Below are 114,285 nucleotides of genomic sequence, written 5' to 3' on the forward strand. Positions count from 1 at the left end.
AATTGATTCTGGTGGGTTTGCAGCACGTGTTGCTCATGTACGGGGGCGCCGTGGCCGTGCCGCTGATCATCGGACAAGCCGCTGGCCTGAGTCGTGAGGAAATTGCTTTTCTGATCAACGCCGACTTGTTGGTGGCGGGGATCGCAACCATCGTGCAGTCACTGGGCATTGGCCCTATGGGCATCCGCATGCCGGTGATGATGGGCGCCAGTTTTGCGGCGGTGGGCAGTATGGTGGCGATGGCCGGTATGCCGGGTATCGGTATGACCGGCATTTTCGGTGCCACCATTGCAGCTGGCTTCTTCGGGATGGTCATTGCGCCCTTCATGTCCAAAGTGGTGCGCTTCTTCCCGCCACTGGTGACCGGCACGGTCATCACCTCAATTGGTTTGTCGCTGTTTCCGGTCGCCGTCAACTGGGCGGGCGGCGGCAGCAGTGCTGCACAATTCGGCTCTCCGGTGTTTCTGTGCATTGCGGCATTGGTGCTGGGCACCATCTTGCTGATCAACCGTTTCATGCGCGGCTTCTGGGTCAATATTTCAGTGTTGATCGGTATGGCGCTGGGCTATGTGCTGTCGGGTGCAATGGGCATGGTTGACCTAAACGGCATAGGTAACGCGCCGTGGTTCCAGGTGGTCACACCCTTGCATTTCGGCATGCCTGAGTTCCATCTGGCGCCGATCTTGTCGATGTGCCTGGTGGTGGTGATCATTTTTGTCGAGTCCACCGGGATGTTTCTGGCGCTGGGCAAGATCACCGGTCAGGAAGTCACCCCGCGCATGCTGCGCCGCGGCTTGCTGTGTGACGCAGGCGCCTCCTTTCTGGCCGGGTTCTTCAACACCTTCACCCATTCCTCCTTCGCCCAAAACATCGGCCTGGTGCAGATGACCGGCGTGCGCTGCCGTTCGGTGACGATCATGGCGGGGGTGTTTTTGATCACCCTGAGCTTGCTGCCTAAAGCCGCCTTTTTGGTGGCTTCGATTCCGCCAGCGGTATTGGGCGGCGCAGCCATTGCCATGTTCGGCATGGTGGCGGCGACCGGCATCAAAATCCTGCAAGAAGCCGATATCGCCGACCGCCGCAATCAGTTACTGGTCGCGGTCAGTATCGGCATGGGTCTGATTCCTGTGGTGCGTCCCGAGTTCTTCGCCCACTTGCCGATGTGGATGGGCCCCATCACCCACAGCGGTATCGCGATGGCTGCCGTCAGTGCGGTGTGCCTCAATCTGCTGTTCAACGTATTGGGCGGCGCCGAGCGTGCAGCCTTGAGTGGCCACGTGCATCAGCACTGATCACATGCCTTCACCCACTGGGGGCTGATTAAAGCGCTCACCTCACCCCTCTCCCTGTGCAGAGGGTTGGGGTGAGGGCTTTTGCTTTAAAACAATAATAAAAAGGAGTTACCCATGAAGTGCACACACTGGGGCGCTACGCTCGCGGGTGGGTTTTTGGCTGCCGGTCAGGTCATGGCCGGGGATCTGTTTTTATGGCAAACCAACAGCCTGACCTACCTCTACGGCAAGAACTTTGCGATCAACCCCTCGATCCAGCAAACCGTGACCTTTGAGCACGCCGACAAATGGAAGTACGGCGATAACTTCCTGTTCGTCGACCGGATCTTCTACAACGGCAAACCCGATCGCAACAAAGGCCCGCACACCTATTACGGCGAGTTCAGCCCGCGCTTGTCGTTCGGCAAAATCCTGGACCGCAAACTGGAGTTCGGCCCGATCAAAGACGTGCTGCTGGCCATGACCTACGAGTACGGCGAAGGTGACAGCGAGGCGTATCTGATCGGTCCCGGCTTTGATCTGGCCGTGCCCGGGTTCAATTACTTCACCCTCAACTTCTACCGCCGTCACACCGAAGGCCCACGCCCCGGCACAGGTGCCTGGCAGATCACTCCGTCGTTTTCCTACACCATCCCCATGGGGCGCTCCAATGTGCTGATCGACGGCTACATGGACTGGGTGGTCGACAACGATCAAAACTCACGCGGCACCTATCACGCCAACCTGCACCTCAACCCCCAGGTTAAATATGACTTGGGCAAAGCGTTGAATGTGGGTGAAAAACAACTGTATGTCGGCTTCGAATACAGCTATTGGAAAAACAAATACGGCATCGAAAACAGCAGCCGCCTGGACACCAACCAGAACACGGCCAGCGCCTTGGTTAAATTCCACTTCTAGCACCCTTTGCGTGCACGCTCCGTCATGGCCTGCCCGGTGGCGATGACGGAGCACTTGAGCCGAACAGTCAGAGACAGTATTCTGCGCGGCCGCTCACACTTGAGCGGTGTTTCAAAGCTGACTTACAAGCCAACTTAATCCATTCAGATCAAGTAGTTACACGCCTAATGACTCAACTGTCCGATACAGCTGAGCGCATTCCCTTGGCCAATCGCCACGTGTGGCCCAACACTTGCTCAGGGTATTAAAGTTGACCGAAGAGCCAACTTTTAAACACGGAACCAAAGTGCCAATACAGAGCACTACGTTCCATTCACCGCGTCACACTTTACTTTTTGGAGCAACCGAATGAAGCGCACACTGACCAGCCTGATGCTCGCGGGGAGCTTGCTGGGCGGGGCACCGGCCGTCGCCGGCGACCTGCTGCAATGGCAAACCAACAGCCTGACTTACTTGTGGGGCAAGAACTTCCAGGTGAATCCATCGATTCAACAAACCCTGACCTTCGAACACGCAGACAGCTGGAAGTACGGCGATAACTTCTTCTTCCTCGACCGTATTTTTTACAACGGTAAAGAAGACGGTAACGTCGGCCCGAACACCTATTACGGTGAGTTCACACCGCGCTTGTCACTGGGCAAAATCTTCGATCAGAAGTTTGAATTCGGCCCGATCAAAGACGTGCTGTTGGCCATGACCTACGAGTTTGGTGAAGGCGATACCGAGGCTTACCTGATTGGCCCAGGTTTTGACCTTGACGTGCCGGGCTTCGACTTCGTGCAGCTGAACTTCTACCAGCGCTTCCCGGAAGGCAACCGCGCCGGCAAAGGCGTGTGGCAGATCACCCCGGTATGGTCTTACACCCTGCCCGTGGGCAACTCTGACGTGCTGATCGACGGCTACATGGACTGGGTGGTCGACAACGACCAAAACGCCCGTGGCACCTACCACGCCAACCTGCACTTCAACCCGCAGGTCAAATATGACTTGGGCAAAGCGTTGAACTGGGGCGCCAAACAGCTGTACGTCGGTCTCGAATACGACTACTGGAAAAACAAATACGGCATCGAAGACAGCGGTTCCTTCAAAACCAATCAGGACACCGCGAGCCTGCTGGTCAAATACCACTTCTGATGCACCGGCCTCAGCCTGCTTGCCCCGGCTGAGGCACTCGCAGCACCCCGCGCAGCATCAAGTCCAGACTGTCCAGCGCCGCCGTCAGGCGCTGCGGCGGTTGTTGATCGGCGGCGATCCAGAACGAGGCATCCATCAAGCCGCCTTGAATCAAACGCGCCAACGCCTCGGGATCGGTGCGCTGGATCACCTGGGCCTCGATCAAGTCGCGCAACATCGCGGCCAGCGACGCACTGCAATCAGACTGGCTGCTTTGCAGGTACTCCGAACCCAATACAGAGGGAGCATCGCGCAACATAATGCGCTGCACTTCAACCTCCAGGGCCATCTGCAAAAATACCCGGCAACGTCCTCTGAACCCTTCCCACGGGCTGCTCGCCTGCTCGAATTCCTGCGCCAGCTGGGCGTCCAGCTCAGCGTCAATCTGTTGCACCACGGCCTGCAATAAGCCCTTCTTGTCGCCAAAGTGGTGATACAGCGCGCCACGGGTCAAACCCACCGAGGCGGTCAGCTCATCCATCGAGGTCTGCGCATAGCCCACCGATCCAAACGCCTGACGCGCCGCCTCGAGCAGCTTGGCACGGGTTTCTTCTATCATTTGTGAACGCGCTTTGGGCGCCATGTCCGCCTCCTTTATTTTTGGATACGCGGCGTATGTTAATTGACATACGTCGCGTATGCGTATATTTCTGCATACGCCGCGTATGTCAGGTTTCAAAAAAGCCCCATCGCGGCCCACTTATCGTTGCGGAGCTTGTATGGCAAACCCTTATCGCGAGATTTTCAGCGCCCCCGGCAGCATGGCTTTTTGCGCCGCGGGCCTGATCGCACGCATGCCGATTTCCATGACCGGGATCGGCATCATCACCCTGCTGGCACAGTTACGCGGATCGTATTGGCTGGCGGGCGCCGTCGCCGCGACCTTCGCGCTGGCGATGGCGCTCATCGCACCCCAAATTTCACGCTGGGTGGACCGCTACGGGCAAGGCCGCGTATTGCCTGGCGTCACCGCCATCGGGGTCAGCGCGCTGCTGGCCTTGTTGCTGTGCAGTTATCTGGGCACACCCGACTGGACACTCTTCGTATTTGCCGCATTGGCCGGGTTCATACCCAGCATGCCCGCCATGGTGCGCGCACGCTGGAGCGAGCTGTACCGCGGCTCGCCCAAGTTGCACACCGCGTTTTCGCTCGAATCGGTGCTCGATGAAGTGAGCTTCATTATCGGCCCGCCCATTTCCGTGGGCCTGAGCGTGGCCGTGTTCCCACAGGCTGGCCCACTGGTTGCCGCCGGGCTGCTGGCCATTGGCGTGACCGCGTTTGTGCTGCAACGCCAGACCGAGCCACCGGTTCACCCGCGCAGCACCGAACACGGCGGGACCGTGTTACGCCAAGGTGCGGTGGTTATTTTGCTGCTGGTATTGCTGGGTATGGGCACCATCGTCGGCACCGTGGACGTAGTCAGCGTCGCCTTCGCCCAACAACAGGGTCAACCCGCGGCCGCCAGCATTGTGCTGTCGGTGTACGCCTTGGGTTCCTGCGTGGTGGGGCTGATTTTCGGCACGCTAAAACTGAACATGCCCTTGCCCAAGCAGTTTTTGATCGGCGCACTGGCCACCGCCATCACCGTGGTGCCGCTGATGTGGGTCAACAGCATCGCAACCCTGGCGGGCGCCATGTTTGTCGCCGGGCTGTTTTTCGCGCCGACGTTGATCACTGCGATGGGCCTGGTAGAAAACATCGTCCCGGCGGCCAAGCTGACCGAAGGACTGACGTGGATGATTACCGGCCTGGGCATGGGCGTGGCACTGGGTGCTGTGCTCGGTGGCTGGGTGATTGACGCTTACGGCGCGCAGGCAGGTTTTGCCGTGTCGTTGGGCGCAGGCACAGGCGTGCTGTTATTCGCCGTGCTCGGCTATCGCCTGCTGCACAACAGCACCCTGCCCCGCACCGCCAGCTTGGCCGGTTAGATCCTGCCTGCCCGCGCCCGCGCGGGTAGTGGCCATATAATGGCAATGCGCTTTCTATGGCTATTATGTTTCGCGCCCGGCGGCCGATACAGACAGTGCAATATTTTTTCAGAAGACGCTCTGTCTCAAGCCTCGGGAGTACAAACGGATGTTCAACCGCCGATGGCGCCAACGCTGCGCCAACCTTGAAACGCAATTAAATGCGTTAGAGCAGGACAAACAGGCCCTTGAACAGGAGGTTCAAGCCCTGCGTGCACAGGTCATTCAAGACCGCGACCAGCAGCAAGTGCTGGAACACTACGAACGCTACCAACAAGACTTGCACAGCAAGCTGGAGCGTTTTGACGAATCGTTGCAAAAAACCCGCGATGGCGTAGTCGCACAGGCCGAAAGCCTGCAAGGTGAAGTGGTTCACTTGCGCGACAACAGCAATGTATTTGCGCAAACGTCAGCCCTGCTGGCCGGCTTCTCCAGTTCGCTGGGGCATATGGCCGGTCAAGGCGTCAGCAGTGTCGAAAGCGTCGGCGTGCTGCGCCAGCGCGTCGGCGAGATCAGTCGCATCGTCGAGCTGATCAAAGCCGTGTCCGACCAAACCAACCTGCTGGCCCTCAACGCCGCCATTGAAGCGGCCCGCGCGGGTGAACAGGGCCGCGGCTTTGCCGTGGTGGCCGATGAAGTGCGCGCGCTGGCACAACGTACCAATGGCGCAACCCAGGAAATCAGCCAGCTGGTGTCGAGTATCAACCAGGAAACCGAAGCCGCCAGCACCGCCATTGGTGTGTTGTCGGATGAAGCCTCACGGCTGTCTGGCGATGTCTCGCGCTCGGCTGAAACCCTCGACGAGATGATGACCCTGGGCGAGCACATGAGTCAGTTGATCGAAGGCATTGCCCTGCGCTCGTTCTGCGAGTCAGTGAAGCTCGATCACTTGCTGTTCAAGTTGATGGTCTATCAACGCTTGTTTAAACAGGACGAGAACCTGCAACTGTCGACCCACACCACCTGCCGCCTCGGCAAATGGTATTTGGCGCCAGAAACCCAGGCGCGCTATGCCGACAACCGCGACTTCCAGCAACTCAACGAGCCGCACCGCGTTGTTCACCAAACCGCGCACAACGCCCTGCATGCAGCCCAGGAGAAAAACTGGAGCCAGGTGCTACTGCAAATCAACGACATGGAAAGCGCCAGCCTCACGGTCAGCGCCATGCTCGACAACCTGAGTCACTGACCGCTCAACCCTTGATGGCGCGCCACACTTTGCTGACCGCCATCACCCCCGCCAACACCACAGCGCCGGCAATGATGCCGGCCACGGCGTTGAGCAACGTCGGCACAATCACCGACAGCGGTCCCACAAAAGGCGCGCTGCTCTGAGCCAACGCCTCAACCCAGTGATGCAGCACCGGCACGCCGTGGACCAGAATCCCGCCACCGACCATAAACATCGCCGCCGTACCAATGACCGTCAGCGCCTTCATCATGTACGGCGCAGCATTCAACACGCCTTGGCCGAAACTGCGCTGAACGCGCGGCCAGGTGCCATCGCCGGTCTTTTGGGTCAGGTACAAACCGCCATCATCCATCTTCACGATGCCCGCCACCACGCCATAAACCCCGACGGTCATGACGATGGCGATGCCGGACAGCACCACCACTTGCTGCATCAGCGGCGCATCCGCCACAGTGCCCAGGGTGATCGCAATGATCTCGGCCGACAGAATAAAGTCTGTGCGCACGGCGCCCTTGATTTTGTCTTTCTCAAAAGCCACCAGGTCGACTTCAGCATCCGCTGCGGCCGCCGACAGCGCGGCCCGATCGTGTTGATCGGCGTGCTTGCTGTGAAAAAACTTGTGCGCCAGCTTTTCAAAGCCTTCAAAACACAGATACGCGCCGCCCACCATCAACAGCGGCGTCACCGCCCAGGGTGCAAACGCGCTGATGGCCAACGCCGCGGGCACCAGGATCAGCTTGTTGCGAAACGAGCCCTTGGCCACCGCCCACACCACCGGCAGTTCGCGCTCGGCGCGTACCCCGCTGACTTGTTGCGCATTCAGCGCCAAGTCATCACCCAGCACTCCGGCAGTCTTTTTGGCGGCCATTTTTGTCATCAGCGCGACGTCGTCAAGTACCGCGGCGATGTCGTCGAGCAACATCAGCAAACTGCTGCCTGCCATGGGGGGTTGTCCCTTCCAGATTGAATGACGCTAAGCATAGCGTGTGCCAGCCCTCAAGCGGCAATCTTGAGCCGCCCGCAAGCCCGGTGCTACCATGCCCGACCGCCCAAGCAGGCAAGGAAATACGGGTTTATGAGCAGCATCCGCGAACGTAATAAAGAGCTGATTTTGCGCGCCGCCAGCGAAGAATTCGCTGACAAGGGTTTCGCCGCCAGCAAAACCAGCGACATCGCGGCCAAGGCAGGCGTGCCCAAGCCCAATGTGTATTACTACTTCAAGTCCAAGGAGAACCTCTACCGCGAGGTGCTCGAAAGCATCATCGACCCGATTCTACGGGCCTCGACCCCGTTCAATGCCGACGGCGAACCGAACGAAGTACTGAGCAACTACATCCGCTCAAAAATCCTGATTTCCCGCGACCTGCCGTTTGCATCCAAGGTCTTTGCCAGCGAAATCATGCACGGCGCGCCGCACTTGAGTGAAAAACAGGTCGAGTTGCTCAACGCTCAGGCCAAGCACAACATTGAGTGCATTCAAATCTGGATCGACCGCGGGCAAATTGCCCCCATCGACCCGCACCACCTGATGTTCAGCATTTGGGCCGCAACCCAGACCTACGCAGACTTCGACTGGCAAATCTCGGCCATCACCGGCAAAGCCAAACTCGACGACCACGACTACGAAGCGGCGACCCAGACCATCATTCGGCTGGTACTCAAAGGCTGCACACCGGACTGAAGCTGAACACTGTTGGTAGTCGCCGGCGCAGGCGGCGAGTCTTTAAAAACATCAAAGGCTCGCCGCCTGCGCCAGCGACTACAGCACAAGACTCAGACCACCACGCCTGCATCCGCCCGCAAACCTTGCGCTTCTATGGCGCTGATCGCGCACTGTTCATCGATGTCAGATGTATCGCCGCTGATGCCCATCGCGCCAATCACCTGCCCATGCTCATCGCGTATCAACACCCCACCCGGCGCCGGCACCACCTCACTTTTGCCCATGCCATTGAGCGCTGCAAAAAACGCGGGGCGCTGCTGCGCGTCCAGCGCCAGCAAGCGCGAACCCTTGCCCAGCGCAATCGCGCCCCATGCCTTGCCAATTGCTATGTGGGGCCGCAACAGACTGGCGCCATCTTCACGCTGTAACGCCACCAGATGCCCTCCGCCATCCAGCACCGCCACCGCCAACGGTGCGGCTGAGATCTGACGCCCGGCTGCCAGGGCGTGAGTGGCCAGGTTTAACGCGAGTTTCAAGGTTAAAGCACTCATGGTTGCCGTCCTTATCTTGTTATTGGAAACCCTTTTGGTCGTCTTGATAGACGACCTGATACAACCAATAGAACACAATAAATATTAACTTTGTATACAATTTTACGCATGCGAATCGCCTGATAAAGTTGCAATCCCTCTATTTCACGCCTTCAAAGCCAAGCTCCACAGATTAACTAAAACCCATTGACCTGCACCACGGAGGATGAATACACTCGCCACACAGCCACTTGTATACAATTACAAAACGTAAGAGGCACAAAGCAATGAGCAAAATGAGAGCAATCGAAGCTGCCGTTCTGGTGATGCGTCGCGAAGGTGTCGATACCGCATTCGGTATCCCGGGCGCCGCCATCAACCCGCTGTACTCGGCCTTGCAAAAGGTCGGCGGCATCGATCATGTACTTGCTCGCCACGTGGAAGGCGCCTCGCACATGGCCGAGGGCTACACCCGGACCAAGGCCGGCAATATTGGCGTGTGCATCGGCACCTCCGGCCCCGCAGGCACCGACATGGTGACCGGCCTCTATAGCGCGTCCGCCGACTCCATCCCGATTCTGTGCATCACCGGCCAGGCGCCACGAGCGCGCATGCACAAGGAAGACTTCCAGGCCGTCGACATCACCAGCATCGTCAAACCCGTGACCAAATGGGCGACCACCGTGCTGGAGCCGGGCCAAGTGCCTTACGCCTTCCAGAAAGCCTTTTACGAAATGCGCTCCGGACGCCCTGGCCCGGTACTGATCGACCTGCCGTTTGATGTGCAAATGGCTGAAATCGAATTTGACATCGACGCTTACGAGCCGCTGCCATTGGCTAAGCCGTCGGCCACCCGCGTGCAAGTCGAAAAAGCCCTGGCCATGCTCGACAAGGCCGAGCGCCCGTTGCTGGTCAGCGGCGGTGGCGTGATCAATGCCGACGCCAGCGACCTGTTGGTGGAATTTGCCGAACTGACCGGCATCCCGGTCATCCCGACCCTGATGGGCTGGGGCACGATTGCCGACGATCACCCCCTGATGGTGGGCATGGTCGGCCTGCAAACCTCGCACCGCTACGGCAACGCCACCCTGCTCAAATCGGACGTGGTGCTGGGCATCGGCAACCGCTGGGCCAACCGTCACACCGGCTCGGTCGAGGTGTACACCGAAGGTCGTCAATTCATTCACGTCGACATTGAGCCGACACAAATCGGCCGTGTGTTCACCCCTGATCTGGGCATCGTTTCGGATGCAGGTTCAGCGCTCAAGGTCTTCCTTGAAGTGGCGCGCGAATGGAAAGCCGCGGGCAAGCTGAAAAACCGCAGCGCCTGGCTGCAAGACTGCCAGCAGCGCAAAGCCACCCTGCACCGCAAAACCCACTTCGATAACGTGCCGGTCAAGCCGCAACGCGTGTACGAAGAGATGAACCAGGTGTTCGGCAAAGACACCTGCTACGTCAGCACCATTGGTTTGTCGCAAATTGCCGGTGCGCAATTCCTGCACGTCTATAAACCACGCCACTGGATCAACTGCGGTCAGGCAGGCCCGTTGGGCTGGACCATTCCTGCTGCGCTGGGCGTGGTCAAAGCTGACCCAAATCGCAACGTGGTTGCCTTGTCCGGCGACTATGACTTCCAGTTCATGATCGAAGAGCTGGCCGTTGGCGCACAGTTCAACCTGCCCTACATCCATGTGGTGGTGAACAACTCCTACCTGGGCCTGATCCGTCAGGCGCAGCGCGGTTTTGAAATGGACTACTGCGTACAACTGTCTTTCGACAACCTCAACGCACCGGAACTCAATGGTTATGGCGTTGACCACGTCGCCGTGGCACAAGGTTTGGGCTGTAAAGCGCTGCGCGTCTTCGAGCCGAGCCAGATCCAGCCCGCACTGCGCCAGGCGCAAGAGCTGATCAAAGAGTTCCGCGTACCGGTGGTGGTGGAGATTATTCTCGAACGCGTGACCAATATCTCGATGGGCACCGAAATCAACGCCGTGAATGAGTTTGAAGACCTGGCGCTGGTGGGCAACGATGCACCGACTGCCATTTCGATGCTCGACTAACTAATCGTCCTGCCCCTCTCCCACAGGGAGAGGGCTCAAAAGCTGGAGTTCGCCATGCCGCGTTTTGCCGCCAACCTGTCCATGCTGTTCACCGAACAGGATTTTCTTGTCCGTTTTCAAGCGGCTGCCAACGCTGGTTTCCACGGCGTTGAATACCTGTTTCCGTACGACTACAGCTCTGCCGATATCAAGGCGCAGCTCGATGCCAACAAACTGACCCAAGTGCTGTTCAATTTGCCAGCCGGTGATTGGGCCAAAGGGGAGCGCGGGATCGCCTGCCTGCCGGACCGTGTTGAAGAGTTCCGTGCCGGTGTCGACCTGGCCATCGCTTACGCGCAAGTGTTGGGCAACGACCAGATCAACTGCCTGGCGGGTATTCGCCCACAAGGCGTTGACGAGGCCGTGATCGAAAAAACCTTCGTCACCAACCTCAAATACGCCGCTGACAAACTGCAAGCGGTGGGCATCAAGCTGGTGATGGAAGCTATCAACACCCGCGACATTCCGGGCTTCTACCTGAACAACACGTCTCAGGCGCTGGCGATTCAGGACAAAGTGGGCAGCGCCAACCTGTTCCTGCAATACGACATCTACCACATGCAAGTCATGGAAGGTGATCTGGCGCGCACGATGCAAACGCACCTGCCACACATCAACCATATCCAGTTGGCCGACAACCCAGGGCGCCACGAACCGGGCACCGGCGAGATCAACTACCGCTTCTTGTTCGAACACCTGGACCGCATTGGCTATCAGGGCTGGGTCGGCTGCGAGTACAAACCGTTGACCAGCACGGAAGCCGGGCTGGGTTGGCTCAAGACGCACAACGCGGTGTAAAAGCGTCACGCGCACACGCTGTAGCAGCTGCCGCAGGCGGCGTCCGGCGGCAAAGCCGGCGCAACGGTGTAACCGGCGCGCGCTGCAATGACGATTGCTTGGCAATCGGACGCAGCCTTCGCCAGCGAATACGGGCAGTGCAGCACCCCCTTAATAAAAACAAGAGGATTTGTCATGGCTAAAATCGGATTTATCGGCACCGGGATCATGGGCTCACCCATGGCCAGCAACCTGCAAAAGGCCGGGCACAGCCTGTTCCTGTCCACTCACCACGGTGCCGCCCCTGCCGAACTGGTTGCCGCGGGCGCCGTCGCACTGGCCAACCCGAAAGAAGTCGCCCAGGAAGCCGAATTCATCATCGTGATGGTGCCCGACACCCCGCAGGTCGATGACGTGCTGTTCCGTGAAGACGGGATTGCGGCGGGCCTTAGCCCCAACAAAGTGGTGATCGACATGAGCTCGATCTCGCCAACCGCCACCAAAGCCTTCGCCGAAAAAATCAACGCCAAAGGCGCGCAGTACCTCGATGCACCCGTCTCTGGCGGCGAAGTCGGTGCCAAGGCGGGCACCCTGAGCATCATGGTCGGCGGTGACGAAAAAACCTTCCAGCGTGCCCTGCCCCTGCTGCAAAGCATGGGCAAGAACATCACGCTGGTCGGCGGTAATGGCGACGGTCAAACCGCCAAAGTCGCGAACCAGATCATCGTCGCCCTGAACATTCAGGCGGTGGCTGAAGCCTTGGTGTTTGCTGCCAAGAACGGCGCCGATCCCGCCAAAGTGCGCGAGGCATTAATGGGCGGCTTTGCGTCATCCAAGATCCTTGAAGTGCATGGCGAGCGCATGATCAAAGGCACTTTCGATCCGGGCTTTCGCATCAGCCTGCATCAGAAGGACCTCAACCTGGCACTGGCCGGTGCGCGCGAGCTGGGCATCAATCTGCCCAACACCGCCAACGCCCAGCAAGTGTTCAGCACCTGCGCCGCCATCGGTGGCAGCAACTGGGATCACTCGGCGCTGATCAAGGGCCTGGAGCACATGGCCAACTTCTCGATCCGCGACAAATAATCGCGCTGTGCTTATAGCCGCTGCCCCATCTCGGGCGGCGGCTACACCTCTCACCCGCCTCTGAAGTGTGTCGCCACCATGCACGCCTCCCCCCTCAGCCAGCATTGCCCGGATTGGGCGACTGCTCTGTGCAACGGTTTCAGTCAGATTTTTTTGCAACGTCACCCCTTGTGTGGCGTGTTTTGCTTACTCGCGATTGTGGTCAGCGCACCCGCCCTGGTGGGCGGCGCCCTGCTCGGCGGTCTGAGCGGCCTGTTAACCGCCCAGCGACGCGGCTACCCGAAAGCGCAGCGTCAGGCCGGGCTTTACAGCTACAACGGCGTATTACTGGGCTTGTTGCTGAGCCATCAACTGCCGTGGTCGCCCATGCTGCCGCTGCTGATCATCGCCAGTGCTGGCCTGAGCACCATGCTGATTCATCAGTGGCTCAAACGTGCCCACCGCGATCAAAGCCTGATGGCCTACACCGCGCCCTTTGTCGCGCTCGGCTGGCTCTTGCTCAGTCTCAATGCCGCACCCGCTGCCAGCCTGAGCGCCACGCCGCCGGTCAATGCACACACGCTGCTGCAAGGGCTGTTCAGCGGCCTGGGCCAAGTCATGTTGTTGCCGTCGCCGATCGCCGGGCTGCTGATCGTGCTGGGGCTGTGGCTCAGTCATTGGCGGGCCGCGCTGTGGGCGCTGGCTGGTTCACTGGCCGGCCTGGGTTTTAGTCTGCTTGAGCACGAACCGCTGGCCGCGCTGAGTGGGTTGGGCGGTTACAACGCCGCACTCGCCGCACTGGCCCTGAGCCAGGGCACACGCCAACCCTGGCGGCCACTGGCGGGCATTGCACTGGCCCTGCTGCTGACACCCGGCTTCGCCGCCCTCGGCCTGCCTGCGCTGACGGCGCCCTTTATTCTCAGTTGTTGGCTGGTGCATGCCAGCATCCGCATCATTAAACCTGCGGGGGCGCGATCCGGGTTGCGCATTGAACGCTAATCCACGAATCTTCTTACCTTTGAGATTCGAGCTACCCACATGGATAACAACGATTGGCGTCAGCGTTTGTACGTCATGGTCTTTCAGGCCGACACACCCGCCGGACGCCGTTTCGATACCACGCTGCTGCTGATCATTCTGTGCAGTCTGGTGGTGGTGATACTCGACAGCATCGACAGCATTCATCGCGACTACGCCAGCGTGCTGGCCTATATCGAATGGGGCTTCACCTTCGTGTTTGCGATTGAATACGGCTTGCGCCTGTATTGCTCGCCCAAGCCCCTGCGCTACGCCTTCAGCTTTTACGGGCTGGTGGATTTGCTGGCCATTGTGCCCGGCATCCTGGCGATCTATTACAGCGACGCTCAGTACCTGCTGATTATTCGTATCATCCGCATGCTACGAATCTTTCGCGTGCTCAAGCTTGCCCCTTACTTGAGTCAGGCCAATTACCTGCTCTCGGCGTTACGAGGCAGCAAGCAAAAAATCATCGTCTTTCTGGTCAGTGTTTCCACGCTCGTCACCGTGTTTGGCACCCTGATGTACGTGGTCGAAGGACCCGAAAACGGCTTCACCAGCATTCCAATCAGTATCTATTGGGCTATCGTCACCCTCACCACCGTGGGCTTCGGTGACATCGTGCCCAAAACCCCGGTCGGGCAAATCATCTCGGCCCTGGTGATGATCACCGGTTACTCGATCATTGCCGTGCCCACCGGTATTTTCACCGCCGAACTGGCCAATGCCATGCGCGGTGAGCAACTCAAGCACAACTGCCCCACCTGCAAGAAAGAACGCCACGAACCCACGGCCTCGTTTTGCTCGCGATGCGGTAACGCGTTATTCACCAAAAATGCATAAGCAAAGCTTTTTTTAATCTTTTAAGCACTAAGCGCCAGCAGCTATAGTTGCTGGCAAATTGCCCTATTTGCCCCCTATAACAAGGAATGAGCCGTGAAAAAACTTTTTAGCGCTTCTGTCCTGGCCGCAAGCCTGGCCTTTATCGGTGTTGCCCATGCCGCGCCCCAGCCGCTGCTGAACGTTTCGTACGACGTCATGCGCGATTTCTACAAGGAATACAACCCGGCTTTCCAGAAACACTGGGAAGCCGGGCACAAAGAAAAACAGAACATTCAAATGTCGTTCGGTGGCTCCAGCAAGCAAGCGCGTTCGGTCATCGACGGTCTGCCCGCTGACGTCATCACCATGAACATGGCCACCGACATCAACGCCTTGGCAGACAACGGCAAGCTGGTGCCTGAAAACTGGGTCACGCTGCTGCCCGACAACAGCGCGCCGTTCACCTCCGCCACGGTTTTCATCGTGCGCAAAGGCAATCCAAAAGCGCTGAAAGACTGGTCAGACCTGGTCAAGGATGGCGTTGAAGTCATCGTGCCCAACCCGAAAACTTCCGGCAATGGTCGTTACACCTTCCTCTCGGCATGGGGCTACGTGCTGAAAAACGGCGGGGACGAAACCAAGGCCCGCGACTTCGTTGGCAAGCTGTTCGCCCACGTACCGGTTCTGGACACCGGCGGCCGTGCGGCCACCACCACGTTCATGACCAACCAGATTGGCGACGTATTGGTGACCTTCGAAAACGAAGCCGAAATGATTGCCCGCGAATTTGGTCGTGACCAGTTCGAAGTGATCTACCCAAGCGTGTCGGCCGAAGCTGAGCCGCCTGTGGCCGTGGTCGATAAAGTGGTCGACAAAAAAGGCACGCGTGCAGTGGCCCAGGCTTATCTCGAATACCTGTGGTCGTCTGAAGGTCAGGAAATCGCCGCCAACAACTACCTGCGCCCACGTGACCCGGCCGTACTGGCTAAATACCAGGACCGCTTCCCGAAAGTTGACTTCCTGTCGGTGGAAAAAACCTTCGGTAACTGGCGTGACGTGCAAAAAACCTACTTCAACGACGGCGGGGTCTTTGATCAGGTCTACCCGGCCAAGTAACCCGACACAGCCCGGATCGCAAATCTGCACCCGCGTAGCCGCTGCCGAAGGCTGCGTACGGCGGCGAAGCCGTCGTAAACGCCCTCGGCCGCGGCGACGTGACTTAACGCACACCGCAACAAGCTGTACATAAACACAGTAAAAACAGTTGCTCTCGTTTAAATCTCTGCCATGCTGTGCACCTTCTGCGCAGCATGAACGAGTGAAGCGATGCGGCTGTTTTTGTGTGAAAAACCTTCCCAGGCCAAGGATATTGCGGCCGTGCTCGGCGCCAGCCGACGCGGCGATGGCTGCTGGACGGGGCCCAACGCCACCGTTACCTGGTGCATTGGCCACTTGCTCGAAACCGCCCCGCCAGACGCCTACGACGAGCGCTACAAGCGCTGGGTGCTGGCCGATCTGCCGATCATTCCGGATAAATGGAAGATGCGGGTCAAACCCAAAACCGCCAGCCAGTTCAAAGCCGTCAAGCGTCTGCTGGGTGAAGCCAGCGAACTGGTGATTGCGACCGACGCCGACCGCGAAGGCGAAATGATCGCCCGCGAACTGGTCGATCACTGCCGGTATCGCGGCCCGATTCAACGCTTGTGGCTGTCCGCGCTGGACGACGCGTCCATTCGTAAAGCGCTGGCTGCACTCAAACCCGGTGCAGAGACCTTCAACCTGTACCACAGCGCACTGGGACGCTCGCGCGCCGACTGGCTGATCGGCATGAACATGAGCCGTCTGTTTACCCTGCTGGGGCGTCAATCCGGTTATCAGGGCGTGCTGCCGGTAGGTCGCGTACAAACCCCGACCTTGCGCCTGGTGGTCGACCGCGACCGCAGCATCAGCGACTTCGTGCCCGTGGCGTACTGGGCCATTGAGGTACACCTCAAGCACGACAGCCAAGTGTTCACCGCGCAATGGCGCGCCGACCCGCACACCTGTGACGAACAAGACCGCTGCCTGAATCAGGCTCACGCCCGGCAGGCGGCCACGGCGATGCAAAACGCCAGCCAGGCGCGCGTGGTCAAACTGCGTACAGAGCGCATGCGCGAAGTCGCGCCGCTGCCCTTCGACCTCGGCACGCTGCAAGAAGTGTGTTCAAAAAAGCTGGGGCTGGGCGCCCAAGAAACCCTCGACATCGCCCAGTCGCTGTACGAAACCTACAAAGTCATCACCTACCCGCGCAGCGATTGTGGCTACTTGCCACAAAGCCAGCACGCTGAGGCCGCGTCCATCCTCCACGCGTTGCAGCAGGCGGACCCCAACCTTGGCGCATTAGCCGCTCATCTGGACCCTCAACGCCGCTCACGGGCCTGGAACGACGCCAAAGTCAGCGCTCACCACGGCATCATCCCCACGGCGGCAGCCAAAAACCTTGAACGCCTGGCGGGCAAACCGCGGGCTGTCTATACGTTGATACGCGCACGTTATCTGGCGCAATTCCTGCCCAATCATGAGTACGACCGCACCCAGGCCGACTTCGATTGCGCGGGCCAGGCCTTGCGCGCAGTGGGCAAACAAATCGTCGAACCCGGCTGGAAACGCGCACTGCCCCAAGCCCTGGCCCCCGCCAAAAGCGACGCCCCGGCGCCGCAGCCGCTGCCCCTGCTGCGCGAAGGTCTGGATTGTGCGATTACCGACGTGCGGCTCAAAGACCTGTGGACCCAACCGCCCAAACCCTTCACCGAGGGCGATTTGATCAAGGCCATGAAAAACGTCGCCAAGCTGGTGCAAGACCCGCTGCTCAAGCAAAAGCTCAAGGACACCACCGGGATCGGCACCGAAGCCACCCGCGCCGGCATCATTCAAGGCTTGCTGGACCGCGGCTACCTGAGCAAAAACGGCAAAGCGCTGGCCGCCACCCCGCCCGCCTTCAGCCTGATCGACGCGGTGCCGCGCGCCATCGCCGATCCGGGCACCACCGCGATCTGGGAGCAAGCACTGGACATGGTGCAAAGCGGTGAAATGAGCCTTGAGACCTTTGTCTCCAAACAGGCGGCGTGGATGAGCAAGCACATCGAGCGGTGCAGCGGCCTGCAAATGACCATCAGCGGCCCCGCCAGCCCGGCAGGCAGCGCACCGGCCTGGAAGAAAAAACGCAAAAGCTCCACGGCCAAAGCCAAGCCTAAACGCACAGTGCGAAGTTAGAATAAAGAGGCGTGATTGCCTAAAGCACAGTGCGGGCGCACTGCGTCAACGTGTAGCAATCACGCGCTCATGGCGTGGCTCACCCCACCTCTACCCTTTAACCCGACAAGGCACTTAATTACCGACTTTAAGTTCACCCTCGATATTTTCAAGTTTTGGCACATTGGAAGGTTCATAGTAGCCAGAAGTGGGGTAAGAGTTTTCGCCGATATGACGCGAACATCTAGCGTTGACATAGCACTGTTCTTTTCCTGTTTTTTCGTTTTTCCTAATCTCCGAACTCACGACCCTACAACTTTTCGAAGCGCTGCTTTTAGACCAAGCACCCATGCACTTATCAGCAGCGGCGATCTGCTGTCCGCCCAGCATTAATAACAGGAACATCATTACGCACATTAAACGACTCATATAACTCACCGCCATGAGAAGGGAAGTCATTTAAATGTAGAGGGCAAGTTTGCGGGGGTAAACTGTCAGAATTGACAGTTTTTAATACGTCTTTACTCTGACAACACTCGCGATTAATCCAAAACACTACATCATTCAAGCCCCATCAGATGACGGTATTGAATGATCAATCCAAGTATTCCCGACACGCCCTCAATAAAGAACTTGTTTGATAGTGGGAGACAACGGGGGAATGGACAAAACGCGCCAAGCGCTGGCACTGAAGGCATTTGCCTTCAGTGCCAGTGACCGGTTTTTACTTGAACTGCCGGCTCAAGCCCGGCGGCACACCACTGATGTCAGTTTCTTCCCACGGCCCGTTCGGGCTGACGGAGCGGCTCCAGCCGTTGCTCCAGCGGTAATAGGTGCGCTGGCGGTAGAACGTGTCGGGTTGCTCTTCAAGCACATAAACGCCCAAGCGGGCATCCCAATGACTCGGCCCGCCGGGTGGCGGGGCAAAGGTCGCCGAGGTGCGTGGCAATGGCTTTGGCGGTTTGGGAATCGGCATGTCCGGCAACGGCTTGCCAGCTGGCTGCGACGACGGTTGCGGCACCGGGGCTGGCGTGGTCGGGGCGGTTTGATCCGAAGGCTGATGAATCGCACAGGCGCTCAGGCCTAAGGCGAAACTGAGCAGGGTGATGCGAGCAAGCGGATGCATGAGGGTTCTCTTGTCGTTAATCGCGTGCAGGCGCGCGTTTGCTCGCGCCTGTACGGGACAGTATTGACCGGTTATTTATCCGGGCTGTCGATGGTCAGCTGTTGCAGCGCTGTGGTGCTGCTGGACAGCGGTTTGCTGCGCCCTGCCCATTCGCCAGCAGTCGGCTGGCCAGCACGGGAGATGCGTGCAACCAGTTGGACTTCAGGAAAGTTCGACAGTTTCAATTGCGGCATCATCGCATCGCTGTCCGCCAGCTCAACCGTGATCGGCAAGTCGGCCACGGTTACACGCTTGACCGCCAACGGCGCCGGCGGCCCGGTCACGGCACGGGCGAAAATGAACACGCTGTCGGTCGGCAATACACTGGCTTTCACCGCGTCTGCCAAGTCAACACTGACCTTGATCGATGCCTGAGCCTTGGCCACAGGCGCAGCCTCAACCTGAACCCCATTGGCCTGCAATTGCTCACGGGCTTTTTCGATACCGCCTTCGAGCGCTGCGCGGGACGCGTCGCCTTCAGGCAGTTCGTTCATCAGCCGCTGCCAGTAGCCGATAGCTTGCTGATAACGCTTGGCCTCGAACGCTGCGATGCCCAGCAACCCCAGGCTGGTGACTTCTTTAGGGTCAGCCTTGAGTGCTTCATCGGTCAGCGCTTGCGTGGTGGCGCTCCACTGTTTGTTGTCCGCAAAATACTGCGCCTGCGCCCATTGGCCCAGCAGCTCGGGTTGACGACCAGCCAGCGCAACGGTTTTTTCGAACACCTTGGCCGCGTCTGCCGGACGGTTTTGCGCCATGTAAGCACGCCCCAGGAAGTACAAACCTTCAGCCGACTCAGGCTGTGCGGCAGCCGCACGCTCCAGCCGCGCGACCATTTCTTCAAGCGATTGCGGCGGCTGAGAAAATTCGCGGGTCAGCTCAACTTTGTCGCTCGCGCCGTAGTGCAAATAAAGCCCCAGGCCCAGCACCGGCACCATGACGGCAGCCAGCAACGGCACGGCTTTACCGAGGCTGGACACCCGCGCCGGGGCGGCGCCTTCGGTGTCGGCCAACAGTTCGCGCGCCGCTTCCGCACGCCCGGTTTCAAGTTGGGCGTCGGTCAATACACCGTCTTCACGCTGAGCCAACAGCTCAGCCACGCGTTCCTGATACAGGGCCACGTTCAGTGCGGTGCGGTCTTCCTCACGCTGGGCGCGACGGGCGCGCAACACCGGGATCAAGATAAAGCTGAGGGCGATCAGTAGCAGCAAACCGGCTGCAAGCCAGAAATCAATCATCTTTGGTTTTATCCAGCAAAGTGTCGAGGCGCTGACGCTCCTCGGCAGAAAGGGTGTCTACCTGTGTGGCGCGTTGGCTGCGACGGCGGCCCACGATCACGCCAATCACTACCAGACCACCGACCAGCAAGCCCAGCGGGCCGAACCACAGAATGGCGGTTTTGCCGGTCAGCGCCGGTTTGTAACGCACGAAATCACCGTAACGGTCGACCATAAAGTCGATGATCTGCTGGTTATCCTTGCCTTCACCCAGCATGCGGAAAATCTCGCGGCGCAGGTCAGTGGCAATCGGCGCGTTGGAGTCGGCAATGTCCTGGTTCTGACATTTTGGGCAGCGCAGCTCTTTGGTCAGATCACGAAAACGGTCACGCTCGGCGTCATTTTTAAACTCGTACGTGTCGATGGCAGCATGGGCCACGCCCGTGAGGGTCAGGCCAAAGGCGATCGCGGTTAACCAGCGCTTCATGGTTGGGCCTCGTCAACCAGCGCCTGGTACTTGCCCGCCAGTTGTTCACGCCACACGGTTTCATCGATCACGCCCACGAACTTGTGACGAATCACGCCCTGGCTGTCGATGATGAACGTTTCAGGGGCACCGTATACGCCCAGGTTCAAGCCCAGCGAGCCGTCAGCATCGTCGATGTCCAACTGATACGGGTTGTGAAAATCCTTGAGCCATTTTTTCGCGTCGCCGTTGTCGTCTTTGTAATTGACGCCGTAGATCACCACGCCCTGCTCGGCCAGTTTGGTCAGCACCGGGTGCTCGACCCGGCACGAAATGCACCAGGTCGCCCACACGTTGACCAAAGCTGGCTTGCCCTTGAGGTCGGCCTCGGTCAGGGTCTTGTCACCCTCCACCGACGGCAGGCTAAAGGCCGGGAATGGTTTGTCGATCATGGCCGACGGCAATTCGGTCGGGTCCAGGTACAAGCCCTTGTAAAGAAACCACGCCATGCCCAAAAACACCGCCAGTGGAATCAGCATCAACCAACGTCTCATGCCGCAGCTCCTGTCATGCCCAGCGCGTCACGCACACGGGTTTTTACTTTGACCCGGTAACGACGGTCCATCGCGGCCAGTAACCCGCCAAAGCCCGTCAGCAACCCACCAAACCAGATCCAGCGCACAAACGGCTTAACATGCACACGAACGGCCCAGGCACCGTCGCCCAACGGTTCGCCGAGCGCCACATACAAGTCGCGGGTGAAACCGGCATCGATGCCCGCTTCCGTCATCATCGAACTTTGCACCGTGTACAGACGTTTTTCAGGGTGCAGCACGCTGACTTCCTTGCCATTGCGCACCACGCGCACGGTGCCTTTGTCTGACGTAAAGTTCGGCCCCTGGTAGTGCTTGGCCCCCTCAAAGATGAAGTGATAACCGCCCAGCTCCATCGACTCGCCGGGCGCCAGGCGCAGGTCGCGCTCGGCACTGTTCTGACTCGACAACACCACGCCTACCGCGCACACCGCTATGCCCAGGTGGGCAATCTGCATGCCCCAGTAGCTGCGGGTCAGGCTGCGCAGGCCTTTGACCAGACCTTTGTGACGGGTTTTGTCGCCGATATCGCGCACCCCGGCCAGCAGCACCCAGGCGGCCAGCATAAAGGTGGTCAAGACCGCCCAGTTAAAGTCGCCGTAAGCCACGCCAGCAATCGCCGACAATGCGGCACTGCCCAGCAGCACCGGGGTCAGCATGCCCAACAGCCATTTAACCGGGGTGTCTTTCCAGCGCACCAGCACACCCACCGCCATCACCACCATCAGCAACGCCATCAGCGGGATAAACAGCGCGTTGAAGTACGGCGGCCCCACCGACATTTTGGCGCCACTGATGGCGTCCAGAATCAGCGGGTACAACGTGCCCAGCAAAATCATCGAAGCGGCGACCACCAGAATCAGGTTGTTGCCCAGCAGCAAGGTTTCACGCGACCACAGGTTGAATCCGACGTGGCTTTTCACCACCGGGGCGCGTAATGCAAACAGCGTCAGCGAACCGCCCACCACAAACAGCAGGAAAATCAGGATGAACACGCCGCGCTCAGGGTCAGAGGCAAACGCGTGCACTGAGGTCAATACGCCCGAACGCACCAGGAAGGTGCCCAGCAGGCTCAACGAAAACGCTGCAATGGCCAGCAATACGGTCCAGCTTTTGAACACACCGCGTTTTTCTGTCACCGCCAACGAGTGAATCAGCGCTGTGCCCACCAGCCAAGGCATGAAGGACGCGTTTTCAACCGGGTCCCAGAACCACCAGCCGCCCCAGCCAAGCTCGTAATAGGCCCACCACGAGCCCAGCGTGATGCCGATACCGAGGAAGGCCCAGGCCACGATGGTCCACGGACGCGACCAGCGCGCCCACGCGGCATCAAGACGCCCGCCGAGCAAGGCGGCAATGGCAAACGCAAATGCCACCGAGAAACCCACATAACCCATGTACAGCATCGGCGGGTGAACGATCAGGCCGATGTCTTGCAACAGCGGATTAAGGTCGTTGCCATTGGCCGGAATCTGCGGCAATAGCCGCGCAAACGGGTTGGACGTCAAGATCAGGAACAGCAGGAAGCCGACGCTGATCATGCCCATGATCGACAACACCCGCGCCAGCATCACCTGCGGCAATTGGCGCGAGAAGATCGACACGGCGAAGGTCCAGCCGCCCAGAATCATGGCCCACAACAGCAGCGAGCCTTCGTGGGCACCCCACACCGCGCTGAATTTGTAGTACCACGGCAGCGCACTGTTGGAGTTACTGGCCACATAGGCCACCGAGAAGTCATCGGCCATGAACGACCAGGTCAGGCAACCGAACGCAAACAGCAGAAAGGCGAACTGGCCCCAGGCGGCCGGTTGCGCCAGGCTCATCCATAATTTGTCGCCACGCCAGGCCCCGAGCAACGGCACGATGGCCTGCACAATGGCAATGCACAGCGCCAGAATCATGGCCAACTGGCCCAATTCCGGGATAAACAATCCAAACGTCATCACTTAACCTCTTTGGCCGGTGCAGGATTACCCGGTGCAGGCGCGGATTGGCCGCTCTCTTTCAACGCCTTGGTGACTTCAGGCGGCATGTATTTTTCGTCGTGCTTGGCCAGCACTTCGTCCGCCACTACCACGCCCTGGGCGTTGAGCTTGCCCAGCGCAACGATCCCCTGCCCTTCGCGGAACAGGTCCGGCAGAATGCCGCGGTATTGAATGGTCACCGCTTTATTGAAGTCGGTGACCACAAACTCGACGTCCAGCGAGTCGCCGCTGCGCTTGAGCGAGCCGTCTTGCACCATGCCACCGGCACGAATGCGCGTGTCGACCGGCGCTTCGCCGTTGGCGATCTGGGTCGGGGTGTAAAACAGGTTGATGTTCTGCTGCAAGGCGCTCAAGGCCAATGCCACGGCAGCCCCGGCACCGACCAGAATCGCCAGGATGATGATCAAACGTTTTTTACGCAGCGGATTCACTTCGTGTTCTCCCGGCGCAAACGACGCGCCTCTTGTTGCAGATAACGCCGACGCGCCAGGACCGGCAGCGCCACGTTCAACGCCAGGACCGCCAGGCAAATGCCATAAGAGGTCCAGACATACACCGCGTGATGGCCCATGGCGATAAAGTCGCCAAAAGAAGCAAAACTCATCGCGCACCCTCCAGTGCTTTGAGCACTTCAGCTTTGACCCAACTGCTGCGGGCCTCGCGTTTTAGCACCTCAAGCCGCATGCGCAGCAGCAGCACGGCGCCAAAAAAGCAATAAAACCCCGCCACCGTGAGCAGCAGCGGCAGCCACATTTCCATTGGCATGGCCGGTTTTTCAGTCAGGGTGAACGTTGCCCCCTGGTGCAGGGTGTTCCACCACTCCACCGAGTATTTGATGATCGGGATATTGATCACGCCGACAATCGCCAGCACGGCGCAAGCCTTGGCCGCGCTGTCACGGTTGGTAATGGCATTGCCCAACGCGATCAGGCCGAAATACAGAAACAGCAGAATCAGCATCGAGGTCAGGCGCGCATCCCACACCCACCACGACCCCCAGGTCGGTTTGCCCCAGACGGCGCCAGTGACCAGCGCCACGGCGGTCATCCACGCGCCAATCGGTGCGGCGGCTTGCAGTGCCACGTCGGCGATTTTCATCTTCCACACCAGCCCTACGACGCCGCAGACCGCCAGCATCACGTAGCAGCACTGCGCCAGCATCGCGGCAGGCACATGGATATAAATGATCCGAAAACTGTTGCCCTGCTGGTAGTCCGGTGGCGCAAACGCCAGGCCCCAGACCACCCCGCTGACAATCAGCAATACGGCGGCAATGCTCAACCACGGCAGCAGGCGGCCACTGATGGCATAGAACCATTTGGGCGAGCCGAGTTTGTGAAACCAAGTCCAGTTCATCACGCTGTTTCCATCACGGTGCCGGTCACGACAGGGTGAGTGTCATGCCAGCCAGGGTCTTTACTGGCCAATGAATGGCCAGACCTCATTATTCGCCGACGCTGATTTTCAGGCCGGCGGCTATAGCAAACGGTGTAAGGGTTACTGCCAGGGCGGTCAGGCTACCCAGCCAGAGCAAATAACCGGTCGCGGGCATCCCCATAAGCGCCGCCTGCAAGGCACCACTGCCCAGGATCAGCACCGGGATGTAGAGGGGCAGAATCAACAAGGCGAGCAACAGGCCGCCGCGCTTGAGACCCACCGTCAATGCAGCACCCACGGCACCGAGCAAGCTCAGTACCGGCGTGCCAAGCAGCAACGACATCAGCAACACCGGCAGACACGCCACCGGTAGCCCCAGCATTAATGCCAGCAACGGTGACAGAATCACCAGCGCCAGCCCGGAAAACGCCCAGTGTGCCAGCACTTTGGCCAACACCAGTAGAGCAAGGGGGTGCGACGAAAGGACCCACTGCTCCAGCGATCCGTCCTCGAAATCACTGCGGAAAAGCCCGTCCAGCGAGAGCAAAACCGATAAAAGGGCGGCCACCCACAGCAGCCCCGGAGACAAGGTTTGCAACAATTGAGTTTCAGGACCGACTGCCAGCGGGAACATTGCAATCACGATCGCGAAGAACACCAGCGGGTTGGCCAACTCGGCCGGACGACGAAACAATAAACGCGCCTCACGCGCCAGCAACACGGCAAACACACTCATACAGCCCAACGCCCCAAATCAATATCGCGATAACCGCCAGGCACGCGGGTCAAGGTGTGATGCGTGGTGAGCACCACCATGCCGCCCTGTTCGCAATGACGGGCCAGGTGCTCTTCCAGCTGCGCTACGCCTTGTTTATCGAGCGCGGTAAAGGGCTCGTCAAGAATCCACAGCGCCGGGCTGTCCAGATACAGGCGAGCCAGGGCCACACGTCGCTGCTGCCCCGCCGACAAGGTGTGACACGGCACGTCTTCAAAACCTTTGAGGCCCACGGCTGCCAGCGCGGCCCAAATGGCCTCGCGCGACGCCGGACGATGCAGCGCACACAACCAACTGAGGTTTTCTTCGGCGCTGAGCAGGTCTTTGATGCCCGCCGCATGCCCAATCCACAGCAGCGTGTTGGCCAACTCAGTGCGCTGTTGGCTTAAAGGCTCGCCGTTTAGGCGTATTTCACCCGCCGTCGGCTGCATCAGGCCCGCCAACAAACGCAGCAGGCTGGTTTTGCCGCTGCCGTTGGGGCCGCTGATTTGCAGCATGTCACCGCTGGCCAGACGCAATTCGAGGTTTTCGAACAACATCCGCCAGTCACGCTCACAGGCGAGCGCTACGGCTTCTAGAAGAGGGCTGGTCACGTAATTGAGGCCTTCACGGTTCAAGTCGGCGCGGGCGTGGCCGTTAAAGTGATGCAGGATAAATGCATTTGCGGCCTGATTCAGCGAGCTGGATCAAACATTCGTAATGTTTTGCTGCCCTCTGAACGACGGGGCGGCATTATACATGCCATGTCCTACTCTAAAGAGGGCAATTTCGACAGGTTGTAACGATGAAAGGCGACATGAATATTCCCCCGCTCCTGCCAACGGCACCAAACGGTGCACGCTCCGGCGTGGTCGGGGGTGAGCTGCTCAAGTTATTACAACCCCTCGACGGCTTGATCAGCCCCGGCCAAAGTGCCAAGGCTGAAGTGTTATCGCTCAAGCAAGACGACCAGGCGTTTCAATTGCTGCTCAAGCTGACCCTGGCCGGCGGGCGCCAAACCAACGTGCAAGCCAACAGCAATTTCCCGCTGCCACTGGGTACGCAACTGGCCGTGACCCAGCCCAGCGCTGGCAACCTGGCCATCAGCGTGCAGCAGGCGTTGAGCAGCAGTGTCGCCACCCTCACCCGCCTCGACACTCAGCAGTTGCCCTTGGGCACGTTGTTGCAAGGCAAGGTGCTAACGACCCAGGTGTTGCCACAACCTGCGGGGCAACCGGCGGTGTATCGCTCGCTGGTCACCCTGCTCAATACCGCTCTGAGTGGCAGCACCCTGGCGCTCGACAGCCCACAACCCTTGCGCCTGGGCAGCCTGCTGACGGCACAAGTGCAAGGTGCGCAAAGCCTCAACTTCGTGCCCCTGAGCGGGCGCCAGGATCAACTGGCTATCACGCAACAATTGGTCACACAACAAAGCCGCCAAGGCTCGCTGGAAGGGCTGTTGAACGCCCTGCAAAACCTGCCGTCTAGCACCCGCATGCCTGCCGAGTTGCGCGCATCAATCGATTCGCTATTGGCCGGTTTGCCTACTCCCGCCCAACTGGGCACCCCCAAAGGGTTGAGCGACGCCCTGCTCAATAGCGGCGCATTTCTGGAGGCCAAACTGCTGGGCGGTCAACCGCAAGCGTTGGCGCCAGACATGAAGGCCACTTTATTGCGATTGATCGCGCACATTTTGCCCGGCGTACCCGCCAATACCAGCCTCAACCCTGGCGCGGCTGCCAGTGCTCAGGCGCAAGCCATGCCGACGTTCGTGCGCAACGCGCTGGGCATGCTGGGGCAAGTCAGCGCCAAACCACAGCCGACTGGCTTCCCGCTGCCCACGCGCACCCCGCACAACGGCGAAGGTGAAGGTGAAGGTGAAGACAGCCTGCAAAGCCTGCTCAAGCTCGCCGCCGCCGCTATCTCGCGCTTACAGAGCCATCAACTGTCCAGCCTTGAGCAAAGCGGGCGCACCCCCGACGGCGGGCTGTTGACCACTTGGCAGCTGGAAATCCCGATGCGCAACGCCCACGACATCGTCCCGCTGCAAGTGAAGTTCCAACGCGAAGACCCGCCCGAAAAAGACCCCGAAGACAAGCGCGAAAGCCGCGAAGTCAAAGACCCACTTTGGCGCGTGGAACTGGCCTTCGACCTCACGCCTCTGGGGCCGCTGCATGTGCAGGCGCAATTGCTGCGCGGCAACCTGTCGGGCCAGCTCTGGGCCCGACACGCCTACACCGCCGAACTGATCGCAAGCCAACTGGTTCACCTGCGCCAGCGTCTGAAAGACGCCGGGCTGAGTGTGACCGATCTCGATTGCCACCAGGGCACACCGCCGCAAGGTGGCCATAGCCCACTGGAACAACGCTGGGTCGACGAAACCGCATGAAAACGCCCACTCCCCCGCCGCGCCAGGCGATCGCCCTCAAATATGACGGCCAACAGGCTCCCACCCTCACGGCCAAAGGCGACGATGAATTGGCCGAAGCCATTCTCAAACTCGCCCGCGAGTACGACGTGCCGATCTATGAAAACGCCGAGTTGGTGAAACTGTTAGCGCGCATGGAACTGGGTGACAGCATCCCCCAGGAGCTTTACCGAACGCTGGCCGAGATCATTGCTTTTGCCTGGCAGTTGAAGGGCAAGTTCCCGGCGGGATTTGATCCGGATGCGCAGCCGGTAGAACGGGATGTAACGCCGCGATAATTAACGTCACAGGGTCAGCACGAGCCTTCGGCTTCGGGGGGCAATCGTGTGCGTCAGTTTAATGACTTCAGACCATACATATTGTTCAGCCTCCAGCGTCAGTAGATAACTGAGTTCGAAGGTGGGCGTGATTTGAAATCAGCGGGGCAAAAATGACAAATGGATCACACTGCCTGGCGCCTCATCTGTAATCGTTATGGCCAAGCCTGGCTCGCCCACCATCCGTTCACGATCCCTGCACAACCGGTAGCTTTAGCCAGGGCTTACATCCGCGCCGAGCACGATCTCAACGTCAATGGCTTGCGTCACCGGGCGCATAGGTATGACACCTTGAGCATCGGCATCGGGAACTATCGGTGCAAGGGGAACCGCCATTAGTCCAACCATCATTGAACTCCCGTCATGAGTGATGCGCGCGGTTCTAATAAACCGGCGCATTCAACATTCAAAAGAACACGCTATAAAGCGCCCTCTTTTCAGGGCATCGACTTAAATGACGCGTCATGTCGAACGCTGACTATCACTCATTCACTGGCCCCTGAACGACCCTGTTAAAAGCCGCCTCGCGCTGATTATTATCCCGCTGCGCACTTTGCACTACTGTCACTTCTGACAGTGGCGTGCCCGGGTGGCGCCCGTTACAGTCGGGCCATTGTTTGCACAGGCAGTGCTTGAACATGGGGCTCACCTTGCCCCCATTAAGGGAACAAAGCCCAGTGAAAAAAGCCGTGGTGATTGGCGGCAGCCTGTCAGGTTGCCTCGTGGCACAAGTGCTGTCAGAACACTTCAGTGAGGTGGTGATCCTGGAAAAGGATCAATTTGACGCCACGACGGCGCCCCGAAAAGGCGTCCCTCAAGAGCACCATCTGCATCTGGTGCTTAAACAGGGCATGGACATCATTGAAAGTATCTTCCCCGGCATTTCACATGCCCTGAATGCTGAGGGCGGCGTACCGCTCAATCTGGGCCGCGATCTACGCTGGTTTCAGGGCGGCGAATGGAAAGTCCCCTACCTCAGCGGGCTTACATCCACGGTGTTCAGTCGCTCACTGCTGGACAAAACCTTGCGCCAACGCATCCTCAGTAACCCGCGCGTTACCGTCAGCCGCCATACCAGGGTGAGCGGCTTGATCTGCAATGGCACCCGCGTTGAAGGGGTCACGCTCAGTCGAGATGGGGTTGAGGAAGCACTGCGCTGCGAATTAGTGGTGGACTGCAGCGGCTTTGGCACTAAAACACCGCAGTGGCTAAAGGCCCATGGCTTGGGTGACGTGCAAATCAGCACCCTGAAAAAGCACACCCACTATTCATCGCAGCTTTACCGTTGCACAGGCGTCGTCGACACAAAAGCGGTCATGATCTGGGACCAGGGCAGTAACAAGCACGATGTAGGGCTGCTGTTTCCGATTGAAAAGGACATATGGCTCGTTTCGGCAGCCGGCTGCTTTGAGTCCAACCCCACACATGACGTGACCACCTACAAGGCCTTTATCGGCGCACTCGCGCAGCCCGATATCAGTGACTTCATCGCTCGAGCCGTTCCGGTGTCTGAACTCTCAAACTTTAGATTTGGGGGCAGCACTTGGCGCCACTATGAAAAAATGAGCCACTTCCCGGACGGGTTATTGGTGGTGGGGGCCGCCTTTTGCAACCTCAATCCATACTTTGCCCAAGGCCTGACGATGTGCGCCAGTCACGTCAAGGTTTTACGTGAGCACCTCACTCAAGGGCTGCCCGCACGGGCACTGCAAAAAAAACTGGCACGCGTCTCGCGCACGCCTTGGGACATGGCTGAAGTTGAAGACCTGCGTCACTCGCGCGTCGAAGGCCAGCGCACTCTTTTCAAGCGATTCTTGATGGCCTATGTCGGCATGTTCTACACACTCTCCAACCACAACACGTTCGCCAGGGAACTTCAGCTCAAGGTCATGCATCAAGTCGCATCGCCCTATGCACTCTTTCACCCGTCTATAGTCATGCGCATAGCGGGCATGGCCTGCTTGTCTGCTTGGCGGGCCAAATCATCAGTGCGAAAGGCGTCCTCCCATGACACTCCCCCCTGAAGAATCACTGATTCTAGTGAATGAACAAAACCGCAAGGTGGGCACCGGCTTTAAATTGGACGTGCACCAACGCGGCCTGTTACACCGGGCCTTCTCCATTTTTGTGTTCAATCAGTCAGGCCAATTGCTGCTGCAACAAAGGGCTGAGGGCAAATACCATTCCGGCGGTCTGTGGACCAATACCTGTTGTGGTCACCCACGGCCGGGAGAACTGACGGTCAACGCAGCGCGACGTCGGCTCCAGGAAGAGATGGGTTTCGAATGTCCACTCCTCAACGTGGGCACATTGACCTATCACGCACGGGTGTCCAACGAGTTGATCGAGCATGAATTCGATTACGTCTATGTGGGGCGATATGAGGCTGAGCCGCGACCTGACCCCAACGAGGCGTGCGCCTGGAAATGGATAGACCTAGAAACCCTGAACGCTCAACTGGCCAGTCAACCCGAGCTATTTACGGTCTGGTTTAAACAGATCATTCAACAACCGGGCGCGCAACTGCACGCCTTGAAAGAGCGCGCTGCCCGCGCACCCACTGCCACCGGCTAAAACCGCACGCAACAAAAAGGGCCACTGCAACACAGGTTGCAGTGGCCCTTTTCACGTGATCCGTTTACGCAGTTACAGGCTAAAAACTCAGCCTTTGTGCATCTTGCTCATCAACTCGGCCTCAGCCTGGGTCAGGCCACAGGACTCGGTCAATTCGTCGATGCTGGCACCCATGCCAACCAGGCGTGCTGCCTGGGAGAACGACAGGCTGGTCGGGTCGCGCTGTTCCAGTTGCGTGAGTTTTTCAGGCAGCGGCGCCACCACCGCGCGCAACTCGTGCAGGTCTTCACCCATTTGCACGCTGCCGTTCTGGTAGGTGTCCAACCGTCGACCCAGCTCTTTGATGCGCTGATCGCGCAGCGCATCGCCCGCTGCCTGCTGCGCCGCAATCAAGCGCTGGCTGCGTACGTAGGACACGAACATCCACACCGTCAGCACCCAGAGCAGGCCCAGGACTATTACCGCCACCTCAAGCATCAATCAGATGTTCTCCAGATCCGACCATTCTTCTTCGCTCATCATTTTGTCCAGCTCAACCAGAATCAGCAGCTCGCCGTTCTTGTTGCACACGCCCTGGATAAACTTGGCGGATTCTTCGTTGCCCACATTCGGCGCGGTTTCGATCTCGGACTGACGCAGATAAACCACTTCCGCCACGCTGTCGACCAAAATGCCAACCACCTGTTTGTCGGCTTCGATAATCACGATGCGACTGTTGTCTGTGATTTCAGCGTTCATCAAGCCAAAGCGCTGACGGGTATCGATCACCGTTACCACGTTGCCACGCAGGTTGATGATGCCCAGCACGTAGGAAGGCGCACCCGGAACCGGGGCGATTTCGGTGTAGCGCAGCACTTCCTGTACCTGCATCACGTTAATGCCGTAAGACTCGTTGTCCAGCTTGAAGGTGACCCATTGCAGGATCGGATCTTCGGAACCCTTTGCACTTGACTGATTCATACCCCAAACCCCTGACTAAATACCGCTAAAACGGTGTGTGTGCTGTCTGACCGCGCCATTGGCCCGGCCGTTTGTTTTGTCTGTTTACGCCTGCGGCGCGGGTACAGCTTTGGCCATATGCTTGACCGCACCGCTGGCGATCAACTCGGCCAGCTCCGCTACGTCCAGCAGCGCGCACATGTGTTCAATCACCGTGCCCGCCAACCAGGGACGCTGCCCACGCTGGGTGCGCCATTTGATTTCGTTGGGGTCCAGACGCAGCGAACGGCTGACTTGATGCACTGCCAGGCCCCATTCATAGCCCTGAACCGAAATAACGTATTGCAGCCCTTCGCGAAAGTCATCGCGGTAACGGTCGGGCATGACCCAGCGTGCGGTGTCGAGCACCTTGAGGTTGCCACTCTGGCTCGGCAAGATCCCCAGGAACCATTCCGGTTGACCGAACAGCGGCGTCAGCTCACGCCCGGCCAGCGAATAAATCGACCCCAGGCACACCAGCGGCACGGCCAGCGTCAGGCCCGCCACATCGAACAACAAGCATTCGAACGGTTCGGCTGCCCACGCCGGGCGACCATCACTGAGTGCAGGCAAACGCCCACCGGGCGCCGTCGGCAAATGCACATCGACCAATGGCCGGGCCAATGCTTGCTCGACCTGCACCCCCTCAGGCAACTCAACCGCCAGCGCTGCCGGGGCACGAATGGGCACCACCACTGCGGGTGCGGGTGCAGGCACCGCCGCGTCGCGCACCTGCTCTTCCAGCACCGCCGCCGCAAAATCGTCCAGCGCGACGGTTTCAACCTCTGGCATGAGCAACGGCATGACCGGTTCAGGCTCAGCCGCCAATAGCTCCTCGGTAGCCTCTTGCAACAGGCCGTCGAGGTAGGACTGCAACGCCAATTGCGGGCGCGTCGGTATCAATACAGGTTGCTTCATAGAGTGGCCCACGCCCAGCCTTCACACCCGAGACCTGTAGAGGTTATCGGCCGCACAACTTTGATACTTGAATGCACACCCACCTCACGCCACCTGCGGTGCAAGTTGGCGGCTCAGCAAATGCTTGAGCAAGGCGCGATACGCCACCACACCCCGGCTTTTAGGGTCGAACTGCGACGGCGCAAGACCGGCGCGGCTGGCGTCACGCAAACGTGTATCGACCGGGATATAACCCTGCCAAATCGTTTCGGGATACAGGTCACGCAACACCCGCAAGGTGCTCATGGACGCTTGGGTACGCCGGTCAAACAAGGTCGGCACGATGCTGTACGGCAACTCTTGTTTGCGCGAGCGGTTGATCATCGCCAGGGTGTTGACCATGCGCTCCAGCCCCTTGACCGCCAAGTGCTCGGTTTGCACCGGGATCACCAACTGCTGGCTCGCCGCCAAGGCGTTGACCATCAACACGCCCAGCAACGGCGGGCTGTCGATGATCGCGTAATCGTAGTCTTGCCACAGTTGCGCCAGCGCACGGGCAATCACCAGCCCCAGGCCACTCTGCCCCGGCGACTGGCGCTCAAGGGTGGCCAACGCGGTGCTCGAAGGCAGCAACGAGATACGCTCGTTACTGGTGGCCAGCAACAATTGGGCGGGCATGCCTTCTGGCACCTGGCCCTTGTGCAAGAACAAGTCGTAGTTGCTGTGCTCAAGCGTATCGGGGTCGTAACCAAAGTAACTGGTCATGGAGCCGTGGGGGTCCAGATCGACCACAACCACGCGCTTGCCCGCCTCGGCCAGCAAACCGGCCAGAGCGATGGAGGTGGTGGTCTTACCGACACCACCTTTTTGATTGGCTACTGCCCAGACTCTCATTAGCGTGTTCCTCCCGGCGGCATGACCGCTTGGCCGAGAATTGACATTCAGTTATAGGGCCGGCGACGGAGAATTGACGGCATTCGCCCGAACCGGCGGCATTGTCACCGGCGGTGCAGTTTGTGTGCCAGCACGCTTCAACGCCGCATCCGGGGTGGCATGCGCAGAGCCGGTGCCGGTCAGACTGCGGCGCACATCGAGGTTGCGCGACACCACCAACACCACGCGCCGGTTCAGCGCCCGGCCTTCTGGCGTGGCGTTATTGGCCACCGGCTGGAACTCGCCGTAACCGACCGACGCCATGCGCGCCGGGTTGACCCCTTGCATGGCCAACATGCGCACGATGCTCGACGAGCGCGCCGAGGACAGCTCCCAGTTAGTGGGGTACTGCGCCGTGCGAATCGGCAAATCATCGGTGAAACCTTCAACGTGAATCGGGTTGTCGAACGGCTTAAGGATCGTCGCCACTTTGTCGATGATGTTGAAGGCCACGTCACTGGGCATCGCGTCACCACTGCCAAACAACAAGCTGGAATTGAGTTCGATCTCAACCCACAACTCATTGCCACGCACCGTCAACTGATTGGACGCAATCAAATCGCCAAACGCGTTGGTGATGTCATCGGCGATGGTTTTCAGCGGGTCGCTGGTGATTTGACCAATGCCTGCGTCGGTCTGGTCGCTGTCTTTGACCAGCGGCTCGGCAGGCTTGGTGGTCAACGGCCGCTCATCACCGACCGGAATCGGTTTCATGGTGCGTTCGGCGTCGTTGAACACCCCCACCAGCGCCTGGGAGATGATCTTGTATTTGCCTTCGTTGATCGAAGAGATCGAGTACATGACCACGAAAAACGCGAACAGCAAGGTGATGAAGTCCGCGTAGGACACCAGCCAGCGTTCGTGATTGACGTGTTCTTCAGGCTGCCGACGGCGACGGGACATAGCGCAAACTCTCCATTAATCCATGAAGCCCTGAAGCTTCAACTCAATGGAGCGCGGGTTCTCGCCCTCGGCAATCGACAATATGCCTTCGAGCAACATTTCGCGGTAACGCGACTGGCGCATGGCAATCGACTTCAGCTTGCTGGCGATCGGCAACAGAATCAGGTTGGCACTGGCCACGCCATAAATGGTGGCGACGAACGCCACGGCAATGCCGCTGCCCAACTGGCTGGGGTCTGCCAGGTTGCCCATCACGTGGATCAAGCCCATCACGGCACCGATGATGCCAATGGTCGGCGCGTAGCCACCCATGCTTTCAAACACCTTGGCGGCTTCGATGTCGCGGCTTTCCTGAGTCATGAAATCGACTTCAAGAATGCTGCGGATCGCCTCCGGCTCCGCGCCATCGACCAGCAATTGCAAGCCTTTGCGCGAGTAGTCGTCGGGTTCTGCGTCGGCGACGCCTTCCAGGCCGAGCAAGCCTTCCTTGCGCGCCGTCAGGCTCCAGTTGACCACGCGATCAACGCCGCCAGCCAGGTCGATATGGGGCGGAAAGAAAATCCAGATCACGGTTTGCATGGCGCGCTTGAAGGCACTCATGGGCGACTGCAACAACGCGGCACCCACGGTGCCACCGATCACGATCAACGCGGCCGGACCATTGGCCAACGCGCCCAGGTGGCCGCCTTCGAGGTAGTTACCGCCGATGATGGCCACAAAGGCCATGATGATGCCGATCAGGCTCAGTACATCCATCAGTGACACGCCTCAACCAAGTGCTTGCCGATGTCATCCAGGCTGTACACCGCGTCCGCCAGGTTGGCTTTGACGATGGCCATGGGCATGCCGTAAATCACACAACTGGCTTCGTCTTGCGCCCAGACACTGCTGCCGCCCTGCTTGAGCAGACGCGCGCCTTCGCGGCCGTCTGCGCCCATGCCGGTCAACACCACTGCCAACACTTTGTCGCCGTAAGACTTGGCCGCAGAACCGAAGGTGATATCCACACACGGCTTGTAGTTCAAACGCTCGTCGCCCGGCAGAATTCTCACCGTGCCACGGCCGTCGATCATCATTTGCTTGCCACCCGGCGCCAGCAGGGCCAGGCCCGGACGCAGAATGTCGCCGTCTTCAGCTTCTTTGACACTGATGCGGCACAGCTTGTCCAATCGCTCGGCAAACGCCTTGGTAAAGGCCGCTGGCATGTGCTGCACCAGCACGATAGGCGCCGGGAAGTTGCCCGGCAGTTGCGTCAACACGCGCTGCAAGGCCACCGGGCCACCGGTTGATGTACCAATCGCCACCAGCTTGTAGGCTTTACGTTTTGGCGCCGGTGAAGACGGCGCGGCCGCAGGCGCACTGCGACTGGCAATCGGCGTGGTGCGTGCCGGGGTTGGCGCAGGCGCCGTGGCGGCAGGTGCAAAACCGCTGACCGCGGGCCGCGAGGGCGCCACTGAAGGGGGCGCCGAGGGCTGCGGTGCACTGGAAAAACGGCGGTTGCTGCGCGAAATGGTGTGCACCTTCTCGCACAGCAACTGTTTGACCTTATCGGGGTTGCGCGAAATGTCTTCGAAGTTTTTCGGCAAAAAGTCCACGGCCCCTGCGTCCAGTGCATCCAGCGTGACGCGGGCACCTTCGTGGGTCAGTGAAGAAAACATCAATACCGGGGTCGGACACTTCTGCATGATGTGACGCACGGCAGTGATGCCGTCCATCATCGGCATTTCGTAGTCCATGGTGATCACATCGGGCTTGAGCGCCAGCGCCTGATCAATCGCCTCTTTGCCATTGGTGGCAGTGCCGATCACCTGGATCGTCGGATCAGCCGACAGAATTTCCGAGACGCGGCGGCGGAAAAAACCCGAATCATCCACCACCAGGACCTTGACTACCATAAACACTCCGTTAGGCGGCGCGAGACGCTAGCGCCCCGCTCCACCAGATTCAAATACGCCGTGCGGCGTAGCGTTTGAGCATGCTCGGCACATCCAGAATCAAGGCAATACGGCCATCACCGGTAATGGTGGCACCCGACATGCCAGGCGTGCCCTGGAGCATTTTGCCCAACGGTTTGATGACCACTTCTTCCTGACCGACCAACTGATCGACCACAAAGCCGATGCGCTGGGTGCCCACCGAAAGAATCACCACATGCCCTTCGCGCTGCTCTTCATGGGCGGCCGAGGCCACCAACCAGCGCTTGAGGTAGAACAACGGCAGCGCTTTATCGCGCACGATCACCACTTCCTGGCCGTCAACCACATTGGTGCGTGACAGGTCGAGGTGGAAAATCTCGTTGACGTTGACCAACGGGAACGCGAAGGCTTGATTGCCCAGCATCACCATCAGGGTCGGCATGATTGCCAGCGTCAGCGGTACTTTGATCACGATCTTGGAGCCTTGGCCCAAGGTCGAGTAAATGTTCAGCGAGCCATTGAGCTGGGCGATTTTGGTTTTCACCACGTCCATGCCCACGCCTCGGCCCGACACATCGGAAATCTCGGTTTTGGTCGAGAAACCCGGCGCGAAAATCAGGTTGTAGCAGTCGGACTCGCTCAAACGGTCAGCGGCGTCCTTGTCCATCAAGCCTTTTTTCACCGCGATGGCGCGCAACACGTTCGCGTCCATGCCTTTGCCGTCATCGGAGATGGACAGCAAAATGTGGTCGCCTTCCTGCTCGGCAGACAGGATCACCTTGCCGCAACGGGACTTGCCTGCCGCTTCGCGCTCTTCCGGGGTTTCGCAGCCATGATCGACTGCGTTACGCACCAAGTGGACCAGCGGATCGGCCAGGGCCTCGACCAGGTTTTTGTCCAGGTCGGTTTCTTCGCCCACCAGTTCCAGGTTGATTTCTTTTTTCAGCTGACGCGCCAAGTCACGTACCAGTCGCGGGAAGCGACCGAAGACTTTTTTGATCGGCTGCATCCGGGTCTTCATCACCGCGGTTTGCAGGTCAGCGGTCACCACGTCAAGGTTGGACACTGCCTTGGACATGGCTTCGTCATTGCTGTTGAGGCCCAGGCGCACCAAACGGTTACGCACCAGCACCAACTCGCCGACCATGTTCATGATGTCGTCCAGGCGCGCGGTATCGACCCGCACCGTGGTTTCAGCTTCAGAGGCCGCCGGTTTGTCCGGGTGCGCCGCCGGTGCACGCGCAGGTGCCGCAGGGCGTGCGGGTTCAGGCTTTTTGGCCACCACAGCCGCCGGGGCGGGTGCAGGTTTGGCCGCAACGGCTTGGGTCGCCACTTCAGAGAACTGGCCCTTGCCGTGCAACTCATCGAGCAGAGATTCGAACTCGTGGTCGGTGATGTGATCCGGGCTGGCGGGTTTGGCCGCAGCGCCAGGTTCGGCGGCAGGCGCCTCTAGCGCATCGGCACTGAACGATCCTTTGCCGTGCAACTGATCGAGCAACGCTTCAAATTCGTCATCAGTGATTTCATTGCTGGCCGGCGCCGCAGCAGGCTCTGCGGCGGGCGCAGGTGCAACGGCGTCGGGCGCAAAGCTGCCTTTGCCATGCAACTGATCGAGCAGCGATTCGAACTCTGCATCGCTGATGTCTTCGCTGGCGGCGGGTGCATCGGCCGCGGCCTTGACCGCATTGAGCGAGTCCAGCAACAGCTCGAATTCGTTATCAGTGATATCACCGCCGTCGGCGGTCACGGCGGCTTGCACCACCGGCTCGGGTTCAGGCGCAGCGACCACGGCAGCGGCAGGTTCAGCCAGACGGGCCAATGCCGCCAGCAACTCAGGCGTGGCGGCGGTGACCGGTGCACGTTCGCGCACTTCGCTGAACATGCCGTTGACCGCGTCGAGCGCTTCCAGGATCACGTCCATCAGCTCCGAGTCGACGTGTCGTTCACCCTTGCGCAGGATGTCGAACACGTTCTCGGCGATGTGACAGCACTCCACCAGCTCGTTGAGCTGGAGGAAGCCGGCGCCCCCTTTTACAGTGTGAAAACCGCGAAAAATTGCATTGAGCAGGTCCGCATCATCCGGTCGGCTTTCCAGCTCAACCAGTTGTTCGGATAACTGCTCTAGAATTTCGCCGGCTTCAACCAGGAAATCCTGAAGGATTTCTTCATCGGCGCCGAAGCTCATGTACGTGCTCCTTAGAATCCAAGACTTGAAAGCAAATCGTCTACATCGTCCTGACCGGACACGACGTCATCACGCTTATCGGCATGAATCTGCGGACCTTCACCCTGCGCCAGGTTTTTTTGCGGATTATTTTCTGCCCGCAGTGCTTCGCGGTCATGTTCGATCCCCGCAAAACGGTCAACCTGACTGGCCATCAGCACCAGTTTGAGCAGATTGCTTTCAACTTCTGTAACCAGCTGCGTGACCCGCTTGATCACCTGACCGGTGAGGTCCTGGTAATCCTGAGCCAGCAAAATGTCATTGAGGTTGGCGGCGACCATGTGGCTTTCTTCTTCGCTGCGCGTCAGAAAACCGTCAACCCGACGGGCCAGCTCACGAAACTCCTCAGCACCGATTTCGCGACGCATAAAGCGCCCCCAATCTGCGCTCAGGGCTTTGGCTTCTGCCCCCAGGCCATTGACCAGTGGCGTACTGTTTTCCACCAGGTCCATGGTGCGGTTGGCCGCAGCTTCCGTTAAGCGCACAACATACGACAAACGTTCGGTCGCATCCGTGATCTGCGACACTTCTTCGGCTTGTGGCATGTGCGGGTCGATATGGAAATTGACAATCGCACTGTGCAACTCACGCGTCAGCTTGCCGACTTCCCGATACAAGCCACGATCGCGGGTCTGGTTCAATTCGTGAATCAGTTGCACCGCGTCGCCAAACTGACCTTTTTCAAGGCTGTCGACCAACTCGCGGGCATGTTTTTTCAGGGTCAATTCAAAATCGCCCTGTGTAGATTCTTTATGCTCCATAGCGCCCCCGTGACGACCCCATTAGTGGCCGATACGCTCAAAGATCTTTTCGATCTTCTCTTTGAGAGCCAACGCCGTGAACGGCTTAACGACGTAGCCGTTAACCCCCGCCTGGGCGGCTTCGATGATTTGCTCGCGCTTGGCTTCAGCGGTCACCATCAACACAGGCAGGCTTCTAAGCTTTTCGTCCGCGCGCACGTGGCGCAACAGGTCGATGCCCGTCATGCCCGGCATGTTCCAGTCAGTGACCAGAAAGTCGATGCTGCCGGTGTTCAGGATCGGAATCGCCGTGATGCCGTCATCGGCTTCCACGGTGTTAGTGAACCCTAAGTCACGCAGCAGGTTTTTAATGATCCGCCGCATCGTTGAAAAATCATCAACGATGAGGATTTTCATATTCTTGTCCAATTCGACCTCCAAGCAGTCTTAAAACGCGCTCAGCACCTGAACGCGCCATTCAATCAATTCGGTTTGTGTTACACGCCATGAACCTGTAGGAGCGAGCGTGCGCGCGATAAAAGCGATGCGGTGTATCCCTCAACACCCATCGCCCGCATCACGCGCACGCTCGCTCCTACAGTAATTAAGCTGCTACAGAAATCAGCGCGCTCGCCACTCGGCCAGTCGCCCGCGCAACCGTGCGGCGCACTGGCTGTGCAACTGACTGACGCGCGACTCACTGACGCCCAGCACCTCACCGATTTCCTTGAGGTTGAGCTCTTCGTCGTAGTACAGCGCCAACACCAATCGCTCACGTTCGGGCAAGTTCGCAATCGCCTCGGCCAATGCGGCCTGAAAGCGCTCGTCTTCCAGGTCTCGCGATGGCTCAAGGTGCGCACTGGCGCCGTCCTCGTGCAGCCCTTCATGCTCGCCGTCCTGTAACAGGTCGTCAAAGCTGAACAGCCGGCTGCCCAAGGTGTCATTCAAAATGGCGTAATAATCATCCAGGCTTAAATTGAGTTCGGCCGCAACTTCGTGATCTTTAGCGTCACAACCGGTTTTTGCTTCAATTGCCCGAATGGCGTCGCTGACCATACGTGTGTTGCGGTGCACCGAGCGGGGAGCCCAGTCGCCTTTTCGCACTTCATCCAGCATCGCGCCACGGATACGAATACCCGCGTAGGTTTCGAAACTCGCCCCTTTGCTCGCATCGTATTTGGTCGAGACTTCAAGCAGGCCGATCATCCCGGCCTGGATCAAGTCTTCTACCTGCACGCTGGCGGGCAATCGCGCCAACAGGTGATACGCGATGCGTTTGACCAAAGGCGCGTAACGTTCGATCAGCTCATATTGGCTGTCACGCGACGACTTGCTGTACATGCGATAGCCGCTGGCTGTCATTGGGCCGTTCCCGCACTGGTTTGCTGCACCAGGCGCTCAACAAAGAACTCCAGGTGCCCACGTGGATTGGCTGGCAAAGGCCAGGTGTCAACTTTTTGCGCAATGGCCTTGAACGCCAGTGCGCATTTTGAACGCGGGAAGGCTTCGTAAACGGCACGCTGTTTTTGCACCGCTTTGCGCACGCATTCGTCGTACGGCACAGCGCCTACGTATTGCAGGGCGACGTCCAAAAAGCGGTCCGTGACTTTGGTCAACTTGGCGAACAGGTTGCGCCCCTCTTGCGGGCTTTGCGCCATGTTGGCCAGCACCCGGAAACGGTTCATGCCGTAATCGCGGTTCAACAGTTTGATCAGCGCATAGGCGTCGGTGATCGAGGTGGGTTCGTCGCACACCACCAGCAGCACTTCCTGGGCGGCGCGCACAAAACTCACCACCGATTCGCCGATACCTGCGGCCGTGTCGATGACCAGCACATCGAGGTTGTCGCCAATTTCGCTGAACGCCTGAATCAGGCCCGCGTGTTGCGCCGCGCTCAGGTGAACCATGCTTTGCGTGCCCGAGGCCGCCGGCACGATTCGAATCCCGCCAGGGCCTTGCAGCAATACGTCGCGCAGCTCACACCGCCCCTCGACCACATCGGCCAGGGTGTATTTGGGCGTCAGGCCCAACAGAACGTCGACGTTCGCCAACCCCAGGTCAGCGTCCAGCAACATCACGCGCCTGCCCAGCTCGGCTAGCGCCAGCGACAAGTTGACTGAAACGTTAGTTTTACCGACGCCACCCTTGCCGCCGGTCACTGCGATCACCTGTACGGGATGCATGCTGCCCATGATCTTTCTTTACCTTGTCTTACTTAGACGCGGCTACATACGCTGGCTGCGGGTTCCTCAACGGGAACAGGACTGTGCAGACCATCAATGTAGGTACATTGCAACGTAATCGTCACTACCTCAGCCGACCCGTTTGGAGGGGCTGTGATAGATATCAGCGAACATATCGGCCATGGCCTCTTCGCTGGGTTCTTCCTGCATTTGCACACTGACCGCGCGGCTCACCAATTGGTGGCGACGCGGCAGATGGAGGTCATCGGGAATACGCGGACCGTCCGTGAGATAGGCCACTGGCAGCTCGTGACTGATGGCCAGACTCAATACTTCGCCAAGGCTTGCGGTTTCATCCAGTTTGGTCAGGATGCAACCGGCAAGCCCGCAACGTTTATAGCTGTGGTAAGCCGCCGTCAGCACTTGTTTCTGACTGGTGGTGGCCAAGACCAGGTAATTTTTGGCTTTGATACCGCGCCCGGCCAGGCTTTCAAGTTGCAGGCGCAGGGCCGGATCGCTGGCTTGCAGGCCCGCCGTGTCAACCAGTACTACGCGTTTGCGCAACAGGGGTTCAAGGGTTTGGCCCAATGACTGACCCGGCGCCACATGGGTGACCGGCACATTGAGGATGCGGCCCAGGGTTTTGAGTTGCTCCTGGGCACCAATGCGAAAGCTGTCCATGCTCACCAGCGCGATGTTCTGCGCGCCGTACTTGAGCACGTAACGCGCGGCCAGCTTGGCCAGCGTGGTGGTTTTACCCATGCCCGCGGGGCCGACCATCGCAATCACGCCGCCCTCTTCGAGCGGCTCGATTTCCGGGGTCGCGATCATGCGGGCCAGGTGCGCCAACAACATGCGCCACGCCTGACGCGGCTCTTCGATCTCGGCGACTTGCTCCAGCAGATCGCGCGACAGCGGACCCGACAAGCCAATGCGCTGCAAACGACGCCACAGGTTGGCTTGCGCCGGTTTGCTGCCTTGCAACTGATTCCATGCCAACGAGCCCAACTGCACTTCCAGCAGTTCGCGCAAACCATTGAGCTCAAAGCGCATGGTGTCGAAGGCACGCTGGTCCATGCTCGGCGCGGCAGGCGCAGCCGGACGTGGCGGCTCATCAAAGGTTGGCTCGATCAACGGCTCGGCGGCGGTCAGCGGCAACCCGGCAAACAACTGCCGGCTCACGTCAGCCTCGCCTTCACCGCGCAGACTCAGTTCGGCCTGGGCCGAAACGATCCGCGACTGGGTCTTGCGCAGCTCTTCTTCAAGCTCAACGTTAGGCACACGCGGTGCCAGCGCGGACAACTTGTAGTCCAGCGCGGCAGTCAACTCAACACCACCGGCAATGCGGCGGTTACCAATAATGGCGGCATCAGCCCCCAGCTCATCACGAACCAGTTTCATGGCCTGACGCATATCGGCGGCGAAAAAACGCTTCACTTGCATAAACCAAACCTCAGCCGTTCGGGCCTACTGTCGCAACGATGGTGACTTGCTTGTTGTCAGGGATTTCCTGGTACGCCAGCACATGCAGGTTAGGCACTGCCAGGCGGCCAAACCGCGAAAGCATGGCGCGTACCGGACCGGCGACCAACAGGATCACCGGGTTGCCTTGCATCTCTTGGCGTTGGGCGGCATCGATCAAGGAACGCTGCAACTTTTCAGCCATGCTTGGCTCCAGCAGAACGCCCTCTTCCTGACCTTGTCCTGCCTTTTGCAGACTATTGAGCAATATCTGTTCCAACCTTGGCTCCAGCGTGATAACTGGCAGCTCAGACTCAACGCCTACAATGCTTTGGACGATGGCGCGGGACAAACCAACCCGCACGGCGGCCACCAAAGCGGCGGTATCTTGACTCTTGTGCGCATTGTTCGCGACGGCTTCGGCAATACTACGAATGTCGCGTACGGGCACCTGTTCAGCCAGCAGGGCCTGCAAGACCTTGAGCAGTTGCGACAGGCTCAACACCCCCGGCACCAACTCTTCAGCCAGTTTTGGCGAGGCCTTGGCCAGCAACTGCATCAACTGCTGCACTTCTTCATGCCCGATCAGCTCATGGGAGTGCTTGTACAAAATTTGGTTAAGGTGCGTGGCGACCACGGTGCTGGCGTCCACCACGGTGTAGCCCAATGATTGCGCCTGACTGCGCTGGCTGACCTCGATCCACACCGCTTCCAGGCCAAAGGCCGGGTCTTTGGCGGTAATCCCGTTGAGGGTGCCGAACACCTGCCCTGGGTTGATCGCCAGCTCGCGGTCCGGGTAAATCTCGGCCTCGGCCAGAATCACTCCCATCAGGGTCAGGCGATAGGCGCTGGGCGCCAGATCGAGGTTGTCGCGAATGTGCACGGTGGGCATCAAAAAGCCCAAGTCCTGAGACAGCTTTTTACGCACGCCCTTGATCCGCGCCAGCAATTGCCCGCCTTGGTTGCGGTCCACCAGCGGGATCAAGCGATAGCCCACTTCCAGGCCGATCATGTCGATGGGCGTCACGTCATCCCAACCCAGCTCTTTGGTGTCTTGTGCACGGGCTGGTGAAGGCAGCAGCTCCTGTTGGCGCTGCACTTCTTGCAGGGCCTGGGTCTTGACCACGTTTTGCTTCTTCCACATCAAGTAGGCAGCGCCGCCCGCGACGGCCGCCAAACTCAGGAAGGCGAAGTGCGGCATGCCCGGCACGGCGCCCATCACCCCCATCAAACCGGCCGAGACTGCCAGCGCCTTGGGCGATGCAAACATCTGGCGGCTGATTTGCTTGCCCATCTCTTCGGAGCCAGAGGCACGGGTCACCATGATCGCGGCTGCGGTGGACAACAGCAGGGAAGGCAATTGCGCCACCAAACCGTCACCGATGGTCAGCAAGGCATACACCTTGCCCGCTTCGCCGAACGTCATGCCGTGCTGGAACATGCCCACGGCCATGCCACCGATCAGGTTGATAAACAGAATCAACAGACCGGCGATGGCATCACCGCGTACAAATTTGCTGGCACCGTCCATCGAACCGTAGAACTCAGCCTCTTGGGCGACTTCCTGACGGCGCGACTTGGCCTGGTTCTGGTCGATCAAACCGGCGTTAAGGTCAGCGTCGATCGCCATCTGCTTGCCGGGCATGGCATCGAGGGTGAAACGCGCGCTCACCTCGGAGATACGCCCGGCACCCTTGGTCACCACCACGAAGTTGATGATCATCAAAATCGCGAACACCACGATACCGACCACGTAGTTGCCGCCGATCACCACCTCACCGAATGCCTGAATCACCTTACCGGCGGCGCCGTGGCCTTCCTGACCGTGAAGCATCACCACCCGCGTCGAAGCCACGTTGAGCGCCAGACGCATTAGCGTGGCGACCAGCAAAATGGTCGGGAACACCGCAAAATCCAGCGGGCGCAAGGCGTACACACAGACCAGCAACACCACAATCGACAGCGCAATGTTGAAGGTAAAGAACACGTCCAGCAGGAACGCGGGGATCGGCAACATCATCATTGCCAGCATTACCAGCAACAACAGCGGCACACCCAACTGCCCCTGACCCAGACCGGCCAGACCGTTGCGTGCGGTGTTGATTAACTGAGAACGATCCAATGACATTGCAAGAAACCTTTAGCAAACTTTTGACGCCATATGCGCCGTGAAGCCTGCCTTTGCAAGAACCCTTCCAACTTTGGCAAATGGCCACATCAGATTCGAAAAGCCCTCTCCCGCAAGGTGAGGGCCGGGGTGAGGGTCGGGGCTTTTCGCAGGTCTAAGCTGCGCTGGCGTCAAGCACCTCCAACATGCCGCGCCTTGCTCAGTTCCAGCACCACTCACCCAAATCAATCACCAGGCAGGCACTGCTGCTGACGCCGAACACCACATCAATCTTGCGATTAGGCTCATAAAGCGCCGAACCGCACCCACCAATCAAAATATCCCCGCAACGCGGGTCTCGCGTAAAGGGACGGTTCGTCCACTGCGGCACTCTCTCCAACTTCAACGGGAATAAAAGATTGCCCAAGATATGGCTGCGTACACTCATCCCGCTGATGCCTTCGGAACTCAACGACTTGCGCATATAGTCCAGCAGGAGGACGCGGTCTTTTTCACAGCGCTCCAGCACCGCGGCGTAATAGTCTTCGCGCCCGTACCCCTGCGGCACGGTAGGCAAGGAGATCACCGCCAGCAAATTTTTACCTTCGGCACTAAAGCCCACCACATGCTGATCGGGCGCTTGATCCAGCCAAAAAATCGCAAAGGTGGCATCCAGCACGGGAAATGACGGAAACAAGCCCTCCAGCTCCGCCATCGCCAAACCGCGAGACCCGCTTAATGCGTAGGTTTTGACGCAACCATCAGGGATGAGGGTCAACTCGATAGGCATCGCGCATCTCCATTGCTAACGACGAAACGCCAGGGCGCGCTCTACCCCAAGTTAAGCAGGTTTGCGAAAACTCGATACTGGCAACATTGACAGCCTGTGGCGTGTTATTCGTCGCGACGTAAATCCGGCGGGATCGGCAGATCGCTCAGTGGATCAGGCCGCTTGCCTTTGCCCGCCTGGTGCTGGCGGATCTGGTAGACGTAGGCCAAGACCTGCGCCACGGCCAAGTACAGGCCTGCGGGGATTTCCTGATCCAGCTCGGTGGAGTAGTAGATGGAGCGCGCCAACGCGGGCGACTCCAGCAGCAGGATGTCGTGCTTGGCGCCAATTTCACGGATCTTGAGCGCCAGAAAGTCGCTGCCCTTGGCCAGCAGCATGGGTGCAGCGCCCTTCTCCGGGTCGTATTTCAGAGCGACAGCAAAGTGGGTCGGGTTGGTGATGATGACGTCGGCATCCGGGATGGCGCTCATCATCCGGCGCTGACTCATCTCGCGCTGGGTCTGGCGGATTCGTTGCTTAACTTCCGGGCGACCTTCCTGATCCTTGTGCTCATCGCGCACTTCCTGCTTGGTCATCAGCAGTTTCTTGTGGCTTTCCCACAACTGCACCGGCACGTCCACGGCCGCAATCAGGATCAACCCGCAGGCCATCCACAAGGCACTCCACGCCACCACTTGCAAGCTGTGGATGACGGCCGATTCTAGGGGTTCGCGGGAGATGCGCTGCAAGTCGTCAATGTCGGACTTGAGCACCAACAACGCCACAATCAAGATGATAAAAAACTTGGCCAACGCCTTGAGCAACTCGACCAGCGCCTTGGCCGAGAACATGCGCTTGATGCCCGCCGCAGGATTCATGCGGCTGAATTTAGGGGCCAGGCTGCCCGCCGCGAACAACCAGCCGCCCAGTGCAATAGGCCCGATCAACGCCGCAATCAACAAGGTAATAAGTACCGGCTGCAACGCCACCAGGGCGATTTTGCCTGAATGCAGGAGGAAGGCGCCCATCGAGTCAGTGTTGAGCAGCACTTCACGGCTGATGCTGAAGTTGTAGCGCATGATTTCCATCATGTCCTGCGCCAGCGCACCGCCGAAGATGATCAGGCCGATGGAGCCAGCGAGCATGATTGCCAGCGTATTGAGTTCTTTAGAGCGTGCGATCTCGCCCTTTTCCCTGGAGTCTTTTTTTCGTTTCTCCGTGGGGTCTTCTGTTTTATCGGCGCCACTCTCGCTTTCGGCCATCGCTAGCGCGCCTGTGCCAAGTCACGTAAAAACTGCAAGGCCTCGGTGGCCAGCGGTTGATACTGATTGAGAATGTCCGCCAGGCTGATCCACAGGATCACCATGCCCAGCACCAGGGTCAGCGGAAAACCAATGGCGAAAATGTTCAACTGCGGGGCCGCACGGGTCATCACACCGAATGCGATGTTGACCACCAACAGCGCGGTGATCGCTGGCAGCACCAGCAGCAAGGCGGCACCCAATACCCAACCGAGCTTGCCGACCACTTCCCAGAAGTGATGCGTCAGCAACCCGCCCCCCACCGGCAAGGTGGTGAAGCTTTCGGTGAGCACCTCAAACACCACCAAGTGCCCGTTCATGGACAGAAACAACAACGTCACCAGCATGGTGAAGAACTGCCCGATGACCGCTACGTTGACCCCGTTGGCCGGATCGACCATGGAGGCGAAGCCCATGCCCATCTGGATCGCCACAATTTGCCCGGCCACCACAAACGCCTGAAAAAACAATTGCAGCGAAAACCCGAGCAAGGCGCCGATGATGATTTGCTCGGCAATCAACATCAAGCCGCTGAGGTCCAGCGGGTTTACCGTAGGCAGCGGCGGCAGGCTCGGCAGGATGGCCAAGGTGATGGCTATCGACAAAAACAGCTTGATGCGCTTGGGCACCAGGGTGGTGCCGATGATTGGCATGGTGGTCAACACCGCGCCTACCCGGAACAGCGGCAGCATAAAGCTGGCGACCCAGGTACTGATCTGCGCGTCCGTCAGGGCAAGCAGCGACATTTAGCCGATCAACTGCGGAATGCTGCCGTACAACGACAGGATGTATTCCATAAAGGTCTGCACCAGCCACGGCCCCGCCACGATCAAGGTGATCAGCATCACCAGCAAACGCGGCAAAAAGCTCAAGGTTTGTTCGTTGATTTGGGTGGCAGCCTGAAACATGGCCACCATCAAACCCACCAACAAGCTAGGCACCACCAACACAGCCACCATCATGGTGGTCAGCCACAAGGCACTGCGAAACAGGTCAACCGCGACTTCTGGGGTCATTGCGCATTACTCCCGAGCATGGCGTCACACCCCGCCAAAACTGCTGGCCAGCGTACCGATAATCAACGCCCAGCCATCCACCAGCACAAACAGCATGATCTTGAACGGCAGCGAAATAATCAGCGGCGACAGCATCATCATCCCCATGGCCATCAGCACACTGGCCACCACCAGGTCGATGATCAGGAACGGAATGAAGATCATAAAACCGATCTGAAACGCCGTTTTAAGCTCGGAGGTCACAAACGCCGGCACCAGAATGGTCAAAGGCGCCGCATCCGGGGTGGCGATGTCCGTGCGCTTGGACAAACGCATGAACAGTTCAAGGTCACTGGTGCGGGTTTGAGCCAGCATGAAGTCCTTGATCGGGCCTTCTGCCTTAAGGATCGCATCCTGCGCCGAGAGCTTTTCCGCAAGGTAAGGCTGCAAGGCGTTTTCGTTAATTTTGTCGAACACCGGGGCCATGATGAACATGGTCAAAAACAGCGCCATGCCCGTCAAAATCTGATTTGACGGCGTTTGCTGCAAGCCCAGCGCCTGCCGCAGGATGGAAAACACAATGATGATGCGCGTAAAGCTGGTCATCAGCATGACGAACGCCGGGATAAAGCTCAGCGCCGTCATGATCAGCAGAATCTGCAGGCTGACCGAATATTCCTGCTGCCCGTTGGCACCGGTACCCAAGGTAATGGCCGGGATCGACAACGGGTCGGCGCCGAACGCCAACGGCGCGGCCAGCGCTAACAACAGCGCAATGACTAAACGCATTACGGCTTGTCCTTTTGATTACCCATCAGTTCCATCAGGCGCTTGGCAAACTCCGGCGTTGCAGGCTGCGAAGACTCCGGCAATTGCACCGGCTCCTTGAGCACATGCAGCGGCGTGATACGCCCCGGCGTCAAGCCCAACAAAATTTGCTCATTGCCCACCTGCACCAGCACCAACCGGTCACGCGCGCCCAGCGCACGCGAGCTGATGAGTTCGATCACCTGCCCCTGACGCGGCCCGGCGTGCTGAACCCTGCGCAGCAGCCAGGCCAGACCAAAGATCAGCCCCAGCACCAGCAGCAAGCCCAACACCAGTTGCGTGAGCTGCCCGCCGATGCCACTGCCCACCACGGGCGCGACAGCAGCGGTGGCCGTTGCAGCCGGCTCGGCCGCCAGCACACTTAAAGGGAACGCCAGTAAAGCGCCGAGTAACCGCTTCACTTAGCGCAGCTTCTTGATGCGTTCACTTGGGCTGATCACGTCAGTCAGGCGAATGCCGAACTTTTCGTTGACCACCACCACTTCACCGTGCGCAATCAGGGTGCCGTTGACCAGCACATCCAGCGGCTCGCCGGCCAGGCGGTCCAGCTCGATTACCGATCCCTGGTTGAGTTGCAGCAGGTTACGAATGTTGATGTCGGTGCTGCCCACTTCCATGGAGATCGAGACCGGAATATCCAGAATCACGTCCAGGTTGGGGCCGTCCAGCGTCACCGGGTCGTTATTGCGCGGCACGCTGCCAAATTCTTCCATCGGCAAGCGATTGGAAGCCGGGGCCTTGGCCGCATCTGCCGCCAGCAAGGCGTCGATGTCGTGCTGGCCCACTTCGCCAGTTTCTTCCAGCGCAGCCGCCCATTCATCGGCGAGCGCCTGGTCTTCGGCAGAAGTTATATCGTGTTCGTCAGCCATCATTTGTCCTCGGCGGGCAGTCAATCAGTTACATAGCGAATTCTTGAAACCGGCGCTTAACGCCGGTCGATAGGCTCAACCACTTGCAGGGCGAGATTGCCCTTGTGCGAGCCCAGTTTGACCTTGAACGAGGGCACGCCATTGGCACGCATCACCAGCTCGTCCTGCAATTCAATCGGGATCACGTCACCGGGCTGCATGTGCAAGATGTCACGCAGGCGCAATTGACGGCGCGCCACCGTGGCACTGAGCGGCACGCTGACATCCAGCACGTCTTCGCGCAGCGCTTTGCTCCAGCGCTCGTCCTGATCGTCGAGGTCGGACTGGAAACCGGCGTCGAGCATTTCACGCACCGGCTCGATCATCGAGTACGGCATGGTCACGTGCAGATCGCCGCCACCGCCGTCGAGTTCGATGTGGAACGTGGAGACTACAATCGCCTCGCTCGGACCGACAATATTGGCCATGGCCGGGTTCACTTCCGAGTTGATGTACTCGAAATTGACTTCCATGATCGCCTGCCAGGCCTCTTTCAAATCAATGAAAGCTTGCTCCAGCACCATGCGCACCACCCGCAACTCGGTCGGGGTGAACTCACGGCCTTCGATCTTGGCGTGGCGGCCGTCGCCACCGAAGAAGTTGTCGACCAGCTTGAACACCAGTTTGGCGTCCAGGATAAACAGCGCCGTACCGCGCAACGGCTTGATCTTGACCAGGTTGAGGCTGGTGGGCACGTACAGCGAATGCACGTATTCACCGAACTTCATTACCTGTACCCCGCCCACCGCCACGTCGGCGGAGCGGCGCAGCATGTTGAACATGCTGATGCGGGTGTAACGGGCGAAACGCTCGTTGATCATTTCGAGGGTCGGCATGCGCCCACGAACAATACGGTCCTGACTGGTCAGGTCGTAACTTTTGACACTGCCGGGTTCGGCAGCCATTTCGGTCTGTACCAGACCGTCATCAACGCCATGCAACAGCGCGTCGATCTCATCCTGGGACAGCAGGTCTTGCACGGCCATGTCGTGATCCTACTGCAATACGAAGTTAGTAAAGAGCACCTGATCGACGATCACTTTGCCGAGCTCTTTTTGCGCCACGGCCTGCACACTGGCAGTCGCTTTTTGACGCAGCATTTCCTGGCCGACCGGCGTGGCGATGCTGTCGAAGGTCTCACCGGAAAACAGCATCACCAGGTTGTTACGGATCACCGGCATGTGCACTTTGAGTGCATCAAGATCGGCCTGGTTACGGGCCTGCATGGTCATGCTGACCTGCATGTAGCGCTGGCGGCCATTGGCGTTGTAATTGACCACAAACGCGGGCGCCATCGGCTCATAAATGGCCGCGACTTTCACATTAGGGTCGATCACGGCTTCAGGCTTGCTCTGCGCGCTATGCATGAAATACCAGGTAGCACCCACCGACACGCCAATCGCCAGCAGCAGCGCTACCACGATCAGGATGATCAGCTTGAATTTGCCTTTCTGGGCGGGGTCTTTCACTGCGTCGCTCTTCGCCATGCCAATAATCCGTCACTATTCGATTTTCACAGGTGCACGGCAAGGCAAGAGCAAGTGTTATGCCAGAAGTGAGGGCAACGGTGAAATCGACCTTGCAGGTGCTGCTGCGGGACGAGGCGGCGATCGGGCGCGCAGCGGGCGCAAACCCGGTGAGTGAGGCGCTTCAGGTCTGTGGGGAAATGTGAGTGCGGGCGCAACGCACCCGCTCGCAGCCTCGCACCACTCGTCAGCGACTACCTGACAGGGGTCAGGCGTAATAGTCGACGGCGCTGGAACCCAGAATCACGCTGGGCGCAGCCGCTTCAACGCCGGCCACCGCCCCATCGTCATCCGCCCCGCCGTCAAGTCGCCCGCCATTGCCCGCACCGTTGGTACGGCTCTGGCTCTGCTGCTCTTGACCTTGGCCTTGCCAGTTACGCGACTGATCTGACACGTTGACGTCGACCTGCCCCATCCCCTGCTGCGCAAACATCTCACGCAAACGGAACATTTGGCCTTCCAGGGCTTCACGCACGCCCGCATGCCCACTCATGAAGTTGACCTGCGCAGGCTGGTCAGCCGCCAAGTTGACCCGAATATCCAAACGCCCCAACTCGGCCGGCTCCAACTGAATGTCTGCCGACTTGAGGTTGGCGCTGGAGAGGTACATCACCCGATTGACCACTTCTTCAGACCAGCCGCTCTGGTGCATGGCCAAAGGCTGGTTGACCGGCAGTGCATTCGCCGTTTTGGGCACAGCCGCCTGGGTGAGCGCCGCCAGACGATTGGCGAAGTCATCGACCCGGGTGTCGCTCGACGCACTTTTGAGGTCTTTGAGGCCATCATCCACCAGCCCCTTGAAGGCTTTTTCGCCTCCCTCACCGCTGGCGTCCCCATCGGCCTTGGGCTCAATCAGCATGGCAATGCCGCTGGCCTGGCCCTGGGTTTGAGCCACAGGGCCGGTGGTTTCAGCAGGGGTGTTTTTGACGGGGGTCTGACTGCTGGCGGACACATGCCCGCCCTGCTCCATCGCCAGGCGCACCGCTGGCAGGTCGTCAAGCGGGTCCGCCTGCGGATCGAAATGTTCGTCAGCCACCGGCTGCGGCTGAACGGCTTGGGCCGCATTCGCAGCCGCCGCGGCCAGCTGTGGGGTTTGTACCTCGGGCTGAACCGGTACGGCTTCGGGTTGCGGCTCAACCACCGGCACCGTCGGCACCACGGGCGGCGCTACCGCCAGCGGATCGCCAGACGCCGTATCGTCAGTCGGCTTGGCCGCCGTGTCGTCCTGATCGTCACCCGCAGCGTCTTTGCTCTTGCCGCCGGGCAAGGGCTTGCCGCTATCGGCAACAGCTGGCGCCTGGCCACCCACCTTGTCGTTGCGCACATCGGGCTTTGGCGCTGCATCCGCCGCCTTGTCCCGCGCAGGCTTGGCCACTTTGTCAGCCGCACTCGCCGGGTCTTGCGACGCTTTGGCGTACACCTTCGAGAAGTTCTGAGCCCCGGCTTTAGCGGGCTCGGCAGCAGGCTGCGAAGCATTGGCGGCCGCCGCTTTGGACGCAGCAGCGGCAGGAGTCTGAAGAAGCGAGTTGGCGGCAAGAGGCATGTAAAGGTCTCCACTGTACGGCTGGCGTAGGTACAGGTCAGAGAACTAGAGCAAGGTTCGGGCCAGCTTTGGCAAAGTCAATGAGAAACCACACGCTGGCGGGGGCAGCGCTCGAGTTCTTGCACATACAGGCGCCTCACCATTTTGTACTCAGCGGTGACTTTCGAGACCAGTTCGTCTATCCCCACCAACGGACTTTTTTTTGCACGATCTTCAAGGATGCCGCACAACTGCGCCAAACGAATGGCACCCATGTTGCTGCTACTGCCTTTGAAGCTGTGCGCGACCGCCACCAGGGCAGCCGCCTGTTGCGCGCCGATGAGTGCCACAACGCGCTCGTCCGAATCTGCAATAAAAGTATCCAACAGGTCCGCAAACCCACCTTCCATTACGTCACGCAGCGCATTCACTACCGCCTGGTCCATATGAATGTAGGACACTTGTTCACTCCTTGATCAAGAATGGGCCGGATTATGCCAGAGCCTCCCATGAAAACTCTACGCACGCAGTCCGACCATCGTCAGCCCAACGCGCAGAAGGGCACAGTTGGCGCACAAGACTCACGCCGCGGCCCGACAGTCGACCTCGATCCAGTGGCCGCTCCAGCACCCGGCTTACGTCAAACCCCTTACCGCTGTCTTCAACCTGTAGCTGTAAGCGCCCCCCGTTGAGCATAGGCTCAACTCGCACATGCACCCGGACAAAACCCTCGGTAAGCGCCGCCAACCGTTGGTCACGGCACTGGTAGTAGCGGGAAAACCCTTGCGCATCGCGCTTGAGCCGTGAGTCCAGCCCCAATACGCCGTGCTCCAGCGCATTGGCATACAGCTCGGCCAATACCGCGTGGATCACCGCGCCCTGCGCACGCAGCCCATGCACCTCCATGAGCAGTTGCAGCAGGTAAGGTAGCGGGTTGAACTGCTGCAACGAGGGGGCACGAAATTCAAAACTCGCCGACCAGTCCAGCGGGCTGCAACGCCCGCTGTCGGAGTACTGGATGGCAGGCATTCCCAACGCTTGCGGCAGCTGCGAGGTGATGTGCGCCATGCTCACGTCATCGCGCTTGCGGCCTTGAAAATCTCGCAGCGCCTGCACCACCTCATCAATCAGCCGCGCAGGCTCAGTGTTGCTGTCAAACACCCGCTGCAACCCTTCAACCCCGAACAACCGCTCCTGCTGATCGCTGGTATCTATCACCCCGTCAGACAGCAAAAACAGGTGATCGCCCGATACCATCGGCAACACCTCGGTGGTGTCGTCAAAAGCCTCGGCCTTTAACACACCCAGCGGCAAGTGCCGCGACGCCAGGGGCGTACGCACCCCGCTCTTGCGGGCATGAAGATAACCATCGGGCATGCCGCCATTCCACACTTCGACGATGCGCCGCTGAGCACTGACGCACACCAGGACAGCGCAGCAAAACATGTCCACCGGCAGGATGCGCTTGAGCTTGGCATTCATCTCACGCAGCATTTCGGGCAGGCCATAGCCTTTGGCCGTCATGCTGTAAAACACTTCTGCCAAAGGCATGGCGCCAATCGCGGCGGGCAACCCATGGCCGGTAAAGTCGCCGAGTAACACATGGGTATCGCCAGTCGGCGTATACGCGGCGAGTAACAAGTCGCCGTTGAACAACGCATACGGCGATTGCAAATACTGGATATTGGCCGCACTCAAACAGCCCGAGTGCGCCACCCGATCAAACACCGCCTTGGCCACCCGCTGTTCGTTAAGCAAATAACTGTTGTGTTGAGCAATCAGGTTGCGCTGTTGCAGTACCGTGTCTTGCAAACGCCGCAAGCGGTCCATAACGGTGATTTTGGCCGCCAACACCAAGGGGTTATAGGGTTTGATCAACACATCATCGCCCCCTGCCTCCAGCGCCCGTTTCAAGGCGTCGGCGTGTTCAAGCGAGGTCAGAAAAATAATCGGTACCAGCACCTCACCGGCCAGGGCTTTGATCTGGCGCGTCGCTTCAAAACCATCCATCACCGGCATCAAGGCGTCCATCAACACCAATTGCGGACGCTGCTCAATAAACAGCGCCACCGCTTCGGCGCCATTACCGGCCAACAGCACCTGATGGCCTTGTTTGCTCACGATGCGCGACAGCAGCAAACGGTCGACCGCACTGTCTTCGGCGATCAACACCGTCAGCGTCTGAGCGTGCGGCAATGGAGTGTTCAACTGATGTCGAACAACTTGTCGAAGTTGGAGATGGCGAGAATTTTTCGCACATCACTGTTGCAATTAACGAGCCTCACATCGGAGTCATCGCCACCGACATAGTCTCGTAACAGCAGCAGCATGCCCAGTGCGGAGCTGTCTATGTAGGTCGTCTCTTTCAGATCAACCACGCACTGCGCGGACTCGGGCTTGGACTTGGGGTCGGATTCGGGCTGTAACTTTTCGTACGCTCGCCTGAAGTCCTGATGTTTGGCGAAATCAAATCGGCCTTTAATACTGATGGTCAGCGTAGTGCCTTGCGACGACAGTTCAGATGTCACGGCCATAAGTACGCATCCTTCTCTGAGTTCGGGTGCTCAGACTATAGACCCGGATTTTGATTTCGCACCTGCCAACGCTGCGCGCTCACCCTGAGCGGATCAAAAAAATCGCAGCCTGCGGCAGTGCCCACAGCGCACAAGTCTAAAAATCTAGTTGATTATTCAAACCATTAGCCGCTGCTCTTACATGCGCGCTGTCATCCTTTTCTTAAACAAGACTTATTGGCTGTTTGCAAACCAACAACACCAATGATAAAAAACTTTTCCCAGGCAACCCTGACACTTATTTATTCAATCGACCCCATTAATAAAGAGCGTCACCGACTCCTCTTTAGGGTTGTCCCCCAAACCACTATGAGACCTCAGCATGCCACGTCATCTTTCAGGCATTTGTTTTGCTGTATGCGCGGCGGCACTCAATGCAACAATCGGCGCCTTGAGCAAGTTATTAATAAGCGCCGGTTTAACCACCAGCGCAATTGCCTTTTATAAAACAGCCGTCGCGGTCATCGTGGTGTCGTTCGTTTTACTGTTACTTAAACACGCGCCGCGCTGGAGGGGCTGTCGCGCGCAATGGTGGCAAGCAGCAGTGTGTTCAATGCTGGGCATTTTCATGTTGTTCTTCTTTGAAACCCGCGCCTATCAGCACACGGATGCGGCGACCGCCGTGGTGGTATTGATGGCGTCTGCGGCACTGTCAGCCATTGTGCTTGGCAGGTTTTTTTTGGGCGATCGCATTGATCGAAACATCCTGCTGGGCGCTGTTCTGGCGATCATTGGAATGGCCGTTATTTTCCAAAAGAACCTGGCAACAGAGTTGAATATTCTTGGGGTGTGGCACGCCGGATTTGCAGGACTGGGGTATGGCGCTTTTTCAGTGTGCATGAAGAAAATGAAGGCTAAAGGCGGACTCTTGTTTACCCGACAACTTTTAGTGTTTGGCGCACTGTATTTAGCGATACCCGCCATCCATGAGCAGGCACTGTCGATCACGTTATCGGTGGACAGCGCGATTATTCTATTACTCTTGGCGATATTTCCCACACTGCTCGGCTTTTTCTGCACCACTAAAGCCATTGAGTTACTCAAACCCAGTCAAGTGCAAACCATTGAACTGAGTGAACCTCTATTTGCCGGAGTGTTTGCCTTCATCGTTATGGGTGAAGTGCCCGCAATGTCTACATTGTATGGCGGGGTTTTAATTGTCTTGGGGCTGCTTTTTTCCAATCACGTCATACCGCTGTCACGCAAACAGCGAACCCTGCCCTGTCAGTAACTGTCCCTGCGCGGTAATCGCTGGGACAGTTCGTCCATCAGCTTTTGTTCGCGCTTGTCTTCCAGTTGCCGGGCTTCGTCGGCGTAGCGCTGCACCAATTTGCGTAACCCTTCGACCCGGGCATAGGTCTGCTGCCAGGTTTCGCGGGCCTTGTTGAGGTTGTTTTCATGCCACACCAGGCTTTGCCGCTGTTGGGAGACGGCTGTTTCAAGCTGGTTGAGGAAGTACTGGTAGCTGCGCAACCATTGGCCAGACACGCCCTGACTGCCGCGACCAATCCATTGCGACTGGTATTCGGCGCGGAAGTTTTCCAGGTCACCCAGCTTGCTATTGGCCAGATTGACTTGCCCTTGAAAGTGGCCTAGCCGTTGCGCCGCCGCTTTTTCGGCACTCTCGGCCATCTCGACCACGGGCGCCAGACGCGCCGCTCTGCCACTGGCCATAAATGATTATCCGCCCGGCGCCGGAGCAAAGATGGAACCCAGATGACCGCCGCTTTCAGCCAGGCTGATGTTGTCGTTCAAGCCTTGGCGCAAGTACGCCACCATCGCCGGTTGCAGGGCAATCGCCGTGTCGGTTTCGCGATCCCCGCCTGGCACGTAGGCGCCCACGCTGATCAAGTCCCGCGCTTGCTGGAAGCGTGACCACAACTGTTTGAATTGCTGTGCACGGCGCATGTGTTCTTCAGTGACCACCGAGGGCATGACCCGGCTGATGGAGGCTTCGATGTCGATGGCCGGGTAATGGCCTTCTTCGGCCAAACGCCGCGACAGCACAATGTGGCCGTCGAGCACGCCCCGTGCCGAGTCGGCAATCGGGTCTTGCTGGTCGTCACCTTCGCTCAGCACGGTATAGAACGCCGTGATCGAACCACCGCCCGCCTCTGCGTTACCGGCACGCTCCACCAGTTTTGGCAGTTTGGCGAACACGGATGGCGGATAGCCCTTGGTCGCGGGCGGTTCACCAATGGCCAAGGCAATTTCCCGTTGCGCCTGGGCAAAGCGGGTCAGGGAGTCCATCAGCAACAGGACGTTCTTGCCCTTGTCGCGAAAGTATTCGGCAATGCGTGTGCAGTACATGGCGGCACGCATGCGCATCAGCGGCGCATCATCGGCCGGAGACGCCACCACCACCGAGCGCTTGAGGCCTTCTTCGCCAAGGATGTGCTCGATGAACTCCTTGACCTCACGGCCCCGTTCACCAATCAGCCCAACCACCACGATGTCGGCTTCGGTGAAGCGGGTCATCATGCCCAGCAGCACACTCTTACCCACGCCAGTACCGGCAAACAGGCCCAAACGCTGACCGCGCCCGACCGTCAATAAACCGTTGATGCTGCGGATGCCTACGTCGAGCGGCACGCTGATGGGGTTACGCTTGAGCGGGTTGATGGTGGGGCCGTCCATCGGCACCCAGTCTTCGGCTTTCATCCCGCCTTTGCCGTCCAGCGCACGGCCCGCGCCGTCGAGTACGCGACCGAGCATGCTCATGCCCATCGGCAAACGCCCGGTATCGGCCAGCGGCACCACGCGGGCACCCGGCGCAATGCCTGCGACGCTGCCCACCGGCATGAGGAAGATTTTGCTGCCAGAAAAGCCCATCACCTCCGCTTCAACTTCGACCGGGTGAAAGCTGTCGTCGTTGATCACCAGGCAGCGGCTGCCCATCGCCGCGCGCAAACCTTCGGCCTCCAGTGTGAGGCCGACCATGCGCAGCAAGCGGCCTTCGACAATCGGCTGACCGGGCAAGGTGATAGCAGGCGCGTAGCCGCTCAGGCGCTTGGCGAAACTGGTGCGTTTAAGGTGCATCCGGCTGGTCCAGGTCGACGTCGATGTCCGGCGCAGACGGGTGCAGCGCCTGTTCGTGAAGTTGGTCGAACAACTGGCTCATGGCCTGTTTGATACGGGTCTCGATGCTTGCATCGATCCGGCTGTGTTCGGTTTCGACGCGGCAGCCACCGGGTTGCAACGTGTCGTCTTCGAGAATCCGCCAACTGGCATCGTGGCGTTCGCGCAGCGCCTTTATCTGTTCGAAGTCTTGCGGATTGATGAACAATCGAATGTTTTCGGCGCCCATCGGCAACAGCTTCAAGCTCTCGCGCAGCACTTGCTCGATCTGGCTGGAATCGGTTTTCAGCTCGCGCTGGATCACCAGCCGCGTCATGTGCTCAACCAACCCCACCATCGCCTTTTCAAGCTGCACATCCTGCTCGGCCAACGGCGCAAACAAGCTGCCCATCAAGCGTTCAAGGCTGCCGAGCTTGGCATTCAAGGCCGCGTCGGCCTCTTGGCGCACCTTGAGCTGGGTACTGTGGAAACCTTCTTTCTCACCCGTGGCGAAGCCTTCGTTGTAAGCCTCCTGACGGATGCTTTCGAGTTCTTCAAGGGTCAGCGGCTGGACTTCTTCCAGCGGGACTTCTTCGCTTTCGGGCGGCAGCTCTTCGACCGGCTCAGGCTCCGGCTCCGGTTCTTCACGAAACGGGTCAAAGCTGGGCAAGGACCACACGTCAAAACCGCCGACATCACGGGCGCGGATCACATCACTGGGCGACTCGCCCTTGGCATTGCTCACTTAGATCATCTCTTCGCCGCCCTTCCCGCCGAGAACAATTTCTCCGGCTTCGGCCATACGGCGAGCGATGGTGAGGATTTCTTTCTGCGCTGTTTCGACGTCGCTGACGCGTACCGGGCCTTTGGCCTCCAGGTCGTCGCGCAGCAGTTCGGAGGCACGCTTGGACATGTTTTTGAAAATCTTGTCTTGAACGTTGTCGTCCGAGCCTTTGAGCGCCAACACCAGCACGTCCGAAGACACTTCGCGCAACAGCGCCTGAATGCCACGGTCGTCGACGTCGGCCAGGTTGTTGAACACGAACATGAGGTCTTCGATCTGACCGGACAGGTCTTCGTCGATTTCGCGGATCGAGTCCATCAACTGCCCTTCGGTCGAGCTGTCGAGGAAGTTCATGATATCGGCAGCACGCTTGATGCCGCCCAAGGTGGTACGGGCCGCGTTGGAATTGCCGGAGAACTGTTTCTCAAGGATCTGGTTCAGCTCTTTGAGCGCTGCCGGCTGCACGGTGTTCAGCGACGAGACGCGCAGGATGATGTCCAGCCGCGCCTTGTGGTCAAAGTGCCCGAGCACTTCGCCCGCCTGATCGGGGTCGAGGTACGCCACCACGATGGCCTGGATTTGCGGGTGTTCGAAGCGGATGACATCCGCCACCGCACGCGGCTCCATCCATTTCAGGCTGTCCAGCCCGCTGGTGTTGCCGCCCAACAGGATGCGGTCGATCAGGCCGTTGGCCTTGTCTTCACCCAGTGCCTGGGTGAGCATTTTACGAATGTAGCCGTCTGAACCGACGCCCAGGCTGGTCTGGTCGCCGACAATTTCGACGAACTCGCTCATCACCTGTTCAACCTGCTCGCGGTGCACGTTGCGCATTTGCGCCATCGCCACACCCACGCGCTGCACTTCTTTGGGCCCCATATGCCGCAGCACTTGGGCCGCGTCAGTTTCGCCAAGCGACAGCAGCAGGATCGCGGCTTTGTCGACCCGGGTCAGCTTGGGATTGGTGGCGGCTCGGTTGTCACTCATCAGCGTTGATCCACTCTTTCACGACCTGAGCCACGCGGCCCGGGTCTTCTGCTACCAGACTCTTGATTGCGTTCAACTGAGCGTCATAGCCTTCGCTTGGGCTCGGCAACAGAATGCTTTGCGGCCCGCCCAGGCTGACACGGTCGTTGGACAGCTCGCCATCCAGCCCGCCAATGCCACCCAGCTCGGAATCACTGCCCAAGGCCAATTCTTTACTGCGCCCGTGGCCGGTGATGTTGTTCAACACCGGACGCAACACGCCAAACACCAGCACCAGGATGAACAGCACACCCAGCACTTGCTTGACGATGTCCCAGAACCACGGCTGTGAGTAGAACGGGATCTCGGCGATGACTTCGCCACGCTCGGCCGAGAACGGCACGTTGATCACGCTCACGCTGTCGCCACGGCTGGCATCAAAGCCCACGGCGTCTTGCACCAGACGGGTAAAGCGCGCCAGTTGATCGGTGCTCCACGGCTCACGGGTGATGTCCCCGTTGGCCGGGTTGACCTTGACCTGATCATCGACCACCACGGCAACCGACAGGCGATTGACTTTACCTTGCTGCTGCTTGGTGTGGCTGATGGAGCGGTCAAGCTCGAAGTTTTTGGTCGATTGCGAACGCTTGTCAGCCGGGTACGGCGCAAGCATCGGCTGGCCCGTGGCCGGGTCCATGATTTGCTGACCGTTGGCATCGAGCAGCGGCTGACCCGGCTGCACCATTCCGGCGGCGGCTGTCGCCTGCCCGGTTTGCTGCGGGGCCGACGCAGGCGCAGGCGGCTGATTGCTTAGCGCGCCCGGCACACCTTGCGGGCCATTGCTGGCAGTGCGCTGCTCGCTGGTGGACTGCTCGCTGCGCAAGGCCGGCTGGTCCGGGTTGAACTGTTCGGAGGTGGACTCTACCGCACTGAAATCCACATCGGCCGACACTTCGGCTTTATAGCGGTCGTTGCCCAACACCGGTTGCAGAATGTTGTGCACGCGCTGGGTGAGCATGCTTTCCATGCGGCGGCTGTAATCGAACTGTTTACCGGCCATCGTCAGCTCAGAGTCCTGCGCCTGATCCGACAGCAAGTTACCTTTTTGGTCGACCACGGTGATTTGCGACTTGGTCAGTTCGGGAACACTGGTGGCCACCAGATTGATAATGGCCAGTACTTGGCCCGGCTCCAGTGAGCGGCCCGAATACAACTCCACCAACACCGAGGCGCTGGGTTTGCGCTCATCGCGCACAAACACCGAGCTTTTAGGAATGGCCAGGTGAACGCGTGCGCCCTTGACGTTATTGAGGCTGGAAATGGTGCGGGCCAATTCGCCTTCCAGGCCACGACGATAGCGCGTGGCCTCCATGAACTGGCTGGTCCCCAGCCCTTGGTCTTTGTCCAGAATCTCGAAACCGATGTTGCTGTCGGTCGGCGACACACCGGCGGCGGCCAGTTTGAGGCGCGCACGGGCCACGTCATCAGCCTTGACCAGCAACGCCCCGGAGTTGGGCTCAACGGTGTAAGGAATGTCGGCGCCGGCCAGCGTTTCCATGACCTGCTTGGCATCCATACCGGCCAGGCTGCCATACAGCGGCCGGTAATCGGGCTGTTGCGACCACAACACGACGGCAAAACCAATCGCCACGCTCGCTGCCAGACCGACCATAAGGCCGACCTGACGCAACATGGTCATCTCGGAAAGGTTTTCCAGAAAGGACAGCCCGAACAGTGGCGGCTTGCCATCTGTTGAGCCTGCCTTGGCCGGGACGTTATCAGCAACTGCTTCTGCCATGACCTAATATCGTCCTTAAACCGGCATCTGCATGATGTCTTGGTACGCCTGAACCAGCTTGTTGCGTACTTGGGTCAATGCCTGAAAAGAAACACTGGCTTTCTGCGATGCAATCATCACGTCAGTCAGGTCAACACCGCTTTTGCCGATTTCAAAGGCGTTCGACAACTGGCTCGACGCCTGTTGGGTATCGCTGACCTTATTGATCGCGTTGCCCAGCATGTCGGAGAAGCTGCTGGCGCCCACTTCAGCGGGCGCTTGCACCGCTGATTTCTGGGCCATAGCGTCCATTTGCATGGCCCGCATGTCCAACATCATTCGATTAAATTCAATACCTTGGCTCATGGACTACTCTCTCCGACGGCCCGCAATTTTTTGACACTCACACAGCATCTACTCAGGTGTTAGCAACAAGGGTGCCAGTTGTTTGTTGATCTGGAACAAATTGCGTAACAAAAGGTCGCAGCCAGATAAACGGGATGTTTATAAAATCACCCTCCCTGTAGGCACTGGCGCAACCTGCGCCAGTGCCTGCGGGCATAGGGTCAGCTTGAGGCGAACAGGTACGCTTCAACGTCCATGCCCGCATCGCGCATTTGCGCCAGTTTGTAGCGCAACGTGCGCGGGCTGATGCCCAGGCGCTCGGCCGCTTCTTTGCGCCGTCCGCGCTCTGTGCGCAAGGTGTCAATGATCATCTGAAACTCACGGCGACGCAGGTCATCACCCAGCGCGCCTGCGGACTCACCCGCTGATCCCGCCACACTCTCGACCGGCGCCGACAAACTGGCGCTGCCGATAGCAGGCAGCGGCGCGCACGCCACCGGGCCCGCCAGACAAAAATCCGCCGCCTCGATCAGGCCACCGTGCTGCAAGATCAGGGCGCGCTGAATCGCGTTGTCCAGCTCGCGCACATTCCCCGGCCAGGCATAAGCGGTCAGGCACGCTTGTGCGGCAGGCGAAAAACGCACCGCCGTGTGTTTCATCTTGTTGATGTGCTTGGCCAGCAAACGCTCGGCCAGCGGCAGAATGTCGGCGGTGCGCTCGCGCAACGGACGCCAGGCCAACGGAAACACTGAAAGGCGATAGTACAAGTCTTCGCGAAAGCGCCCCGCCGCCACTTCGCCCGCCAAATCGCGGTTAGTGGTGGCCACCACGCGGATATCCAGGGCAATCGGCTTACGGCCACCCACGCGCTCCACTTCACGCTCTTGCAGCACCCGCAACAACTTGGCCTGCAAGCCCAACGGCATTTCGGAAATCTCGTCGAGCAGCAGCGTGCCACCATCGGCCTGCTCAAACTTGCCCGCTTGCGCCGCAATCGCGCCGGTGAATGAGCCTTTCTCATGACCGAACAACGTGGCTTCCAGCATGTTGTCCGGGATCGCCGCGCAGTTGATGGCGACAAAGGGCTGACGGGTCCGATGCGAATGTTGATGGATATAGCGCGCCAGCACTTCTTTACCCGTGCCGGACTCGCCCGAGATCAACACCGTGGAATCACTGCGCGCTACCCGCGCCGCCAGTTCCAGCAACTGTGCGCTGGCAGGCTCGATGGCCACCGGCCCTTCGGCATCTGCAACGCCAAGACAACCCAGCGCATGGCGCGCCACCAAATCAAGCAAAGCCTTGGGTTCAAACGGCTTGACCAGATAATCCGCTGCGCCTTGGCGCATGGCATCCACCGCCCGTTCCACCGCCCCGTGCGCGGTCATGAGCAGCACCGGCAGTTGCGGTTGCCGCGCACGCAGCAGACCCAGCAACTGGTGCCCGTCCATGCCCGGCATGTTCACGTCGCTGACCACCAGGCTAAAGGGTTCGGCCGCCACCGCCTCCAGCGCTTCTTCAGCCGAGCCGACCGCATGAAAACCATGCCCCGCCAACAACAACGTGTCGGCCAGGGCTTCACGCAGGGAGCGGTCATCTTCAACCAGCAGCACCTTGATTCGCATCACCATCAGTTCGCCTCCGCCGCGCCAGGAATCAGCGGCAGGCTGAGCAACGCACAGGTGCCGCGCCCCAGCCGTGAATGGAATTGCAGCTCGCCCTGATGCGCACGCACCACCGCCTTGACCACGGCCAGCCCCAACCCGGTGCCTGTGGCTTTGGTGGTGAAAAACGGCTCACCCAAACGTTCCAGCACCCGTGGCTCGATGCCACTGGCGCTGTCACTTACGCACAGGCGCAAGGTGTTATCGCGTGCGTACACATGCACCTTGAGGCGCACCTGAGGCGTACCGGCCTGTAACGCGTTTTCAATCAGATTCAGCAGCGCGCCCACCAGCGTGTCGCGATTGCACAGCACCTCACCGGTGTGGATATCGCACTGCCAGCGCATCGCAATACCTTCGACATGGGTCTGCGCAGCAGCTTGCAGCGATTGCATCAGCGCCTTGGGCGTGACCCGATCGGTCAACGGCAACTCGCCGCGCGCAAATACCAGCATGTCGCGCACTTGGTGCTCCAGCTCGTGCAAGCGCTCTTTAAGGCGACCGGCAAAACGCTGCTGTGTTTCGACCGGCAGCTCCTGTTCAGTCAAATGACTGGCGTAAATCAACGCGGCCGACAATGGCGTGCGGATCTGGTGCGCCAACGAGGCCACCATGCGCCCCAGCGACGACAAACGCTCGTGCCGTGCCAACTGATCTTGCAGGCGCCGGGTTTCTGTCAGGTCGTTAAGCAACACCAACTGCCCAGGCTCAGCATCCAGCGAGCGAGTGGAAATCGACAAGCGCCGACCATCAATCAACGAAATCTCGTGCCCATCGTCTTCACGCGGGGCAAAGCAGCGGGAGATGACGTGACGCCACAGCTCACCCACCAGCGGCAGGCCGAGCAATTCACTGGCCGCAGGGTTGGCCTCGCGTACACGGCCGCGATCATCAATCACGATGACCCCGCCCGGTAACAGATCAAGGAGGTTTTGCAGCCGGTTGGCCAGGCGCTCTTTTTCCGCCAGCTCGGCCATCCGCTGCGCGCTGACCACCGCCAACTCGCCTTTAAGCTCGGTCACCCGTGCTTCAAGCAGGCTGTAGGAATCGGTCAACTGAGTCGACATCTGGTTGAACAGCGAGAACGCTTGCTCAAGCCCTTCGCGGCTGGCTTGCTCCACCGAATTGATCGGCGCAGCAACAAGGGACATGGCCTGCCCTGCGAGATCAGGGAGGGAGGACTGCTGGGCGGACTGGGGCATGGTACGTTCTCGCGTGGCTGACCGTCATTAAACGGTTCGTTAGCAGAGACTTAGCAATACCCGTGCCTAAAAAAAATCACTTTAAAATCAGTAGGTTAAAAAACAGGCGTCAATCCTCCGCCTGTTCTTCCCCTTCGCGACGGCTCATGCCGTACTTGCGCATCTTTTCTACCAGCGTGGTGCGGCGGATACGCAGGCGCTCTGCGGCACGCGCCACAATGCCATTGGCGTCGTCCAGCGCCTGCTGAATCAGGCCCTGCTCCAGACCACCGAGGTAGTCTTTGAGGTCCAGACCTTCAGGCGGCAGCATGGCGGTGGCGGAGAAATCCGGCGTCGCGTTATTAATGGCCACGCGCTCTTCCATGTCACTGCGCAAGCTGTCGACCAACTGCTCGTCTTCGTCATCGACGTAACGAAACTTCTTCGGCAGCTCAGCCACGCCGATCACCCCGTACGGGTGCATGATCGCCATGCGCTCCACCAGGTTGGCCAACTCACGCACGTTGCCCGGCCAGCCGTGACGGCACAGCGACATGATGGCGGCAGAGTTGAAGCGGATAGAGCCACGCTTTTCGTGCTCCATGCGCGAAATCAGCTCGTTCATCAGCAGCGGAATGTCTTCGACACGCTCGCGCAACGGGGCCATTTCAATCGGGAACACATTGAGGCGGTAGTACAAGTCTTCGCGGAAGGCGCCGACTTCAATCATGCTTTCGAGGTTTTTGTGGGTGGCGGCAATGATGCGCACGTCAGCGCATTGGGTTTTGTTGCTGCCCACACGCTCAAAGGTGCGTTCCTGCAACACCCGCAGCAGCTTGACCTGCATCGGTAGCGGCATGTCGCCGATTTCGTCGAGGAACAGCGTACCGCCATTGGCCAGCTCAAAACGCCCGGCACGGCTGGTGATAGCCCCGGTGAAGGCGCCCTTTTCGTGACCGAACAGTTCGCTTTCGAGCAGTTCTGCCGGAATCGCCCCACAGTTAACAGGCACAAAGGGCGCATCGCGGCGCTTGGAATGGTAATGCAGGTTGCGCGCGACCACTTCTTTGCCCGTACCGGACTCGCCCAGGATCAACACACTGGCGTCAGTGTCAGCCACTTGCTGCATCATTTGGCGCACATGCTGAATCGCGCGGCTGGTGCCGACCAGGCTGCGGAACAGATTGGGTTCACGATGACGACCGCGCTCGCGGGCCTGGTCGTACATCTCGCGATAGACCTGGGCACGGTGCAGCGAATCAAGCAATTTGCTGTAGCTGGGGGGCATTTCGAGGCTGGATAACACACGACGGCGCTGGTCTTCCGGCAGGTCTGCCGAAGAAATATCGCCCAAAAGCAGAACGGGAAGGAACTCATCCCACGTGGCCAGGGTCTTAAGCAAGCTCGAGGTACCGCCAGCACTGCTCACGTCACCGACAAGCACGCAGAGGACTTCGCGGCTGGAGGCCAAGGAACCGACCGCCTGCTGCCAATCGTTGCTCGCGCTGGCTAAATTTTCTTCGCCCAGAAAATTTAAAATCACCGCTAAATCGCGGCGGCGGACGCTATCGTCATCGATCAGCAGAATCTTGGTTTCACGCCACATGCAATAGCAACTTCCCTAGTCAACTCAATGCCCTAATGGTGGGGCAAGCTAGACGCCTTGACCCGTTTGGATATCTAAGACGACTGAAATCAGAAAACAGCACTAGTTAAGTCAAAAAACTGTACGCAGTCAATTTTATGGCGCTGCAAAACGCACTTAACCACAAAATTTTTAGGTCTTAACCAAACAGATGGTAAACCTTTGAAGCATTTTTTGCTTGGTTGATCTGTGCCATCTGGTCCACCACGAGCTGGCGTTCCCCGGTGGCAGCCTCCAGCAACATGCGATACACCACCAACAAGCCCTCAAGATTTTCGCGCAGCGTGGCTTCGTCGACCGGCTTTTCGGCCAGCACATTCTCAACGCAATCCCGACAGGCGGTATCCAGTTCGCCGATAGCGTCCCAGTTGCGCTCCGCCAGCGCATCGATCAGCGCTTCACGGGTTTCTTGAATTCGTTGCAATTGGCTCATGGCGCAATCCTCAGGGCGGCGGGCAGCTTATTGCGGCGCGATCGCATCCCAACCACTTTTTACGGTGATCAGCAGGCGGGCGACTTCGTCGATCAGTTCCGGGTCGTTTGCCGCATTGGCCTGGGTCAAGCGTACGGTCATGTACTCGTACAAGCTGTCCAGTTGCTGCAGCGCGTCCTTGTCCTCGGCTTTCTCTTCATCCAAGGCCTGACGCAGACCGATAATGATGTCGATGGCCTTGGTGATCAGCAAAGCTTTTTGCGGCAGGTCGTTGCGACTCAGCGCGCCTTTGGCTTGTGCCATGCGATCAAGCGCCCCCTCCATCAGCATCTGAATCAGACGATGCGGGCTGGCTTCGGAGATCTGGGCGTGGGAATTAACCTTCTGATACTGACGAAGGGCTCTCATCGGGTTCATGTTTTAACCTCGTAACAGGGGGCAGCCAAAAATAGGTGAGTCTTGATAGGTATGTCGACTGCATCAGCAAAAACTTTAAGAACAACACCCCTGGCTGACCTGATAAGGGTCAGCCTGACCGTGAAGGCTTACCCGTTATCAGCTGGATTTGGGGTTATTGAGCGCATTCAAGGTGGTCATGATGCTGGAGCTGCCGGCGTTGATCTTGGCAATCATGGTGTCCATCGCCGTGTACTTGGCGCTCAAGGCTGTTTGCATGCTGTCCATGCGACGATCCAGATCCAATTTTTGCTTGGTCAAATCGGTCAACTTGGTGTTGATGTCGTTGCTGCGCGTGGCCAGCAGGCCCGTCGAGCCAACGTAAGACTCTGTACTCTTATTCATCCGCGAAATCAGGCCGTCTTTACCCAAAAACACCTTGGACACATCGCCAGAGTTCTTCTCCATTGCCTTGTTCCAGGCCTTGTCCTCCAGGCTCAGCAAACCTGTTTTCTGGTCTGTGGTAATGCCCATTTGCGACAAAGCCATGACATTGAACGAACCGCTGCCCTGCACCAACTCACCGCGCATGCTGTTGACCAATTGACGCATGGAGGCATCACCGGTCAAGGCACCTGCGGTGGTGGTCGACGCATCGCCTGTGGCCGTGACTTTGGTCTGCGCGTTAATCGTGGTCATCAACGCGTTGTAGGCCGAGACAAACGACTGCACCGAGGTTTTCAGGGTGTCGTTGTTCACGCCCACGTTAATGGTGATCGGGTCTTTGTCGACGCGATTAAGCTCAAGCGTCACACCACTGATCGCTGCGGTGACCTTGTTGCTCTTGGACTCCATTTCGAAGCCATCAATCTTGAACTTGGCATTCTGCGGCGGATCACCGGTGGTAAAGCCTTTGGCCAACTCTGACTCACCGCTCAGGGTGATGTCCGAACCTTCGCCAGTGTCGGTCGAGGTAATGACCAGGCGCGCACCTTTGGCATCACTCAACACGTTGGCGCTGATGCCTTTGGATTCCAGCTGCGTGTTAATGGCCTCACGCGCTTCCTGCATGGTCGCCCCGGCCGGGATCGACACGTTGTAATCCTTGCCCGACTGGGAAATGGTCAACGTGGTCGCCGAATCGCTCGGGTTGACCTTGGCCGAACTGCCGCCTGCAAACACCGCAGAGCTGACTTTGGCTGCCGTGGCCAGCTGCGTGACTTCCAGCTGGTATTTACCGGTCGACGCCGCGTCATCAATGGTGACCTTGGCGGTTTTTTCTTCAGACGAGGTACCGGTCAAACCACTGAAACTGGTCGCGGTATTGAGCTTGGTCAGCGCAGCACGGTAGGTTTCCAGCGCGACTTTTACCGTCCCCACAGCCGACAGCTGCGTGGTGGCCGTGGTTTGCTGCTTGAGGATTTGCGAGTCTTTGGGTGCGCGTTCCGCCGCCACCAGCGCTTTCACAATACCTTGAGTGTCAAAGCCCGACCCAATGCCGGTAATCGTTGAACTAGCCATCTGTTTTCTCCTTTTCCGCTGGCTGCCGCTTTATTGGCGCACAACGCCGAGTCCGCAGACAGCTTCACAATTCATGCCACCTTCAGGCATTGGTACGAAACAACAGACTGTTAGCGTCTGTCAGGCTCTGCGCCAGTTTCAATGCCGTTTCAGAAGGGAGCTGGCGAATCACCTCACCACTATCGGTGGCGATCACCTTGACCACAACCACGCCCGTGGTGTCATCAATCGAAAAATCCAGCTTGCGCTGAGTAGACTGTACGAATTCGCGTATATCGTTGACGGCCTTTTCAAGCTCTGCGCGCTCAGGTTGTTTACCTGGCTCGGCGTCAACGTCAGCCTTGGGGGGTGCAACGTGCGCAGGCGTCGGGTTGGACTGCCCTGCTGTGGCCGGATAGGCCGCATTCAGCTTGATGCTCATGTCCATGTCATCACCTCAACACTGAAAAAACGAAAGGGCACGTAAACGCGCCCTTCCGTTATCAACCAAGCGCTAGATTACTGAAGCAGCTTCAGTACAGCGGATGGCAGTTGGTTAGCCTGGGACAGGATTGCAGTCGAAGCCTGTTGCAGGGTTTGTTGCTTGGTCAGTTCAGCGGCTTCGGAAGCGAAGTCAGCATCTTGAACACGGCTACGGGCAGCCGTCGAGTTCTCGCTGATGCTTTGCAGGTTAGCCACGGTGCTGGTGAAACGGTTTTGTACAGCACCCAACTGCGAACGCTGAGTGTCGATCTGCTGAATCGCGCCGTCCAGAGCCTGGATGGTTTGCTGAGCAGATTCGGACTTCAAGATGCTCAGATCAGCAACCGAGGTGTCCATTTTCACAGCGGTAGTCGGTGCAGCAGCAGCAGCAGTCAGGCCCAGAGTGGCCAAGCCTTTGCCCGAGCTACCATCAGCAATGGTGATGTCTTTGGTGGAGAACAGCTTCAGGCTGTTGTCCGACTTATCAACGCTGGCAGTCACACCGGTGCTTGCGCTGTTGATGGACGACACGATGTCAGCCATGGTCGAGCCAGCGGTGAACTTGACTTCAGTACCGTTCAGGTTGATAGAGGTGTCCGAAGCCAGCTTGGCTTCAGTGGTACCCGCCGACAGACCCAACTTAGCCAGTGCGCCAGCGCCGCCTTCAGCAACTGGACCTGTACCGTTACCCAACTTGACAGCTTTACCGTCAGTCGACGTCAGTTCCAGACGGCCTTCGGACGATACAGCGGCGGTCACGCCGAACTTGCTAGCCGTGTTTGCCGTGTTGATTTTGCCCGCGATAGCGGCCAAGTCTTCGCCCGCTGCGAATTTGACGTTGGTGCCGTTGATGTTGATCGATGCAGCAGCGTCCAGCTTGCCAGTCACGGCAGGAGTAGCAATCGTTGTTACGCCGCCCGAAGCCGTTGCAGCACCAAATACAGTGTTACTACCGGTGATATCAATGGCGGAAGCAGAAGTCAGCGTCAGCGTGGTACCTGCTTTAGCAGCAGTTACGCCGGTGATGCCTGCACCTTGAATGGCCAGCAGTGCGGCGTCGATGTCGTCACCGACTTTAACGGTTACATCTTTACCATTGATCTGGAAGGTCTGGTCAGTACCAGTTGGAGCCGCGTAAGTAGCACCGGTCTGAACAAAGTTGCTGGTGGTCATAACTGCTGGCTTGGCGCCTGGCAGTTCGATCGCTTTAGCCGTCACAGAGGCCGACAGCTGAGTGGTGTCACCCTTGACGCTGGCTTCGCTGTAAGTACCTTTCAGGCCCGAGGCGCTGATGTCGGTCATGCCGAACGAGATAGTCTGGTTAGCGTCAGAACCGATCTGGAAGCCAACGTTCTGGAACGAACCGTCCAGCAGGTTACGACCACCGAAAGTAGTGGTTTGAGCGATACGGGTCAGCTCACCGGTTTTGGCTGTGAATTCTTGTTGCAGGGATGCACGGTCAGCGTCGCTTTTGTCACCGTTAGCGGACTGCAGAGCCAGTTCACGCAGACGTTGCAGAATGTTGGTCGACTCTTGCATTGCGCCTTCAGCAGTCTGAGCAATCGAGGTGCCATTGTTGGCGTTCGCGATAGCAACATTCATGCCTTTAACCTGGGAGGTCAGACGGTTGGCGATCTGCATGCCGGCAGCGTCGTCTTTGGCGCTGTTGATTTTCAGGCCGGAGGACAGACGGTTCATCGAGGTGCTCAAGGCATCGCCGGCTTTGTTCAGGTTCTTCTGAACGCTCAACGAAGTGATGTTGGTGTTTACTGACATGGACATGACGAATTCCTCGTGGATTGAGTACTGCGGCTTCCGGCCCTGGCAACCGCCGGGTGTGGCCTAGAGAACCTTCGTAATAGTTATCGTCGTGAAAGCAAGTTGCTTGAGGGCTTTTTTGAAATTTTTTACTGGCCGGGTGCCATCCCTTGCATTTCAGGGGTTTACACCACCCCGCAGAATGCAAAACGCCCATGGCTTTAGGCCACGGGCGTTTGAGGATTGCGTGAAAAAGCTTACGGGCGATGGATGATCGCCGAACCCCACGACAGGCCCACACCGAAGCCGCTGAGTGCCACGCGCTTCCAAGTGGTGTCCAGTGCGTGTTTTTCGAGCAGCAATGGAATGCTCGACGACACGGTATTGCCGGTCTCGACCATGTCTTTGATGAACTTCTCAGGCTCGCCTTCAAAACGGCGCGCCACCGCGTCAACAATCGCTGCACTGCCCTGGTGAATGCAGAACGCGTCGATGTCTTCGGCTTTAAGGTCAGATTCGTCAATCAACTCGTGCAGGTGCGCAGGGACTTTGAGCAGCGCGAAGTTGAACACTTGACGGCCGTTCATGAAGAACACCCCGTCGCTGACTTTCAAGTGCGGCGCACCCGAACCGTCGGTGCCGAACTTGGCTTTGCCCAACTGCCACAGCGCGTCTTCACCCATCCAGGTGGCCGTGGCGGCGTCACCAAACAACATGGTGGTGTTACGGTCTTCAGGGTCGACGATTTTGGAGTACGGATCAGCCGTGATCAGCAGGCCGTTTTTCAGGCCCGTGGCCTCCATGAAGCCTTTCATCGCGTAGAGGCCGTAAACGTAGCCCGAGCACCCCAGCGAAATATCGAACGCAGCCACGTGGGTCGGCAGGCCGAGTTTGTCTTGCACGATGGCCGAGGTATGAGGCAAGCCTTCTTCATCACCGTTTTGGGTGATGACGATCAGCGCGTCGATGGATTCGCGCTTGAGCTGCGGGTTGTTGGCGAACAGCGCGTTGACTGCTTCGACACACAGATCCGAGGTTTCCTGGTCAGCATCTTTGCGCGGCAGGAATGCCGAACCAATCTTGCCCAGAATAAATTCTTCGTCCTTGGAGAACTTCGCGCCTTGGGCGTAGTTGTCTACGCCGTTTGCCGGCACGTAACTGGCGATGCTTTTAATGCCAATCATTGTGGCTTCCCAATACTCAATAGCTGGAGATCACCCGCTCAAGAACGAGGGGCGTTGACAATAAAAGGGCTTCGTCGCGCAAAAAAGCGGCGAAAGTGGATGCCTGAAAATACCCAAAACAGCCTGTAAAAGGCCCGGCATCCGCCCGTATGTTGCACACGATACAGTGAAGATGCGCGTTATGACCCATAGGTCACTCTATTTTGTGTGGTTTATACAAAACGTTTCAAGCCGACTTTCAGATAAGCGAGCACAAAGCTGCGCCACAGCCTTGGGCAGGCGCTGAAAAACAGAGGGGGTGGTTGCGAGCTAAGCCCTGCGCCAGTCCACCCGAAGGTGTCTGGCGCAGGGTTAAGCGCGGGATCAGATTTTGTTGAACAGGCTCAACTGGGAGATTTTCACGAACGCCAGCTGCGAGGCTTCGAGCATGGCCTTTTGGAAGGCCAGGTCAATAGAGGCGCCCGCCATGTCCGTGTTGCCGATGGCCGCCGTGGTGGAGTCGTTGGCCAGGCGCATGCTTTCGTTTTCGTTGGTCTGTACATCCACCGCTTTCAATCGCGCACCGATTGAACCGCGTGCGTTATCCACACCGGCCATGGCGTTTTTAAGGTTGCCCACCGACGCGTTGATAATGTCCGTCTGCTTTTGCTTGGCGGCCGGGTTTTCATCCGTTGGCGTAGCCAATGCCTGGCGCAGCTGACTGATGGTGTCCAGCGCACTCTGGCTCTGGTGGTTATTGCCCTTGACCACAAACTGGTCGCCCGCCTCGCGCGCGCCGGTGAAGTCAAATTTGACCCCCATCGCGGTGATCGAATCGCCGGTCATGGTGCCCTTGGCAATCGACTTGCTGTTGGCCGTCACTGGCTGGGCATAAATTTCGTACTCGGTGTCGCTGGTGAACTTGATCACTGCGCCACTGGCCGGGAAGCTGTCGCCATAAGCCTTGGCGTCATCCACGGTACTGCTGGTGATTTGCGACGTGGACTTATTGCCAGGGCTGCGCGCTGCGCTGAACGAGTCCGGCTTGGCTTCCAGGGTAAAGATGTGCCCCTTGACCGCATCGTCCTGATCCGCTGGTGCGATGTCCTTGAGGTTCAGGTTGATGTCAAACTGCACACCGCGCAGGCTGATGCTGTGCGCCCCTTCCTTGGTGGCATCGAAAGTACCGGTGCCGGGCACTTCAGAAGTCACGTCTTTGCCGGTCCGGTCGCGCAGGATGTACTGCGTGCTGCTGGTGAACTCAAGTTCGTACGGCTGACCGTCAGCAAAACTCTTGTTAAACACCGGGCTTGAGGTGATCAAACCCGCCGATACCGAAACCGTGCCATCAGCGGCCAGGGGCGGCTTGGTGGTGAGTTCGGCCTGGGTACGACCGGTGTTGGTCGCGCCTTCGAAGATACTTTTTGCGGTGTCACTGCCCGCAATGGTCAGCGTGTCAGACACTTTGAGGTTCAGTTGCGTGTCATCGCCCTGATAAGTGTAAGTGCCGTCATTGTTACGCGCATACGGCGGGGTGTCGGTCTTGGAACCGGAGAACATGTAGTCGCCGTTGGCGTCTTTGCTGTTGAGCAGGCTGAACACTTGCTCTTCGATGTTGCCCAGCTCGTTGGCAATCGAGGTGCGATCCGCATCACTGACCACGCCACCGCCTGCCTGCAATGCCAGCTCGTAGGCTTTCTGCATGGCGTTGTCGATGCTGGTCAACACTGATTCCTGGTTGGCCAGTGACGATTTGATACCGTTCATGTTGGTGGTGTACTGCGCCAACATGTCTTTTTGCTGCTGCAATTGCAGCAAACGCGCAGCACCCACCGGGTCATCCGCGGCCGATTGAATGCGCACGCCGGAGTCGATCTGGGTTTGGGTCTTGATCACCGAAGCGAAGTTGTTCTGGTATTTGGACGCACTGGTCTCAAAGAACTGGGCAGTAGAAATACGCATCGTCGGCGACTCCCTTAAAGGCTGTTGATCAGCACGCTGAAAGTTTCTTGCGCCGCTTTGATAATTTGCGACGAAGCCGTGTAGTACTGCTGAAACTTGACCAGGTTGGACGCTTCTTCGTCCAGGTTGACCTGAGACACCGAGCTGCGGCTGGCAGCCGCATAAGACAACGCCGCGTTGGTGGCCGTGCCATCAACCGCCGCTTGACTGGCCTTGCCGCCGACCTTGGACACCAATTGGCTGTACGAGGTGGCCATGCTCACGCCACCGCCGCCGCTGTTTACGCCCACGGTCGGTTTGGTCTGCAAATCCAGCAGCTTGTTGGCGTTGGTGTTGTCCGACTTGCCGTCTTTGTTGAACTTGATGTCGAACGTGTCGCCCTTGCCCGGCGAACCGCTGATGGTGGTATTGAAATCGACGGTTTTCTTCGAGCCGTCCGGGTTCAACACCGGCTGACCGGTGGCGTCCAGCACGGGCACGTTGATCGTGACCTTGTTGTCCTGCCCCGGCACCACGGTGCCCTTGCCGATTTCGTCGCCCTGCTCATTCAGCACGCGATAACCCTGCACACCGTTGACCGCTTCGTCGAAGGCAATGCGCACCGGCATGGCGCCTTCGATTTCACTTTGCGCCAGGCCCAGGCCCGCGCCGCCATAGATGTTGAGGGCTTGCGTCAGGTCCAGGCCATTGACCACGCCCGTGCCGCTGTTTGAGCCGCCCTTGCTCGCCACCAACGGCCCGGCAAACGCCAATTTGCTGGAGTCGCTCATCTGCACGCCGATGTTGGTCGCGCCGCTGCGGGTGGGGCTGACTTTGAAGCTGTCGCCCTTGTCCAGCGCGCCGCCGTTGAGGCTCATGGTGAAGCCGTCAATCTGGGGCGCAGGCTTCTGATCGAGCTTGAACGAACCCATGTCGGTGCCGTCGGAGCGCCGCACGCTGTAGTCATTGTTGCTGCTGAACGTCACCTGATAGTCGTAGGTGGTCAACGCGCCACTGTCGGTGATCGTGACATCCAGATTGCCCGAGCCAGCACTGTTGCCGGTGGCAGCCAGGCTGCGCTCGCTGATGGCTTTGGCACTGTTGATGTTGTTGAACAGCGAGGCGCCGAACTCGCCGTTGGCATCCAGGCCCTGCCCCAATTGCTTGTTGATGGCGTCTGCCACCACCAGAGCGGTGCGCCCCAGCTCATTGATCGCCGGTGCGAGCACCTCGTCACGGTAGCGAATCAGGCCGCCGATCTTGCCGCCGGACAACGCAGAGGTGACGTCCGAGTTAGAAGACGGGGTGTTGATCTGGATCGTAAATTGGCTTTTATCGGTTTTACCCGGCACCGCCGACAAGGTGTTGCTGGTATTGCCCAGCACCAGTGCCTGACCGGTGCCCAGGGTGATGTCGTACACGTTGTCGTGTTCTTGAACCGTCACACCGACCAGTTCATTGAGCGAGCGAACCGCCTCGTTGCGCGCATCCAGCAGGTCATTGGGGGTGTTACCCGACGTGGTCGCCTGGGCAATTTGCTTGTTCAGCGAGGCAATGGTGGCCGAGTGCTGGTTGACCATTGAGGTCAGGGTTTCAAGCTGGCTATTGACGCCTTCGTTTTGCTGATTGAGCTGGCTGGCAATCGAATTGAAACGGTTGCTCAAGGTTTTGGCGTTGCCCAGCAGCAAATCACGCGCGGACGCATCACCCGGCGCACCCGCCGAGGCTTGCAGCGAAGCGAAGAAGCTGCTCAGGGCCGCCGACACACCCGTGCTTTTATCCGACAGCAATTTGTCGATAGGGCCGATCTGATCGAGATAGGCTTGCGCGTCGCCGTTGAGCGAGGTGGTGGTTTGCAACTGGGCGTCGAGGTAGGCGTTGTACACGCGGCGTACGTCCGCCAGCGTGGTGCCGGTGCCAATAAACACACCGCCCGATTGCTGCGAACCCGCCGTGCCCTGCACGATTTGCTGGCGCGAGTAACCCGCCGCGTTCGCGTTGGCAATGTTGTTGCCGACCGTGGCCAATGCCCCTTGGCTGGCGTTCAGCCCCGACATCCCGATGTTGATCAAACTCGCCATGGTTCAAACCTTATAAATGCGTGAGAGAACCTGTCGAGGCATAGCTCTGGTAGGTCTTCATCTGTTTGGCTATTTGCGAAATCTTGCTGGCGTACGCCGGATCGGTTGCGTAACCGGCCTTTTGCAGCTCGCGTACAAATTGTTCTGGTTTATCGGCCGCGTTCAGCACTTCTTTATAACGATTGTTGCTCTGCAACAGCGTCACCAAATCGTGGAAGCTGTCTTGATACGAATCGTAGGAACGGAAGTCCGCCGTCTCCTTGACCATCTGCCCGCCTTTGAACTCACTGGTGATGGCGCGCGCCTGAGCGCCCTGCCAACTGCCCGTGGCCTTGATGCCGAACAGGTTATGACTGCTGGTGCCATCTTGTTGACGCATGACCGACTTGCCCCAACCGGTTTCCAGTGCAGCTTGTGCCACCAGGTACAGCGGATCGACACCAATGCGGTCGGCCGCTTGCTGCGCCATCGGCAACATGGTGGCCACGAAGGCGTCTGGCGACTCGAAGGCTTTTTTCGCCGGTGCCAACGGCGGCTGGGCCACGGCACGGCCGTAGACCTGCATCCGCCCTTGAGCACCCGCCGCACTGAGCATCGGCTGGCGACTGCCTTTAAGCACCGCGTCCATCGAGGCACTGGTGCGCCCCGGCACCGCATCGGTATTGAGCGTGGAGCGCGCCGGGTCGGCCGATGGCACGATGCCAGCCAGCAAGCGGTCCGTGAGCTTGGTCGGCAACGCCAGACGCCGCTGATTGAGCAGCGCCATGTCATTCTGATGCCCGCCCTGCGCGGTGCTCGGTGCCAGCGCCACACGCGAGGCCCACAGCGGTCGCTGACCGTTGGAGCGCACGAACGGGCTGTCTGCCGCAGTCACAGCGGCGGTCGGCGTGGCCGCTTTGGCCTCGGCCGTGAGCGCCGTGGCAGGCGGCGTATCGCCCGGCACGGCTGACTTGTTTTTCGACATTTGCCGCATCAATACGTCAGCCAGCCCAATGCCACCGCCCTGACGGGACAATGTCACCGACAGCTGCTGGTCGTACATTTCCTGATACTGCTTGGCGGCCGGGGTGTTGAGTGGATTGTCCTTACCCAGCACTTCGTTGGCGGAACGCATGGACTTGAGCATTTCGTTGAGGAACAACGACTCAAATTCCTGCGCAACCTTGCGCATATTGCCTTCGCTTTCGCGGTCGCCCACCTTCAAGTTATTCAGACGATTGAGGTCGGTATACGCGCCCGAATCGCTGCCACTGACCACACCACTCTTACGTATATCCATGACGCAGGCCTCAGATCACGATCAGGTCGGCTTGCAAGGCGCCGGCCTGTTTGAGTGCTTCAAGAATCGCCATCAAGTCACCTGGCGCTGCGCCCACCTGATTCACTGCACGCACGATTTCGTCCAGCGTGGTGCCCGGACCAAACTTGAACATCGGCTTGGCTTCTTGCTGAGCGTTAACCCGCGAACGCGGCACCACTGCCGTCTGGCCATTGGACAAAGGCCCCGGCTGGCTGACAATCGGGTCTTCGGTAATGGTCACGGTCAGGCTGCCGTGGGTCACGGCAGCAGGCGACACTTTGACGTTTTGCCCAATCACGATGGTGCCGGTGCGCGAATTGATGATGACCTTGGCCACCGCCTGCCCCGGATCGACTTCGAGGTTTTCCAGAATCGACAGGTAATCGACCCGCTGGCTTGGGTCCAGTGGCGCGGTGACACGCACCGAACCGCCGTCAATGGCTTGCGCCACGCCAGGGCCGAGCAGGTCGTTGATTTTGTCGACCACGCGCTTGGCGGTGGTGAAGTCCGAACGGTTAAGGTTCAGCGTGAGGCTGTTGCCCTGATTGAAGCCACTCGGCACCGCACGTTCAACCGAGGCACCACCGGGAATGCGACCGGCCGACGGCACGTTAACGGTGATCTTGGAGCCGTCGCGGCCTTCGGCATCAAAACCACCGACCACCAGGTTGCCCTGCGCAATGGCGTAGACGTTGCCATCAATGCCTTTCAACGGGGTCAGCAACAGCGTGCCGCCGCGCAGGCTTTTGGAGTTACCAATCGAGGACACGGTGATGTCCACCACCTGCCCCGGCTTGGCAAACGCAGGCAAATCGGCGCTGATCGACACCGCTGCCACGTTTTTCAACTGCACGTTGCCCGAGCCTGGCGGCACTTTGATGCCGAACTGCGAGAGCATGTTGTTGAACGTTTGCAGGGTGAACGGGGTTTGCGTGGTTTGGTCGCCCGTGCCGTTAAGCCCGACCACCAAGCCATAACCAATCAATTGGTTGGTCCGTACGCCCGAAATGCTGGCAATGTCTTTCAACCGCTCGGCGTGGGCGCCAAGGGTTGTGGACAGTAGCAGTACGGCTGCCAGCAGATGCTTGAGGTTGAACATGGTGGGGGCCATCACTTAAAGAGGTGCACTTAAAAAGGGTTCGCTTAGAACGGGAACAGCGGACTCAGGAAGAAACGGTCAAACCAGCCCGGTTGGCTCGCATCGGCAAACGAACCGGTGCCCGAGTAGGTGATGCGCGCATCTGCCACACGGGTCGAGGACACGGTGTTGTCGGTCGAAATATCGTCCGAGCGCACCAAACCGGCGATACGCACCAGTTCATCACCGGTGTTCAAGGTCATCCACTTCTCGCCGCGCACCGCGATGATGCCGTTGGGCAACACATCGGCCACCGTCACGGTCACCGAGCCGGTCAAACTGTTGCCCTGCCCGGCTTTACTGTCGCCTTTGCTGGCGCGGCTGCCGCTGTAACCGGCATTCAAGCTCAAATCACCACTGCCCAACGGGTTGTTGGTGGTCAGGCCGCTGCCGAACAACGACGTCAGGCCGATGCTGGTGTTGCTGTTCTTGCCGATCTGCGAGTTGGCGTTTTTGCTCGCCTGCGTCCTCTCATTCAGGGTGATGGTGATGATGTCACCCACCCGGAACGCCTTGCGGTCGCTGTACAGGTTCTGCTCAAAGCCTGCCTGATAGATCGAACCGTTATTGGCCGCCGCCGGCAACGGCGTGCGCGGCAACACCGGCGCGTAATACGGATCGTTGGCCCGTGGCGGCGGGCTGACACAACCCGCCAATACGGTGATACCGCCCAGTACCAGAACAGAAAACAAGCGTTTCATGACCTCTCCCGCAGTTGCAGACGACCCTGGGGCCGCCTTGTCGACGTGATTACAGATTTTGCGTGACGAAGGACAGCATTTGGTCAGCGGTGGAGATGACTTTGGAGTTCATCTCGTAGGCACGCTGCGTAGTGATCATGTTGACCATTTCTTCCACGGTGCTGACGTTCGAGTTTTCGAGCATGCTTTGCATGGTCAGGCCAAAGCCATTGAGGCCCGGCGTGCCGATTTGCGGCGCACCGCTGGACGCGGTTTCAAGGAACAGGTTACCGCCCTGCGCCTGCAAGCCCGCCGGGTTGATGAAGTCCGCTGTCTGCAAGTTGCCGATGACCTGGGCCGCCGGGTTACCGGCGATGGTCACCGACACAGTGCCGTCCTGACCCACGGTGAAGGTCTGCGCATCCGCAGGCACCACAATTGCAGGTTCCAGGGCAAAGCCATTGGCGGTCACGATCTGGCCGTTGGAGTCCAGGTGGAAAGTACCGTCACGGGTGTAGGACGTGGTGCCGTCCGGCTGCATGATCTGGAAGAACCCACGGCCATTGATGGCCAGGTCCAACGGCTGCTCGGTGGTTTGCAGGCTACCGGCCGCGAAGTTCTTTTGCGTGCCGACGATGCGCACACCCGTACCCACTTGCAGGCCCGATGGCAGCTCGCTGTCCTGAGTCGACTGGGCGCCAGGCTGGCGTTTGATCTGGTAGAGCAAGTCCTGGAACTCGGCGCGATCACGTTTGAAACCGGTGGTCGACACGTTGGCCAAGTTGTTGGAAATGGTGGTCAAGTTGGTGTCTTGTGCAGCCAAACCTGTTTTTGCAACCCAGAGTGCCGGAAGCATGCAGTTCTCCTCGCGCGCCGGTTTTTCGGCGCCGCGTTAAATAATTAGCTGATGGACAGGACGCGCGTCATGGCCTGATCGTCTTCTTTGGCGGTGTTCATCATCTTGATGTGCAACTCGAACTGCTTGGCCAGGGCCAACACCGAGGTCATCTCGTCCACCGCGTTCACGTTGCTGGCTTCCAGGAAGCCCGAGACCACACGCACGTTGGCGTCGGCCACAGCCGGTTGGCCGTCTTTAGTGTGAATCAGACCGTCGAGGCCCTTGGTCATGTTCTTGAGGTCTGGCTGCACCATCTTGATCCGGTCAACTTCGGCCATCACCCGCGGGCCTTCGCCCATGGCGCGGATACTGATGGTGCCGTCTTCACCGACTTCGATCTGCTGCTGCGGCGGCACGGCAATCGGCCCGCCATTGCCCATGATCGGCATGCCATTACCGGCCCGCAGGATGCCCAGGGCATCCACATTCATGCTCGCGGTGCGCACGTAGGCTTCACTGCCGTCAGGCGCCTGCACCGCCAACCAACCATCGCCCTGCACGGCGACGTCCAGGTCACGACCGGTTTCGACCAACGCGCCGGCGGTGAAATCCGTGGCCGGGCGTTCCGACAGTGCAAAGGCACGCGCCGGAAAGCTGTCACCGAACACCGGCATTGAACGCGCCTGCTCCAGGTCACGCTGAAAACCATTGGTTGAGATGTTCGCCAGATTGTTGGCATGCGCCTTCTGCGCCAGTGCGTTCTGGCTGGCGCCGGTCATTGCCACATAAAGGTACTTGTCCACAGTCTTTCCTCTGCCTGACGGACGTTTGCCGCCCACCGCTGTACTGAACTCCTCTAAGCAATTTGCGCACCAACTTTTTTTTGACGGCGAAAAACCCCGGCTTTGCGGGGTTTTGAGGCCCATCAGAGGAAAAGTCGGAAGGCGCGAAAGACGTAAAAACGGCGCGAACAGGCCGAAGGCGGCAAGGCGTGGCCTGTCAGGCGACTGGCCCGCCAGGCTCGCAGGCTGTTACGGATTAATGTGTGGGCTTGAGAATGTCGTACTCGCGCAGCTTGTTGGCGATGGTGGTGTGAGACACACCGAGCCGTTTGCCCAGCAATCGGCTGCTCGGGTACTCGGCGTACAGTTGTTGGAGCACGGTTTTCTCGAAGCGGCCGACAATTTGGTCCAGCCCGCCGTCCATTGAAAACTCGCCCAAGGGCTGGCGCACACCATAATCGGGCAAGCGAATATGCTCAGCCTTGACCACCCCGCCCTCGCACAGTGACACCGCCTGAAACAGCACGTTTTCTAACTGGCGCACGTTGCCCGGCCAATGGTAGTGACTCAAACGGTCCATCGCCGCAGGCGCCAGACGCGGCAGCGGGCAACCGATCTGGCGACTGGCCTGATCCAGAAAGTGCTCGACCAACGGCGCCAATCCGTCCAGGCATTCACGCAGCGGCGGAATGTGCAGCGACAACACGTTCAAGCGATGGTAAAGATCCTGACGGAACTCACCCTTGGCACACAGCTCGGACAAATCCACCTGCGTGGCACACATCACACGCACATCGAGGTACACCTCTTCATCGCTGCCCACGCGACGAAAGCAGCCGTCCTGCAAAAAGCGTAGAAGTTTGACCTGCAAACGCGGACTCATCTCGCCCACGCCGTCGAGAAACAATGTGCCGCCAGCCGTCAGCTCCAACAACCCGAGCTTGCCCTCGGCCCGCGCCCCTTCGAACGCCCCCGGCCCGTAACCAAAGAGTTCGGTTTCGGCCATCGACTCCGGCAAGCCTGCGCAATTGAGCGCCATTAAAGGAGACTGCCCGCGCGGGCTGGCGAGGTGGCAGGCGCGCGCCAGCAATTCTTTGCCGGTGCCGGTTTCGCCCTCTATTAATAGAGGGGCATCCAGCGGCGCCATACGCCGCGCTTCGCGCACCACGGCGGCCATCACTTTGGAACTTTGGAAGATGCTGTCAAAACCGCGCAGCTCTTGCTTGCGCACGTTGTAGATTTGCTCGCCTACACGGTCGGCACGGTGCAACGTCAGTACCGCTCCCGCCATGGCCTCACTGTCATCGCTGTCCAGTTGCAGCGGCGCGATGTCTGCCAGAAACACGTGCCCTTTGATTTTGACCCGCATGCCGTTGATGCGCGATTTGTTGGCGCGCACCAACTCCGGCAAGTCAAAGTCTTCGGCGTAACGCGCGAGCGCGATGCCGGGCACTTCATCCACACGCACACCGAGCAATTGCGCCGCAGCTCGATTGGCCGCCACGATGGAGCCACCCATGTCGATGGACAGAACCGGAAATTCCAGCGCACCCAGCAAGGCGTTGAGTTCCATGTGCCGACGTTCGCTAGGCATTAAACCTACACGCTTGACACCGAACACCCCGGCGATGGTTTCAAACTTGGGACGCAGGGCCTGGAACTGCAAATTGATCAGGTTGGGGCAATACAGATAGATCGCGTTGCCCTGATCGCCGCCCACCTCGCCACGCTTGACGTTGATGCCATAGGCGACCAGCAGATTGAGAATGTCGCGCAGAATGCCAATCCGGTTTTGACAATGGACCTTGATACGCATGGGGAAAGGCTCAAAAAAGAATTAAACACCACATACCTCCCGCAGGAGCTGCCACAGGCTGCGGTCCGCTGACTGTTAAACGCTCGCAACCCTTACCAGCGCTTGCAAAGAGCGAATATTTGGCGGGCCGCGCATTTCAACGTCACGTTTTTGTGACAGTTTGACCTTCGTCGACCGCAATACTCTCAGCATGGCCCGCAAGTCGTAACGAATAGTTTACGAATATGACGCATCATCCCAGCATTAGTGGCTTTAGGCTAGCTGCACGACGCAATCGCTTGAGGTATCACATAGTCATCGCCACACACCGAATAATAAAAACGATTTCCTTGCGGAGAGTCCCATGAAGCAAACGAAATACGTCGCCCGCGAGCCTGATGCTGATGGCTTTATCGACTACACACCGGCCGAGCACGCGGTGTGGAACACGCTGATTACCCGCCAACTGAAGCTGCTGCAAGGGCGTGCCTGCCCTGAATACATGGAAGGTATCGACAAGCTGGGCCTGCCCCATGACCGCATTCCGCAGCTGGGCGAGATCAACAAAGTGCTGGCTGAAACCACCGGCTGGCAAGTGGCCCGCGTACCGGCACTGATCCCGTTTCAAACCTTCTTCGAGTTGCTGGCCAATAAGCAGTTCCCGGTAGCGACCTTTATTCGCACGCCCGAAGAACTCGATTACCTGCAAGAGCCGGATATTTTCCATGAAATTTTCGGCCACTGCCCACTGCTGACCAACCCGTGGTTCGCTGAATTTACCCACACCTACGGCAAGCTCGGCCTGCAAGCCACCAAGGAACAGCGCGTGTATCTGGCCCGCCTGTACTGGATGACAATCGAGTTTGGGCTGGTCGACACCCCGGAAGGCCAGCGCATCTACGGCGGCGGTATTCTTTCATCGCCCAAAGAAACGGTTTACAGCCTGTCCTCAGAACCGGAACATCACGCCTTCGATCCACTGGAAGCCATGCGCACCCCGTACCGCATCGATATTTTGCAGCCGCTGTATTTTGTCCTGCCGGACTTGAAGCGGCTGTTCGATTTGGCCCACGAAGACATCATGGGCATGGTCGAAACAGGCATGAAGATGGGCCTGCATGCGCCCAAGTTCCCGCCTAAACCCAAAGCGGCGTAACACGTCTTTTTTGAAACCTTCTTTCTTTTGTACCCATAAGAAAAACTGACTTCAGGAACACACCATGAACGCACTGAACCAAGCCCACTGCGAAGCCTGCCGCGCCGATGCCCCACAGGTCAGCGACGAAGAACTGCCGGTGCTGATCAAACAGATCCCGGACTGGAACATCGAAGTGCGCGACGGCGTGATGCAGCTGGAAAAGGTCTTTTTGTTCAAAAACTTCAAATTTGCACTGGCGTTCACCAACGCGGTTGGCGAGATCGCTGAAGCCGAAGGCCATCACCCGGGCTTGCTCACCGAGTGGGGCAAAGTGACCGTGACCTGGTGGAGCCACTCCATCAAGGGCCTGCATCGCAATGACTTCATCATGGCCGCGCGCACTGATGACGTAGCCAAAACCGCCGAAGGTCGCAAGTGAAGCACTTCGCGGCCATTGGCCGGGTGCCGGGCGACCCGATTCTGGGCCTGATGGACGCCTACAATCAGGACACCAATCCGAACAAATTCGACCTGGGCGTGGGCGTATATAAGGACGCCAAGGGCCTGACGCCGATCCTGCAATCGGTCAAACAGGCCGAACAGCGCCTGGTTGAGCAGCAGCAGACCAAAACCTACATCGGCGGTCATGGCGACAGCCGTTTTGGGCAACTGATCAGCGAACTGGTGCTGGGTGAGGCGTCACCCTTGCTGGCCGACAAACGTGCGGGCGCCACACAGACGCCCGGCGGCACAGGTGCCTTGCGCTTAAGTGCCGACTTTATTGCACAGTGCCTGCCGGGGCGCGGCATTTGGCTGAGCGATCCGACCTGGCCGATCCACGAAACCATTTTCGCGGCAGCCGGTTTGAAGATCAGCCACTACCCGTACGTGGGCAGCGACAACACGCTCAACGTCGCCGCGATGCTGGCGGCCCTGGAACAAGCCCCCAAAGGCGATGTGGTGCTGCTGCATGCCTGCTGTCATAACCCGACCGGGTTTGACTTGTCACAGGAGGACTGGCACCAGGTGCTGGATGTGGTCAAGCGCCGCGAGCTGTTGCCGCTGATCGACTTTGCCTACCAGGGATTTGGTGACGGCCTGGAGCAGGATGCGTGGTCTACGCGCCTGTTTGCCAGCGAACTGCCCGAACTGCTGATCACCAGCTCCTGTTCAAAGAACTTCGGCCTGTACCGCGAACGTGTCGGGGCGTTGATCGTGTGCGCGAGCGACGCCGAAAAACTGACGGACATCCGCAGCCAACTGGCCTATCTGGCCCGTAACCTGTGGTCCAATCCGCCGGACCACGGCGCGGCTGTGGTGGCGACCATCCTGGGTGATGAGCAGCTCAAGACGTTGTGGGCCGGCGAAGTGGAAGCCATGCGCAGCCGTATCGCGCAACTGCGCAGCGGTTTGGTCGAAGCGCTGACGCCGTTTGGTCTGGCCGAACACTTTGCCCACATCAACCAACAGCGCGGGATGTTCTCCTACACCGGCCTCAACGCCGAACAAGTGCAATTGCTGCGCGAGAAACATAGCGTGTACATGGTCGGCTCAGGCCGCGCCAACATGGCAGGCGTCGACGGCACCCGCCTGAGCCTGCTGGCCAAGGCGATTGCGCAGGTGTGTACGCACTAACGGTTGCAACGCCAGGCGCGGGCTTGCTCGCGCCTGCTTGCACGACAACAGCAAGATGAAAAGTTCGCCACAAAGCCCCGCCAGACGTAAAAAAAGACAAATTGTCACACCCGCTCATGTATCCTGCCCAAGCTTTTTAAAAGCGCCGATGTACCCAGCGATTTAAAAACACACCTTGCGAGGAGCGCGACGATGCACGAAATCCCAAACCTCCCCTTCCCAAGCCTGCATGAAACTCAGCAGCCGACCCCGCAACACACCAGTGGCGAAAACCCCGCACTGGACGAGGCCCCTGAAAGCCTCAAGGCCGACAGCGAAGACTGACGGTTCGCACTCAGGCGGTGCGAAAAGCTTTCAGCTTTTCATACCGCCTGACACAATCGCCGCACCGTTCTCAACCCCGGATTCCCGCGTGACTGATTCTTTCAGCGACACCCAAGCCAGCGTACTGATCGGCACAGCCGAAAAAATGATCGAGCTGTGGGAGCGCCTGACCCCCGAAAAACAAGCCACCCTGCTCCAGCGTTTCGGCACCCAGGAAAACGCCCTGGCCGCCCTGATTGCAACCCGCCTGGTTGCACCGCTTTAACCCGCAGGACCTGCGCCCATGCCTGAAACACAACGCCCACTGGCGATCACGCTGCAAGTGATGTCCATCGTGCTGTTTACCTTCATTGGCTATCTGAACATCGGCATTCCGCTGGCGGTATTACCCGGCTACGTTCACAACCACCTGGGTTACGGCACCGTCATCGCCGGGCTGGTGATCAGCGTGCAATACCTGGCCACGCTGCTGAGTCGCCCGTACGCCAGCCGCATCATCGACAACCTGGGCAGCAAGCGCGCGGTCATGTACGGCCTGGCCGGCTGCGGTCTGAGCGGCGTATTTATGCTGCTCTCCAGTTGGCTGTCGGCGATGCCCGCCCTGAGCCTTGCCAGCCTGCTGCTCGGGCGACTGGTGCTGGGCAGCGCCGAAAGCCTGGTCGGCTCAGGCTCGATTGGCTGGGGCATCGGCCGCGTAGGCGCGCACAACACCGCCAAAGTGATCTCGTGGAACGGCATCGCCAGTTACGGGGCAATCGCCATTGGCGCTCCGCTGGGCGTGCTGATGGTCAACCACTGGGGCATGTGGAGCATGGGTGCCAGCATCATTGCGCTGGCAGTGCTGGGCTTATTGTTGGCGTGGCCCAAGCTGGCGGCGCCGATCGTCAGTGGCGTGCGCCTGCCGTTTTTGCATGTTCTGGGCCGCGTGCTGCCCCACGGCACCGGGCTGGCGCTGGGTTCTATCGGGTTTGGCACCATCGCCACGTTCATCACCCTGTACTACGCGACCCAGCAGTGGGAAAACGCCGTGCTGTGCCTGAGCCTGTTCGGCGCCAGTTTTATCGGTGCGCGGCTGCTGTTCGGCAACCTGATCAATCGCATCGGCGGCTTCCGCGTAGCCATTGCCTGCTTGAGCGTCGAAACCGTGGGGCTGCTGTTGTTATGGCTGGCCCCCAACCCGCAACTGGCGCTGGCCGGTGCGGCGCTGAGCGGATTTGGCTTCTCGCTGGTCTTCCCGGCGCTGGGGGTTGAAGCGGTGAATCTGGTGCCTGCCTCAAGCCGCGGGGCCGCCGTGGGGGCGTATTCGCTGTTTATCGATTTATCGCTGGGTATCACCGGGCCACTGGTGGGCGCCGTGGCGGCAGGCTTTGGTTTTGCCTCGATCTTCTTGTTCGCCGCACTGGCCGCGTTTAGCGGGCTGATGCTGAGCGTGTACCTCTACCGCCAGGCCCGCACAACCTAGGGTCCCTGCGTCAACCCCGGCAACGGGATCAAAAATCCACTTTGCCGCGCCCAGCCTTGATAGTGCCGCGCTTGGTTTTGGATTCGAGACGACGTTTTTTTGAACCCAGCGTCGGCTTGGTCGGACGGCGCTTTTTCTCGACCTTGGTCGCGCTCACAATCAACTCCAGCAAACGCTCCAGCGCATCGGCGCGGTTCTGCTCCTGGGTGCGGTATTGCTGCGCCTTGATGATCAATACGCCATCACTGGTAATGCGACTGTCACGCAGCGCCAGCAGCCGCTCTTTGTAAAACGGCGGCAAGGATGAGTGGGGGATGTCAAAGCGCAAGTGCATGGCACTTGAGACTTTGTTGACGTTCTGCCCGCCCGCGCCCTGGGCGCGAATCGCCGTGAGTTCGATCTCGGCGTCGGGGATGTGCACGTTGTTGGAAATCACCAGCATTACAAAAGGGTCCGTTTTCAGGGCGTGCAGGATACCCCACAAACAACAAACCCGGCGCCATGGCCGGGTTGGTTGTCAGTCAGGGTAACGCTTACTTGCCGGCCGAGCCGTAAGCGGCGGTCGAAGCGTGCGCTTCGCGCCTGCCCTTGATCAAGAAGCACACCCACATGAAGGCCACCCAGACCGGGATCGCGTACACCGACACGCGAATGCCCGGGATCATCAGCATGATGACCAGGATGAACGCCACAAACGCCAGACAGATGTAGTTGCCGTACGGATACCACAACGCTTTGAACAGCGGGGTTTGTGCGGTTTTGTCCATGTGCTGACGGAACTTGAAGTGCGAGAAGCTGATCATCGCCCAGTTGATCACCAGGGTGGCCACCACCAGCGACATCAACAACTCCAGCGCGTCGTGCGGCATCAAATAGTTGAGCAGCACAGCAATCACCGTCACCGCGGCCGAGGCCAGGATCGAGTTTACCGGTACGCCGCGCTTGTCGATTTTGGCCAGCACTTTGGGTGCATCGCCCTGCTGCGCCATGCCCAGCAACATGCGGCTGTTGCAGTAGGTGCCGCTGTTGTACACCGACAATGCCGCGGTCAAGACCACGAAGTTGAGGATGTGCGCAGCAGTGTTGCTGCCCAGCATTGAGAACACCTGCACAAACGGGCTGCTGCTGTAGCTGTCGCCACCGGCGTTGAGCGTTTCGAGCAACGCATCCCACGGCGTCAGGGACAACAGCACCACCAGAGCGCCGATGTAGAAAATCAGGATGCGGTAGATCACCTGATTGATCGCTTTAGGGATCACCGTGCGCGGCTTGTCGGCTTCTGCTGCGGTGAAACCGAGCATCTCCAGACCACCAAACGAGAACATGATGAAGGCCATTGCCATCACCAGGCCGGTGATGCCATGCGGGAAAAAGCCCCCGTGCTCCCACAGGTTACTGACCGATGCTTGCGGGCCGCCACTGCCGCTGACCAGCAAGTAGCTGCCCAGGGCGATCATGCCCACGATGGCCACCACTTTGATGATCGCAAACCAGAACTCGGCCTCGCCAAACACTTTGACGTTGGTCAGGTTGATTACGTTGATCAGCACGAAGAACGCCGCCGCCGACGCCCAAGTCGGGATCTCGGGCCACCAGTAGTGCACGTATTTACCGACGGCCGTCAGTTCCGACATGCCGACCAGGATGTACAGCACCCAACAGTTCCAGCCCGACATGAAGCCGGCAAAGCCGCCCCAGTATTTGTGCGCGAAGTGGCTGAAGGAGCCGGCTACCGGCTCTTCAACGATCATTTCGCCGAGCTGGCGCATGATCATAAAGGCAATGAAGCCGCAGATTGCATAGCCCAGAATCATCGACGGGCCGGCAGATTTCAGTACCCCGGCCGAGCCGAGGAACAAGCCAGTACCGATCGCGCCACCCAGGGCAATCAGCTGGATATGGCGATTTTTCAGGCCGCGTTTAAGCTCGCCCGAATGCGAGGTTTGTCCACTCATTAAAAAGGGTTCCACACAAGGTTTGATGGCATTCAGTGCGTTTTCGCTTGAGCACCGGCAGTGATCGAAGGGTCTACAACACAAATCAAACCCCAGCGCAGACGCCAGGAATCCATGGTTGTTTCACGAGTCATGCGTCACCTGTTTGTTTTTATCTGTGACGGAATCGAACCCGCAAGGCTTATGGCATTGCGGAGTTAACAAGGCGGGTTAGCCTTGAGGTTTTGGCCAATCAGCACATCGCCGAGCGGCGCAAAAAGCGCGGTTACGCCATTGAGTCACAGTTAAAACGCCGCGCATTGTACACCCGCTCGTAGGCAAGATCCCATCACACAGCCGATAGCAAGACGAAACAAGCCGCAGTTCGGCCCTTAAACGTCACAAATCTGTAAAACGCGGAAAACTTTCTATACACAACCGTGCTTTCCTGGCTCCAAGGGATAAAAGAGGCAGTATTCGTCACGATTTATTGACTGAGCGTAAAGAAATATTTCCACCCTAAACGCTCCATGGACGCGAGCGACCGATTGTCGCAGCCCTAATCCTTTGATTTTGAATGAATATCTGTAGCCCCTGGCAAGGTGCGCAGGCTGCGCTGACGACGCCATCAGGTTTTACACCCATAAAAAAACGCCAACCCGAGGGTTGGCGTTTTGTTTACCGCGCTACACGCTTACTGCGGCTTGCGACGACCGAAGCCTGGACGCTGACCGGAACCGGCCGGTGCGCCGCGGCGCTTGCCGGACGGTGCATCGTCAACCAGCTTGGGGCCTTGACGCGTCGGCTTGCCCGGGCGCTTGTTCATTTCGCTTGGACGCTCGGCAACCGGTGCACCACGACCTGCTGGCACACGGTCAGTACGGCCCGCTGGCTTGCGTGCCGGGCGCGCGGCTTCATCACGCGCCGGACGTGCTGGACGCTCACCTTCGATGTGCGGCTGGCGCGCTGGACGCGGTGCCAATGGCGCACCCTCGGCCGGACGCACAGTGCGTGCAACACGGTCGGCACGGGCCACAGGGCGCGAGGACTTACGCTGCAAACGCTCAAGCTTGTCTTTGTTCTTGGCATTCATCTCTGGCATGGCAACCGGCGTGAGGCCGACTTCAGCGCTGAGAATGTCCACCTCGTACTGACCCATTTCACGCCAGCGACCCATCGGCAGGTCAGAGTTGAGGAACACCGGGCCGAAACGCACGCGCTTCAGACGGCTGACCACCAGACCCTGAGATTCCCACAAGCGACGTACTTCTCGGTTACGGCCTTCCATCACGACACAGTGGTACCAATGGTTAAAGCCTTCGCCGCCCGGAGCCTGTTTGATGTCGGTGAAACGCGCAGGGCCGTCTTCCAGCACCACGCCCGCCTTGAGGCGCTCGATCATCTCGTCATCCACTTCGCCACGTACACGTACCGCGTATTCACGGTCCATTTCGTAGGAGGGGTGCATCAGACGGTTCGCCAGCTCACCGTCAGTGGTGAACATCAGCAAGCCGGTGGTGTTGATGTCGAGACGACCGATGTTGATCCAGCGACCTTCTTTAGGGCGCGGCAACTTGTCGAATACGGTTGGACGGCCTTCCGGGTCGTCACGGGTGCAGATTTCGCCGTCAGGCTTGTTGTACATGATCACGCGGCGCACCGATTCGGCGGCCTCTTCGCGCTTGATCACCTTGCCATCAATGGAGATGGCGTCGTGCAGGTCAACGCGCAGACCCAGGGTTGCATCCTTGCCATTGACCTTGATGCGGCCCTGGCTGATCCAACTTTCTACGTCGCGACGCGAGCCAACGCCGATGCGGGCGAGTACTTTTTGCAGTTTCTCGCCTGCTGGGCCAATTTCCTGGCTGTCTTTAGGGTCTAGATCTTTCATCTGGGCACCTCCCGGTGTGTCAATTCAGGCGAGCGCCTGAGCTGTTAAAAATGGGCCTTGTGACGCAGTTGCGCCGCAAAGGGTCGCGAATCATACGCTGATGTTGCGCATTTCGCATCAAAGGCTAGTCGTGTTCTGCCAGGCTTACTTGTTTTTCCGCCGACCGGTGGCGCCAAGTGCCAGCAAACGCAAGTCGGCTTGCGCCAGCACCGCACGCTTTTCATCCTTGTCGAGTTTCTTCCAGACCTTGATTTCGCGCTTGGAACGTCCGCAGCCGAGGCAAACGTCATCGGCAAATTTACACACGCCAATACAGGGATCTTTGAGGGCACTCATGTGAGACCTCCAGAAAAATACGCAAATACCGTAGGCGCTGGCGCAGGCTGCGCCAGCGCCCAGGGGCAATGTCAGTCTTCGCGCTCAAGTCGCTCTTGCTCGATGGCATCAGCCAGGGCTTGCGCCTCCAACGCTTCATCGCTCATGGCAGGCGCCAGCTCAAGCGCCGCCACGGCTGCCAGCAGTTGGCTGCGTGCCTGTTCGGCATCGGTAGCCGGCACCTCAGGTGCGGGCGCTTCTTTAACCAAGTCTTCACGCAGCAAGTCATCGAAGTCGGTTTTAAGACCTTCTTCCATCGAGTCCAGTTCCGTGAGCAAGCTACGGAAGCTGGTTTCGTCTTTCGGCTCCTCAGGCTCTGCGCTTTCATCCGCCAGCGCCTGAATGTGATCAGGCACCGGGGCATCGTCAAAGTCGAGAATCGGATCGGGTTCAAGCTCGCGCAGTTCAGCAAGCGGCGGCAGGTCGTCGAGGTTTTTGAGGTTGAAGTGATCGAGAAAACCCTTGGTGGTAGCAAACATCGCCGGCCGCCCTGGCACTTCGCGGTAGCCGACGATGCGAATCCACTCGCGCTCCAGCAAGGTTTTAACAATATGGCTGTTGACCGCCACACCGCGTACATCTTCAATTTCGCCCCGGGTAATGGGCTGTCGATAAGCAATCAGCGCCATGGTTTCGAGCATTGCCCGCGAGTAACGCTGCGGGCGCTCTTCCCACAAACGCCCCACCCACGGCGAAAACGTGTCGCGAATTTGCAGGCGATAGCCAGAGGCGACTTCTTTGAGTTCAAACGAACGGCCCTGGCAGGATTTGCGCAGCAACTCCAGGGCCTTCTTGAACACCGGAGGCTGCGGGCGTTCGCCCTCTTCAAACAGTTCAAACAACCGTTCAAGGCTTTGCGGCTTTCCCGAGGCCAACAGAAAGGCCTCAAGCAACGTGGCCAGCTCACGGGGATCAGTCAAATTCATGGTTTCAGCTCTTTATTCGGCTCGCGCCCGCACATGGATCGCCGCGTAGGGCTCGTTCTGTACCAACTCGATCAAGGACTCCTTGACCAGTTCGAGGATGGCCATAAAGGTTACCACCACCCCCAAACGCCCCTCTTCTGCGGTAAACAGCTCACTAAAGGGTACAAAACCGCCGCCTTTGAGGCGTTCCAGCACATCACTCATGCGCTCACGGGTGGACAGCGCTTCGCGGCTGACCTGGTGACTTTCGAACATGTCGGATCGACGCAGCACTTCGGCCATCGACATCAGCAACTCTTCCAGCGCCACATCCGGCACCAATTTGCGCGCACGGGCCTGGGGAGCGTCCAGCTTGGGCACGAACACGTCACGTCCGACCCGTTCGAGGCCGTCGATGCCTTCAGCCGCCGCCTTGAACCGCTCGTACTGCTGCAAGCGGCGAATCAGTTCAGCGCGCGGATCGCCTTCGTCTTCTTCGATTTCGACCGAGCGCGGCAGCAACATGCGCGACTTGATCTCGGCCAGCATGGCCGCCATCACCAGATACTCGGCCGCCAATTCAAGGCGCACCGTCTTCATCAGCTCGACATAACCCATGTATTGGCGGGTAATTTCAGCCACCGGGATGTCAAGAATGTCGATATTTTGTTTGCGAATCAGGTACAGCAGCAAGTCGAGCGGGCCCTCGAACGCATCGAGAAACACCTCCAGCGCATCCGGCGGGATGTACAGGTCTTGCGGCATTTCGATGACGGCCTGGCCATACACCATCGCAAATGGCAGTTCTTGCTGGGCACCGGCTTGCGGGTCTACAGCGTCAATCACTTCTACGTCAGACATCAGGCCTCGACCATAAAGGGCGTCGGATCACCACAGCCCACACGTACGACTTCAGGCTCATCACCCGTCAGGTTGATCACAGTGCTGGCCTTGCGCCCACCATCACCGCCATCAATGATCAGGTCGACCTGTTTTTCCAGCGCATCGCGAATCGCGTACGGGTCTTCAAGCGGTTCGCTTTCGCCCGGCAGGATCAGGGTCACGCTCATCAGCGGCTCACCGAGTTCGGCCAACAAAGCGAGCGCCAGAGGATGTTGGGGCACACGCATGCCGATGGTGCGGCGCTTGGGGTGCAGCAGCAGGCGCGGTACTTCGCGGGTGGCATTGAGAATAAAGGTGTACGGCCCCGGCGTATGCGCTTTGAGCAAGCGAAAGGTGCCGGTGTCGACCTTGGCGAACAGCCCTAACTGCGACAGGTCGCTGCACATCAGGGTGAAGTTGTGTTTGTCGTCCAGATTGCGCAAGCGCTTGATCCTGCCGATCGCGTCCTTATCGCCCATCTGGCAACCGACAGCGTAAGACGAGTCGGTGGGGTAGATCACCACCCCGCCTTTTTTAATGATCTCAACCGCCTCCTTGATCAGACGCGGTTGCGGGTTTTGCGGATGAATCTGGAAAAATTGACTCACGTTATTTACCTGTTCAGACGTTGGCAATGGGCGGATCTAATTTGAACCGACGCCACAATGGCGGCAGATCGTCCGGGATCGCGCGGTACTCGCCAATCTCGGACCAGCCGCCAGGGCCATGAAAGTCACTGCCGGCAGTCACCAGCAAACCAAACTCACGCGCCAGAATCGCCAGGCCGCCTACTTGTTCTGCAGGCTGATAGCCATTGACTACCTCAATCGCGTGCCCCCCCGCTTGAATATAGTCGCCAATCAGGCGTCGGCGCTTGCTGCGGGTGAAATCGTAATGCGATGGATGCGCCAGGCTGACCCAGGCACCTGCTGCACGCAACGTGGCGACGGTGTCTTCCAGGGCGGGCCAATGCTGTTTGACATCGCCCAACTTGCCCGCGCCCAGCCACTTGCGGAACGCTTCGGCGCGATCCTTGACGTAACCGGCACCGACTAAAAAATCCGCAAAATGCGGCCGCGCTGGCGCATTGCCACTGTCACCCAGCGCTTGCTGAATTGCCCGCGCACCTTCAAGCGCGCCCGGCATGCCCTTGAGCGCCAGCTTGCGGCTGATTTCTTCGGCACGCAGCCAGCGGCCATCGTGCAGTGCGGCGATGGCACCGACCAGTGACGGGGCCTGGGTGTCGAAACCGTAACCGAGCACATGAATGGTCGCGCCACCCCAAGTGCAGGAAAGTTCGATGCCGTTGACCAGTTGCATGTTCAGCGACTGCGCCGCCGTGCGGGCTTCTTCCAGGCCTTCAATTGTGTCGTGATCGGTCAGGGCCAGGACTCGCACACCTTTCTCGAACGCACGCGCTACCAGTACCGCTGGCGCCAAAGCGCCATCGGAAGCGGTGCTATGGCAATGCAAGTCAATTTCCACGGGGATTTAATAACCTCTAGCTGACGCTTTCGCTGTCATTGATGTTTGTTATTATGCCGCCACATCCTGCTTCTGGCTGCCACTGTGAAACAATTCATCGACTTCATCCCGCTGTTACTGTTTTTCATCGTCTACAAAATCGAACCCCGCATCGTCGAAATCGCAGGCCATAGCCTGACCTTCGGCGGGATTTTCAGCGCTACGGCGATGCTGATCCTCAGTTCTGTGGTGGTCTACGGCATTCTGTTTTTCAAGCAACGCAAACTTGAAAAGAGCCAATGGCTGACCCTGATTGCCTGCATTGTGTTCGGCAGCCTGACCCTGGCGTTCCACAGCGAAACCTTCCTCAAGTGGAAAGCGCCGGTGGTGAACTGGCTGTTTGCGCTGGTGTTTGCCGGTAGCCACTTTATCGGTGACAAGCTGCTGATCAAACGTGTCATGGGCCACGCACTGACCCTGCCTGACGCAGTCTGGACGCGCCTGAACCTGGCCTGGATCGCCTTCTTTTTGTTCTGTGGGGCGGCCAACCTGTTTGTTGCGTTCACCTTTCAAAGCATCTGGGTCGACTTCAAAGTATTCGGCAGCCTGGGCCTGACCGTGCTGTTTCTGGTAGGCCAAGGCATTTACCTGTCGCGCCACTTGCATGATTCCGACACTCCAACCTCCAAAACCGAGGACTGACATGCTCTACGCAATCATTGCCACTGACGTCGCCCACTCGCTTGAAGCCCGCCTGGCTGCTCGCCCGGCCCACCTTGAGCGCTTGCAGCAACTCAAACAGGAAGGCCGCGTGGTGCTGGCCGGCCCGCACCCGGCCATCGACAGTAATGATCCGGGCGCGGCCGGTTTCAGCGGCAGCCTGATCGTGGCCGAGTTTGACTCGCTGGCCGACGCTCAACGCTGGGCCGGTGATGACCCGTACGTCGCTGCTGGCGTGTACGCAGATGTGATTGTCAAACCGTTCAAGCAAGTCCTGCCTTAAACCCTCGCTGCGCGACGGAACCGCTCATCGGGTTCGTCGCGTCGCTGTATGGCTCATTATTCTGGTTTAGCGGCCGACAACCTCTGCGAATCCCATCAGGAATGAGGAGTTGCGATGCGCCAAGGTTTGTTGTGTCTGCTGTTAATCATGTTATCGCTGGGCACTCTCGCCCACGCTGAAGACGCTCCTTCCTCTGATAACTCAGTGCCATTGTCACTGAGCGCCGGTGCGCGCATTACGGACTTGCAACAACGCCTTGGCGAGAGTGAACGCCTGCGCGGCGAACTGAGCCAAGCCCTGAAAGACGCCGACGCCACCCGCGAAAGCAGCCAGTTGAGCCAACTGCGTCAAGAGAACCTGCGCCTCAAGCAACAGCTCGACAAAGCGCAGTCCAACCCCGGCTTTCACCTGCTGACCGACTCACAACAGTGGTTTGTGATTGGTGGCGCAGTTGCCCTATTGGCCCTACTCTGCGGTATCTTCGCCAGCGGCGGACGTAAACAGCGTCGGCAATGGCTATAAATAGAGTGAGTCATGAGCGACCTGTTACTGATAGATGATGACCAGGAGTTGTGTGAACTCCTGAGCAGTTGGCTGAGCCAGGAAGGTTTCCAGGTGCGTGCGTGCTACGACGGCGTGAGCGCCCGCAACGCACTGGCCGAGTCCAGCCCTGACGCTGTAGTGCTGGACGTGATGCTGCCCGATGGCAGCGGCCTGGAACTGCTCAAGCAGTTGCGCAGCGATCACCCCGATTTGCCGGTGCTGATGCTCTCGGCCAGGGGTGAGCCGCTGGACCGCATTTTGGGGCTGGAACTGGGCGCCGACGATTACCTGGCCAAGCCCTGCGACCCCCGCGAGTTGACCGCCCGCCTGCGCGCTGTGCTGCGCCGCAGCCATCCGCCCGCCACCTCCAGCCAGATCGAATTGGGCGACCTGTGTTTCAGCCCGATGCGCGGTGTGGCCACCATCAATGAGCACGACATCACCCTGACCGTGTCCGAAAGCCGCATCCTCGAAGCCTTGCTGCGTCAACCCGGCGAGCCACTGGACAAACAGGCGCTGGCGCAACTGGCGCTGGGCCGCAAGTTGACGTTGTACGACCGCAGCCTGGACATGCACGTCAGCAACCTGCGCAAAAAGATCGGCCCGCACCCCGATGGCCGTCCGCGCATCGTTGCACTGCGCAGCCGTGGCTACTTCTACAGCGCCTGAGGGGACGCCGCCTGTGTAAAGGCGCGCCACTCCCCTCTTTACCTAAGCTTTACGCTTGATTGACAGCGCTTGACCTTGATCTCCCTAAACTGGGCGCATCCGGATTCACCGGAACGTACTACAAGGAGACACACCATGCGTAAGACTCTTATTGCTTTGATGTTTGCTGCTGCTCTGCCAACCGTCGCAATGGCCATGCCCGGTGGCGATGGCCCAATGGGTCCACGTCACGGCGGTGAGCACCATGGTCGCGGCGACGCGCCTTACAGCCAACTGGACTTGACCCGCGAGCAGCGCCAACAAATCGGCAAGCTGATGGGCGAACAAATGCACGAGCGCAAGCAGCTGGTCGACAAGTACCTGCAAAAACTGCCCGCGGCTGATCAAAAAGCGTTGAAAGACGAAATCGCCGCCAAGCACGAAAAAACCCAAAAAGACATTCGTGCGCTGCTCAAGCCAGAACAGCAAAAACGCTTCGACGAGATGCAAAAACAACGCGCCGAACGTAAAGCTGAATGGAAAGAGTTCAAAGACTGGAAAGCACAGCAGGCGCCAAAAGCGCAATAATCTGCACATTCACCCAGCCCAACGGCCCCCCAGCCGTTGGGCTTTGCTCGTTTGAACCCATTTAGCGTGAGGAATTGCCGTGCGATCACTGTTTTGGCGCATTCTGGCCAGCTTTTGGCTGGCGATAGCCTTGGTCGCAGGGCTGTCGATACTGCTCGGACACATGCTTAATCAGGACGCCTGGATCCTGAGCCGTCATCCGGGTATTTCAAACCTGGCCCAGCAATGGACCGAACGCTATGAAACCCAGGGCGCGGACGCTGCCCAAGATTTTCTGGAGCGGCGCAAACGCCGTTACCACATTGACGTGCAAGTGCTTAACGAAAGTGGCGACCCGGTGGTGCGCGGCACCTTTCCGCGCCGGGCTGCCGCCTGGGAGGCGCGCCAGCATCCAGGACAAGACACGCTGCCGTGGCGACGCCTGACCGTGGAGTACACCAGCCCCAAGACGGCCGACACCTACCTGCTGATTTACCGCATCCCGCACCCCGAGCTGGACGCCTGGCACCGACAAAGCCTGATCTGGCCACTGAGTGCGCTGGGCATTGCGCTGGTGGTGTTGACGCTGTTCAGTTTGCTGGTGACGCTGTCGATCACCCGCCCGCTAAGCCGCTTGCGCGTGGCCGTGCATGATCTGGGGCAAACCACCTATCAACAAAACAGCCTGGCGCGACTGGCCTCCCGACGGGATGAATTTGGCGTACTGGCCACTGACTTCAACCGCATGGGCGCGCGTTTGCAAAGCTTGATCAGCAGCCAACGCCAGTTGCTGCGCGATGTCTCCCACGAACTGCGTTCTCCCCTGGCTCGTCTGCGCATCGCTCTGGCACTGGCCGAACGCGCCAGCCCCGAGGAACGTGAAAAGCTCTGGCCGCGCCTGACCCGCGAATGTGACCGCCTGGAGTCTTTGATCAGTGAAATCCTGACGCTGGCGCGGGTCGATGCCGACCAGGCGAGCGCCGAGCACGTTGAACTCAATGCGCTGCTCAATAACCTGCAAAAAGATGCCTCACTCAGCGCGCCCGAGCAGCCGGTACAGCTGGATGCAGAACCGGGCCTGGCCCTCAGTGGCTGGCCCACCATGATTGAGCGCGCCGTCGACAACCTGCTGCGTAACGCGCAACGGTTCAACCCGCCGGGTCAACCGATTGAACTCACAGCACAGCGTGAAGGCGAGCACATCACCCTCAGCGTGCGTGATCACGGGCCGGGTGTGGCCGAGGAGCATTTGGCGCAGTTAGGCGAACCGTTTTTCCGGGCGCCCGGCCAGACGGCTGCGGGCCACGGTCTGGGGCTGGCCATTGCGCGGCGCGCGGCAGAGCGTCATGGCGGACGATTGACACTGGCCAACCATCCCGACGGTGGCTTTATTGCCGCGCTTGAACTCCCTCTCACCCCGGATGGCAATCTTTAACGCGGGCAAAGCACCGAGCACTGTGTAAGAGGATTTACCTGCACGATGCCTGACCGCCCACAGAGACCGACTGCCGTGGCTCAGGCGGACCACACCTGTACAAACTCTGCGCTGTCGACCTTGGGCGCATCCCGCATTTCTTTGAGCGGTGTGCCCAAGTACAGGAACGCAATAATCTCTTCCCCCGCTTGCAGTCCCAGAGCGGCCGTCACCCGTGGCGCATGGGACAGCTCCCCGGTGCGCCACACCGCACCAATCCCTTGGGCATACGCGGCCAGCTCAATGGCATGGGCTGCGCAACCCGCCGTAATCAGCTGTTCGGATTTCGGCACTTTGAAGTGCTCCTGCAAACGCGCAATCACTACCACGACCAACGGCGCCCGCAACGGCATGGCGCGGGCTTTGTCCAGCGCGGCCTCGGTGACATCACCGCCTTGGGCCTGCACGGCCTGCGCGAGCACTTCACCCAACTGGTTGCGGGCCTGCCCTTCAATGCTCAAAAAACGATAAGGCCGCAGTTGCCCGTGGTCTGGCGCGCGCAGGGCGGCTGCAAAAAGTACTTCACGTTGCTCCCTCGTGGGGGCCGGTTCAACCAGACGCGGGGCAGAAACACGGTTGAGCAAAGCGTCGAGAGCCTCCATTGGCCACCTCCTGAAGAAAATGTGCGGCTATTCTAACGGTATCTGCCGAAGGCTTGGCGGTTTACATACCCCGGCCCACAGGTAGAATGGCGCCCCTCTTTCATGCCCGAGCTGACTTCATGGCGTTGCCGACCCTACGCATCATCGGTTTTGTAATCGGCATCTTCCTGATTACGTTGGCGATCAGCATGGCCGTACCCATGCTCACGCTGGTGATTTACGACCATCTGGGCGATCTGCCGTCCTTTTTGTGGGCCAGCCTGATCACGTTTGTCGCGGGCCTTGCGCTGGTGCTCCCCGGTCGCCCGGAACAAGTGCACCTGCGACCACGCGACATGTACCTGCTGACCGTGTCGAGCTGGGTGATCGTGTGTATCTTCGCCGCGTTGCCGTTTTTGCTCACCCAACACATCAGTTACACCGATTCCTTTTTTGAAAGCATGTCGGGCATCACCGCCACCGGCTCCACCGTTTTGAGCGGGCTGGACACCATGTCGCCCGGCATTTTGATGTGGCGCTCCATGCTGCACTGGCTCGGCGGTATCGGCTTTATCGGTATGGCGGTGGCGATTTTGCCTTTGCTGCGTATCGGTGGCATGCGCCTGTTCCAGACCGAATCGTCAGACCGCTCCGAAAAAGTCATGCCACGCTCGCACATGGTGGCGCGCCTGATCGTGGCGACGTATGTCGGCATCACCATCCTCGGCAGCCTGGCGTTCTGGTGGGCGGGCATGAGCGTGTTCGATGCCATCAACCACGCCATGTCAGCCATCTCCACGGGCGGGTTCTCGACCTCCGACCAGTCACTGGCCAAGTGGTCACAACCGGCGGTGCACTGGGTGGCCATCGCGGTGATGATCATGGGCAGCCTGCCCTTTACGCTGTACGTGGCCACCCTGCGCGGCCATCGCAAGGCGCTGATCAAAGACCAGCAGGTGCAAGGATTGCTCGGCCTGCTGCTGGTGACCTGGCTGGTGCTCAGCGCCTGGCTGTGGTGGACCACCAACATGGCGTGGTGGGATGCGTTCCGCCATGTCGCACTGAACGTGACCTCAGTGGTTACTACCACCGGTTTTGCCCTTGGGGATTACAGCCTTTGGGGCAACTTCTCACTGATGCTGTTTTTCTATCTGGGCTTTATTGGCGGTTGCTCCGGCTCGACGGCGGGCGGGATCAAAATCTTCCGCTTCCAGGTCGCCTATATCCTGCTCAAGGCCAACCTTAACCAGTTGATTCACCCCCGGGCAGTGATCAAGCAGAAGTACAACGGCCATCGCCTTGACGAAGAAATCGTTCGCTCGATTCTGACGTTCTCGTTCTTCTTCGCCATCACCATTTGCGTGATTGCGCTGGCGTTGTCGCTGCTGGGGCTGGACTGGATGACCGCCCTCACCGGCGCGGCGAGTACCGTGTCGGGCGTGGGACCTGGATTGGGCGAAACCATTGGCCCCTCCGGCAACTTCTCGACGCTGCCGGATGCTGCCAAGTGGATCCTGTCGCTGGGCATGTTGCTGGGGCGGCTGGAAATTATTACCGTGTTCGTGTTGTGCATCCCGGCATTCTGGCGGCACTGAGATACACACGGGCTAAACCTGTAGCCGCCGCCGAAGGCTGGGCGCTTTTGATTTTATGTACAGATCGAAAGGCCTCAGCCTTGGCCAGCGCCTACGTGAGGGCATCACCATGAGCCACCTCCTTTCGCTGCGCCACTACCGTGATGAGGTGATTGCTCACAGCCATGAGCACGCGCAGGTGGTGATCAATTTATCCGGCTCGCTCGACGTCGAGGTTGAAGGCCGCGCCAGTCTGTTGCGCCAACAGCAACTGATGGTCATCCCCGCTGGCGCACACCATACCTGCGCCAGCGCACAGGGCAGCCAGTGCCTGGTGCTGGATGTGCCGAGCGAACACTGGTTGGGGCAAACGTTGGGCGCCCACGCCGAACACAGCCGCCGATGGCTCAATACCGTCGGGCAGCATCGGCTCGACCCGCGCCAGCACCAGTTGGTCGATTGGCTCGCGGCCAGCCCGGCGACCGATCCGCTGATCGATCAGCAAGGGGCAATCCTGCTGCTGGCCAGTTTGAATACCCCTCAAGCCGTACCGCGTAAACGCCTGCCCTTCCCTCAGTTCGATACCTACATCGACCATCACGCCGCCTACCCTGTGCAAGTCGCCGACCTGGCGCGCGTTGCCGACCTGTCCTGCGCTCGCTTGCACAGTCGCTTTCTCAGCGAGTGCGGCCAAACGCCGATGGACTACATCCGCCAACGCCGTTTGCGTAGCGCCTTGAACCTGTTGCGTCACACCACGCTCGCGGTAGGCGAAATCGCCAGCCGCGTTGGCTACGCCTCGCAAAGCGCGTTTTCGGCGGCCATGTTGCGCGAGTTCGGTGCATCACCCAGCGTGTTGCGCCGCGAGTCTGGCGACAACTGAGGCCCGTTTGGCGACAGACAGCGCCTCGCCGCACGCCTTAGACTGCACGCCAGACTGACTCACCCCAAGGACTGCAATGACTGCGCGTAACGCCTTGGGCGCCCTGCATATCGGCGCCTTACTGTTTGGCCTTACCGGCGTGTTCGGCAAGCTCGCGGCAGCTTCAGCCAGTGTGATTGTGTTTGGCCGCGCAGGTTTTGCGGTCATTGCGCTCGCCTGCTTTGCCGCCGTGTCCCGCCGTTCACCCTGGCATGCGTTGACCCGGCGCGATGTGCGCAGCCTTTTGGTCAGCGGCTTGCTGCTGGCCGGGCATTGGGTGAGCTTTTTCATCGCGGTTAAAGTCGCCGGCGTGGCGATCGCAACGTTGGGCTTTGCCAGTTTTCCGGCGTTTACCGTGCTGCTTGAAGGGCTGATCTTTCGCGAACGCATCCGCCTCAACGAAATCATGCTGGTGGTGCTCGTCAGCGTCGGCCTGATTCTGGTCACCCCCACCTTTGATCTGGCGAGCCAGGCCACCGAAGGGCTGCTGTGGGCGATTGCCAGTGGCCTGACCTTTTCCCTGTTGTCTCTCAATAACCGCGCCAACGCAGGACGAGTCCCGGCCGTGCAGGCTGCCATGTGGCAAAACGCTGTGGTTGCGCTGTGCCTGTTGCCCTTCGCAGCGCCGCAGATCAGCAGCGTGCGCCCGCTCGATTGGGTCTGGATCGGCCTGCTTGGCGTGCTGTGCACCGGCGTCGCGCACAGCCTGTTCGTTGCCAGCCTCGCGGTGATCAAAGCCCGCACGGCGGCGGTCGTCTTCGCCCTGGAGCCGGTGTATGGCATCACCCTGGCGTGGCTGTTGTTCCACGAAACCCCGACGCTGCGCATGCTGCTGGGCGGCGCGCTGATCATCGTCGCGATTGTGGCGTCAAGCCGTATGGCCCGCGGCGCCTCAGCGGTTAAACCGGCGCTGGACGCCGCTCACTGAACCCGGTCGTTGTGCCCAAGGTCACGCTGGGGGTCAATCTGGTCACGCACGCGCTGCTTGAGCACTTTGGCCTCCGGGAAGCCGCCATCGGCCTTACGCTCCCAGATCTGCACCTCGTCACAGGTAATGCGAAACACCCCGCCTGTTCCTGGCTCCAGCGCCACGCGCCCCAGGTCATCGGCGAAGGTACTGAGCAGTTCCTGAGCCAGCCAGGCGGCGCGCAACAGCCACTGGCATTGAGTGCAATAGGTGATGACGATGTGTGGCTTGCTGACTGACATGATTTCAAAAGCTCTTGAAGAGAAAGGCGCCGCTATAATAGCCGCCTTTGTCGCTTGCCCAGAGATTCAAGATGCGCCGCCTGCTTTGTTGTCTACTGCTTTGCCTGTGCCCGCTGATGCTGTTTGCAGCCCAAACACCGCAGCCAAAAATCGGCCTTGTGCTGTCGGGTGGCGCTGCCCGCGGCCTGGCCCACGTCGGCGTGCTCAAAGCATTGGAGGAGCAAGGCGTTCACATTGATGCCATCGCGGGCACCAGCATGGGCGCGGTGATTGGCGGGCTGTATGCCTCGGGCTACAAAATCGACGAACTGGAAAAACTCGCCCTCGGCATCGATTGGCAAGAAGCGTTGTCCGATGCGCCTGCTCGTGAAGACGTGCCCTTCCGGCGTAAACAGGACGACCGTGATTTTCTGGTCAAGCAAAAGTTGAGCTTTCGCGACGATGGCAGCCTTGGCCTGCCGTTGGGGGTGATTCAGGGGCAAAACCTGTCGTTGTTGCTCGAAAGCCTGCTGGCGCACAGCAGCGATGTGCGTGATTTCGACAAGCTGCCAGTCCCTTTTCGTGCAGTGGCCACCGACATTGTCAGCGGCGAAAAAGTCGTGTTTCGCAAAGGGCATCTGCCGCAAGTGATCCGCGCCAGCATGTCGATCCCCGCCGTATTTGCCCCCGTGGAAATCAACGGCCAGTTGCTGGTCGACGGCGGCATGGTCGACAACATTCCGGTGGATGTGGCCCGCGAAATGGGCGTCGACATGGTCATTGTGGTCGACATCGGCACCCCGCTGCGCGGCCGCAAGCAGCTCAATACCGTGTTCGACATCCTCAACCAGTCCATCACCCTCATGACGCGCAGCAACTCCGAAGTGCAACTGGCCTCCCTGAAGCCCGATGACGTGCTGATCCAGCCCGCGCTGGCCAGCTATGGCGTCACAGACTTTGGCCGCTCGCAAGAAATCATCGACGCGGGCTACCGCGCCACGCAGAACCTCGCCAATCGTTTGAGCGGCCTGCGCCAGCCGTCAGATGTGCAACTCAATGCAGCACGCACGCCCGAAGAGCGCACGCCGGTGATCACGGCGATCAAAATTGAAAACGACTCAAAAATCGGTGACTCGGTCATTCGCTATTACATTCGCCAACCCGTGGGTGAGCCGCTGGATCTGGGACGTTTGCAGCGCGACATGGGCACGCTGTATGGCCTGGACTACTTCGAGCAGGTGCAATACCGCGTGGTGCATAAAGGCGATGATCGAACCCTGGTGATCAGTGCCCGTGGCAAGCGCAGCGGCACCGATTACCTGCGGCTTGGGTTGAACTTGTCTGACGACATGCGCGGCGACAGCGCCTTCAACATCGGCGCCAGTTACCGGGTCAACGGCATTAATACACTGGGCGCAGAATGGCTGACGCGGGTGCAAATCGGCGATCAACAAGAGTTGTACAGTGAGTTCTATCAGCCGCTGGACGCGGGTTCGCGCTACTTTATCGCGCCTTACCTGCATGCTCAGTCGCAGAACGTCGAAGCCATTCTCGACAATGACCCGATTGCCGAATATCGACTGGAACGCTACGGCTTTGGCTTGAACCTGGGCAGACAGATCGGCAATAGCGGCGAGATTCGTCTCGGTGTGGGCGAGGCATGGGGCAAGGCAGACGTCAGAATTGGCGAACGTGACTTGCCGAGCACCAGTTTCAACGAGGCCTTTTATGACATTAAGTACTCGTTTGACTCACTGGATAACGTGTATTTCCCCCACGAAGGTGAAGACATCAGCCTCAGCGTTCGGCAATTCGAGCCGGGGCTGGGTTCTGATGATCGCTACCGCCAATGGGAATTCCACTTGGACAAGGCGCTGAGTGCCGGGCCAAACACCTGGATTTTAGGCGGGCGATACGGCCGTACGCTGGACAAGGCCGAGGTCGTGACGTCAAGTTTCTTGCTGGGGGGTGCGCGCCAACTGTCAGGGTTCCGCCAGGACGCCATCTCCGGGCAAAACATCAGTTTGATGCGCGCGGTGTACTACCGTCGTCTGACCCCACGCTCATACTTGCCGTTCGACTTCCCGCTGTATGCCGGTGCCTCCCTTGAGCGCGGGCGCGCCTGGAACAACGACAACGAGTTCGACAGCGGCTACATCAATGCGGCCAGTATTTTCATTGGATTCGACACACCCCTGGGCCCGCTCAACTTCAGCTATGGCTTTAACGATGATGATCAAAAGGCGCTGTATCTGAATTTGGGCCAGACATTCTGACCTCCCCCAGTAGGCGCAGCCTGCGCGAGCGCCTACGAGACAGGGAGCATCAGTTTTTTTCGAGGTTGTCCAAAATTCGCTTGTGAACGCGCATGCAGATGCGCTGTTCTTCTTCGGTAATGCCCACAAACAATTCCTGGCGCAGGGACGTGGCAATCGCTTCAATTTGTGCGATCAATGGCCGCGCGGTTTCACTCAGGATGATTTTTTTCGCACGGCGGTCTTCAACCACCGCATGACGCTGAACCAGCCCCTGCGCCTCAAGACTGTCGAGTAAACGCGCAAGCGTTGGCCCTTCTACCCCGACGCTTTGTGCCAGTTCGCGCTGAGTGGGCGCCTCGTCAAAACGGGCCAGGTGCAGCAGCACCAGCCACCGCGCCTGCGACAGACCCAAACCAGCAAGGCGCCGATCCAGCTCAGCCCGCCAACCCCGCGACATTTGGGCCAATTGCATACCGAAACGGTGTTGATCGGTTAAAGGCATAAAAAACTCAATGATTAGACTGAAATAGAGTGAAACGAATTGTTAGCCAGCTAAGCATGGAGTTTGTCAATAGGCAAGGCCCTAAAGTCACTGAAACGTTACATATCGCAATTTCGTTTAAATTTCGAACTCCGATTGCAGTGCAGCGCGCACGCAATACAGCACACCTTCTGGTACACGCCCCTTGAATTGCTCGGCGATGCTGGCCACGCTCGGCAGCTCGCCTTCGCCATCAAGGAAGGCATCCTGCACTTCTTCCATCAGCTCTTCGGGCAAGTCCAGCGCTTGTTCCAGCGACAGTTCCTGACGGCCAATGGCTTCAGCCAGCATCGTGTACACATTTTTTTCCGAGCATTGCAATTGACCGGCAATTTGCATGGGCGTCATGCCTGCACGGGCCAGGCTGATCAACTCGTGACGAATGTCGGCCACCACTTTGGGGGTCTCAGCCTGACCGCCCAACACTTCAAGGAACGCCTCGCCATAACGCTCCAGTTTGCGTGCGCCAATGCCGCTGACCTTGGCCATGTCCGACAACGACGTCGGCTGGCTGCGCAGCATTTCAAGCAACGTTGAATCGGGGAAGATGACGTAAGGCGGCACCCCATGCTCTTCGGCCAGTTTGCGCCGCAGCGCACGCAGCGCCTCCCACTGTTCGCGCTCTTCGCCGCGCACCAATTGGCTGGCCGGGCTGGCAGAACTGCTTTTGACCGTGGTTTGTGGCTTGAGCTCACGGCGCAGTTCAAGGGTCACTTCACCGCGCAGCAGGGGGCGGCAGCTGTCGCTCAGGCGCAAACCACCGTAGCCCTCGATATCAATATCCGCCAGACCGCGCGCCACTAATTGCCGGAACAATGTGCGCCACTCACCTTCTGCGCGGTCTTTACCCACACCAAACACAGATAAATGCTGATGCCCAAAACTGCGCACCTTTTCGTTGTCGCGCCCTAACAACACATCGATCAAATGCCCCGTGCCATAGCGCTGGCCGGTGCGGTAGATAGCCGACAACGCCTGACGCGCAGGCTCGGTGGCGTCCCAGGTTTGCACACCATCGACACAGTTATCGCAATGCCCACACGGTTGCGGCATCTCTTCATCAAAGTAGGCAAGCAGGGTCTGACGACGGCAGCGGGTTTCTTCGCACAAGGACAACATGGCGTCGAGCTTGTGATGCTCAAGGCGCTTGTGACGCTCGTCACCTTCGGAGTTTTGCAGCATTTGCTTGAGCATCACCACGTCTTGCAGGCCGTAGGCCATCCACGCGTCCGCCGGTAAGCCATCACGCCCTGCGCGGCCGGTTTCCTGGTAATAGGCCTCAAGAGATTTAGGCAGATCAAGGTGTGCCACGAAGCGCACGTTGGATTTGTCGATGCCCATGCCGAAGGCGATGGTGGCAACCATAATCAGCCCTTCCTCGTTGAGGAAGCGCTTCTGGTTGGCGGCCCGGGTTTCGCTCGGCAAGCCTGCGTGATACGGCAAGGCCGGGAAGCCCTGATCGCAGAGAAACTTGGCCACTTCGTCGACTTTTTTGCGCGACAGGCAATAGACGATGCCCGCATCGCTGCGCCGCTCCGAGAGAAACGCCAGCAATTGTTTGCGTGGCTGCTCTTTAGGCACGATGCGGTAAAAAATATTGGGCCGGTCAAAGCTCGACAAAAAACGTTCGGCATCTTGCAGATGCAAGCGGGTGACGATTTCTTCGCGGGTACGCTTGTCTGCCGTGGCGGTCAGGGCAATGCGCGGCACATGGGGAAACATCTCGGCCAACTGCCCCAGTTGCAGGTATTCGGGGCGGAAATCATGGCCCCACTGCGAAACACAATGCGCCTCGTCAATGGCGAACAGGGCGATGTCCAGGCTCTGCAAAAACGCCATCATGCGCGGCTGTACCAGACGCTCGGGCGCCAGATAGAGCATTTTCACTTCGCCGCGCTTGATCCGGTTGGCCAGCTCGCGTTGCTGGTCGGCACTGAGCGTGGAGTTCAGCGCGGCTGCGGCCACCCCCAGTTCCTCAAGCGTGGCCACCTGATCATCCATCAAGGCGATCAAAGGCGACACCACCACCGCCAGGCCGTCACGCAGCAGCGCAGGCACCTGGAAGCACAAGGACTTGCCACCGCCCGTGGGCATCAGCACCAAAGCGTCGCCACCCTTGGCCACGCGCTCAATAATGTCACCCTGGCGGCCACGGAAACTGTCGTAGCCGAAGATGTCTTTGAGTACGCGTTGAGCCTGTTCGAGCATAGAAACTCCAGAAATCGCCGAAACACCCCTGCGCAGGCGGTATCCGGCGCGGCCTCAAGCCTGGTTAAAGGCTCGGGCGCAGGGCGCAGGACCCGCTGCATTAAGCGCAGGGCATCACAAAACGCGGCAGTATACCCGAGCGTTCTGTTGCGCAGGGCCTTGTAATTGCATGACCGATCACCGGGAAGTGATGGCAAATGCACCCTGCGGCTGGCCTGTAGCCTCAAGAAAGCCTAGAATTCGGCATCGTATATTTTCTAGGTAGTCCTTAATGTCCTTCGCTGAGCAACTAACCCGCCTGCAAGTCTTCCTCGACGCTGACGAACTGCATGACGAGGCGCTGGACTACGTGGCCACCCACGGTTTTCTGACCGCCCTGTCCATCTGTTCCGAACAAGTGCCTGAGCGTGAATGGATCGATGCGATCTTCTCCGAGCCGCCGCACTACACTGACGACGCTCAACGCAAAGAGATCGAAGAAACATTGATTCAACTTAAAGCTCACATCGCACGCCAACTGGCGTCCGACGAAGAGTTCGAGCTGCCGTGTGATCTGGACCTGGGCGACGAACCGGACGACTCCGATTTGCGCGGCTGGTGCATCGGGTTTATGGAAGGCGTGTTTATGCGCGAAGCCGCCTGGTTCGAAACCGCCGAAGACGAAGTGAGCGAAATGCTGCTGCCTGTCATGGTCGGTTCGGGTCTGTTCGATGATCAGCCCGAGTTCGAAGACATCGCCAAAGATGCCAACCTGATGGACGACATGATCGTACAAATCCCCGAAGCCCTGACCGCTCTGTACCTGCTGTGCCAGGCACCTGACGAAAAACCGGCGATCCTCAAGCCTCGCCATCACTGAGTGTTCAGTGACTAACCCCTTACCCGGCAACCGGCCCCGGTTGCTGCGCTACACACTGTTCGCCATCGGCTGGCTGAGTGTAGCGCTGGGGGTTATCGGTATCTTCCTTCCCGTTTTACCCACCACACCCTTTCTGCTATTGGCCGCCGCCTGTTTTGCCCGCAGCTCGCCGCGTTTTTATCGGTGGCTGGTTGAACACCCGCGCCTGGGGCCGTGGATTCGCGACTATCTGGACGGCAACGGCATCCCCCTCAAGGGCAAGGTCTATGCCATCGGCTTGATGTGGTTGAGCATTGGCGTGTCGTGTTACCTGGTGCCATTGCCGTGGGCACGCGGGTTTATGCTGATCAGTGCCGTGCTGGTGAGTGTTTACATCCTGCGGCAAAAGACCCTCGAAAAGCCCTGAACCGAAAACCCCGTAACCACTGCTGCACGGGCATCCGGCGACAACGTCGTCGTAGAGCCTGGGTTCGCGACATTCTGGCAACACGCAATTACCCGCGTTTACGATCGCCGCGCAATCGCACCTCGCCTGCGCCAACGGCAGCGCAGGCCCGTCACCCCCTAGCAGCTGCGTAGCCGATTACACCGTGTCCACCTTCAACGAATGATCATTGAGCATGCCGTTGATGATGGTGGCCGTATCGGCTCCGCCCGCTATAAGCCCGCCCGCACCCGGTGTGACCCCGTACTGGGTCGCCAGATTGACCCCGGCCAGATCAATGGTCTGGGTCGGCGTGGCCCCGGCGACCGCGCTGATGTCGATGCTGCTCACCAACGTGGCACCAGACCCCGTCACTTTGAAGTGCAGGTAATCATCCAGCGAGGCGGCCGTGGCATTCTCGCCTTGCAACAATTGCGACAAGTCGAGTTTGTCCGAGCCAAACGTGAAGTCGGTCACGGTGTCACGCCCCGTGTTGCCTTGCTGGTAAAGGAAGGTGTCATTACCCGTGCCGCCGGTCAGGGTGTTGTTGCCCATCCCGCCAATCAGAATGTCGTCACCGCCGCCGCCGTTGAGGGTGTCGTTACCCAGACCACCATTGATCACGTTGGCATTGCCATCGCCCGTCAGTACGTCATTGAAGTTGGAGCCGGTCAGGTTTTCGATCGACACCAGCGTATCCAGGCCCGCGCCGACGGTGTTTTGCTGTGCCGTGCTCGCCAGCGTGACCGTGACCCCGGCCGCCGAGTGGGCATAACTGGCAGTGTCATTGCCCGTACCGCCATCGAGCAGATCGTTGCCCGAGCCGCTGAACAACAGGTCATTGCCCGCATCGCCATAGAAGTTGTTGTTGCCGGTGGTCCCTGACAGCACGTCATTGCCGTCGCCGCCATGCACCGTGTTATTACCGGCAGCCACCAGCATCACGTCATCCCCCGCCGTGCCGGTCAGTGATGTCCCGGCTTGATACGTGAGCGTCACACCCCCGCTGTCACTGCCACCGTGGGAATCGCTGGCGATGTAACTGCCCGAAAAGTTCGGCGACACGGTGGTGTTGGCATAACCAATGGTCATGTTCAGGTTGTAGGTTTCAGCCGCATTACTGTTATCAGGGTTGGTGATGTTCGTGATGTGGATTTGATAAGTGCCAGTTTGCCCTGCGGTAAACGTCCCGCCGTCTGCGATGGCCGTGTAGGCCCCGCCGTTGAACGAGTACTCCATGCCAATCCTGCCAGCCAACAGGTTGTGGTCCAGATTGAGCGTCTCGCCCTGTTTGAGGCTGACGCTGATCACGTCCTCGGCATTGGGGTTAGCGGCCGCATTGGTGACGGCCCCCAAATAACCGCTCACCAACAACGCGGCGGTCATGGTGCTGGTGTTGATCTTGAAGGACGAACGATCAACGGTCAGTTGTTGGTTGGCCAGCGCATTCGCCGTTGCGTTGAACGTGCCTGTAGGCAATGTGCCCGTGGTGCTGGTGAAGCCTGCCCCCTTCGCGCCCCACAGCGTGGTGAACGTGGTAGGGGTTGCCGACAAAGGATCACCATTGGCGTCTGTGTCATTGGCCAGCAACACATCACCGGGCACCGCAATCGTCGGCGCCAGAATGTTGGTGATGATGTTGTCATTGCCTGCCACGGGGGCGACGTTTGGATTGACATGAATGACCACGCTGGAACCTGCCAGATCGCCATCATTGTCGCTGACCACAAATCCGATGGTTTCATTGAACGGCGTCGCCGCGACAGTTTGCGGCGTGTAAGAGTACGCGCCAGTGTCCAGGTTAATCACCAGATTGGCGCCACTGTTGGTGGCGATGGTCAGGGTGTTGTCGACCGTATTGAACGTCCCGTGGTTCACCGTACCCGTAAACGTCAGCCCGCCCGCACCATTGCTGGCTTTGGGATCATAGGTGTAGGTGGCGCCGTCCACCGTGATCGACTTGATAAAACCACCGTCGGCGCCAAATGAGCCGCCTTCCAGCAGCGTGCCGGTCACCGTCGGTGCAATCACGGTGCCTGCCAACACCGAGTTGAGTTGCGACAGATCCGTTACCACTACCGCGTTGGTGTCGGTGTGGGTGCTGCCGTCATACGCCAGCGGGTTGAGGTTGGCGTTGCTGACCCCAGTGCCCAGGCCGATGGCGTAGTTTTTGATGCTGTTGGCATCCAGAAAAGCCTTCAAGGCCACTTCATCGCTGGCACTGATGTTCTGCCCTGCCGTCGGCGCACCATCAGAGAAGAAATACCCGACGTTTTGCGCACCTGTCAGCTTGCCGCTCGAATTGAAGGCCGTCTGCGAGGTTGCCACGGCGCCATCATAGTTGGTGCCCCCGCCTGCGGTGAGCGAGCCCACAAATGCCTTGGCCTGCGCCACGGTTACCCAGCCACCGCTGACATTCGTCGCCGAGCTGCTGAAAGCCACGACTTGTACCAGCACATCGCCCATGCCTGCGTATTTGTCCAATAACGCGTTGATGGCTTGCTTGGCCAGTTGCAGACGGTTCAAGCCCGGCACACCGGACGGATCGCCCATGCTCCCGGACACGTCAATGGTCAGCAACAGGTTTGAATCCACCTTGACCGTGGTCACCGAACGTTCGGCGGCGACGGCTTTGGGCACGTCATCGACGATGTTGATCTGGATCGTACCGGTGGTGGTGTTGCCCAGTGAGTCTTTGGCTTGATAGTTAAACGTTTCGCCCACAACCGTGTTGGGACCGTCATTGGCATTGGGCGTGGTTTTCGGGGCCGAGGTCAGGGTGTAGGTGTATTTACCATCGCTGCCGAGTTGCAATACGCCATAAGTGCCCGTGGTACTGCCCTGCAAGGTGAAGGTCAATGGCCCTACGCCACCGGTGGTGGTCGTCGTCAAATCGCCGGTAGCCGTTTCTGCTGTTGACGCAGGCGTACTGCCCGTCACCGTGCCTTGTGCCAAATCGGCGCCATCCTTGACCAAGTCCAGCGCATTTTCAAACACAGTCGTCTGTGAAGCACTGGTTACTTTTAGTCCACTGTCCGTCAAATTGAACGTCACCGTGGCGGTGCTTTGGTCGCCGTCGCCATCGCGGATGGTGTAGGTAAAGGTGTCAGTGGCGGTCGGCGTGGTCACCAGGTTTGGTGTGCCTTTGTACACCGCCGTGCCATCCGCCGAGATGGTCAGCGTGCCGTAAGTACCGTTGATCACGGTGCTGCCGCCACTGGTGACGGTGACTGCCGCGTTGCTACCGGCTTTAATCGCCACTACTGCGCCGCCTGCCGCCCCGCCGTCTGCGCCCAACACGTCATTGGCCAGTACGTTGAGGGTCGAGGTGCCGCCTTCGATCAGGGTGCCAGTGTCGTTGGTGGCCTGCGGCACATCGTCGACGATGCTGATTTTGATCGTGCCGGTGGTGGTGTTGCCCAGCGCGTCGGTGGCCTGGTAGGTGAAGTTCTCCAGACCGGCCACGGTGTTGGCGCCGTTGTCCGCGCCGGGTGTGGTTTTTGGCGCCGAGGTCAGGGTGTAGGTGTATTGGCCGTTGGCATTCAGTTGGATTTGGCCATAGGCGCCCGCTGTATTGCTCAAAAGGACGAAGGTCAGAGCGCCCGAACCGCCCGAGGTGTTGGCGGTCAGGTTACCGGTGACGGTTTCAGCGGTTGAGGCTGGCGTACTGCCAGTCACGGTGCCTTGCGCCAGATCGGCGCCATCTTTGACCAAATCCAGCGCATTTTCAAACACCGTGGCCTGCGCATCGCTGACCACTTTCAAACCGCTGTCGGTCAGGGTGAAGGTCACCGTGGCGGTGCTTTGGTCGCCGTCGCCGTCACGGATGGTGTAGGTAAAAGTGTCAGTGGCGGTCGGCGTCGTCACCAGGTTTGGTGTGCCTTTGTACACCGCCGTGCCATCTGCCGAGATGGTCAGGGTGCCGTAGGTGCCGTTGATGACGGTGCTGCCGCCGCTGGTGACGGTGACTGCCGCGTTGCTACCGGCTTTAATGGCGACCACTGCGCCGCCTGCCGCCCCGCCGTCTGCGCCGAGAATGTCGTTGGCCAGTACGTTGAGGGTCGAGGTGCCGCCTTCAATCAGCGTGCCGGTGTCGTTGGTGGCCTGCGGCACATCGTCGACGATGCTGATTTTGATCGTGCCGGTGGTGGTGTTGCCCAGTGCATCGGTGGCTTGGTAGGTGAAGCTCTCCAGACCGGCCACGGTGTTGGCGCCGTTGTCCGCGCCGGGTGTGGTTTTTGGCGCCGAGGTCAGGGTGTAGGTGTATTGGCCGTTGGCATTCAGTTGAATTTGGCCATAGGCGCCAGTGGTGCTGCCGAAAGGCAAACGTCACCGCGCCCGAACCGCCCGAGGTATTGGCGGTCAGGTTGCCCGTCACGGTTTCAGCGGTTGATGCCGGGGTGCTGCCAG

Annotated in this window: 113 protein-coding genes and 2 pseudogenes (1 of these 115 cut by a window edge); 37 read left to right on the forward strand and 78 right to left on the reverse strand. The window is 59.1% G+C overall.

Annotated elements, in window-relative coordinates; all coding sequences use genetic code 11:
• The 3 genes from AP059_RS09515 to AP059_RS09525 form a co-directional block, all read left to right on the forward strand.
• Nucleotides 1–1,292, forward strand: the 3' portion of a protein-coding gene (locus AP059_RS09515; RefSeq protein WP_059762995.1) for a nucleobase:cation symporter-2 family protein. Its footprint begins 73 nt before the window's first position; 1,292 of the gene's 1,365 nt are visible here — the last part of the coding sequence; the start codon falls outside the window, past its left edge; the stop codon is at nt 1,290–1,292.
• A 114-nt stretch (nt 1,293–1,406) separates the two neighbouring features.
• Nucleotides 1,407–2,192: an outer membrane protein OmpK gene (locus AP059_RS09520; RefSeq protein ID WP_059762996.1), complete on the forward strand. Its 786-nt coding sequence runs from the start codon at nt 1,407–1,409 to the stop codon at nt 2,190–2,192.
• Nucleotides 2,193–2,540: 348 nt separating this feature from the next.
• Complete coding sequence (locus AP059_RS09525; RefSeq protein ID WP_059762997.1) at nt 2,541–3,326, forward strand: outer membrane protein OmpK; 786 nt, start codon at nt 2,541–2,543, stop codon at nt 3,324–3,326.
• Between the two features lie 10 nt (nt 3,327–3,336).
• Here the strand turns inward: AP059_RS09525 and AP059_RS09530 are convergent, their stop codons facing one another.
• A complete protein-coding gene (locus AP059_RS09530) occupies nt 3,337–3,948 on the reverse strand; it encodes a TetR/AcrR family transcriptional regulator (RefSeq protein ID WP_059762998.1) in 612 nt (203 codons plus the stop codon).
• A gap of 136 nt (nt 3,949–4,084) precedes the next feature.
• Here AP059_RS09530 and AP059_RS09535 point away from each other — a divergent pair, with 136 nt between their 5' ends.
• The 3 genes and pseudogenes from AP059_RS09535 to AP059_RS23040 all read left to right on the forward strand — a co-directional run bounded on the left by AP059_RS09535 (nt 4,085) and on the right by AP059_RS23040 (nt 6,521).
• Nucleotides 4,085–5,293 carry an MFS transporter gene (locus AP059_RS09535; protein WP_059762999.1) on the forward strand — a complete coding sequence of 403 codons (1,209 nt, stop codon included), beginning with the start codon at nt 4,085–4,087 and terminating at the stop codon, nt 5,291–5,293.
• A gap of 556 nt (nt 5,294–5,849) precedes the next feature.
• Nucleotides 5,850–6,128: pseudogene (locus AP059_RS23035) on the forward strand (methyl-accepting chemotaxis protein); the annotation flags it as partial.
• A 30-nt stretch (nt 6,129–6,158) separates the two neighbouring features.
• Entirely contained in the window at nt 6,159–6,521 is a 363-nt protein-coding gene (locus AP059_RS23040) for a CZB domain-containing protein (protein ID WP_256209798.1), read from the forward strand.
• Between the two features lie 4 nt (nt 6,522–6,525).
• Here AP059_RS23040 and AP059_RS09545 read toward each other — a convergent pair whose 3' ends face one another.
• A complete protein-coding gene (locus tag AP059_RS09545) occupies nt 6,526–7,467 on the reverse strand; it encodes a DUF808 domain-containing protein (RefSeq protein ID WP_059763001.1) in 942 nt (313 codons plus the stop codon).
• 132 nt (nt 7,468–7,599) lie between these two features.
• Between AP059_RS09545 and AP059_RS09550 the strand changes: the two genes are divergently transcribed.
• Nucleotides 7,600–8,205 (forward strand): TetR/AcrR family transcriptional regulator, encoded by a 606-nt coding sequence (locus AP059_RS09550; RefSeq protein ID WP_048366291.1) that lies wholly within the window; start codon nt 7,600–7,602, stop codon nt 8,203–8,205.
• A gap of 92 nt (nt 8,206–8,297) precedes the next feature.
• On the opposite strand, the gene AP059_RS09555 is transcribed toward AP059_RS09550, so the two are convergent.
• Nucleotides 8,298–8,738, reverse strand: a complete 441-nt coding sequence (locus tag AP059_RS09555) for a GlcG/HbpS family heme-binding protein (RefSeq protein ID WP_048366290.1) — start codon at nt 8,736–8,738, stop codon at nt 8,298–8,300.
• A gap of 266 nt (nt 8,739–9,004) precedes the next feature.
• On the opposite strand from AP059_RS09555, the gene gcl reads away from it, so the two are divergent.
• The 7 genes from gcl (at nt 9,005) to AP059_RS09590 (ending at nt 17,752) form a co-directional block, all read left to right on the forward strand.
• The gene (gcl, locus tag AP059_RS09560) at nt 9,005–10,780 is read left to right on the forward strand and encodes a glyoxylate carboligase (RefSeq protein ID WP_059763002.1); all 1,776 of its coding nucleotides are present in this window, start codon (nt 9,005–9,007) and stop codon (nt 10,778–10,780) included.
• A gap of 54 nt (nt 10,781–10,834) precedes the next feature.
• Nucleotides 10,835–11,617, forward strand: coding sequence for a hydroxypyruvate isomerase (gene hyi / locus AP059_RS09565; protein ID WP_048402424.1), 783 nt, complete (start codon nt 10,835–10,837; stop codon nt 11,615–11,617).
• A gap of 174 nt (nt 11,618–11,791) precedes the next feature.
• Nucleotides 11,792–12,682 carry a 2-hydroxy-3-oxopropionate reductase gene (locus tag AP059_RS09570; RefSeq protein ID WP_048366287.1) on the forward strand — a complete coding sequence of 297 codons (891 nt, stop codon included), beginning with the start codon at nt 11,792–11,794 and terminating at the stop codon, nt 12,680–12,682.
• A 78-nt stretch (nt 12,683–12,760) separates the two neighbouring features.
• On the forward strand, nt 12,761–13,660 hold the full coding sequence (locus AP059_RS09575; RefSeq protein WP_059763003.1) for an urea transporter: 900 nt from the start codon (nt 12,761–12,763) through the stop codon (nt 13,658–13,660).
• A gap of 39 nt (nt 13,661–13,699) precedes the next feature.
• On the forward strand, nt 13,700–14,521 hold the full coding sequence (locus AP059_RS09580; RefSeq protein ID WP_048402421.1) for an ion transporter: 822 nt from the start codon (nt 13,700–13,702) through the stop codon (nt 14,519–14,521).
• A 93-nt stretch (nt 14,522–14,614) separates the two neighbouring features.
• Entirely contained in the window at nt 14,615–15,616 is a 1,002-nt protein-coding gene (locus AP059_RS09585) for a sulfate ABC transporter substrate-binding protein (protein WP_059763004.1), read from the forward strand.
• Between the two features lie 210 nt (nt 15,617–15,826).
• Nucleotides 15,827–17,752 carry a DNA topoisomerase III gene (locus tag AP059_RS09590; RefSeq protein ID WP_059763005.1) on the forward strand — a complete coding sequence of 642 codons (1,926 nt, stop codon included), beginning with the start codon at nt 15,827–15,829 and terminating at the stop codon, nt 17,750–17,752.
• A gap of 114 nt (nt 17,753–17,866) precedes the next feature.
• Here the strand turns inward: AP059_RS09590 and AP059_RS09595 are convergent, their stop codons facing one another.
• The 11 genes from AP059_RS09595 to ccmA form a co-directional block, all read right to left on the reverse strand.
• Nucleotides 17,867–18,160 (reverse strand): hypothetical protein, encoded by a 294-nt coding sequence (locus AP059_RS09595; protein ID WP_131811518.1) that lies wholly within the window; start codon nt 18,158–18,160, stop codon nt 17,867–17,869.
• A gap of 295 nt (nt 18,161–18,455) precedes the next feature.
• A complete protein-coding gene (locus tag AP059_RS09600; protein WP_059763007.1) occupies nt 18,456–18,857 on the reverse strand; it encodes a hypothetical protein in 402 nt (133 codons plus the stop codon).
• 71 nt (nt 18,858–18,928) lie between these two features.
• Nucleotides 18,929–20,131 carry a c-type cytochrome biogenesis protein CcmI gene (gene ccmI, locus AP059_RS09605; protein WP_059763008.1) on the reverse strand — a complete coding sequence of 401 codons (1,203 nt, stop codon included), beginning with the start codon at nt 20,129–20,131 and terminating at the stop codon, nt 18,929–18,931.
• Nucleotides 20,124–20,597: a cytochrome c-type biogenesis protein gene (locus tag AP059_RS09610; protein ID WP_059763009.1), complete on the reverse strand. Its 474-nt coding sequence runs from the start codon at nt 20,595–20,597 to the stop codon at nt 20,124–20,126. The genes ccmI and AP059_RS09610 overlap by 8 nt, the downstream gene beginning before the upstream one ends.
• On the reverse strand, nt 20,594–21,130 hold the full coding sequence (locus tag AP059_RS09615; protein WP_059763010.1) for a DsbE family thiol:disulfide interchange protein: 537 nt from the start codon (nt 21,128–21,130) through the stop codon (nt 20,594–20,596). The genes AP059_RS09610 and AP059_RS09615 overlap by 4 nt, the downstream gene beginning before the upstream one ends.
• Complete coding sequence (locus AP059_RS09620) at nt 21,127–23,115, reverse strand: heme lyase CcmF/NrfE family subunit (protein WP_059763011.1); 1,989 nt, start codon at nt 23,113–23,115, stop codon at nt 21,127–21,129. The genes AP059_RS09615 and AP059_RS09620 overlap by 4 nt, the downstream gene beginning before the upstream one ends.
• The gene (gene ccmE, locus AP059_RS09625) at nt 23,115–23,588 is read right to left on the reverse strand and encodes a cytochrome c maturation protein CcmE (protein WP_048366275.1); all 474 of its coding nucleotides are present in this window, start codon (nt 23,586–23,588) and stop codon (nt 23,115–23,117) included. The genes AP059_RS09620 and ccmE overlap by 1 nt, the downstream gene beginning before the upstream one ends.
• Entirely contained in the window at nt 23,585–23,761 is a 177-nt protein-coding gene (gene ccmD / locus AP059_RS09630; protein ID WP_048366274.1) for a heme exporter protein CcmD, read from the reverse strand. Before ccmD ends, ccmE begins: the two co-directional genes overlap by 4 nt.
• On the reverse strand, nt 23,758–24,516 hold the full coding sequence (locus tag AP059_RS09635) for a heme ABC transporter permease (protein ID WP_177332372.1): 759 nt from the start codon (nt 24,514–24,516) through the stop codon (nt 23,758–23,760). Before AP059_RS09635 ends, ccmD begins: the two co-directional genes overlap by 4 nt.
• 85 nt (nt 24,517–24,601) lie before the next feature.
• On the reverse strand, nt 24,602–25,270 hold the full coding sequence (gene ccmB, locus AP059_RS09640) for a heme exporter protein CcmB (RefSeq protein WP_048366272.1): 669 nt from the start codon (nt 25,268–25,270) through the stop codon (nt 24,602–24,604).
• Nucleotides 25,267–25,902 carry a cytochrome c biogenesis heme-transporting ATPase CcmA gene (gene ccmA / locus AP059_RS09645; RefSeq protein ID WP_059763066.1) on the reverse strand — a complete coding sequence of 212 codons (636 nt, stop codon included), beginning with the start codon at nt 25,900–25,902 and terminating at the stop codon, nt 25,267–25,269. The genes ccmB and ccmA overlap by 4 nt, the downstream gene beginning before the upstream one ends.
• Before the next feature lie 191 nt (nt 25,903–26,093).
• Between ccmA and fliK the strand changes: the two genes are divergently transcribed.
• Both fliK and AP059_RS09655 read left to right on the forward strand, forming a co-directional pair.
• Nucleotides 26,094–27,677, forward strand: coding sequence for a flagellar hook-length control protein FliK (gene fliK / locus AP059_RS09650; protein ID WP_059763013.1), 1,584 nt, complete (start codon nt 26,094–26,096; stop codon nt 27,675–27,677).
• The gene (locus AP059_RS09655; RefSeq protein ID WP_048366270.1) at nt 27,674–27,994 is read left to right on the forward strand and encodes an EscU/YscU/HrcU family type III secretion system export apparatus switch protein; all 321 of its coding nucleotides are present in this window, start codon (nt 27,674–27,676) and stop codon (nt 27,992–27,994) included. Before fliK ends, AP059_RS09655 begins: the two co-directional genes overlap by 4 nt.
• Nucleotides 27,995–28,246: 252 nt before the next feature.
• On the opposite strand, the gene AP059_RS22700 is transcribed toward AP059_RS09655, so the two are convergent.
• Complete coding sequence (locus AP059_RS22700; RefSeq protein ID WP_256209784.1) at nt 28,247–28,369, reverse strand: hypothetical protein; 123 nt, start codon at nt 28,367–28,369, stop codon at nt 28,247–28,249.
• A gap of 341 nt (nt 28,370–28,710) precedes the next feature.
• Here AP059_RS22700 and AP059_RS09660 point away from each other — a divergent pair, with 341 nt between their 5' ends.
• Both AP059_RS09660 and idi read left to right on the forward strand, forming a co-directional pair.
• Nucleotides 28,711–30,057: an FAD-dependent oxidoreductase gene (locus tag AP059_RS09660; protein ID WP_059763015.1), complete on the forward strand. Its 1,347-nt coding sequence runs from the start codon at nt 28,711–28,713 to the stop codon at nt 30,055–30,057.
• Entirely contained in the window at nt 30,041–30,607 is a 567-nt protein-coding gene (gene idi, locus AP059_RS09665; protein WP_059763016.1) for an isopentenyl-diphosphate Delta-isomerase, read from the forward strand. The genes AP059_RS09660 and idi overlap by 17 nt, the downstream gene beginning before the upstream one ends.
• An 87-nt stretch (nt 30,608–30,694) precedes the next feature.
• Here idi and AP059_RS09670 read toward each other — a convergent pair whose 3' ends face one another.
• From AP059_RS09670 to AP059_RS09800, 27 genes are all read right to left on the reverse strand, one after another.
• Nucleotides 30,695–31,087 (reverse strand): DUF2802 domain-containing protein, encoded by a 393-nt coding sequence (locus AP059_RS09670; protein WP_048366268.1) that lies wholly within the window; start codon nt 31,085–31,087, stop codon nt 30,695–30,697.
• A complete protein-coding gene (locus AP059_RS09675; protein WP_048366267.1) occupies nt 31,088–31,567 on the reverse strand; it encodes a chemotaxis protein CheW in 480 nt (159 codons plus the stop codon). It abuts the gene before it with no gap.
• A gap of 84 nt (nt 31,568–31,651) precedes the next feature.
• Nucleotides 31,652–32,503 carry a CheW domain-containing protein gene (locus AP059_RS09680; protein ID WP_059763017.1) on the reverse strand — a complete coding sequence of 284 codons (852 nt, stop codon included), beginning with the start codon at nt 32,501–32,503 and terminating at the stop codon, nt 31,652–31,654.
• 84 nt (nt 32,504–32,587) lie between these two features.
• Complete coding sequence (locus tag AP059_RS09685) at nt 32,588–33,376, reverse strand: ParA family protein (protein ID WP_048366265.1); 789 nt, start codon at nt 33,374–33,376, stop codon at nt 32,588–32,590.
• Between the two features lie 51 nt (nt 33,377–33,427).
• A complete protein-coding gene (gene motD, locus AP059_RS09690; RefSeq protein WP_059763018.1) occupies nt 33,428–34,318 on the reverse strand; it encodes a flagellar motor protein MotD in 891 nt (296 codons plus the stop codon).
• Between the two features lie 15 nt (nt 34,319–34,333).
• Nucleotides 34,334–35,074: a flagellar motor protein gene (locus AP059_RS09695; protein WP_048366263.1), complete on the reverse strand. Its 741-nt coding sequence runs from the start codon at nt 35,072–35,074 to the stop codon at nt 34,334–34,336.
• On the reverse strand, nt 35,074–36,213 hold the full coding sequence (locus tag AP059_RS09700) for a protein-glutamate methylesterase/protein-glutamine glutaminase (RefSeq protein WP_059763019.1): 1,140 nt from the start codon (nt 36,211–36,213) through the stop codon (nt 35,074–35,076). The genes AP059_RS09695 and AP059_RS09700 overlap by 1 nt, the downstream gene beginning before the upstream one ends.
• Before the next feature lie 49 nt (nt 36,214–36,262).
• Nucleotides 36,263–38,419 (reverse strand): chemotaxis protein CheA, encoded by a 2,157-nt coding sequence (locus AP059_RS09705; protein WP_059763020.1) that lies wholly within the window; start codon nt 38,417–38,419, stop codon nt 36,263–36,265.
• A gap of 11 nt (nt 38,420–38,430) precedes the next feature.
• Entirely contained in the window at nt 38,431–39,219 is a 789-nt protein-coding gene (locus tag AP059_RS09710; protein WP_059763021.1) for a protein phosphatase CheZ, read from the reverse strand.
• A 21-nt stretch (nt 39,220–39,240) separates the two neighbouring features.
• The gene (locus tag AP059_RS09715) at nt 39,241–39,615 is read right to left on the reverse strand and encodes a chemotaxis response regulator CheY (protein WP_162207815.1); all 375 of its coding nucleotides are present in this window, start codon (nt 39,613–39,615) and stop codon (nt 39,241–39,243) included.
• 204 nt (nt 39,616–39,819) lie between these two features.
• Nucleotides 39,820–40,560: an RNA polymerase sigma factor FliA gene (gene fliA / locus AP059_RS09720; RefSeq protein WP_048366258.1), complete on the reverse strand. Its 741-nt coding sequence runs from the start codon at nt 40,558–40,560 to the stop codon at nt 39,820–39,822.
• Entirely contained in the window at nt 40,557–41,390 is an 834-nt protein-coding gene (fleN, locus tag AP059_RS09725; protein WP_059763022.1) for a flagellar synthesis regulator FleN, read from the reverse strand. The genes fliA and fleN overlap by 4 nt, the downstream gene beginning before the upstream one ends.
• Before the next feature lie 120 nt (nt 41,391–41,510).
• Complete coding sequence (gene flhF, locus AP059_RS09730) at nt 41,511–42,824, reverse strand: flagellar biosynthesis protein FlhF (protein WP_059763023.1); 1,314 nt, start codon at nt 42,822–42,824, stop codon at nt 41,511–41,513.
• Between the two features lie 10 nt (nt 42,825–42,834).
• Complete coding sequence (flhA, locus tag AP059_RS09735; protein ID WP_059763067.1) at nt 42,835–44,964, reverse strand: flagellar biosynthesis protein FlhA; 2,130 nt, start codon at nt 44,962–44,964, stop codon at nt 42,835–42,837.
• Nucleotides 44,965–45,169: 205 nt separating this feature from the next.
• The gene (locus AP059_RS09740) at nt 45,170–45,739 is read right to left on the reverse strand and encodes a hypothetical protein (protein ID WP_059763024.1); all 570 of its coding nucleotides are present in this window, start codon (nt 45,737–45,739) and stop codon (nt 45,170–45,172) included.
• Nucleotides 45,740–45,843: 104 nt separating this feature from the next.
• Complete coding sequence (gene flhB / locus AP059_RS09745) at nt 45,844–46,980, reverse strand: flagellar biosynthesis protein FlhB (protein WP_048366254.1); 1,137 nt, start codon at nt 46,978–46,980, stop codon at nt 45,844–45,846.
• Between the two features lie 2 nt (nt 46,981–46,982).
• Nucleotides 46,983–47,765 (reverse strand): flagellar biosynthetic protein FliR, encoded by a 783-nt coding sequence (gene fliR / locus AP059_RS09750; protein ID WP_059763025.1) that lies wholly within the window; start codon nt 47,763–47,765, stop codon nt 46,983–46,985.
• Nucleotides 47,766–48,035 (reverse strand): flagellar biosynthesis protein FliQ, encoded by a 270-nt coding sequence (gene fliQ / locus AP059_RS09755; protein WP_059763026.1) that lies wholly within the window; start codon nt 48,033–48,035, stop codon nt 47,766–47,768. It abuts the gene before it with no gap.
• Nucleotides 48,036–48,059: 24 nt separating this feature from the next.
• Nucleotides 48,060–48,803, reverse strand: coding sequence for a flagellar type III secretion system pore protein FliP (gene fliP, locus AP059_RS09760; protein ID WP_048366252.1), 744 nt, complete (start codon nt 48,801–48,803; stop codon nt 48,060–48,062).
• Nucleotides 48,803–49,243: a flagellar biosynthetic protein FliO gene (fliO, locus tag AP059_RS09765; RefSeq protein WP_059763027.1), complete on the reverse strand. Its 441-nt coding sequence runs from the start codon at nt 49,241–49,243 to the stop codon at nt 48,803–48,805. The genes fliP and fliO overlap by 1 nt, the downstream gene beginning before the upstream one ends.
• The gene (gene fliN / locus AP059_RS09770; protein WP_048366250.1) at nt 49,244–49,711 is read right to left on the reverse strand and encodes a flagellar motor switch protein FliN; all 468 of its coding nucleotides are present in this window, start codon (nt 49,709–49,711) and stop codon (nt 49,244–49,246) included. It abuts the gene before it with no gap.
• 56 nt (nt 49,712–49,767) lie between these two features.
• Complete coding sequence (gene fliM / locus AP059_RS09775) at nt 49,768–50,736, reverse strand: flagellar motor switch protein FliM (RefSeq protein WP_047275940.1); 969 nt, start codon at nt 50,734–50,736, stop codon at nt 49,768–49,770.
• Between the two features lie 9 nt (nt 50,737–50,745).
• Nucleotides 50,746–51,237 carry a flagellar basal body-associated protein FliL gene (fliL, locus tag AP059_RS09780; protein ID WP_059763028.1) on the reverse strand — a complete coding sequence of 164 codons (492 nt, stop codon included), beginning with the start codon at nt 51,235–51,237 and terminating at the stop codon, nt 50,746–50,748.
• A 247-nt stretch (nt 51,238–51,484) separates the two neighbouring features.
• Nucleotides 51,485–52,819 (reverse strand): flagellar hook-length control protein FliK, encoded by a 1,335-nt coding sequence (locus AP059_RS09785; RefSeq protein ID WP_059763029.1) that lies wholly within the window; start codon nt 52,817–52,819, stop codon nt 51,485–51,487.
• A 77-nt stretch (nt 52,820–52,896) separates the two neighbouring features.
• Nucleotides 52,897–53,259 (reverse strand): Hpt domain-containing protein, encoded by a 363-nt coding sequence (locus AP059_RS09790; RefSeq protein ID WP_059763030.1) that lies wholly within the window; start codon nt 53,257–53,259, stop codon nt 52,897–52,899.
• A gap of 31 nt (nt 53,260–53,290) precedes the next feature.
• Nucleotides 53,291–55,006 carry an ATP-binding SpoIIE family protein phosphatase gene (locus tag AP059_RS09795; RefSeq protein WP_371260628.1) on the reverse strand — a complete coding sequence of 572 codons (1,716 nt, stop codon included), beginning with the start codon at nt 55,004–55,006 and terminating at the stop codon, nt 53,291–53,293.
• On the reverse strand, nt 55,003–55,332 hold the full coding sequence (locus AP059_RS09800) for an STAS domain-containing protein (protein ID WP_059763032.1): 330 nt from the start codon (nt 55,330–55,332) through the stop codon (nt 55,003–55,005). The genes AP059_RS09795 and AP059_RS09800 overlap by 4 nt, the downstream gene beginning before the upstream one ends.
• Before the next feature lie 361 nt (nt 55,333–55,693).
• On the opposite strand from AP059_RS09800, the gene AP059_RS09805 reads away from it, so the two are divergent.
• Nucleotides 55,694–56,602, forward strand: coding sequence for a DMT family transporter (locus tag AP059_RS09805; RefSeq protein WP_059763033.1), 909 nt, complete (start codon nt 55,694–55,696; stop codon nt 56,600–56,602).
• Here the strand turns inward: AP059_RS09805 and fliJ are convergent.
• The 23 genes from fliJ to AP059_RS09920 form a co-directional block, all read right to left on the reverse strand.
• On the reverse strand, nt 56,596–57,045 hold the full coding sequence (fliJ, locus tag AP059_RS09810) for a flagellar export protein FliJ (RefSeq protein WP_048366241.1): 450 nt from the start codon (nt 57,043–57,045) through the stop codon (nt 56,596–56,598). The two genes, AP059_RS09805 and fliJ, sit on opposite strands and share 7 nt — an antisense overlap.
• Nucleotides 57,046–57,051: 6 nt before the next feature.
• The gene (fliI, locus tag AP059_RS09815) at nt 57,052–58,410 is read right to left on the reverse strand and encodes a flagellar protein export ATPase FliI (protein WP_048366240.1); all 1,359 of its coding nucleotides are present in this window, start codon (nt 58,408–58,410) and stop codon (nt 57,052–57,054) included.
• On the reverse strand, nt 58,400–59,173 hold the full coding sequence (gene fliH, locus AP059_RS09820; protein WP_059763034.1) for a flagellar assembly protein FliH: 774 nt from the start codon (nt 59,171–59,173) through the stop codon (nt 58,400–58,402). Before fliH ends, fliI begins: the two co-directional genes overlap by 11 nt.
• Nucleotides 59,174–60,196 carry a flagellar motor switch protein FliG gene (gene fliG / locus AP059_RS09825; RefSeq protein ID WP_048366238.1) on the reverse strand — a complete coding sequence of 341 codons (1,023 nt, stop codon included), beginning with the start codon at nt 60,194–60,196 and terminating at the stop codon, nt 59,174–59,176. It lies immediately after the preceding gene.
• Complete coding sequence (gene fliF, locus AP059_RS09830) at nt 60,189–61,973, reverse strand: flagellar basal-body MS-ring/collar protein FliF (protein WP_048366237.1); 1,785 nt, start codon at nt 61,971–61,973, stop codon at nt 60,189–60,191. Before fliF ends, fliG begins: the two co-directional genes overlap by 8 nt.
• Before the next feature lie 15 nt (nt 61,974–61,988).
• A complete protein-coding gene (gene fliE / locus AP059_RS09835; protein ID WP_048366236.1) occupies nt 61,989–62,318 on the reverse strand; it encodes a flagellar hook-basal body complex protein FliE in 330 nt (109 codons plus the stop codon).
• Nucleotides 62,319–62,518: 200 nt separating this feature from the next.
• Complete coding sequence (locus tag AP059_RS09840) at nt 62,519–63,922, reverse strand: sigma-54-dependent transcriptional regulator (protein ID WP_059763068.1); 1,404 nt, start codon at nt 63,920–63,922, stop codon at nt 62,519–62,521.
• 5 nt (nt 63,923–63,927) lie between these two features.
• Entirely contained in the window at nt 63,928–65,112 is a 1,185-nt protein-coding gene (locus AP059_RS09845) for a sensor histidine kinase (RefSeq protein WP_165599924.1), read from the reverse strand.
• Nucleotides 65,113–65,272: 160 nt separating this feature from the next.
• Entirely contained in the window at nt 65,273–66,748 is a 1,476-nt protein-coding gene (locus AP059_RS09850) for a sigma-54 dependent transcriptional regulator (RefSeq protein WP_059763036.1), read from the reverse strand.
• Nucleotides 66,749–66,926: 178 nt separating this feature from the next.
• Nucleotides 66,927–67,220, reverse strand: a complete 294-nt coding sequence (locus tag AP059_RS09855; protein ID WP_059763037.1) for a hypothetical protein — start codon at nt 67,218–67,220, stop codon at nt 66,927–66,929.
• A 27-nt stretch (nt 67,221–67,247) separates the two neighbouring features.
• Nucleotides 67,248–67,637, reverse strand: a complete 390-nt coding sequence (gene fliS / locus AP059_RS09860) for a flagellar export chaperone FliS (protein ID WP_059763038.1) — start codon at nt 67,635–67,637, stop codon at nt 67,248–67,250.
• A 138-nt stretch (nt 67,638–67,775) separates the two neighbouring features.
• A complete protein-coding gene (fliD, locus tag AP059_RS09865) occupies nt 67,776–69,137 on the reverse strand; it encodes a flagellar filament capping protein FliD (protein WP_048366231.1) in 1,362 nt (453 codons plus the stop codon).
• 82 nt (nt 69,138–69,219) lie between these two features.
• Nucleotides 69,220–69,564, reverse strand: coding sequence for a flagellar protein FlaG (locus tag AP059_RS09870; protein ID WP_048366230.1), 345 nt, complete (start codon nt 69,562–69,564; stop codon nt 69,220–69,222).
• 71 nt (nt 69,565–69,635) lie between these two features.
• Nucleotides 69,636–71,381 carry a flagellin N-terminal helical domain-containing protein gene (locus AP059_RS09875; protein ID WP_059763039.1) on the reverse strand — a complete coding sequence of 582 codons (1,746 nt, stop codon included), beginning with the start codon at nt 71,379–71,381 and terminating at the stop codon, nt 69,636–69,638.
• A gap of 233 nt (nt 71,382–71,614) precedes the next feature.
• Nucleotides 71,615–72,541: a ketoacyl-ACP synthase III gene (locus AP059_RS09880; RefSeq protein ID WP_048366228.1), complete on the reverse strand. Its 927-nt coding sequence runs from the start codon at nt 72,539–72,541 to the stop codon at nt 71,615–71,617.
• Between the two features lie 363 nt (nt 72,542–72,904).
• The gene (locus tag AP059_RS09885) at nt 72,905–74,482 is read right to left on the reverse strand and encodes a flagellar hook-associated protein 3 (RefSeq protein ID WP_059763040.1); all 1,578 of its coding nucleotides are present in this window, start codon (nt 74,480–74,482) and stop codon (nt 72,905–72,907) included.
• A 14-nt stretch (nt 74,483–74,496) separates the two neighbouring features.
• A complete protein-coding gene (gene flgK / locus AP059_RS09890; RefSeq protein ID WP_059763041.1) occupies nt 74,497–76,542 on the reverse strand; it encodes a flagellar hook-associated protein FlgK in 2,046 nt (681 codons plus the stop codon).
• A 10-nt stretch (nt 76,543–76,552) separates the two neighbouring features.
• Entirely contained in the window at nt 76,553–77,821 is a 1,269-nt protein-coding gene (flgJ, locus tag AP059_RS09895; RefSeq protein ID WP_059763042.1) for a flagellar assembly peptidoglycan hydrolase FlgJ, read from the reverse strand.
• A gap of 10 nt (nt 77,822–77,831) precedes the next feature.
• Nucleotides 77,832–78,941, reverse strand: a complete 1,110-nt coding sequence (locus AP059_RS09900; RefSeq protein ID WP_048366224.1) for a flagellar basal body P-ring protein FlgI — start codon at nt 78,939–78,941, stop codon at nt 77,832–77,834.
• Nucleotides 78,942–78,985: 44 nt separating this feature from the next.
• Complete coding sequence (flgH, locus tag AP059_RS09905) at nt 78,986–79,681, reverse strand: flagellar basal body L-ring protein FlgH (protein WP_048366223.1); 696 nt, start codon at nt 79,679–79,681, stop codon at nt 78,986–78,988.
• A gap of 49 nt (nt 79,682–79,730) precedes the next feature.
• A complete protein-coding gene (gene flgG, locus AP059_RS09910; RefSeq protein ID WP_048366222.1) occupies nt 79,731–80,516 on the reverse strand; it encodes a flagellar basal-body rod protein FlgG in 786 nt (261 codons plus the stop codon).
• 44 nt (nt 80,517–80,560) lie between these two features.
• Nucleotides 80,561–81,301 carry a flagellar basal body rod protein FlgF gene (locus tag AP059_RS09915; RefSeq protein WP_048366221.1) on the reverse strand — a complete coding sequence of 247 codons (741 nt, stop codon included), beginning with the start codon at nt 81,299–81,301 and terminating at the stop codon, nt 80,561–80,563.
• 235 nt (nt 81,302–81,536) lie between these two features.
• Complete coding sequence (locus AP059_RS09920) at nt 81,537–83,096, reverse strand: sigma-54-dependent transcriptional regulator (protein WP_059763043.1); 1,560 nt, start codon at nt 83,094–83,096, stop codon at nt 81,537–81,539.
• A 343-nt stretch (nt 83,097–83,439) separates the two neighbouring features.
• Between AP059_RS09920 and phhA the strand changes: the two genes are divergently transcribed.
• From phhA to AP059_RS09940, 6 genes are all read left to right on the forward strand, one after another.
• The gene (gene phhA / locus AP059_RS09925; protein WP_048366219.1) at nt 83,440–84,231 is read left to right on the forward strand and encodes a phenylalanine 4-monooxygenase; all 792 of its coding nucleotides are present in this window, start codon (nt 83,440–83,442) and stop codon (nt 84,229–84,231) included.
• A gap of 64 nt (nt 84,232–84,295) precedes the next feature.
• On the forward strand, nt 84,296–84,652 hold the full coding sequence (locus AP059_RS09930) for a 4a-hydroxytetrahydrobiopterin dehydratase (RefSeq protein ID WP_048366218.1): 357 nt from the start codon (nt 84,296–84,298) through the stop codon (nt 84,650–84,652).
• Nucleotides 84,649–85,848, forward strand: coding sequence for an amino acid aminotransferase (locus tag AP059_RS09935; protein WP_165599925.1), 1,200 nt, complete (start codon nt 84,649–84,651; stop codon nt 85,846–85,848). Before AP059_RS09930 ends, AP059_RS09935 begins: the two co-directional genes overlap by 4 nt.
• Before the next feature lie 192 nt (nt 85,849–86,040).
• The gene (locus AP059_RS22705) at nt 86,041–86,172 is read left to right on the forward strand and encodes a hypothetical protein (RefSeq protein ID WP_255163946.1); all 132 of its coding nucleotides are present in this window, start codon (nt 86,041–86,043) and stop codon (nt 86,170–86,172) included.
• An 88-nt stretch (nt 86,173–86,260) separates the two neighbouring features.
• Entirely contained in the window at nt 86,261–86,437 is a 177-nt protein-coding gene (locus AP059_RS22455; protein WP_087148781.1) for a hypothetical protein, read from the forward strand.
• Between the two features lie 18 nt (nt 86,438–86,455).
• The gene (locus AP059_RS09940; RefSeq protein ID WP_059763044.1) at nt 86,456–87,634 is read left to right on the forward strand and encodes an MFS transporter; all 1,179 of its coding nucleotides are present in this window, start codon (nt 86,456–86,458) and stop codon (nt 87,632–87,634) included.
• A 28-nt stretch (nt 87,635–87,662) separates the two neighbouring features.
• On the opposite strand, the gene arfB is transcribed toward AP059_RS09940, so the two are convergent.
• From arfB to AP059_RS09980, 8 genes are all read right to left on the reverse strand, one after another.
• Nucleotides 87,663–88,076, reverse strand: coding sequence for an alternative ribosome rescue aminoacyl-tRNA hydrolase ArfB (gene arfB, locus AP059_RS09945; protein ID WP_059763045.1), 414 nt, complete (start codon nt 88,074–88,076; stop codon nt 87,663–87,665).
• Nucleotides 88,077–88,167: 91 nt separating this feature from the next.
• The gene (locus AP059_RS09950) at nt 88,168–89,589 is read right to left on the reverse strand and encodes an amino acid permease (protein ID WP_059763046.1); all 1,422 of its coding nucleotides are present in this window, start codon (nt 89,587–89,589) and stop codon (nt 88,168–88,170) included.
• Nucleotides 89,590–90,262: 673 nt separating this feature from the next.
• Entirely contained in the window at nt 90,263–91,459 is a 1,197-nt protein-coding gene (gene rluB, locus AP059_RS09955; RefSeq protein ID WP_048366214.1) for a 23S rRNA pseudouridine(2605) synthase RluB, read from the reverse strand.
• A 144-nt stretch (nt 91,460–91,603) separates the two neighbouring features.
• Complete coding sequence (locus AP059_RS09960) at nt 91,604–91,795, reverse strand: DUF1289 domain-containing protein (RefSeq protein ID WP_059763047.1); 192 nt, start codon at nt 91,793–91,795, stop codon at nt 91,604–91,606.
• A gap of 71 nt (nt 91,796–91,866) precedes the next feature.
• Nucleotides 91,867–92,760 carry an SMC-Scp complex subunit ScpB gene (gene scpB, locus AP059_RS09965; RefSeq protein WP_059763048.1) on the reverse strand — a complete coding sequence of 298 codons (894 nt, stop codon included), beginning with the start codon at nt 92,758–92,760 and terminating at the stop codon, nt 91,867–91,869.
• Between the two features lie 12 nt (nt 92,761–92,772).
• Nucleotides 92,773–93,471 carry a segregation and condensation protein A gene (locus tag AP059_RS09970; protein WP_165599927.1) on the reverse strand — a complete coding sequence of 233 codons (699 nt, stop codon included), beginning with the start codon at nt 93,469–93,471 and terminating at the stop codon, nt 92,773–92,775.
• Nucleotides 93,472–93,599: 128 nt separating this feature from the next.
• The gene (locus AP059_RS09975) at nt 93,600–94,229 is read right to left on the reverse strand and encodes an L-threonylcarbamoyladenylate synthase (RefSeq protein ID WP_059763049.1); all 630 of its coding nucleotides are present in this window, start codon (nt 94,227–94,229) and stop codon (nt 93,600–93,602) included.
• Nucleotides 94,230–94,242: 13 nt separating this feature from the next.
• On the reverse strand, nt 94,243–95,106 hold the full coding sequence (locus AP059_RS09980) for a PHP domain-containing protein (RefSeq protein WP_059763050.1): 864 nt from the start codon (nt 95,104–95,106) through the stop codon (nt 94,243–94,245).
• An 84-nt stretch (nt 95,107–95,190) separates the two neighbouring features.
• Between AP059_RS09980 and AP059_RS09985 the strand changes: the two genes are divergently transcribed.
• The 6 genes from AP059_RS09985 to AP059_RS10010 all read left to right on the forward strand — a co-directional run bounded on the left by AP059_RS09985 (nt 95,191) and on the right by AP059_RS10010 (nt 99,281).
• Nucleotides 95,191–95,787 carry a septation protein A gene (locus AP059_RS09985; protein ID WP_048366208.1) on the forward strand — a complete coding sequence of 199 codons (597 nt, stop codon included), beginning with the start codon at nt 95,191–95,193 and terminating at the stop codon, nt 95,785–95,787.
• 1 nt (nt 95,788) lies between these two features.
• Complete coding sequence (locus AP059_RS09990) at nt 95,789–96,088, forward strand: YciI family protein (protein ID WP_059763051.1); 300 nt, start codon at nt 95,789–95,791, stop codon at nt 96,086–96,088.
• 114 nt (nt 96,089–96,202) lie between these two features.
• The gene (locus tag AP059_RS09995; protein WP_059763052.1) at nt 96,203–96,610 is read left to right on the forward strand and encodes a hypothetical protein; all 408 of its coding nucleotides are present in this window, start codon (nt 96,203–96,205) and stop codon (nt 96,608–96,610) included.
• 12 nt (nt 96,611–96,622) lie between these two features.
• A complete protein-coding gene (locus tag AP059_RS10000; protein WP_059763053.1) occupies nt 96,623–97,300 on the forward strand; it encodes a response regulator transcription factor in 678 nt (225 codons plus the stop codon).
• A 135-nt stretch (nt 97,301–97,435) separates the two neighbouring features.
• Complete coding sequence (locus AP059_RS10005; RefSeq protein WP_059763054.1) at nt 97,436–97,867, forward strand: Spy/CpxP family protein refolding chaperone; 432 nt, start codon at nt 97,436–97,438, stop codon at nt 97,865–97,867.
• Nucleotides 97,868–97,946: 79 nt separating this feature from the next.
• The gene (locus tag AP059_RS10010) at nt 97,947–99,281 is read left to right on the forward strand and encodes a sensor histidine kinase (protein ID WP_059763055.1); all 1,335 of its coding nucleotides are present in this window, start codon (nt 97,947–97,949) and stop codon (nt 99,279–99,281) included.
• Between the two features lie 80 nt (nt 99,282–99,361).
• Here AP059_RS10010 and AP059_RS10015 read toward each other — a convergent pair whose 3' ends face one another.
• Nucleotides 99,362–99,922 (reverse strand): NAD(P)H nitroreductase, encoded by a 561-nt coding sequence (locus tag AP059_RS10015; protein WP_048366202.1) that lies wholly within the window; start codon nt 99,920–99,922, stop codon nt 99,362–99,364.
• Nucleotides 99,923–100,041: 119 nt separating this feature from the next.
• On the opposite strand from AP059_RS10015, the gene AP059_RS10020 reads away from it, so the two are divergent.
• The 3 genes from AP059_RS10020 (at nt 100,042) to AP059_RS10030 (ending at nt 103,325) form a co-directional block, all read left to right on the forward strand.
• Entirely contained in the window at nt 100,042–101,496 is a 1,455-nt protein-coding gene (locus AP059_RS10020; RefSeq protein WP_048366201.1) for a TrkH family potassium uptake protein, read from the forward strand.
• A 109-nt stretch (nt 101,497–101,605) separates the two neighbouring features.
• Nucleotides 101,606–102,358 (forward strand): helix-turn-helix transcriptional regulator, encoded by a 753-nt coding sequence (locus AP059_RS10025; protein WP_059763070.1) that lies wholly within the window; start codon nt 101,606–101,608, stop codon nt 102,356–102,358.
• A gap of 76 nt (nt 102,359–102,434) precedes the next feature.
• Nucleotides 102,435–103,325, forward strand: a complete 891-nt coding sequence (locus tag AP059_RS10030; RefSeq protein WP_059763056.1) for a DMT family transporter — start codon at nt 102,435–102,437, stop codon at nt 103,323–103,325.
• Here AP059_RS10030 and AP059_RS10035 read toward each other — a convergent pair.
• Nucleotides 103,319–103,606, reverse strand: a complete 288-nt coding sequence (locus AP059_RS10035; protein WP_048366198.1) for a SelT/SelW/SelH family protein — start codon at nt 103,604–103,606, stop codon at nt 103,319–103,321. The two genes, AP059_RS10030 and AP059_RS10035, sit on opposite strands and share 7 nt — an antisense overlap.
• A gap of 71 nt (nt 103,607–103,677) precedes the next feature.
• Between AP059_RS10035 and AP059_RS10040 the strand changes: the two genes are divergently transcribed.
• The gene (locus AP059_RS10040; protein ID WP_059763057.1) at nt 103,678–105,861 is read left to right on the forward strand and encodes a patatin-like phospholipase family protein; all 2,184 of its coding nucleotides are present in this window, start codon (nt 103,678–103,680) and stop codon (nt 105,859–105,861) included.
• Nucleotides 105,862–105,910: 49 nt separating this feature from the next.
• Here the strand turns inward: AP059_RS10040 and AP059_RS10045 are convergent, their stop codons facing one another.
• Together AP059_RS10045 and recQ are read right to left on the reverse strand one after the other, a co-directional pair.
• Complete coding sequence (locus tag AP059_RS10045; protein ID WP_048366196.1) at nt 105,911–106,345, reverse strand: MarR family transcriptional regulator; 435 nt, start codon at nt 106,343–106,345, stop codon at nt 105,911–105,913.
• A gap of 117 nt (nt 106,346–106,462) precedes the next feature.
• Nucleotides 106,463–108,592 carry a DNA helicase RecQ gene (gene recQ, locus AP059_RS10050; RefSeq protein ID WP_059763058.1) on the reverse strand — a complete coding sequence of 710 codons (2,130 nt, stop codon included), beginning with the start codon at nt 108,590–108,592 and terminating at the stop codon, nt 106,463–106,465.
• Nucleotides 108,593–108,863: 271 nt separating this feature from the next.
• Here recQ and AP059_RS10055 point away from each other — a divergent pair, with 271 nt between their 5' ends.
• Together AP059_RS10055 and AP059_RS10060 are read left to right on the forward strand one after the other, a co-directional pair.
• Nucleotides 108,864–109,451, forward strand: coding sequence for a UPF0149 family protein (locus AP059_RS10055; protein ID WP_059763059.1), 588 nt, complete (start codon nt 108,864–108,866; stop codon nt 109,449–109,451).
• A 7-nt stretch (nt 109,452–109,458) separates the two neighbouring features.
• The gene (locus tag AP059_RS10060; RefSeq protein WP_165599926.1) at nt 109,459–109,857 is read left to right on the forward strand and encodes a YbaN family protein; all 399 of its coding nucleotides are present in this window, start codon (nt 109,459–109,461) and stop codon (nt 109,855–109,857) included.
• Between the two features lie 177 nt (nt 109,858–110,034).
• On the opposite strand, the pseudogene AP059_RS10065 reads toward AP059_RS10060, so the two are convergent.
• Nucleotides 110,035–114,285 (reverse strand): annotated as a pseudogene (locus tag AP059_RS10065) (beta strand repeat-containing protein); the annotation flags it as partial.

Source organism: Pseudomonas sp. TAA207, assembly GCF_001529285.1.
Taxonomy (GTDB): Bacteria; Pseudomonadota; Gammaproteobacteria; order Pseudomonadales; family Pseudomonadaceae; genus Aquipseudomonas; species Aquipseudomonas weihenstephanensis.

Excerpts from the sequence above, each read along its gene's own strand:
- AP059_RS09990 (WP_059763051.1), top strand. The coding sequence starts at position 95,789 with ATGCTCTACGCAATCATTGCCACTGACGTCGCCCACTCGCTTGAAGCC.
- flgH (WP_048366223.1), bottom strand. The coding sequence starts at position 79,681 with ATGAAACGCTTGTTTTCTGTTCTGGTACTGGGCGGTATCACCGTATTG.
- fliD (WP_048366231.1), bottom strand. The coding sequence starts at position 69,137 with ATGGCTAGTTCAACGATTACCGGCATTGGGTCGGGCTTTGACACTCAA.
- ccmB (WP_048366272.1), bottom strand. The coding sequence starts at position 25,270 with ATGAGTGTGTTTGCCGTGTTGCTGGCGCGTGAGGCGCGTTTATTGTTT.
- AP059_RS09655 (WP_048366270.1), top strand. The coding sequence starts at position 27,674 with ATGAAAACGCCCACTCCCCCGCCGCGCCAGGCGATCGCCCTCAAATAT.
- AP059_RS09530 (WP_059762998.1), bottom strand. The coding sequence starts at position 3,948 with ATGGCGCCCAAAGCGCGTTCACAAATGATAGAAGAAACCCGTGCCAAG.
- AP059_RS09850 (WP_059763036.1), bottom strand. The coding sequence starts at position 66,748 with ATGTGGCGTGAAACCAAGATTCTGCTGATCGATGACGATAGCGTCCGC.
- fliP (WP_048366252.1), bottom strand. The coding sequence starts at position 48,803 with ATGCGTTTAGTCATTGCGCTGTTGTTAGCGCTGGCCGCGCCGTTGGCG.
- AP059_RS10055 (WP_059763059.1), top strand. The coding sequence starts at position 108,864 with ATGTCCTTCGCTGAGCAACTAACCCGCCTGCAAGTCTTCCTCGACGCT.
- AP059_RS09700 (WP_059763019.1), bottom strand. The coding sequence starts at position 36,213 with ATGGTAGTCAAGGTCCTGGTGGTGGATGATTCGGGTTTTTTCCGCCGC.
- AP059_RS09900 (WP_048366224.1), bottom strand. The coding sequence starts at position 78,941 with ATGTTCAACCTCAAGCATCTGCTGGCAGCCGTACTGCTACTGTCCACA.
- AP059_RS09785 (WP_059763029.1), bottom strand. The coding sequence starts at position 52,819 with ATGCCTCTTGCCGCCAACTCGCTTCTTCAGACTCCTGCCGCTGCTGCG.
- AP059_RS09870 (WP_048366230.1), bottom strand. The coding sequence starts at position 69,564 with ATGGACATGAGCATCAAGCTGAATGCGGCCTATCCGGCCACAGCAGGG.
- phhA (WP_048366219.1), top strand. The coding sequence starts at position 83,440 with ATGAAGCAAACGAAATACGTCGCCCGCGAGCCTGATGCTGATGGCTTT.
- fliL (WP_059763028.1), bottom strand. The coding sequence starts at position 51,237 with ATGGCGAAGAGCGACGCAGTGAAAGACCCCGCCCAGAAAGGCAAATTC.
- AP059_RS09580 (WP_048402421.1), top strand. The coding sequence starts at position 13,700 with ATGGATAACAACGATTGGCGTCAGCGTTTGTACGTCATGGTCTTTCAG.
- AP059_RS09550 (WP_048366291.1), top strand. The coding sequence starts at position 7,600 with ATGAGCAGCATCCGCGAACGTAATAAAGAGCTGATTTTGCGCGCCGCC.
- AP059_RS09950 (WP_059763046.1), bottom strand. The coding sequence starts at position 89,589 with ATGAGTGGACAAACCTCGCATTCGGGCGAGCTTAAACGCGGCCTGAAA.
- fliN (WP_048366250.1), bottom strand. The coding sequence starts at position 49,711 with ATGGCTGACGAACACGATATAACTTCTGCCGAAGACCAGGCGCTCGCC.
- AP059_RS09715 (WP_162207815.1), bottom strand. The coding sequence starts at position 39,615 with ATGAAAATCCTCATCGTTGATGATTTTTCAACGATGCGGCGGATCATT.
- fliQ (WP_059763026.1), bottom strand. The coding sequence starts at position 48,035 with ATGACCCCAGAAGTCGCGGTTGACCTGTTTCGCAGTGCCTTGTGGCTG.
- AP059_RS10030 (WP_059763056.1), top strand. The coding sequence starts at position 102,435 with ATGACTGCGCGTAACGCCTTGGGCGCCCTGCATATCGGCGCCTTACTG.
- AP059_RS09610 (WP_059763009.1), bottom strand. The coding sequence starts at position 20,597 with ATGAAGCGCTGGTTAACCGCGATCGCCTTTGGCCTGACCCTCACGGGC.
- AP059_RS09675 (WP_048366267.1), bottom strand. The coding sequence starts at position 31,567 with ATGAATCAGTCAAGTGCAAAGGGTTCCGAAGATCCGATCCTGCAATGG.
- AP059_RS09705 (WP_059763020.1), bottom strand. The coding sequence starts at position 38,419 with ATGAGCTTCGGCGCCGATGAAGAAATCCTTCAGGATTTCCTGGTTGAA.
- AP059_RS09680 (WP_059763017.1), bottom strand. The coding sequence starts at position 32,503 with ATGAAGCAACCTGTATTGATACCGACGCGCCCGCAATTGGCGTTGCAG.
- AP059_RS09620 (WP_059763011.1), bottom strand. The coding sequence starts at position 23,115 with ATGACGTTTGGATTGTTTATCCCGGAATTGGGCCAGTTGGCCATGATT.
- AP059_RS09615 (WP_059763010.1), bottom strand. The coding sequence starts at position 21,130 with ATGAGACGTTGGTTGATGCTGATTCCACTGGCGGTGTTTTTGGGCATG.
- idi (WP_059763016.1), top strand. The coding sequence starts at position 30,041 with ATGACACTCCCCCCTGAAGAATCACTGATTCTAGTGAATGAACAAAAC.
- fliG (WP_048366238.1), bottom strand. The coding sequence starts at position 60,196 with ATGAGTGACAACCGAGCCGCCACCAATCCCAAGCTGACCCGGGTCGAC.
- AP059_RS09570 (WP_048366287.1), top strand. The coding sequence starts at position 11,792 with ATGGCTAAAATCGGATTTATCGGCACCGGGATCATGGGCTCACCCATG.
- AP059_RS09920 (WP_059763043.1), bottom strand. The coding sequence starts at position 83,096 with ATGCGTATCAAGGTCCATTGTCAAAACCGGATTGGCATTCTGCGCGAC.
- AP059_RS10005 (WP_059763054.1), top strand. The coding sequence starts at position 97,436 with ATGCGTAAGACTCTTATTGCTTTGATGTTTGCTGCTGCTCTGCCAACC.
- AP059_RS09930 (WP_048366218.1), top strand. The coding sequence starts at position 84,296 with ATGAACGCACTGAACCAAGCCCACTGCGAAGCCTGCCGCGCCGATGCC.
- AP059_RS09710 (WP_059763021.1), bottom strand. The coding sequence starts at position 39,219 with ATGGAGCATAAAGAATCTACACAGGGCGATTTTGAATTGACCCTGAAA.
- fliS (WP_059763038.1), bottom strand. The coding sequence starts at position 67,637 with ATGAACCCGATGAGAGCCCTTCGTCAGTATCAGAAGGTTAATTCCCAC.
- fliE (WP_048366236.1), bottom strand. The coding sequence starts at position 62,318 with ATGAGCCAAGGTATTGAATTTAATCGAATGATGTTGGACATGCGGGCC.
- AP059_RS09805 (WP_059763033.1), top strand. The coding sequence starts at position 55,694 with ATGCCACGTCATCTTTCAGGCATTTGTTTTGCTGTATGCGCGGCGGCA.
- flhF (WP_059763023.1), bottom strand. The coding sequence starts at position 42,824 with ATGCAAGTGAAGCGTTTTTTCGCCGCCGATATGCGTCAGGCCATGAAA.
- hyi (WP_048402424.1), top strand. The coding sequence starts at position 10,835 with ATGCCGCGTTTTGCCGCCAACCTGTCCATGCTGTTCACCGAACAGGAT.
- AP059_RS09545 (WP_059763001.1), bottom strand. The coding sequence starts at position 7,467 with ATGGCAGGCAGCAGTTTGCTGATGTTGCTCGACGACATCGCCGCGGTA.
- AP059_RS09685 (WP_048366265.1), bottom strand. The coding sequence starts at position 33,376 with ATGAGAGTCTGGGCAGTAGCCAATCAAAAAGGTGGTGTCGGTAAGACC.
- AP059_RS10025 (WP_059763070.1), top strand. The coding sequence starts at position 101,606 with ATGAGCCACCTCCTTTCGCTGCGCCACTACCGTGATGAGGTGATTGCT.
- recQ (WP_059763058.1), bottom strand. The coding sequence starts at position 108,592 with ATGCTCGAACAGGCTCAACGCGTACTCAAAGACATCTTCGGCTACGAC.
- AP059_RS23040 (WP_256209798.1), top strand. The coding sequence starts at position 6,159 with ATGAGTCAGTTGATCGAAGGCATTGCCCTGCGCTCGTTCTGCGAGTCA.
- ccmD (WP_048366274.1), bottom strand. The coding sequence starts at position 23,761 with ATGAGTTTTGCTTCTTTTGGCGACTTTATCGCCATGGGCCATCACGCG.
- arfB (WP_059763045.1), bottom strand. The coding sequence starts at position 88,076 with ATGCTGGTGATTTCCAACAACGTGCACATCCCCGACGCCGAGATCGAA.
- AP059_RS09535 (WP_059762999.1), top strand. The coding sequence starts at position 4,085 with ATGGCAAACCCTTATCGCGAGATTTTCAGCGCCCCCGGCAGCATGGCT.
- AP059_RS10000 (WP_059763053.1), top strand. The coding sequence starts at position 96,623 with ATGAGCGACCTGTTACTGATAGATGATGACCAGGAGTTGTGTGAACTC.
- AP059_RS22705 (WP_255163946.1), top strand. The coding sequence starts at position 86,041 with ATGCACGAAATCCCAAACCTCCCCTTCCCAAGCCTGCATGAAACTCAG.
- AP059_RS09880 (WP_048366228.1), bottom strand. The coding sequence starts at position 72,541 with ATGATTGGCATTAAAAGCATCGCCAGTTACGTGCCGGCAAACGGCGTA.
- rluB (WP_048366214.1), bottom strand. The coding sequence starts at position 91,459 with ATGAAAGATCTAGACCCTAAAGACAGCCAGGAAATTGGCCCAGCAGGC.
- fliJ (WP_048366241.1), bottom strand. The coding sequence starts at position 57,045 with ATGGCCAGTGGCAGAGCGGCGCGTCTGGCGCCCGTGGTCGAGATGGCC.
- AP059_RS09840 (WP_059763068.1), bottom strand. The coding sequence starts at position 63,922 with ATGCGAATCAAGGTGCTGCTGGTTGAAGATGACCGCTCCCTGCGTGAA.
- AP059_RS09800 (WP_059763032.1), bottom strand. The coding sequence starts at position 55,332 with ATGGCCGTGACATCTGAACTGTCGTCGCAAGGCACTACGCTGACCATC.
- AP059_RS09960 (WP_059763047.1), bottom strand. The coding sequence starts at position 91,795 with ATGAGTGCCCTCAAAGATCCCTGTATTGGCGTGTGTAAATTTGCCGAT.
- fliM (WP_047275940.1), bottom strand. The coding sequence starts at position 50,736 with ATGGCCGTGCAAGACCTGCTGTCCCAGGATGAGATCGACGCGCTGTTG.
- AP059_RS10015 (WP_048366202.1), bottom strand. The coding sequence starts at position 99,922 with ATGGAGGCTCTCGACGCTTTGCTCAACCGTGTTTCTGCCCCGCGTCTG.
- AP059_RS09600 (WP_059763007.1), bottom strand. The coding sequence starts at position 18,857 with ATGCATCCGCTTGCTCGCATCACCCTGCTCAGTTTCGCCTTAGGCCTG.
- AP059_RS09575 (WP_059763003.1), top strand. The coding sequence starts at position 12,761 with ATGCACGCCTCCCCCCTCAGCCAGCATTGCCCGGATTGGGCGACTGCT.
- motD (WP_059763018.1), bottom strand. The coding sequence starts at position 34,318 with ATGTCCCGTCGCCGTCGGCAGCCTGAAGAACACGTCAATCACGAACGC.
- AP059_RS09520 (WP_059762996.1), top strand. The coding sequence starts at position 1,407 with ATGAAGTGCACACACTGGGGCGCTACGCTCGCGGGTGGGTTTTTGGCT.
- AP059_RS10020 (WP_048366201.1), top strand. The coding sequence starts at position 100,042 with ATGGCGTTGCCGACCCTACGCATCATCGGTTTTGTAATCGGCATCTTC.
- fliA (WP_048366258.1), bottom strand. The coding sequence starts at position 40,560 with ATGACAGCCAGCGGCTATCGCATGTACAGCAAGTCGTCGCGTGACAGC.
- AP059_RS10035 (WP_048366198.1), bottom strand. The coding sequence starts at position 103,606 with ATGTCAGTCAGCAAGCCACACATCGTCATCACCTATTGCACTCAATGC.
- AP059_RS09845 (WP_165599924.1), bottom strand. The coding sequence starts at position 65,112 with ATGTCCCTTGTTGCTGCGCCGATCAATTCGGTGGAGCAAGCCAGCCGC.
- AP059_RS10045 (WP_048366196.1), bottom strand. The coding sequence starts at position 106,345 with ATGCCTTTAACCGATCAACACCGTTTCGGTATGCAATTGGCCCAAATG.
- flhB (WP_048366254.1), bottom strand. The coding sequence starts at position 46,980 with ATGGCCGAAAGCGAGAGTGGCGCCGATAAAACAGAAGACCCCACGGAG.
- fliK (WP_059763013.1), top strand. The coding sequence starts at position 26,094 with ATGAAAGGCGACATGAATATTCCCCCGCTCCTGCCAACGGCACCAAAC.
- AP059_RS09525 (WP_059762997.1), top strand. The coding sequence starts at position 2,541 with ATGAAGCGCACACTGACCAGCCTGATGCTCGCGGGGAGCTTGCTGGGC.
- scpB (WP_059763048.1), bottom strand. The coding sequence starts at position 92,760 with ATGAATTTGACTGATCCCCGTGAGCTGGCCACGTTGCTTGAGGCCTTT.
- ccmI (WP_059763008.1), bottom strand. The coding sequence starts at position 20,131 with ATGATTGATTTCTGGCTTGCAGCCGGTTTGCTGCTACTGATCGCCCTC.
- AP059_RS09855 (WP_059763037.1), bottom strand. The coding sequence starts at position 67,220 with ATGAGCCAATTGCAACGAATTCAAGAAACCCGTGAAGCGCTGATCGAT.
- fliI (WP_048366240.1), bottom strand. The coding sequence starts at position 58,410 with ATGCACCTTAAACGCACCAGTTTCGCCAAGCGCCTGAGCGGCTACGCG.
- AP059_RS22700 (WP_256209784.1), bottom strand. The coding sequence starts at position 28,369 with ATGGCGGTTCCCCTTGCACCGATAGTTCCCGATGCCGATGCTCAAGGT.
- fliR (WP_059763025.1), bottom strand. The coding sequence starts at position 47,765 with ATGTCGCTGCTTGCCCTGACGGACGCGCAGATCAGTACCTGGGTCGCC.
- AP059_RS09740 (WP_059763024.1), bottom strand. The coding sequence starts at position 45,739 with ATGCCTATCGAGTTGACCCTCATCCCTGATGGTTGCGTCAAAACCTAC.
- AP059_RS09875 (WP_059763039.1), bottom strand. The coding sequence starts at position 71,381 with ATGTCCATGTCAGTAAACACCAACATCACTTCGTTGAGCGTTCAGAAG.
- flgG (WP_048366222.1), bottom strand. The coding sequence starts at position 80,516 with ATGCTTCCGGCACTCTGGGTTGCAAAAACAGGTTTGGCTGCACAAGAC.
- AP059_RS10040 (WP_059763057.1), top strand. The coding sequence starts at position 103,678 with ATGCGCCGCCTGCTTTGTTGTCTACTGCTTTGCCTGTGCCCGCTGATG.
- fliF (WP_048366237.1), bottom strand. The coding sequence starts at position 61,973 with ATGGCAGAAGCAGTTGCTGATAACGTCCCGGCCAAGGCAGGCTCAACA.
- AP059_RS09995 (WP_059763052.1), top strand. The coding sequence starts at position 96,203 with ATGCGCCAAGGTTTGTTGTGTCTGCTGTTAATCATGTTATCGCTGGGC.
- AP059_RS09555 (WP_048366290.1), bottom strand. The coding sequence starts at position 8,738 with ATGAGTGCTTTAACCTTGAAACTCGCGTTAAACCTGGCCACTCACGCC.
- AP059_RS09590 (WP_059763005.1), top strand. The coding sequence starts at position 15,827 with ATGCGGCTGTTTTTGTGTGAAAAACCTTCCCAGGCCAAGGATATTGCG.
- AP059_RS09595 (WP_131811518.1), bottom strand. The coding sequence starts at position 18,160 with ATGAGTCGTTTAATGTGCGTAATGATGTTCCTGTTATTAATGCTGGGC.
- AP059_RS09940 (WP_059763044.1), top strand. The coding sequence starts at position 86,456 with ATGCCTGAAACACAACGCCCACTGGCGATCACGCTGCAAGTGATGTCC.
- fleN (WP_059763022.1), bottom strand. The coding sequence starts at position 41,390 with ATGGGCAGCATGCATCCCGTACAGGTGATCGCAGTGACCGGCGGCAAG.
- flgJ (WP_059763042.1), bottom strand. The coding sequence starts at position 77,821 with ATGGATATACGTAAGAGTGGTGTGGTCAGTGGCAGCGATTCGGGCGCG.
- AP059_RS09695 (WP_048366263.1), bottom strand. The coding sequence starts at position 35,074 with ATGGATGTACTGAGCCTGATCGGCATCATCATGGCCTTTGTGGCCATC.
- AP059_RS09885 (WP_059763040.1), bottom strand. The coding sequence starts at position 74,482 with ATGCGTATTTCTACTGCCCAGTTCTTTGAGACCAGTGCGTCCAAATAC.
- flgK (WP_059763041.1), bottom strand. The coding sequence starts at position 76,542 with ATGGCGAGTTTGATCAACATCGGGATGTCGGGGCTGAACGCCAGCCAA.
- gcl (WP_059763002.1), top strand. The coding sequence starts at position 9,005 with ATGAGCAAAATGAGAGCAATCGAAGCTGCCGTTCTGGTGATGCGTCGC.